Genomic DNA, 108,074 nt, shown 5'->3' on the forward strand with positions numbered 1-108,074 from the left:
GGTGCGTCCGAATGGACTCGAACCATCGACCCCCACCATGTCAAGGTGGTGCTCTAACCAACTGAGCTACGGACGCACATCATACTCTTGGCATTCTAATAACTTGGCACTTTAATAATAAGATTGGTGCGTCCGAATGGACTCGAACCATCGACCCCCACCATGTCAAGGTGGTGCTCTAACCAACTGAGCTACGGACGCAATACCTAACTCTTATTATTCGCCATCAATGCTGACAGCGGGGACGAATATTAACGAGCCGCCCGTCCTCTGGCAAGGGGAAAAACATAATATTCACCGCAAACTCACGTAATTGCTGCGCTTTTACTCATTGCGCTGTTTTTTTCTCCAGCTTTTCTTATTTGGTAGGGCATTAATCACTGAGGTGAGCGTCAGCAATTAATGCCCATAATGACAAGCGCTTAGTGAGCGGCTTTTTGCAGAATAAAAGCCGCTGGCTGTTTTTGTAACCAGCGGATGCGCAGCGCCATCAATATAGCTGCCGAAGTCAGGCCGATAACGAAGCCTATCCAGAAACCACTTGGCCCCATCGCTGGCACAATATAATCGGTCAACCCGAGTAAATAACCACTCGGTAGTCCCAACAACCAATAGGCGGTGAAAGTAATAAAGAAGATCGAGCGAGTATCTTTATAACCGCGTAATACGCCGCTGCCGATCACCTGAATCGCATCAGATAATTGGTAAAGTGCCGCCAACAACATCAAGTGTGAGGCCATGACCACAACTTCAGGTGTCTTGTTATAGAGCAGCGCGATATGTTCGCGGAACACCACCGTAAATATCGCGGTGACACATGCCAGCATTAACCCCACCGCAATACTGGTATACGCGGCCACTCTGGCGTTTTCAACTGACCCTTGCCCCAGACGGAAACCGACACGAATGGTCGCGGCGACACTCAATGACATCGGTAACATAAACATCAATGAACTGAAGTTGAGGGCAATCTGGTGCCCGGCCACGGCGACAATACCCAGCGGAGAAACCAGTAATGCGACGACCGCAAACAAAGTCACTTCGAAAAACAGCGCCAGCGCAACCGGCAGCCCAAGACCCCCGAGGCGTTTCATCACTTGCCAGTCCGGTGCGGCAAACCCTTTTTCCAGTTTGATATCTTGCTGTGAGCGGGCGCGAGTGACATACCAACGCATCATTAAAAACATCACCCAATAAACCGTTCCGGTAGCCACCCCGCAACCGACACCGCCTAATGCCGGAGCACCGAATTTACCGTAGATGAAGATATAGTTAACGGGGATATTGACCAACAGGCCAATAAAACCAATCACCATCCCCGGCTTGGTTTTAGATAATCCTTCGCACTGATTACGTAGCACCTGGAAAAAGAGATAGCCTGGCGCGCCCCACATAATGGCATGCAGGAAACCAACGGCCTTATCAGCCAGCACCGGATCAATGTCGTGCATCTGCTTAATTACGTGGTCGCTATTATAGATGACCACCATAATTAACACCGAGACACAGGATGCCAGCCAAAAGCCCTGTCTGACTTGATGAGCAATTTGGTTGCGGCGTCCGGAGCCATTAAGTTGGGCAACCGTTGGCGTCAATGCCAGCAATAACCCATGACCGAATAATATGGCGGGTAACCAGATAGAGGTCCCTACCGCCACCGCAGCCATATCGGTTGCACTGACCGAACCGGCCATAATAGTGTCAACCACACCCATGGCCGTTTGGGACAATTGCGCGATAACAACAGGAATAGCGAGAGCCAATAAGCTACGCGCTTCGACGATATACTTCTGCACGTATGCACCTTTATCTACCCATCGTCCTTGAAGATGTATGGGTATAACCTAGTTATAAGTTCAGTAGTGATAATTTATCGCTTTGTAGCCGATAAATAAAATAGCGGGAAAACATAATACTCTTGGAGCACGAAGAGTATAAAAGATTGTACCTCCTCGCCGAGCTTAAGCAATCCTTGTCATTCAGTTTCAATGAAATAACACGAATACAGATTTTTAGTCTAAGTGGTTTGGTTTTCCTTATCTTCTGAGGCAAAATCAGGGCAGTGAAACTTTTCTTCTACAGACTTTTTTACAGATAAGAGGCATGGCGTATGTTTACCGGTATTGTTCAAGGCACCGCGCCAGTGGTTGCCATTGACGAGAAATCCAACTTCCGCACCCATGTGGTTGAAATGCCAAGTGAAATGTTGCCTGAATTAGCATTAGGTGCTTCAGTGGCCCACAATGGCTGCTGCTTGACAGTGACTGAAGTAAACGGAAATCGAGTCAGTTTTGATTTAATGAAGGAAACCCTGCGTATTACCAATTTGGGTGATATTAAAGTCGGGGATGTGGTTAATCTGGAGCGGGCCGCTAAATTTAGTGATGAAATTGGCGGGCATCTCATGTCCGGTCATATTATTTGTACCGCGGAAATAGCCAAAATATACACCTCAGAAAATAATCGTCAGATCTGGTTTCGTATGCCCAGCGACGATTTAATGAAATATGTATTACACAAAGGTTTTATCGGTATTGATGGCATCAGCCTGACTATCGGTGAAGTGGTGGGTAACCGTTTTTGCGTCCATTTGATTCCGGAAACACTGGCGCGAACCACATTAGGTAAAAAGCGCTTAGGGCATCGGGTGAATATTGAAATAGATCCACAAACACAGGCTGTAGTGGATACCGTTGAGCGGGTATTAGCGCAACGTGAAATTGCGCAGGTAGCTGCAGTGGCTGAAAAAGTCGCTCGCGCATAGAATAATAAAAGGCAGGGCTGCTGTGCTCCTGCCTTTTTAAAAAAGAATAACTTTAGATGTTAACGAGCAACCCGAATACCGCCTTCTACTCCATTGGGGCTGAATAATACCTGCCACAATTGAATATCTCTGGCGCGGAATGCACCGGCACAGGCATTCAGATAATAGCTAAACATCCGCTCAAATCGAGGCGAGTAATTCTCAGCTAATTTTGGCCATGCGGCTTGGAAACGTTCATACCATGCCATCAGTGTTCGGTCGTAATCGGCGCCAAAATTATGCCAGTCTTCCATGATGAAATAAGGCTCGCTGGCTTTGGCAATATGTTGTACCGATGGCAGACACCCATTGGGGAAAATATATTTATCAATCCATGGGTCAACACTCAGGTCAGTACGATTAGCACCAATGGTATGCAGCAGGAATAAACCGTCAGGTTTTAAATTACGCTTAACCACCTCAAAATAGGTGTTGTAATTTTTGGGGCCGACATGTTCGAACATTCCCACCGAGACTATACGATCAAATTGTTCGTCCAGGTCGCGATAATCTTGCAGTAAAATAGTGACATCCAACCCTTCGCAGCGTTCTTGTGCCAATTTTTGCTGTTCAGCTGAAATAGTGACACCTGAAACCGATACCCCGAAATGGCGCGCGGCGTAAGCGGCAAGCCCGCCCCAGCCACAACCAATATCGAGCAGTTTCATGCCCGGCGCTAATTGCAGCTTTTCACAGATCATCTGCAATTTATTTTCCTGCGCTTGCTCAAGGGTGGTCGCATCTTTCCAATAGGCGCAGGAATATTGCATATTGGGGTCGAGCATTAGACTAAATAGATCATTACCAAGATCGTAATGTTCCTTACCGACAATCCAGGCTCGTTTCTTTGATTGCAAATTAATAATACGTGCGGCGGCAATGCGTAAAGTATCTTTGAGATGGTGTGGAAGTTGATGCTCCAGGCCAGCCCTGAGAACGCGTTGGAAGAAAATATCCAGCCGATCGCATTCCCACCAGCCGTCCATATAACTCTCACCTAATGCCAAAGATCCTTCTTGTAATACCCGCTTAAAGAAGTCTGGGTTATTAACTCTAATGTCGAAGGGGCGTGAGCCATTGATTTCAATATCCGCCCGGTTCAGCATTTCTTGCACAATGCGAAACCACGGATTTTCTTGAATACTCTGGTCTTCTATACAGGATGAACTCATAGCTTCTCCATCACTTTCTTCTGACTTATGACCCGCGATAAAATCTATATGCGCAGATACATACCAATAAAGTTGGTGTCTGGTATCCATTACGGACAGAGGAAGATTAAGAAGAAACCCTAATTTAGGGTTACTCATCCATAAGAGTAAATGTGACGCAATCCACGCGTCCAGCAAGTGCTTAAGATAATGCTTTTTTTAAATGATATTCTAATTGGTTAAACCGAGTATAGGCCTGCCGGGAAGCTTTCTCAATACTAAATCTTTCCCGGCCGAGATTCCGCTTAGTGACTATTTCTGTTGAGAATTATGACTCTTCGCAAATATAGTCAGACTTGTTAGTCTGGGTTTTATTATTCCGCAACGCATAGCAATGAATGCCATATCCCAATGCAGCTAACACAACCGTTGTCAGCATCACAGTGACGGTTGCCAACAACGGTTGGCTGATATAGGCCGACACCAGCATGCTGGCAATAAAACACAAGCCCAGTTGCAGTGTGTTTTGCAACGCTGCTGCTTTACCCGTATTGGCGGGAAAGGGCGTTAATGCATTTGCTACGATAATAGGGTAGCAGGCACCATTCACAAGCGCCATTAAGCAGAACGGAATAAGTAAGGTCACCAGTGTGGGTGTCGTCATCGTTGCTATCAGATAGAGTGCAATCATACTGATAGCATAACCGGCCAATAGCCACGGTAGCAGGGTGTTGCCCTTCATTCGACTCAATGCACTACGACAACCAAATCCCCCCAGTAGAAAGGCCAATGTTTGTGGAACATAACTCAAACCAATGACATTCGGGCTATATCCCATATCGCCTAAAATAAACGGTGAACCCGTTAACCAGGCGAAAAATCCGGCGCTGCATGCAGCAAACATCATCACGTTGCCGCTGAATACCGGCGATTTCAGCAACTGCCAGAAACTAATGGCGTTTTTGTTTTTATCTACGTTATCCGGCGCTGTTTTTTTCCGTTCCTTAAGCAAAGCAGTCGGAATCAGTAGCAGCAGGGTAATCGCCAATAGCACGACAAAAATTGAGCGCCAGCTGAAATGGTTTAATAACCAGGCACCCAGTAATGGCGCGAGCGCAGGGGATAACGCCACTAAGGGCATAATGGTTGCAAATACCCGGTTGGCCTTGCCGTCGCGATAGCGATCGACCACTAAGGCTTGCCAACTCACTGCCGCGGAACACACCCCCACCGCCTGAATAAAGCGCAAAACCAATAACTGCGCTGCAGTTTCAACCCATAAAACCCCCAGGCAGCCGATGGCAAATAATCCCAATCCTGCTAATAGCACTGGTTTGCGACCTATTTTATCCGAAACCGGCCCCCAGATAAGTTGGGCGATAGCGAAACCGGCGAGAAAGATACTGAGGCTGGCGCTGATGGATCCAGCGGAGGTTTGGAGTTCTTGTTGCATGGCACCAAATGCGGGCAAATACATATCAGTGGCCAGATACCCCAACATGCTCAAACCGGCCAGATAGAACATAAAACTCGATGTCGTTTTCATTATTGTTTCTCATTATATCCTTCGTCTTTGAAAGCGCAGGGGGTAGCTGCCTACCTGTGGCTCCAATGACTTTGGCTAAATTATAGTTTTGCAGGTAAAACTTTTGTTATTGAAAATTAATAGCGGGGGGCATTCTAGCGGCGCGATATTCGGTTGTGAAACGGTAATATTTGCGCCATGCTATCAAAAATATTGATAGTAAATATTTCGTCTAAGAGAAGCGCCAAACCATGTGGTCAGAATATTCATTGGATGTCGTCGATGCGGTTGCCCGAACGGGAAGTTTCAGTGCGGCCGCTCAAGAATTGCACCGCGTGCCGTCTGCGATAAGTTATACCGTGCGTCAATTGGAGGAGTGGTTGGCTGTGCCGCTGTTTGCGCGCCGTCATCGGGATGTCGAATTGACCGAAGCAGGCAAGATTTTTATTAAAGAAGCCCGCGATGTTATCAAAAAAATGAATGGCACACGCCGTCAATGTCAACAAGTGGCGAATGGTTGGCGCGGGCAGCTAAATATCGTGATCGATAAAATCGTCAAACCACAGCGTAGCCGCCGATTAGTGTTGGATTTTTATCGCCATTTTCCTGATATCGAATTGCGGGTGCGTTATGAAGTCTTTAACGGCGTTTGGGATGCGTTGGTGGATGGGCAAGCGGATATGGCCATTGGCGCGACTCGTGCTATCCCAGTTGGCGGGCGGTTTGTCTTCCGCGATATGGGTTTTTTGACCTGGCAATGTGTGGTCAGTGTTAATCACCCTTTAGCGCAGTTAACCGGGCCGCTTAGTGATGATCAGTTGCGGCCTTATCCCTCCCTCTGTTTAGAGGATACTGCGAGAAATTTGCCGAAACGAGATACCTGGACGTTAGATAACCAACAGCGATTAGTGGCACCGGACTGGCTGACGGGCATAGACTGCCTGTGTGAGGGGTTATGTATTGGCATGGTGCCCACTCATATGGTATCGCCCCTGATTGCACAAGGGAAACTGACAGCTTTAACACTCGACGAACCCTTACCTGATAGCCCGTGCTGCTTGACGTGGGAGCAGAATAGCCATTCCCCGGCCTTAGCCTGGATGTTGGAATATTTGGGTGACAGTGTCACGTTAAATGATGAGTGGTTAAGAGATGACAATGGCTCGGTTGATGAGAAACGGCAGGAGTAGCAGCCGGCAACAGGGTGCTACCGGCAGGCTAAGTGTGCTGCGACGATAATCGTGTTTAGCGACGATAATCGCGGAATGGGCCATCAGCAACAGAGCGGCGTTCGACCAATTTGGGATGTACTTCAATGGTTTGAGGATCTTCGCGTTTGCTGACAATTCTGTCGAGCAACATCGCAAAAGCCGTTTCACCCAATCGCTCTTTCGGCTGATGAATGGTGGTCAGTGCTGGTGAGAAATAACGGGCATTACGCACATTGTCATACCCGATCACCGAAATATCTTGTGGCACTCGCAAACCTAATTCATCTGCGGCACATATCGCGCCCATCGCCATAATATCACCACCACAGAATACAGCAGTTGGACGATGCTTTTGCGTCAGAATTTGATGCATGGCTTTATAGCCGGATTCTGGCTCAAAATCACCTTGAACCACCCATTCTTCTCGCAGGGTGATATTGGCCTCCTCTAACGCTTTCAGAAAGCCCTGATGACGACCACCACCGGTATTACGCGATAACTGACCGGGGATAGCCCCGATATCGCGATGACCGCGCTCAATAAGATAACGGCCAGCTAAATAACCGCCTTCGAATGCATTATCAATAATCGAGTCGGTAAAATCGCCACGGGCAGTACCCCAGTCCATCACTACCATCGGGATATTGCGATAATCTTCTAACATCCCCAGCAGTTGCTCTGGATATTCAGAACACATCACCAGCAATCCATCGACACGTTTTTGTGCCAACATCGCCAAATAGGCTTTTTGCTTGTCAAGATTATTATGAGAGTTACATAAAATCAGGGTGTAACCTTTGCTATAACAGCTATTTTCGACCGCTTCGATCACTTCAGCAAAATAGGGGGCTTCGCTGGATGTCGCCAACAAGCCAATTGATTTAGTGTGATTGACTTTCAAACTGCGGGCCACCGCGCTCGGTGAATAATGCAGTTCTTTAATGGCCGCCCACACTGCGGCCTTGGTGTCTTCGGCGACGAAACGAGTTTTGTTGATAACGTGCGAAACGGTGGTAGTAGACACACCCGCGTGTTTGGCCACATCTTTAATCGTTGCCATAAAAAGAATGACTCCTAAGCTCACCTGTTACAGCAGGTAAGTATTATGTTAATCGTTTGCCTACATGACTCGAACACCGCTCAGACAGAAACAAGATAGTAGGCTGGAGAGCTAAGTCAGATGGTCGTCTGAGAGTATTTATTAGACGTTATTAGTCGGCATACAGTTGTGAACTGCGAATTTTGGCTGATCTGGAGGAAAAGTGGAAGAGGTAATCAATGTTATAAAGTGCGTAATGAGCACAAGATTTTTTTTCTTAACTGTGGGAAAATAATTTAACGCACTAATTATGTGCCTTTACCCTACTATACTTTAAATAGTTCGAGCGAGTGAAGTTGGCCAACGCACATGCTATTTGAAGTATAACGCGTATAAAAATTAACCGACTGAGGAGTTCTTATGGATACCAATCTGAAAATGTCGCTGATTACGACTGTTGGTGCGCTGGCGATGATTATTGTCTTTAGCTTCGTGGCGGTCATGAATTAATTAAGCCGCAAGCCGGTGTGCAGTGATAAGTAGGGCGGTTAACCCGCCCTTAATTATTTTAACTGGTAATACGATGACGTAGCTTTTTGGGTTTTTCGCCTTATCAGGCTAAGTTTTTCTCAACAAAAGACCAATTCACCAGCGCCCAGAAATTCTCCAAATATTTTGGTCGCGCATTACGATAATCAATATAGTAAGCGTGTTCCCACACATCCACAGTTAACAACGGCTTATCAGCGGTCGTCAGCGGTGTCGCCGCATTTGATGTGCTGACAATAGCCAAAGTACCATCTGTTTTCTTGACCAGCCAGGTCCAGCCTGCACCAAAGTTTTTCACTGCCGCATCGGTAAATTGCGCTTTAAATTCAGCGAAAGAACCAAAGGACTGATTAATGGCCTCAGCGACTTTGCCAGTTGGCTCACCGCCACCATTTGGTGACAAACAGTGCCAGTAGAAAGTGTGGTTCCAGACTTGGGCTGCATTGTTAAAAATACCGCCACTGGAGGTTTTGACAATTTCTTCCAAGGATTTACCTGCAAACTCAGTATCCTTGATCAGGTTATTGAGATTCACCACATAGGTATTGTGGTGCTTGCCATAATGGTATTCCAGTGTTTCAGCCGAAATGTGCGGTTCCAATGCATTTTGTGCATAAGGTAATGCCGGTAATTCAAAAGACATAGCTCTCTCCTTTCGGGGTTGCTCAGGGTGTTTGCTCCTCAAATCCAATCATGAATTTTTGCTAAAATGAGGCGAGGAGCGGTTAAAATCGTAATTGTTGTATTTTTGTTGTGGGTATTAATCTTAACAATTTTCGCCAAAAATGACAGAGATAACCACAGTATTAGATGGGATATTAAGTGAAAGTGATACGTGATGTCATGGGAGTGAAGGGCATGCTGAGCGTCAGCACCCGATAGACCGGGTGCTGATGCTGGGATTAGCGGATAGTTTTCGGTGTCACAACACGACGAGCGCCGACATAGTGATCTTGCCAGTAGTCATTATCTAGCATGCTGATACGAATTTCTTCACCGGTGCGTGGTGACTGGATAAATTTGCCGTTGCCTAAATAAACGCCGACATGATCAGCAACACCGCGATTAGCAATATTGAAGAACACTAAATCACCGCTTTCTAATTCAGCGCGCTTAACCGGTGCTGCATCACGCAAATGATACATTTCATTAGCAGTACGTGGCATTTTTATTCTGATGACATCTTTGTAGGCGTAGTAAATAAGCCCGCTGCAATCAAAACCGGTATTAGGGGAGGTGCCACCCCAGCGATAAGGTTTGCCCACTTGCTTCATCAGTTTGCTCATTGCGGTTTGTTTGGCATGCTGGTAGCGCTTTTTATGCGCAGAGCTGAGCTTTATTTTATTATTTGCCGCTAATTCAGTATTCGCTTTACCTTGGACTTTATTGCGCTGGCGGCCATAAGCCACTTTTTCTGTTTTGTTAACCGCAGCCTTTTTATTGGCAGCCGTTTTAATATTCGTTTTTTTGCTGGCAGGTTTACTGACTTCCTGTGTTTTCTTCTTAATGGTTTTGCTGGCAGTGGCTGTCGTTTTCTTTTTATCGCTGTTGGCCGCTATTTTATTTGTCATGCTTTTACTGCTGGTTTTATTGCTATCAACTTTGGCTTTTTTAATATTCTTATCAGCTTTACGTTTTTTACGGTCATCAGGACTGGCCTGACTAACCTGGCCTTTCTTTTGCTCAGCCGAGACGTGAGCCTGCGGCGACGCATGCGCGAGGTTTAGAAATAGCTGGGTAAACAGCAGCACAAACAGCGTAAGTATTAAACGCATAATAACGCTACCAACCTTGGCCCTGAAATGAATACGAAGAGTCACAGTATTGCCGAAACTCCGGATATAAAAAAGCAGAGAGCTACAGGATTTTAGTCGATATTGTGAGAAAACGTTAATGGCGTCGCAATTGTCGTTTTTTCACACGGCTAATGGACTTAAATCAACCATCCGTCAACGAGTTAGTCGGCCCGAATTTCGGGTATCCCTTCGTGAAGATAATAATGAAGAGAGGGGATCAAAAATGTTATTCTAAATGCACATATTTGTAGCTGACAATATAACCCTTTGTTGACCGGGTAAAGCCCCTGCAAAAGATGGCGTTTTATTCCAGTGGTGACAGTCGCTACAATAGGCCGGACGCAATAATAAAATAGCCCTAATGGATAGGTTCTAAGTATTGTAGCCACTAAATGGCTTGAGGAAGCAAGAAATGACGACGATTGATAAAATTCAGCGCCAGATAGCAGAAAACCCAATCCTGCTTTACATGAAGGGCTCACCAAAGCTGCCAAACTGCGGTTTTTCTGCTCAGGCTGTGCAGGCGCTATCTGCTTGTGGCGAACGCTTTGCTTACGTTGATATTCTGCAAAACCCGGATATCCGTGCTGAGCTGCCAAAATACGCTAACTGGCCAACCTTCCCACAACTGTGGGTTGACGGTGAATTAGTGGGCGGTTGCGACATCCTGATGGAAATGTATCAGCGTGGCGAACTGCAACAACTGTTGAAAGAAACTGCCGATAAATACCGTTCTGCAGAAGAAAAACCCGCAGCAGAGTAATGTGCTGGCAGGTTAAGTAACAAACAAAAAGGTGGCTTTCAGGCCACCTTTTTTAATAGTGAAGTTGCTATTACTGATATGAGTTACGTTACGCAGATTCAGCCGCTGGCACTGGCCAGCCACCCAGTTTTTTCCAGCGATTGACCAACTCACAGAATAATTTCGCCGTTTGCATTGTATCGTACAAAGCAGAGTGAGCCTGGCTGCTATCAAACGGAATACCTGCCGTCAGGCATGCTTTTGCCAATACGGTTTGCCCCAGAACCAGCCCACTAAGTGCTGCGGTGTCAAAAGTGGCAAATGGGTGGAACGGGTTACGCTTCAAGCTGGCGCGTTCAGCCGCGGCCATCACAAAGCTGTGATCAAAATGTGCATTATGTGCGACGATAATGGCGCGGTTACAACCTTGTTCTTTCAACCCTTTGCGCACGGCTTTGAAAATAGCATGTAACGCATCATGTTCACTCACTGCACCACGTAATGGGTTAGTGGGGTCTATTCCATTAAATGCCAGTGCTTCTGGTTGCAGGTTGGCACCTTCGAACGGATCCACATGAAAATGCAGCGTTTCATCAGGCAACAGCCAGCCATCCTTGTTCATTTGCAAGGTGACGGCGGCAATCTCTAATAATGCGTCGGTTTGCGCATTAAAACCGGCGGTTTCTACATCAATTACTACGGGATAATACCCACGAAAACGGCCACTCAGGGCGTTAAGGTCACTTTTATCTGCCATCAGTTTCTTATCTTCATCGAATTCAGCACGCATTATGTCAAATTTTGGCGTGGGATGCAGGGGGATATCGCGATGAGAAAAAAGGCACCGTGCAGGTGCCTTCTTGCTAATCAGTTTCCGAGGCCGTGCCCGGCACTTTTATTCTCGATTAGCTCTATTTTGTAACCGTCTGGATCTTCGACAAAAGCAATCACAGTATTTCCACCCTTGACCGGGCCTGCTTCACGGGTCACTTTGCCCCCAGCATGACGAATTTGGTCGCAGGTGGCAGCAACATCATCCACACCCAAAGCCAAATGACCGAATGCCGTTCCCATCTCGTAGCTGTCTACGCCCCAGTTATAGGTCAATTCGATCACTGAGCCTTCGCTCTCATCGCTGTAGCCGACAAATGCCAGTGAGTATTTATATTCGGTATTTTCACTGGTACGCAGCAAACGCATCCCTAATACCTTGGTGTAGAAATCGATGGAACGTTGCAGATCACCGACGCGGATCATGGTATGGAGTAGGCGCATAATACCCTCTGTTGCTATGTTGCCTGAAATGGTGGGCAAGAGTGAATGAAACTAAGTTTAAGTATAGCCTTGGTAATTAAATCAGTTCAATGGGTTACAGAAAATGAATAGACTGCAAATGATAACGGCCAGGCATATTGCCTGACCGCGAGCATCAATTGATTCACAAATAAGCAGGATTACAGCGTTGGATAGTCGGTATAACCCTTAGCGCCACCGCCGTAGAAGGTTTCACCGTCAGGCTCATTCAGTGGTGCATTTTGCTGCAAACGCTCAACCAGATCAGGGTTGGCAATATAGCTGCGGCCAAAGGCAACGGCATCAATAAAGCCTTTCTCAATCAGGTTTTCGGCTTTTTCTGCGGTATAAGCACCTGCGCCGATAATCACCCCTTTGAAGCGGGCACGCACAGCATCGCGGAATGCATCTGAATAAGGTTTACCGCCGGCCCAGTCTGGCTCGGAAATGTGCAGATAAGCGATATGGCGTTTATTTAACTCTTCAACCAGATACAGCGCCGCTTCTTCCTGATCTTCACCATTATCCAAACCATTGAACGGCCCTAAGGGTGAAATACGGATACCAATATGCTCAGCGCCCCATTCGGCCACAGTGGCATCAACCACTTCCAGGGTCAGGCGAGTGCGGTTTTCAATGCTGCCACCGTATTGGTCAGTACGCTGGTTTGATGCCGGCGACATGAATTGATGTAACAAATAGCCATGGGCTGCATGCAGTTCAATATAGTCAAAACCGGCTTCACGGGCATTAGCGGTTGCCTGACGGAAATCATTAACGATGCCTGGGATCTCTTCTGTTTCCAGCGCGCGTGGGGTAGAGCAGGGAACACGAACCCAGGCACCTGTTTCATCACGAACGGTGGTGCGGGTATCCGCGGCAATCGCTGAAGGTGCGACAGGTGCTTGTTGGCCTGGCTGTAAGCTGTTGTGTGAAATGCGACCCACATGCCATAACTGCACCGCAATATGGCCGCCTTCATCATGGACGGCTTGAGTGATTTTTTTCCAGGCGTTTAACTGCTCTTGAGTGTGTAACCCCGGAGCGCCAGCGTAGCCTTTCGCCTGGAAAGAAATCTGAGTTGCTTCAGTGATAATTAAACCAGCACTGGCGCGTTGACGATAATATTCAGCCATCAAAGGCGTTGGAATGTCACCTGGCTCAATACTACGCAAGCGCGTCAGTGGAGCCATAAATACACGGTTCGGCAATGTGAGCGCGCCAACCTTCAAAGGGGAGAACAGTTTAGCAGTCTTCATGGTGCGTCCTATATTAATAGACCAGTCAACTAGTGACTGGGTAAACCCTGAAAAATAACAAACATGAAATTCAGGATCATTGGATTATTGGGCTGGTTGTAAAATCAGTTCGATACTTTCTAGCGCACAGGTCAGCGGCGTAACTGATCGTTTCACCTTCGCTCGCAACGAAGCGCCCAGCCACAAGGCATAGAGCGTTTCTGCGGTTGCCGCAGGGGAAAGCGTAATACGCAAAGAGCCTTCTTCAATGCCGGCTTCGATGGCATCTTGCAAACGACCAATGACGCGAGCAGTGCCGATATCTAATGCATGACGCATAGGTTCGGATAAATCACTCACTTCGGCTGATAGTTTAACCGCCAGACAAGCATTGTGGCATTCACTGCCACAATAGTTAGCAATCGCTTGAGCAAAATAGTGCAGTAGATGGTGGCGCTTATCACCTTGCGAGTCGGTTAACAGGGCTGCCATCTGTGCATCATAGCGATCAAAATAGCGCTGTAGCATCGCCTCACCAAACACTTCCTTTGAGCGGAAATAGTGATAAAACGACCCCTTCGGAATACCCGCAGTCGTGAGTAACTGGCTCAGGCCCATACCATTAAAACCAAGGCGCAGGCTGAGGCTCTCACCGGTTGCCAGCAGGTGTTCACGGGTATCTACATGTGTATGTTGTATTTTGTTCATGCCTGAAAGCTTAATAGACCGATTGGTCTAGGTCAAGAAAAAAATGCCAGCGGGGGGCGCTGGCATCAATATAGATATCTATCGGCTATTTGTGTCTATTTTTTATTGCTTAACCTTAGCTTCGACATTTTTGTAGCAAATCCATTCCGGGTTGATATTCAGTTGTTTGAACATTCACCATCCCTAAAATAGTGTGGAAGAGATTATCTTGCGAAACTTCATCGTGTTGTGCGCTCTCGGACAAACACTGGCGATCAATGCCATAGTTTTTTGTATATTCGGGCGACAACCACATCAAAAAAGGTATATGTGTCTGCTGGCTGGGGGCGAACATATAGGGTGTGCCATGTAAATACATGCCATTTTCACCTAAGGATTCGCCGTGGTCAGAGAGATAAACCAGTGCAGTATTAAATCTATCAGTATGCTGTTGCAGTAATTTGATGGTGTTATCGAGCATCGCATCAGTATAAAGAATGGAATTGTCATAGGTATTGACCAGTTCCTGTGGCGTGCAATCCTGAATTTGGTTGCTATCACAAGTCGGCGCAAACTGACGTATTTCTGGCGTGGATCGGCGGTAGTAAGCCGGGCCGTGACTGCCCATCTGATGTAACACAATAACACCATCGCCTTGTAGCCCATTGATATAATTATCTAACTTGTAGAGCAATGCATTGTCCAGGCACACACCATTCTCGCAATCAGTGGTTAATTGCAACTGGGTCACGTCCTGATGAGGAATGCGATCGCAGGCACCTTTACAGCCACCATCATTTTCGCGCCACAACACATTCAACCCGGCATGGGCAAGAATATCCATCAAGCCTTCCTGATGGCTGGCAAGTGTTGCATCATAATTTTTACGCGGCATATTCGAGAACATGCAAGGTACGGAAACCGCGGTTTCAGTCCCGCAGGATGAGGCATTTTTGAAATAGGTCACATCCTGTTTTTTCAGTCGAGGATTGGTTTCCCGCTTATAACCCCCTAATGAGAAATTCTCAGCACGAGCGGTTTCGCCCACCACTAATATCACCAGTGTTTTCTTTGGTTGCCCGCTGATTAAGGGGCCTTTATGGGCATCTTCACCTATCGTTACTAATGCCATATTACTGGCAAAATATTTATGTTTGGCGAATTGAAAACTACCGCTGACAAAATTGGACGGTGTTAGCATTTTAACAATGCTTTTATTATTACGAATCAGAGAAGCGTAATCTTTATAAAACAGTGCCGCGATCAGCAGAATGATGACGACTGACGCCAGAATATTGGCGGCTCTTAACCCCAGCATATACCACCAGGGGCGCGTCACGCGGATACGCACGAAACAGATAATAATGGCGGGGAAAATACCTAATATCAGCAACCATAAAGCCATGCGCGGCGTGAAAAGGGCGGTGGCTTCCTGTGCGTTGGTTTCAAACGCATTTTGCATCATATTGGCGTCGATAACGGCACCATAACTGAACATAAAATAGTTGGCCGACGCACTCCCCAGCAGAAACAAAATAATGATTGGCTTACGCAGGACGGGTACCGCCAAAAGACTAAAAATAATATTAAGGGCGCAGAAAATCACCAGCGGAATAGTTGCGGCAAAGAAATAACTATCACTGCTGTCAAAGTGAATTAACGACCAGGCTTTATAAATAAACAGCGCATTCTGGAAAAGAGTAAAAAACAGTGCGGTGACTAAAATAAATACCAATCCGTTACACTGTAACTTATGTCGAACATTCATTGTTAAAATCAAACCCTAGTATTAACCAATTAACTGAATGCTACTGAATGAAACTTAAGATAACCTTAGCGGTTAGGGCATAGTGTGTAACGTGATTGGCAATAGGAACTTGCCAGTCTCACTGAAGCAGGCTTCAATTAAAGTGTCAGCAGCAGGAGAGGCGATTTGGCTCAGCAACTTGAGTTTTTTGACATCCCCAGCCCATGCCGTGGTATCTGCCAAACAGATGATCGCGGCTTTTGCCGTGGGTGTATGCGTAGCCGGGATGAGCGCTTTAATTGGATGAAAATGAGTGACCCGCAAAAGCGCGACGTCCTGCGGCTGTGTCGTCAGCGCCTGTTACGCTTACAGCGTGCCAACAAACAACCAGATGATCCCCTGCCAGAACAAGCTTCATTATTCTGATTCGTCATTCAGCCCCAATTCATTACGCAGGGAGGATTTAACCTTTCTGTCGGTTGTGTATGCTTAGGGCAGATAAACAAATGAGGTAGCTAATAATGGATACACGTAGCCAACTGGCCCCGCTTGGGCCTGAATTTTCTCGCATGATTTGCGGTTATTGGCGGTTGATGGAATGGGATATGACGCCGCAACAGTTGTTAGCTTTTATTGAGCAACATATTGAGTTAGGTATCACGACTGCTGATCACGCTGATATTTATGGCGGTTATCAATGCGAACAGGCATTTGGCCAGGCATTACGTCTTAAACCGTCCTTACGCAGCCAACTGGAATTAGTTAGCAAATGTGGCATTGCCACCACGGCCAAGCCAGAACATGCCTTGGGGCATTATATTACTGATCGTTCCCATATCATTGAAAGCGCGGAACAATCCTTAACTCATCTACATACAGATTATCTTGAATTATTGCTGATCCATCGCCCAGATCCATTGATGGATGCAGATGAAGTTGCTGAAGCATTCACTCAATTACACAAAAGCGGCAAGGTAAAACATTTTGGTGTTTCAAACTTTTCGCCGGCGCAATTCAGTTTATTGCAGTCACGCCTGCCATTCTCCTTGGTCACTAATCAGGTCGAGATTTCACCATTACATCAACCGGCCATTGTCGATGGGACACTGGATGCTTGCCAGCAGTTACGTATTAAGCCAATGGCATGGTCTTGTTTAGGGGGTGGGCGTTTGTTTAGCGACCCTGAATTCCAGACATTACGCAATGAGTTACAGACCATCGCTGATGAGATTGGCGCTGAAAGTATCGAGCAAGTGGTGTATGCCTGGGTACTGCGTTTGCCATCGGCACCCTTACCGATTATTGGTTCCGGCAAAATAGAGCGCGTTAAAACTGCCTGGGCATCGCTCTCCCTAACCCTGACTCGCCAGCAGTGGTTCCGTATCCGTCGTGCTGCGCTGGGTTATGACGTGCCTTAATTTTATCCATTGCGCCAGCGAGCCTCAGGCTGGTGCAACCTTGCTTTCTTCGCCCGGCGCCGCCATTTGCAACTGTGTTAGCGAACAATACAGCCGCCAGATAAGCCCGGCCAGTTCCCGGCCTGTAGCATCCGGATATTGCCCTAAAATAGCACTCATACGCTGCAATTCCTGCAACGTAGCTTGTAGTGAACTCGGCTGAACACCTTTCTCGGTCATACAGCCTTTCAGACAATGAATAGATACATCCCGCACGGCAGATAAAGGCGCAGCAGTGGTCTGCCAATCACGTAACTGCCAGACCACATGGCTGCAATTGAGCAGCACCATTCCCCAGCGGAGCAGCCACAGGCGTGCCGATTGATCTTTACTGAGATTGAGCTGATTGATGCGGTGATATATCAGTGATTCAAATTGATTTTGGCTTTGCTGCGGATGAGCACTAAGTTGATCGATAAAATCACGGCGTAACAGGCGAATGATACGCCGGCTTTTACGTTTATCTGAACTGGGGCGCAGTATCTGAAAAGCCACGCCGGCCAACATCACGCCAACTAACTTGCCAATATTATCATTGAGAAACTCTTGATAATCATAGCTGGGCGGGTTGGTGACACTCAGAAATGATCCCATAAAAACAATCAATTGCCCCCACAGGGAAGCATAAGCCGGATGCTGGAGTTTCATCATTTGCATGGTGATTAAAATGGGGAACAACACCACGGCAAATTGCCAAAAATCATCAATCTGCACCATGACACCAAATTTCAGAATAAAACAGCCAATCGAAAGCAAAATAATGGCTTTCACTAGCGTGGCAATGCTGTCAGTTGGCGAAGGGGTGGCAGAGTAGAGCACGCAACTGACCGCCGCTAATGACAAAGCAGCAGCGCCAGAACTCCACTGCGTATTTATCCAGAAGGCACAACCGATAACAATACAAACAAAGGTTCTCAGGCCGTTATAGGCAGCCTCATAGGTGTCGGTGTGGCGCGCCAGCGCGGTTACGGCAGGGGGCAGCAACATGCCGTTTTCCGGTTCTTTATCCAGTTGGGCCAGCCAGCGATTCACCTGCAAATATAACCAGCAAAAATGCCGCAAGCGTAACCAGAAGGCCCGATGACGATAATCAAACTCATCATGGGGTGCTATGTGTTGCAGGATTTTGGCTATCTGATATTTATCACAGCCAGGTTGTTGTAAAGCGGTTAGCAATTGAGCGAGAACAGCGGGCAGATTCGCCGGTGGCGATGGCCAGTTAACCAACATTCGGCGCAAACTGGTAATCACGCTGGTGATGCGTAACTGGCGATGCAAAATGAAATTCAATACATTATTGTGTCGTCGTAAGCGGTAGTGGCTCCAAAATGCCTGGATACGTAGCAGATTCATGGTGAGGATCTGACCAATCAACCCCTCATGGGAGGTGCGAATCTGTGGTGTTTGCTCGGTTTGCCACAGCAACTCGGCGTGTTCCAACAAGCGCGATTGCATACGGCGCAAGGATGTCAGCAGTGTTTCACCGTCTGAAGTGCTGGGGAGTAGCATCATCATCAGACCGCCACAGAGAATGCCGGTAATCACCTCACACACTCGGGCTTGGGCAATATCAAAAATTTGTTGTGTATCAGTGGTATTGACAGTAGAAAAGGCGATGATCGCGGTGGTATAACCGGCCAAAGCGAAAGCATAAGAAACGTTATTTTGATAGTGATTGGAGACAAAAGTACACAGGCCAATCCAGGCGGCAATGACAAAGGTGAATAACCAAGGGTCATTCAGGCAATGACCGGCAATGATCAGTGATGCGGCGGCACCAATCAGGCTGCCAATAACCCGGCCAATACTTTTGCTGATAACACCGCCAACCGTTGGAAAACTGACTACCGCCGCAGAAGTCATCGCCCAATAGGGCTCATCTAAATTCAGCGCAAACGCAATCCACAGCGATAAACACATTGCCAGCGAATTGCGCAGTGCATAACGCCACTGACCTGCATTCGCCTTGCCCCAAGGGGTTTGCTGCCATGAGGGAAAAGAGAGGCGCATGGTTTAATTTACCAGCGAAATGGTGCAGGTAGTGCCAGCAATCAAGGTGACATCGGGCGGAACATCCAGCAATTTAATTCTGACTGGAACACGTTGTGCCAGCCGCACCCATGGGACATTAGGTTTCACATCAACTAATAAATTTCCGCTGCTATCGACACTCTGGTCGTAAATGGCTCGGCCAATACTTTCTACCACTCCCCGTAAAGGAATGTTGCCATTATACAAAACAATCTTGGCTTCATTACCTTCTCTAATGTGTCGGAGTTTGGTCTCTTCGAAATAACCCATGACGTAAAATGAATCGGTATCTATTAGCGCAACTAATGGAGTACCGGTGGTGGCATAGTCGCCGACCCGAGTCTGTAAATTGGTAATATAGCCGTTGGCTGGAGCATAAATACGCGTTTTCCTGAGATTCCATTTCGCTTGTTCGAGGTTTGCCAACGCACCTTGATACGCAGCTTTCATGCTATTTGCACTTAAATTGGCAATATCCAGATCCTCACCTGAAATGGTATTTTTAGGTAAGTTTCGCCGACGTTCAGCTTCATGATTGGCTTTAGCCAGTTCAGCTTGCGCGCGCTCAAGGGCGGCTTGAGCATTATCCAGAGCCAACTGATAGGGTTGCGGGTCAATCACAAATAATAGGCTACCGGAGCTTACCAACTGGTTATCATGAACTAATATTTTAACCAACTGACCAGAGACCTCTGGCGTGATGCTGACCAATTCTGCCCGAACTTTGCCATCGCGAGTCCAGGGGGATTGCATATAATAATTCCACATCCACCAACCAGCACAGAGTGCAAGGGCGAATACGATGACAGAAGAGAAATATTTAAGAGACTGATGATTCATATCAATTTACCAACTGGCTAATATCCACAAAGAAACACTGACTGCAATGACAAAAATGGACAGATCCATTAATATTGGATGCCAGATGTCACCAGAGTAGATCCAATTCCGCAGCATATGATGGATCAATAGCCATAACACCAAACCTAGCATAACCGCCTTAAACATCGGCGGGAAATAGATAGAAGCACCTAAAACCAAGTCTGATAAGGGTGCCTTTGCGGATAATATAGATACATACATAAGGTTAATCCTTAAGAGGTAATTTAAGTAAATACATAATTTTTGCTAAAGGATTCCCCGTATTTATTGCTATTGTCCTAGCATCGACGGTATATATACATTTGTGTTTTTAATGTTAATTACCCAAAATAGACTGGACTCTGGTAGTTATGCTAGCACGCTAAATAAAAGGAGGGGCAATTGGAATCGACATTAGGATCTGATTTAGCACGATTAGTTCGCGTTTGGCGCGCGCTAATCGACCATCGGTTGAAGCCGCTGGAGCTGACCCAAACGCATTGGGTTACCTTGCATAACATTAATCGTTTACCACCTGAGCAATCCCAGATTCAACTGGCAAAAGCGATTGGTATCGAACAACCATCATTGGTTAGAACCTTAGATCAACTGGAGGAGAAAGGTCTAATCACACGCCATACCTGTGCAAATGATCGGCGTGCAAAGAGGATAAAACTGACGGAACAGTCTTCACCGATAATAGAGCAGGTTGATGGAGTCATATGTTCCACGCGTAAAGAAATTCTTGGGGGAATTTCGCCAGATGAAATTGAATTGTTATCTGGTTTGATTGATAAGCTTGAGAGAAACATTATTCAATTACAAAGTAAGTAAAATAAAGTTTTAAGACTCAATTCACAGCAGAAAGAAAATTTTCAGCAGTAAAAATAAGCCAGAGATCGCAATGATCTCTGGCTTTACGGATGACATCAAAAAGTATATTGCAGAGAGACGATTAGCGCGGGCTAACAGTCACTGTGCTGCCACTGCTGGCGAGCATGACACGCTGGCCTACGCTAAAGCGGGTTGGGCCTTGTTTCTGAACAACCAGAATTGTGGTGCCATCATCTTTACGCACTTCAAGCTGCACGCCGTCAGTACGGTTCATTGCACCTTGAACACCTTGCCCAGCCATACCACCCGCAACCGCACCGGCTGCCGTTGCCAGGCTACGACCTGTGCCGCCACCGACAGTATTCCCAAGGAAACCACCTAATACAGCACCACCGATTGCGCCCATAACGTTGTTCTCATCGCCGCCTTGAATGGTTACCGGGCGAACTGAAATCAATGTGCCGTAAGTTACGGTTTGTACTTGCTTGGCTTGTGAAGCGCTAAAAACGTCACCAGACAAGGTGTTGTTGTTGGCACAACCGGTCAAAGTAACCGCAGCAATAGCAACGGCGATTAATGGCTTAATCATAAAAACTCCTATTAAAATGCATAACCGTATTAGGGTTCAGTATGCCTGGTATATCCAAATCCAGTCCATTGACGGCCTAGTATTTGCATAAAGTATGGCTTACCCAAATATTTATTTCACTACTTACCGTGTTTTTGGCTGTGTGCGCTATTTTTTGATAACACCAATAGAACCGCAGCTTAGCGGTTTATACTTCAACCAATATTAAACGGCAGTTTAACTTTCTCAAAGTTAGAAATGTCACTGTCATAACGCATACTGTAAGAATTAATAACTTTTATGTGACCATTCTTGCAAATAAAAATCATTCTTTAAGACATGCCCTATGGCGGTATACACTTAAAAAAGTATATCTTTTCATGATGTTAATTTTATTATTCTGACGTGATTTGGGTAAAGTCTCGTTGCTTTTTTGTCCCTTAATGGGAAATAAGGTCATTGCTATGAAATCAGGCCGTTTTATTGGGGTGATGTCGGGAACCAGTCTGGATGGTATCGATGTTGTTCTGACTGCCATTGATGAGCGCATGGTGGCTCAGCAGGCCAGTTATTGTCACCCGCTGCCGCTCCAGCTAAAAAAAGACATTCTCGGTATGTGCCAAGGGCAATCAACCACGTTATCTGCCGTGGGTAAGCTCGATGCGCAATTAGGAATACTATTTGCCGAAGCAGTGCTGGCACTACTGGCCAAAGAGGGGCTGACAGCACAGGACATCACGGCAATTGGCTGTCATGGGCAGACGGTATGGCATGAGCCACTGGGTGAACCTGCTTTTACCATGCAATTAGGTGACAATAATCGTATTGCCGCCATGACAAAAATTGCCACTGTCGGGGATTTTCGCCGCCGGGACATGGCTTATGGTGGGCAAGGCGCACCGCTGGTTCCGGCCTTCCACCATGCGTTATTAGCCCATTCCACAGAACGGCGCATGGTGTTGAATATCGGCGGTATCGCGAACTTATCGATGCTATTACCTGATTTGCCGGTGCGCGGTTTTGATACCGGGCCGGGGAATATGCTAATGGATGCCTGGATTTGGCGTAATCGTGCGCTACCTTATGACAAGGATGCTGCCTGGGCACTATCGGGCCAGGTTAATCAGTCATTGTTGGAACTGATGTACAGTGACCCCTATTTTGCGAAACCGGCACCAAAAAGTACCGGACGCGAGTATTTCAATGCCGGTTGGCTGGATAAGCAATTGAATAAAGTCCCCGGTTGCAAAGCTGAAGATGTCCAGGCGACATTAGCGGAGCTAACCGCACTCGCCATTGCTGAGCAAGTTCAGTTGGCCGGTGGCTGTGAGCGGCTGCTGGTGTGCGGCGGCGGGGCGCGGAATCCATTAGTTATGTCACGGATGTCAACTTTACTGCCGGGTACCGAAGTGTGTGTCACTGATGATTTTGGCGTCAGTGGCGATGATATGGAAGCACTGGCATTCGCCTGGCTGGCTTTTCGAACCTTATCCGGTAAATCGGGTAATTTGCCCTCGGTGACCGGAGCCAGTTGCGAAACCATTTTAGGAGCAGTCTATCCTGTATCGTCACGATGACGGTGATAAGCTGCCATGACTCCAGGTGGCTTATTCACGCAAGAAGGATGGCAAAATGAAACATCTATTTGGCTCGACGGCAATATTGGGTACAGCAGCAGTATTGATGCTGGCGGGATGCAGTTTGGTGCAGCCAAAAAACGAAACTTTGCATTACCAATGTGGCACCACCAGGCTGACGGTCATGCAGGATAATAAACAGGATAAAGTCAGTTTAGTGCTGGACGGCAAACAGCTCACCTTGCCGCAAGTACGTGCTGCCTCTGGGGCTAAATACAGTGACGGCCATTATGCTTTCTGGTCGAAGGGCAATACGGCTTTTGTTGAGCGTGACGAAAAAGTCATTATCAATGACTGTATGTTGATAAAATAAATACTTTTATCAAGTAATCCGGCGGTTGTCGGTTCAGGGTGATTGTGATTGTGATTCTGCCGCTGCAAGGGCAGAATGATGATCACTGCTTTCCTGTGCATGACCGAGCTTATATGACTGACAGTAATGAATTTGATGTTGCAGACTTGCGCCGTGAATATATTCGTGGCGGTTTACGCCGCAGCGACTTAACCGAAAATCCATTGGAATTGTTTGAGCGCTGGTTAAAACAGGCTTGTGATGCGCGCTTACCTGATCCGACAGCCATGTGTGTGGCAACCGTCGATGCCAACGGCCAGCCTTATCAGCGGATTGTGCTGCTCAAACATTATGACGATCAAGGATTGGTGTTCTATACAAACTTAGGCAGCCGTAAAGCACAGCAATTGGCTGAAAACCCGCATGTCAGCTTATTATTCCCTTGGCATATGCTTGACCGGCAAGTCATATTCCTTGGCACAGCAGAGCGCCTTTCCACCCTCGAAGTGCTGAAATATTTCAGTTCTCGCCCCAAAGATAGCCAGATTGGTGCTTGGGTATCCCAGCAATCTTCACGTATTTCTGCCCGAGGTGTGCTGGAAAGTAAATTCCTGGAGCTGAAGCAAAAATTCCAGCAAGGTGATGTGCCACTGCCCAGTTTCTGGGGTGGATTCCGCGTTAAATTTGATTCGGTCGAGTTCTGGCAGGGAGGCGAACACCGTCTGCATGACCGATTTATCTATCAACGGAATGCAGATGCCTGGAACATTGACCGTTTAGCGCCGTGAGAATGATGAAATAATTGTGGTTAAGCCTAGCGCTCATCGGGCGCGCGCTTTATTCTATACCCGTCATACTTCAAGCTGCATGCGCGTTGACTGCTTTCGTTCGCCCCAGTCACTTACTTGAGTAAGCTCCTGGGGATTTGCTCAATTGTCGCCTTCCTGCAACTCGAACTATTTAGGGTATAAATCCGCGTTACCTCGTAAAAGACAAATTTTTTGTAAAAATAATTTTGTAAAACAATGGAGTCGTTGATGACCAGCAGCAACCTGATTAAACAATTGCAAGAGCGGGGCCTCGTTGCCCAGGTTACGGATGAAGACGCGTTAGCAGAGAGACTGGCGCAAGGGCCAATTTCACTGTATTGCGGTTTCGATCCTACCGCAGACAGCTTGCATTTGGGTCATCTGGTTCCGTTGTTGTGCCTAAAGCGCTTCCAACTGGCAGGGCATCGCCCGGTTGCTTTAGTGGGTGGTGCGACCGGTATGATTGGTGACCCAAGCTTCAAAGCCAGCGAACGTAAACTGAATACGGCAGATACGGTGAACGAGTGGGTGGAGAAAATCCGTCGGCAGGTTTCGCCATTCCTCGATTTTGATTGCGGTGACAATAGTGCTATTGCGGCCAACAACTACGATTGGTTCGGTGGCATGAATGTGCTGACATTCCTGCGTGATATCGGCAAACACTTCTCTGTTAATCAGATGATCAACAAAGAGGCCGTCAAACAGCGTTTAAATCGCGACGATAGCGGTATTTCATTTACCGAGTTTTCCTACAATTTGTTGCAGGCTTATGATTTTGCTTGCCTGAATAAAGCGCACGGCGTTGCATTACAAATTGGGGGATCTGACCAATGGGGTAACATTACCTCCGGTATCGATTTGACTCGTCGTCTTCATCAGCAGCAGGTTTATGGCCTGACCGTACCATTAATTACCAAAGCAGATGGCACCAAGTTCGGTAAAACCGAAGGTGGCGCGGTGTGGCTTGATCCGAAGAAAACCAGCCCTTACAAATTCTATCAATTCTGGATCAATACCGCAGATGCTGACGTTTATCGCTTCCTGAAATTCTTTACTTTCATGAGTCTGGAAGAGATTAACACACTGGAAGAAGAAGATAAAAACAGTGGCAAAGCGCCGCGCGCTCAGTATGTGTTGGCGGAAAATGTCACTGGTATGGTGCATGGCGAAGAAGGTCTGGCGGCGGCTAAACGCATCACTGCCAGCTTGTTCTCCGGTGATTTAAACGACATGACAGAAGCTGACTTTGCTCAACTGGCGCAAGATGGCATGCCAACCATTGAACTGACTCGTGACGCCGATTTGCAGCAAGCGTTGGTCAATGCGGAGTTGGTGCCTTCTCGTGGTCAAGCTCGCACTATGATTAGCTCTAATGCGGTGGCGATTAATGGTGAGAAGCAATCTGATCCGGAATACACTTTCACGGATGCTGATCGTCTATTTGGTCGCTATACCTTATTGCGCCGTGGTAAAAAACATTATTGCCTGATTAGCTGGCTGTAAGAGTAAAAAGAAAAATAAGGGGCAAGTATGTCCCTTATTTTTTTGCTGATGGTTTATTCACTTTAGGCCGTACCAATGAAAAATATACTTTCGATTCAGTCACACGTTGTTTTTGGCCATGCAGGTAATAGTGCGGCTGAATTCCCTATGCGCCGGATGGGTGTTAATGTCTGGCCATTAAATACCGTTCAGTTTTCGAATCATACGCAATATGGTCACTGGACGGGATGTGTTATGCCAGCCAGCCATCTGACTGAAATTGTACAAGGTATTGCCGATATTGATCGGCTGAAAGATTGTGATGCCGTATTGAGTGGTTATATTGGCTCACCAGAGCAAGGTGGTCATATTTTAGCGGCAGTTGCGCGGGTGAAACAGGCTAATTCTAACGCTTGGTATTTTTGTGACCCGGTCATGGGGCATCCTGAGAAAGGCTGTATTGTGGCCCCCGGTGTAGCAGAGTTCTTTTGCAAAGAAGCGTTACCCGCCAGCGATATCATTGCGCCAAATCTGCTCGAGCTGGAGCAACTCAGTGGCGTGCACGTAGACAATGTTGATCAAGCGGTAAAAGTTGCCCGCGACCTTTGTGCGAAAGGGCCAAAAGTTGTTTTGGTCAAGCATTTGAGCCGTGCCGGTTATCACCGTGACTGTTTTGAAATGTTATTAGTGACCATGGATGATGCCTGGCACATCAGCCGTCCACTGGTAGATTTTGGCACCCGCCAGCCAGTGGGTGTGGGCGATTTGACCAGTGGATTATTGCTAGTCAATCTACTTAAAGGCGAGCCCTTGGATAAGGCGCTGGAGCATGTGACGGCGGCGGTATATGAAGTGATGTTGAAAACTCAGCAGATGGGTGAGTATGAACTTCAAGTGGTTGCGGCACAGGACGCTATTGTTAACCCTTCCTGTCATTTTACTGCGACGAAATTATAATCCTGGTCTGTAGTGCCCCTTATTTAGGGGCACTTCAAATAAGTGATTTTCTTATTTCTTCACGTCTTCTGCCGCCAGCGCCGCTTTCACTGCCGGACGTTCTGCTACCCGCGCCATATATTTATCTAAATGACTGCGCTGTTTAATTTCAAGCTTCAGTGCATTTGCCCAACGAGTCACGGTAAAGAGATAAGCATCGGCCACGCTGAATTTTGAGCCTAACAGATAATCATGTTTTGCTAATTCACCATCGACATAACTGAATTGCTTATCCAGCCGTTCACGGGCGATAACTTTGTATTCGTCAGGTGTTTTCGGGTTAAACAGCGGGCTGAAACCTTTATGTAATTCAGTCGCAACGAAGTTTAACCACTCAATGGCGTGGTAGCGAGAAAGGGTGCCGGATGGCGCAATCAGGTGGCGGTCAGGCACTTTATCTGCCAGATATTGTACGATGGCTACACCTTCAGTGAGCAGGCTTCCGTCATCCAGTAACAGGGCAGGTACTTGTCCTTTCGGGTTGATGCGTAAATAGTCTTCACCCGTTTCAGTTTTTTTAGTCGCCAAATCGACACTTTCAATACTGAAATCTAGCCCCGCTTCACGTAATACAATATGGGGAGACAAAGAGCAGGCACCGGGTTTATAGAACAATTTCATCATAAACTCCTCAATAGCATACTGAAAGAAAAAAGCTTCCATTAATCCTAAGACAGGCAGACAAAAAATGCAGCTAATGCAATGTAATATAATTGTGCAAGAAGTGAGAAGTTGACCTACAGCAGTATATTTCCCCCACTGTAGGCCATCCATGACAGTTATTTTCTGTCAGTGGAGATAGTTACCGTGGTGGACGTGCTGGACGTGTGCTGATCGAGGCAGACCAGCTAAAGGTGGTGGTGCTTGGTGCTGTTTTTTTGGTTTTTCTTTCTACGCGGGTTAATTTTGCGACTTGTTCGCGGGCATTCATGATTTTTTCTATGGCTTCGTCTTTCACTTTATTTTGTTCTGAGTTGGTTAATGCCCTTCCTAAATTTATCCTGGCTTTATCGAGTTGCGTTTTGACGTCACGTTGCTCACTTTCGGTCATTTCTTTTAATGTCAGCTTTTTCATTTTTTTTGCCTTGTTTGCCTCAGTCCTACCTAGTGTACAACTTTATCCTAAGTGGAGATGTAAGAGATTGCGATCTGGGCGACATTAATCACGATAAAAGCCTGTTAGTGACTTCAAATAGAGAATCCGCTCTCGCTCTCAGCGAAATAACGCCAGGAGCGGAGCATTTAGAGTATTACAGCAATCGCGAACCGTAGCCCCACAGTAAAACGGTGAGGCCAAGAAGTAATTCTAAAACCAGCACCCCGATGGCAAAGGTAGAGCCTGAGAAGATAAAACCTTCTTGCCGGTCAATATTGAGGAAGGCGGGGATACCCAGATACATCAAGTAACCGGCATAGCAAAGTGCAATCACCCCGACCAATAAGCACAACCAGATAATTGGGTAGAGGGCGACCACTCCGGCCAGCAACATCGGTGTGGCAGCATAACCGGCGAATAAGGTGCAGTGTTGCCAACTTGGGCGGCTTTCATAGCGGCGTGCCATCCAGTAAATCACCCGCCCCATCAGTGCTACGGCCGCCAGAATCAAGACATAAAAAATGACTGCGGAATAGAGTGCGGTTAGAGGCGCCAGTTTTATAGTCTGCCCATCACCAAAATTCCAACCGACTTGCGTGGTGCCGATAAATGCACAAATCACCGGGATGGCTGCCATCAGGAGAATGTGATGAGCGTACATGTGACGTACACTTTCGCCCTCACGTTTGATTTGCTGAAACTCCTGACCGGGATGGGTCATAAGCCCCCAAACATGGTTGATCATAAATCACCTCCTGATCGGTTATCGACCGCAGATAACAGGCGTATATCAGCCTGAGATATGGGGTACTACTCTGCGATATAAAGTGAGTATAGTTTATTTTTTGTACACCAAGAGTGTGACGTTATTCACATTGGTGTTGGGCGGCGGTGCAGACATAATTAGAGGGAATGAATAAGATAAATCGACAATACTATTTGATGAGTTAATCACCGGAGTAGATCATGGGTATTCAGGGAAATGATAGTCGTATCGACAATATAGAGTTTGCTGTCAGTGATATTGCCCGTTCAAAAGATTTCTACGGGACGGTTTTTGATTGGCGCTTTACTGATTATGGGCCGAGCTATTGTGAGTTTACCGATGGTCGATTGACAGGAGGGTTCACCTTAGGGGAAGTTCAGCCTAATGGTGGGCCACTTGTCATTTTGTATGCTGATAATTTAGAACAGATGCAAAAACGTTTGGAACAGGCGGGCGCCAAGATTGTCATCCCGATATTTGCTTTCCCGGGTGGGCGGCGTTTCCACTTCACCGATCCGGATGGATATCAGTTGGCCGTATGGTCAAATAACTGACAGCTCGCAGAAATCAACTCCAAACTGCTAACAAACTCCAACGGCTCGATCTTGCAAGGTGAAGGCAGGTAGAAGAGTAAAGCGTCCGCGCCAAGGATGGCGCGGGTCGAGCCCCCAGGGATGGGTTTACGGCGTCTTTACGATCTGCCTGTTTTCACCGATGCGAGCACTTTGTCATTAACCTCAAGCGCTCCCGCAGGAGCGCTCTTAGCCAGCCAGCAAATTAAACGGCGGCGGCAGGAGAGGGTTTGTTGCTGTCACTCGGTGCCAATGTCATGCGATACAGTTTTGGTGCGGTCAGCATCATCAGAACAGCGATGATAGCGGTCACAATACCAATCTGCATAAATACATGGCTATAGATAGCAAGTGATGCATGGGCGTCGGTGATATCACTTGGCACCGCAGTCAATGCAGCAACTTTACCGGCGATCAGGGCAGCCGCGGCAGTGGTCAGGAACCATGACCCCATGATGAAGCCCATTAAACGCTGCGGCACCAACTGTGCGACCATCGCCAGACCCAGACCTGAAATCATCAGTTCACCGATGCTTTGCAGCGCATAGCTAAGGATCAACCAGTTGACGGAAACAATGCCGTGTTCGTTGGCGAAGCTTGCACCCCATGGCAGCACCAGGAAGGCTGCGGAACAGAGCACCATGCCGAAAGCAAACTTGTGCGGCATTGGCAGGCGGTCGCCCATTTTGTTATAGACGGCAGCCAGTATTGGGCTGGCAACCATAATCCAGAATGGGTTCAATGCCTGATATTGTTCCGGCTCAAAGGCAATGCCAAAGATGGAATGTTCAACGTTATGAATAGCGAAGAAGTTCAGCGATGTTGGCATTTGGCTGTACAACACAAAGAATACCACCGCTTCCAGCATCAGCAGGAATGCGACGATCATTCTACGACGTGCGGTACCGTGCAGTGAGAATGTCTCTTTGGCAAAGATAAAAATAATGCCGACAGAAACCAATGCTAATGCCCAGCGTGCCACTATTTGGTTGTGCAGCAGCCAGCTTGACAGTGCGATCAGAGCAACGACACCCACCAAGACCATCAGCAGCTTTTTAAATTGTAATGGGGCAAAGTCAGGTTTAGAACCTTGATTTTTCACCCATTTGCGGCAGAACCAGAAGTTCACCAGCGTGATCAACATCCCGACAACACTCAGTGAGAACGCCACGCTCCAGCCATATTTAGCGGCTAACCATGGGGTTGCCAACATAGAGAAGAACGAACCGATATTGACGGACATATAGTACATAGTAAATGCACCGTCCAAACGCGGATCGTCTTTGTTATAGCAGGTTGACAACAGGGAGGATGGGTTGGCTTTGAACAAACCATTACCAACGGCAATAGTCGCCATGCCGAGATAGACCCAGAAAATGTCATGACCGGAGTAGGCTATCATGGCATAACCCACTGCCAGCGTCAGCGCACCCAGCACAATAACGCGTTTTGCACCGAGGACTTTATCTCCTAACCAGCCACCAATGGCAACAAAACCATAGACCAGGGCGCTGAAAGATGAGAACAAGGTGATAGAGTCGGCTTCGCTCATCCCGAGCATTTTCACCAGATAGACGGCCATGATCCCTTGCAGGCCGTAATAACCAAAACGCTCCCAAAGCTCGATAGAGAAAATCAGGTAAAACGCTTTCGGTTGCTTGAAAGCATTCATACTGATTTCGGGTTGGCTGTTGTTTGGTGGTTGTTGATTGTTGTTTGCAGTTGACACGGAAACCTCTGTTTTCACTACCCGCCATAAATGACAGGAAAGACAAAAGTGAATGCGCGAGATGGCATCCTTTTGCGTTGTTATAAGATGTTTAGCGGCGGTTAATGTTCACTATCTTTGTCAACGAGACAAGTCCTTTGCAATACTCTGTTACATATATATCTGTCAATGCGATAAAACCATGTTACAAATGTTATGCAGTATTAACGTTTATGTTTTCGCTGTTTGGCGAATTTTTGTTTTGATTAAATGCTGAACTGATTTTAATCAGGCATATATTCTGCTATTTAGGATTTTTATGGTTCATATCGTTACCTGTATGTGAATAACCAAATCAATATTGTGCTTATAGGGTAAAATCTGAAATTATGCAAAATAAGGTCAAATGTTAATCGGGTTAAAGCAGGAGCTGACGGCCAAATTGAGATATTAATCGGAAAATTGTGAAAATTTTTGGCCTTAAAAAGGCTTATACAGCAGAACATGTGGTGAAAGGGCAATGATATACTGCACCCAATCATAAAAATCTGAGTGTCACTATGGATATCAAACAGCTTATCTATCTGTGTAATTTGGAGCGCGAACGGCATTTTGGCCGAGCCGCTGAAGCCAGTTTTGTTAGCCAGCCTACCTTGTCGATGCGTTTGAAAAATCTGGAGCGGGAGTTGGGTGTTGCACTGATAAACCGTGGCAATAATTTTGAGGGATTTACCGCAGAAGGTGAGCGCGTATTATCGTGGGCAAGAGAGATTGTCTCTGTTTATCAAGGGCTAAAACTGGAAGTCGAGTCCCTCAAAAATGGGTTGAATGGCACGCTACGTATTGGTGTGGTGCCACAATGCAGCATCTCATTGGCTCGATTGCTGAAAAGCGCCAGTGAGCGCTACCCTCATCTGGACTATCGGGTATCAGTATTAAGTGCTGATCAGTTACTTGAAGCGCTGACCGGCCACTCCGTCGATGTGGGTATTGGATTTTTTGAATTAACCACACTCAATGAGCTGCATTTTCAAGCTCAACCCTTGGTCGATAGTGGGGTTGATGTGGTGTTTCATCCCGGCCATTTCCCTGAATTGACAGGTACCGAGCCGCTGACACTTTCTCAGGTAGCGGCATTACCACTGTGTCTGGCGGAACCTAGCCGTTACTTCCGCCGTTATCTGGATAATAGTTTCCGCGATGCTGGGTTATCACTGCATGCCCGGCTGGAAAGCGCATCGATACTTCAGTTGCTGCAAGGGATTTTTGTCGGGCTGGGTTGCGGTTTATTCCCTCAGGGCAGTTTGCTGGCAGAGATGTCTCCGGCATTACTGCGCAGGCCGGTAGATATTCCCAAAATGAGCCGACATGCTGCGGTGGTGGTGGCTGAACCAGGACGTGTGACACCGCTGGCCCAGCACTTCTTTGACGTCGCCCAAGAGTGGCTGATTTCCCACGAGGCGTAATAACTGAGGTGATCGTCGAATTTACACCCTTTGCCCCAGAGTATGGCGTAACCGGTTAGTCCATCCGGCCGAGGCGGCGCTGAAGATGATGCCCAGCAACTGTTTATCACTGAGGCCCATCGCCCGCAACGGGCTAATATGCTGATGGCCAAAGCGCTCCGGTGCGCGGGTCAGTTCGGCGGTGACAGAAATAAGCTGGTGGGGGATTTGCTCAGTGGGTTGTACCGCTAAAGCCTGGCCGATCCCCGTCTGTAGTGCGGCTAATAATGCGCTATCGCCAGTTAGTTGTTGCAAATTATGCTGATGACGAGCCTGGCAGTAGCGGCTGCCATTAATGCGGGCGCTCGCCAGTGACACCCATTCTTGCCAGTCTGCGGGTACTCGCTCAGCATTATCCAATTGCGCGGCAATAGCACTGTAGGCGTGCAAACTCTCTTGATGATGTGAGAGCAACTCATTAAGTGTCAACTCGCTAGCCGCTGGGATGTCCTCGGTTGCAATGGCGTCGTTTGGTGCCAATGAGGGCAGCCAACCTTGCCACTGTGGCTCACTATCTGATAACGGAGCTGGCGGGGCATCTTCCATACGCGGAAAGCCGGGTAGCATGACGGTCGGATAGCCCGCTTGAGCAGAAAAACCGGCAACCACTCTGGCCTGAAATCCAACAAAACCAATTATCTGCGATAAAACGATAATATCTGCATCGGTTAGCCCTACCTCAGCCAGTTGTTGCAGTGCATGTCGGTCAATCAGTGTCGGTTGGCTGGCGAGTTGGCGCGCAAATTGGGTGATTTGTGTCAGCCGCATATTACTTTCCCGCGAGGCATCTGGGCTGGAAAGTGGCGTCAGGCGGGCAGCATAGTGACTGCATAAACGCTGAATGCCGGTAACCTGCGCGACAGTCAAGGCGCTGCTTAATCGGTCATAGAGGGAAAATGTATTTTCGCGATTGAGTTCGATAACTGGTGGGAAAAGCGCCAGATACATGGCATCTGAGGCAGATAAAATAGCCGAGTAGTGCTGCAAGGTGTGAGTTAATGCCAGTGGAATATCGTTAGCTAAACAGAGCAGGAAAATGCCTTGCTCAAGGGGGGCGCTACTCTGATATGGATTACCGATGTTGCCACTATTGGTTGTGTCACTTTCGTCGGCAACCTGTGCTGCAAGGACTCCACCACTGCGTTGAGTTTCATGATACCAGTGAGCATTATCTTGTCGTCTAAATTGCACCATAATAACCTCCGTTAGGGGCAGCAACGCGCCAAAGTTAAAGGTGAATGTGGGGGAAGCGCCTCTCCAGACGGCAGGTACAGATGAATGCTGAACAAAGTGGGTATTGCGGTATCTGGCTGGGCGTTATGTAAAGTGCGAGGTATTAACATCGGCGAGATATCCTGTTGTTTTATGGAATGAACACGGTGGATATCATTGCTGATTGAGTTGGCGAGATAAAATAATGTTAAACCATAATCAATAACTAAAAGTAATAACATATTATTATATATAACAAAAATGTTGTTACGTTAGTTAATAACTGGCTAACGAGGGTATCAGACTCAGTGAGTGAAGGGTTTACCGCACCTAGGGGCGCTCCGGCGACTCCGTCGCTACGACCCCAACGGCACGATTCCCCTTCATTTGACTTTGTTAGCAGTCACCAATAGCTTTGCCATTAATCTCATATAGGATCATAAAATTTCCGCGATCAGACGATCGCGGAGACAAGTTGGTTTACGGATAGCGTTACAACGTCACATTAATTCTGGGCGGTTAGAAATTTGCGCTATCCCGACGCCAGGCATCTGCGGTCAGTGCTTCACCAAAATGACTTGAAATCAATCGTTTAGTCAAATCATGCAAGGGGGCAGCCAGCACTTCTGCGGTGCTGCCGCGCTCCACAACTTCCCCTTGATGCATCACAATCACCTGGTCACTGATATGCTTCATCATGCCTAAGTGTTGCGTTACATAAATATATGATATGCCGTGCTTTTCCTGTAACTCCAGCATCAGATTAATAATCTGCGAACGCATCGACATATCCAGTGATGCCAAAGCTTCATCGGCAACAATCACTTTTGGCTGCAAGATCAATGCCCGCGCCAGCGCGATTCGCTGTTTCTGACCGGAGGCCAACATATGAGGGTAGTAATTAGCGTGGTCAGGCAATAACCCTACCTGGCGCAAAGTCTGATTGATGCGCTGTTCCCGTGCTGCGGCGTCTAAATCGGTATTCAGTTTCAGTGGGGCATCCAGCAGTTGGCCGATGCGTTGGCGTGGGTTAAGCGAGGTACTGGGATCCTGAAAAATCATCCGAATACGCTGGCTACGATAAGCATAATCGCCATACACCAGACGGTGGTCGTCAATGAGCAATTCACCGTCAGTCGGTTCAATCATACCCGACAGCATTTTTGCCAGGGTAGATTTACCCGAACCATTCTCACCAATAACCGCTAGTGTTTGTCCTTCGCGTAAGGTGAAACTGACCGCTTTGACCGCCTCCACATGCTGGCGACGAAACAGCCCAGTGCGATAGCGAAAGGTTTTGCTCAGGTTACGGACTTCGAGCAGTGTCTCGGCCATTATTGCTCCTCCAGATTTAAGGGGAAGTGGCAGGCAAAGGCATGGCTTTTCACCAATCGCAAGCGCGGTGTTTCGATACAGGTTTTCTGGGCGTAAGGGCAACGTGGCCCCAGACGACAGCCAATCGGCAGGTGTTCCAATGACGGTATCGCCCCCGGCAAAGTATTCAGCCGACTTTTGTGTGGCAGAGAGCGGCCAAAGTCAGGCATGGCGCGGATCAGCGCCTGAGTATAAGGGTGGTGTGGGGAAGAGAGCAGGTCTTCACAAACCGCACTTTCCACTGTCTGGCCGCAATACAACACATTAATCCGGGTGGCCCATTTGCTCATCATCTGCAAATCATGGCTGATGAGCAATATCGTGGTGTTGTTGTTTTGATTCAGCCGCGCCAGCAAACGGAAAATCTGTGCCTGAGTAGTAGGTTCCATCGCATTGGTGGGTTCATCGGCAATCAATAACCGTGGTTGATTGGCCAGCGCGATAGCAATCATCACTTTCTGGCATTCGCCTTCGGTCAGTTCGTAGGGATAGCTGCCCATAATATCTTTATGGTCTTTGATCCCCACCCGGTGCAGCAGTTCGATTGCCCGCCGTTTACGCCAATGAAATCGCTGCCACCAGCGGCCTTTGTAAGTCCAACCGGGGATAGCTTGCACCAATTGCCGACCAATACTTTCTGATGGGTCCAAACAGGATTGTGGCTCCTGAAAAATCATCGAGATATTATGGCCGATCACCTTACGTCGCTCACGGGGAGTCAGTTGCAACAAGTCAATATCATTAAAGCGGAAACGGTCAGCGGTAATACGCCAGTTGTCTTTGCTTACACCACAAATAGCCTTGGCAATCAAGCTCTTGCCTGAGCCTGATTCACCGACTATTCCACGGACTTCCCCCTCAGTAAGGGTGATACTGATGCGGTCAACCGCCTTCACCATCCCTTCGGCGGTCATAAACTCAATGGTGAGGTTACGAATATCCAGTAATGGCATTATTCCACCCCCGCATTAATGGCTCGGCGCATACCATCACCTAACAGATTAACCAGCAACACACTGACCAAAATCGCTGCACCGGGCAACATCACTGTCCACGGCGCGACATAAACTAAATCCAACGAATCTCCGAGCATTGCGCCCCATTCTGGCGAGGGTAACTGCGCGCCCAAATCGAGAAAACCCAAGGCCGCAATATCCAAAATTGCCATTGAGAGTGCGCGAGTAAATTCAGTGACCAACACTGCCGCGATATTAGGCAAAATAGCATAGGCCAAAATATGCGGAGTAGACGCACCATCCAGACGGGCAGCAATGACATATTCTTTATCCAGTTCATCATGCACCGCACTGTAGATGGTACGCACCATGCGGGGCAGCAGCGCCAGCCAAACCGCGAACATGGCGTGTTCCAGACTTGGGCCGACAAAAGCCACCACAATAATGGCTAGCAGCAGCGAGGGGATAGAGAGCAATGTATCGAGCACATGATTAAGAATGGCTGAACGAAAACCGTGGGTGATACCTGCGAACACTCCGAGGATCAGGCCACACAGTGCTGCCGCCACTGTCACCAACAGCGCCGATCCATAAGTGGACGCGGTGCCCGCTAATAAACGGCTTAAAATATCGCGCCCTAAGTCATCGGTGCCCAGGAAGAAAGAGACATTGCCGTAACGTGACCATGAAGGGGGCAGTAATTGGTAGCCCAAAAACTGTTGATCGAGCGCGTAAGGGGCCAGCGTGCTACCCAGCACACAGAGTAATAATAAACCCAGCACGCCATAAAACCCCACCATTGCCAGGCCATCGGCATAGAAAAGCCGCCAGGTATACAGCAGCGGGCTGGGCATTTTCTTCTCGCGGTAGACATTATCGAAGGGCATACCATTCCTTATGCTTTAACGGCGTCATCATCGCGCCCAGAATATCCGACAGGACGTTAATGACGATAACCAATGAACCAACCACCATCACACCGGCTGAGATTGCGGCATAATCTTGTTGTCGAATTGCATTGATTAGCCAACGACCTAACCCCGGCCAGTTAAACACCACTTCGGTTATCATCGCCAATGTCAGCATGGTTGAGAACTGTAACCCCAATTTTGGAATGATCGGCGGTAAAGCATTGTGCAACACATGGCGACGAATAATGGTAAATCGGGACAAGCCGCGAGTTGCTGCCGCTTTAATATAGTTTTGCCCGATAACATCATCGGTACTGGTGCGCATTAAACGAATGACTTCCGTGGTGGGGGCTACGGCCAGAGCTGTAATGGGTAAAATCATATGTTGTAGCGCACTGAGCATCATATCTTTACGATATGGCGAGGGTGACAGCCACGCATCGACTAACGCCAGCCCGGTGACGGGTTTGACTTGATACAACAAGTCAAAACGCCCAGAAACCGGCAGCCACCCTAAATGCAGTGAAAAGAACAACATTAGCAGCAGAGCCAGCCAAAATACCGGGATTGAGAAACCGATAAGTGCAATTGAACTGATCGCCAGATCGGCAAATTTGCCGCGCATCACTCCGGCAATAATCCCCAGCGGAATGCCGACAAACAGCGCCAGGGCAAAGGCCAGAACACACAACTCCATAGTGGCAGGAAAAGCCTCGCGCAGTTGCTCGCTGATGGGCTGACCATTAATGCTGGAAACGCCAAAATCCCACTGAAGCAGGCTGCTGAAATAGAAACGATAAGCATCCAACAGGGATGCGCCATTTAAAGGGGCATGAGGGGTAAAATAGCTCAGGCTAAAACTGACCAATGACAACATAAATAATGTTATCACCAGCAGTAATAAGCGCCGTAAAGTGAAGATTATCATGGCTTTTTGCCCTCATCGCGATTGCTTTCGTGAGACTGGCTTTCGCGTAGCTGGTTTTCGCGAAATACCCCGGCAAAAGAAGAGTTACCAAACGGGCTTAAAACTAAACCTTTAATATCATAACGGTATGCTTGTAACCGTAAGGATGAGGCCAGAGGTAACAGCGGCAGTTGCTGTTCCAGAATGCGTTGGGCTTGCTGATAATATTCAATACGTGCCGATAATTGCTGGGAACGTAAGGCTTTTTGCAATAGCTCATCAAACTCAGGGTCACACCAATGAGCATAGTTTGTTTGCGAACGAATTGCCGCACAGCTTAATAGCGGTCGGAAGAAACTGTCGGGGTCATTACTGTCGGTTGACCAGCCGGAGAGCGTCAGATCGTGGCTCATCTCCATCAGGCGAGCTTCCTGGAAACGGCCTTCGACCGGCACGATATTCACCGTAATCCCGACCTGCGCTAAGTCTGCTTGTATCAACTCCGCCGTTTTTAATGGGCTGGGGTTATAGGACTGCGATGCCGTCGGTACCCATAAGTTGAGTTGCAGCTTGGTGATACCCAGCTCTTTGAGGATCGCTTTGGCCTTTTCCGGATTATATTCAGTCACCTGAGCCTGATTATCATAAGCCCATGATGCACGGGGCAAAATGGATGCCGCAGTTTCCGCCGTACCGTAATAGATTGATTGCATCAATCGTTGGTTGTTAATAGATAATGCGATTGCCTGGCGGACACGTTGATCATTCAGCGGCGGTTTGCGGGTATTAAAGGCCAAATAAGCCACGTTCATCCCTGGGCGCAGTGTCAGACGCAGGCGGGGGTCATCGCGTAAAATAGATAACTGGCTCGCGGCGGGATAGGCCAGCACATCACACTCACCGGTCAGTAATTTAGATAAACGGCCAGTCCCACCCGCGCCCAGATCAATGACGACCTGCGGCATACGTGGCAAACCTTTCCAATAATCACTGTTACGGAACAAACGAATATATTGCCCAGATCTATATTCGTTTAACAAGAAGGGGCCAGTGCCTACCGGCTCGCGGTCGATCTGCTCTTGTCGGCCCTTTTGGGTTAATACATCGGCATACTCGGCTGACAGGATGGGCGCATAGTGAGTTGCTAAATGCCAAAGGAATGATGCATCCGGAGCTTTCAGTTTAAATTCAACGGTATAGTCATCAATTTTTTTGACGCTTTGCACGGCATCAGCAAATTGTAGGCTATCAAAGTAAGGATATTCACCGCCGTTAACATCATGATAAGGATGCTGCGAATCCAATACCCGTTGGAAGCTAAACACCACGTCATCAGCATTCATCTTGCGGGTGGGAGTAAACCAATCAGTGGTCTGGAAAGGGACATCTTTACGCAAATGAAAACGGTAGGTAGCGCCGTTATCCAGCACTTGCCAGCTTTCCGCCAGTTCAGGGCTTAACCGGTAGGTATAGGGGTCCACATCTAATAGGCGATCATAAAGCTGAGCGGCCAGAGTATCGATAGTTAATCCGCTACTGGCCATCTGTGGGTTGAAGGTATTCAGTATCCCACTGACACAATAGACAAAACCGCGCTGACGGATATCCGGCAGGGGCTGAGTCGGTTCGGCGGCTGGGGCAGGTTGCGCCAGTGCTGGGGTCGCAAGGCAAGCTAGCGACAGCATCCAAATCGATAGCATCAAAATAAGTAATGCACGCATAAACGCTTCGCAGTAAGTAAGCAATACACTTAGTGTACCGTAATCTGGCACGCCTCCCAATCCATTGAGCAAAACAACTGTGCTGTCCGCTGTTTGTTGCAGCAATTGAGCGCGATAAACAGCAAATTATTGTTTATTCACCGAGAAATATTGAATGAATCATTGACGGGAAAGGTTTTTCATTCTGAATTTGTGCATAAATCCATCAGAATCAGTGTGGGAATGAGAAAAATTCTCAACAAAGTGTTTGCAAGTGCTATTGATAACTATTATCATCATTTTGCTCTTCGGAACAAAGCCTAAAGTTTCAGGCTTTTGACAGAAAAGCACGACATTGCTCACATTGCTTCCAGTGTTTTTTAAGCCAGCTCGGGTGCTGGCTTTTTTTTTACCTGTTCACCTGCTGTCATTTCCCTGTCAAATATTATGCGTACAGACGTCCATTCACGATTTAATTTTAAATGATAATGATATTTATCATGTATGTTCCCAGATATTTTGGATTATGACATCAATATACCCGTTGCTATATTTATGCATGAAATATATGAGTAACGTAGTTATATTTTATTGGGGGTGTCATGGGGCGATATCAGTTAACAATGTTATTATTTTTTTTCTGTCTGGTAAATTTTAATAGCAGAGCCAAACCCCCGGACATCGTTTGGCGTGTTGATACTCGCGACCATAAAGAAATATTCAGCACAGGTTTTTATTCTTCTGGTGACAATGATTTTGTACTTGAGCACCTCAGTGGCAGAAGTTGCCGTAGTATCGACAACCAATCGGCAGATAGCGCATTTATTTCCACCACGGCTGATCGGGGGTTTGCGTATAATTATTTAGAGCGAGTATTGAAAAATATACAGACGACCCTAACCAGCAGTGCAAAAGCTTATATTTATCAGATACGCGCTGATGCTAATATGTATAGCGCAGATTATACCTTGAATTTTTTATTACGACTGGGGGCGAGTGAGATTCAACAAGAGATTCATCGTATTTTTCGCTATGCACCTTATTTATCAGAATGGATGGCACATCGTAGCGTCTTATCGGAACAGATTATGTCAGCAACTTCATACATCCTGGAAGAGGGCAGCGTTATACTTAATGAATACATCCCTAACCCACTATATCGGCAAACACGCTCGAGCGCCAATATGCACCCTTATCATGGTGTTTTTATTATACCTTCAGCGATGAATATGATGCGAATCTGGATGCTAAGAATGGGAATCAGACCAATGATTAGGGCATGTTTTGGCAGTATGGATTCAATAGATTTCAAACGAAGCATAAAGTTAAATAAAAAAGGTAATAACAAAATGTTTAAGATGATAGTTGTTTTGTAAAGATGATTTCAATATATAACTAAATGGAGTGTTTATATTATGAGGTTAATTTTTTATGGGGCTATTATATTTGTATGTATCCCCGCACTGGCAACGAAACCTGGGGATTTAAAATCGCAGTGCGATATAGATGATGGTACAATGATTTATAAACGGGTAATTAAAAGTTATAATGCGAGCATTATGTGGCGTCCGGATGATATATCGCTTGATGCGATTAACATTAAGATAGATGATAGATGATAAATGGTATGGGGCTATAGCAGATGATAGAACAAATGGGAATGCAGCTAAAGGGATGTCCAGTTTTGCGCAAGCGGCGTACTTAATTAGTCTCCCTGTTAATGTTTGCGTTAAAAATAAATATCTACGAGGAATTGAAGGTGCCGACTGATATTCCTGTCAGCACCCTCTATTTATCGCCACAGGCTGATTTATTTATTGTTCAACTGCCAATATTTGATGTTTTTTCAACATGCCGCGTAACTGATGATAAGTCAGCCCCAATAAGCTGGCGGCCTTGCGCTGATTAAATCGCGCTTGCTCCAACGCCTGTTGGAGCATCTGTTTTTCACTATTATGCAGCCAATCTTTAAGATTGAGCGGTAAGGCGGGCAGCTCGCTGGTTTGGTTATCAGAGTCGTTGCGCTCAATACTCTCGTTTTCTTGGTTCTGTTGGCGTGCAAAAGGGTCGATAATAATGTTATCCAGCGCCTCGCTGCTATCACCGTGGCGATATACTGAGCGCTCGACGACATTTTTCAGTTCCCGCACATTTCCCGGCCAACGATATTCCAGTAATTGCTGTTCAGCTTGCGGGGTAAAGCCGGGGAACAGTGGCAGACCTAATTCCCGGCACATCTGAATCGCAAAATGCTCTGCCAGCAACATAATATCTTGCTGGCGCGCACGTAACGGTGGCAATTGCACCACATCAAATGCCAGACGGTCGAGTAAATCAGCCCGGAATTTTCCAGCGGCCGCCAGCGCGGGCAGGTTATCATTGGTCGCGCACACCAAACGAACATCCACTTGCAAGGGTTGACTCCCGCCAACACGCTCCAGATGACCATATTCAATCACCCGTAATAGTTTTTCCTGTACCAGCATAGGAGCAGTTGCCAGTTCATCTAAAAACAGAGTGCCGCCATCTGCGCGTTCAAAACGCCCAAGATGACGCTTCTGCGCGCCAGTAAAGGCCCCCGCTTCATGGCCGAACAGCTCTGAATCGAGTAAGTTTTCATTAAGAGCAGCGCAATTGAGTGAAATAAACGGCCCTTGCCAGCGGTTGGACAAATAATGCAGGCGATGGGCTATCAGCTCCTTGCCGGTACCCCGTTCACCAATGACCAACACCGGCTTATTCAGTTTTGCCAATCCTGAAACTTGCTCCAGCACCTCAACAAAAGCGTTGGCTTGGCCTAACAGATTTTCTAATTGCTCACTCATGATGAAATTCGCCAATAGTTGGTTAAAGTAATCACTCTACATTTTATCTTACAACAATCAAAAAATATTTTATGTTTATTTTCAATGCATTAAATTTGTCAGAAAGTTGGCACGACTCTTGATATATCACTATTGAAATTATGTGAATCGGCGCCACCAAACGCCAATCAGTTTAAAGAGGATGTAAATTATGGGTATTTTTTCTCGTTTTGCCGATATCGTGAACGCCAACATCAATACATTACTGGATAAAGCTGAAGATCCACAGAAGCTGGTGCGGCTGATGATTCAGGAAATGGAAGATACACTGGTTGAGATCCGCTCAACATCGGCCCGCGCACTGGCTGAGAAAAAACAACTGCTACGCCGCATTGACCACTGTGAAAGCCAGCAGCAAGAATGGCAGGATAAAGCCGAACTGGCTTTGCGCAAAGATAAAGAAGATTTGGCGCGTGCCGCCTTGATTGAAAAGCAAAAAGTGGTGGCACTGATTGATACGCTGACTCGCGAAGTCGCAACAGTTGATGAAACGCTCACCCGCATGAAGCATGAAATCACTGAGCTGGAGAGTAAGTTAACTGAAACTCGTGCCCGGCAGCAGGCGCTGACACTGCGTCATCAAGCGGCCGCATCATCTCGCGATGTTCGCCGTCAGTTAGACAGCGGCAAATTAGATGAAGCAATGGCGCGTTTTGAACAGTTTGAGCGCCGCATTGATCATATGGAAGCTGAGGCTGAAACTGTGGGTATTGGCAAACAAAAGTCATTGGAAAGCCAGTTTGCCGAACTGAAAGCTGATGATGAAATTAGCAATCAACTGGCCGCACTGAAAGCAAAAATGAATTCAGCACAATAAGTTTTTGCTAAATTTCAGAAAAATACCTCGTCGGGCCGTCGTTATACACGCGGCCTGTCATGATTAAAATGCGGATATCCGCGAGCATAAATTTGTGGGGAACCAATGAGTATCCTATTTCTTGCCATACCGTTGACCATTTTTGTGTTGTTTGTGGCACCGATTTGGTTATGGCTGCATTACAGCAATCGCCAGCAAAGTGGTGCTCAACTTAGCCATCAGGATATGCAACGTCTGTCGCAGTTAACTGATGATGCACGCCGGATGCGTGAGCGCATTCAGGCATTGGAAGAAATTCTTGATGCTGAGCATCCGAACTGGAGGCAGTCATAATGGGCGATATATTTAAAAATAATATGTTAAGTAAGAAGAAACTCTATCGCGTACCAGAAGAAGGCATGATTAAAGGCGTTTGTGCCGGGCTAGCGCACTATTTTGATATTCCGGTGCGGCTGATTCGAGTGATGGTGGTGTTATCGCTGTTCTTTGGTCTGTTTGTTTTCACTATTGCGGCTTATATCGTGCTGACTTTCATGCTGGAACCTGCACCCGCATCCAGTTTTAGTGAACATCACGAGGCGACACCGCGTCAGCTTCTTGATCAGTTAGAGTATGAATTGGTGGCAGGAGAGCAACGTCTGCGCCAGGTTGAGCGCTATGTCACTTCCGAAACCTTCGGAGTGCAGAGCCGTTTTCGTCAGTTGTGATATGACTCATTCAATTAATGGTCAAGCCTGCCGGAGGGCATAAATATGAATAATACCCCCGTCCGAACCCGTGCAGGTGTAGTATTAACCACACTAATAAAAATTATTTTTAGTGTCGCATTAGCCTATGGCCCGGCAGGTGCAGCAGGTTTTATCGTCAGAAATGTCAGCCGCAAACCCCTGCGCTGGTTGTTGCTGATGATGCTGGAACCGATGCTAAAACGTGCCATGGGGGCGGCTGCGGGTCAATTTGCCAAGGAGAAGCATGAAACGACTGCAAAATGAGATTACATCATTGGTCAATCGCGGGATGGATAGGCATCTGCGATTGGCAGTAACCGGCTTGAGCCGCAGCGGGAAAACCGCATTTATCACTTCTCTGGTGAATCAATTACTTCATGTCCACAGCGGCGCGCGTTTGCCGCTGTTTTCTGCTGTGCGCGAAGAGCGTTTACTGGGGGTAAAGCGGGTGCCGCAGCGTGATTTGGGCATTCAACGCTTTACTTACGATGAAGGTCTGGCCTCTTTATATGGTACGCCACCTAATTGGCCAACCCCGACCCGTGGTGTGAGCGAAATTCGTTTGGCTTTGCGTTTTCGCTCCAGCGACTCTCTGTTGCGCCATTTTAAAGAGACATCAACGCTGTATCTGGAAATTGTTGATTATCCGGGTGAATGGTTGTTGGATTTACCCATGCTGGAACAAGATTATTTGAGCTGGTCGCGCCAGATGGCGGGCTTGTTACAAGGCGACCGCGCTGAGTGGGCCAAACCTTGGTTGACGCTGTGTCAGCGGTGCGATCCGCTGGCCCCAGCCGATGAAAATCAATTGGCGGCGATTGCTCAGGCTTATACTGATTATCTGATTCGTTGCAAAAATGAAGGTCTGCATTTCATTCAACCGGGGCGTTTTGTGTTGCCGGGTGATATGGCGGGGGCGCCTGCATTGCAGTTCTTCCCGTGGCCGGATGTCACTGATCTTGGCGAATCGCGGCTGGCTCAGGCCGATAAACACTCCAATTTGGGCATGCTGCGCACTCGTTTTAACTATTACTGCAACGCGGTCGTGAAAGGTTTTTACAAAGAACATTTTGTGCGTTTTGACCGACAAATCGTACTGGTGGATTGCCTGCAACCCCTGAATAGCGGGCCGCAGGCGTTTAACGATATGCGGCTGGCGTTGACGCAATTGATGCAAAGTTTCCATTACGGGAAGCGCACGTTATTCCGTCGCTTATTTTCTCCGTGTATCGATAAGCTGATGTTTGCGGCAACCAAAGCCGACCATGTGACAGCCGATCAACACGCTAATTTGGTCTCCTTGCTGCAACAATTGGTGCAGGAAGCCTGGCAAAATGCCGCATTTGAAGGGATCAGTATGGATTGTGTTGGGCTGGCGTCGGTACAGGCGACACAAAGCGGCATCGTTGATCATCAAGGGCAGAAAATTCCTGCATTACGTGGCAATCGGCTAACCGATGGCGCGCCACTAACGGTCTTCCCCGGCGATGTTCCGGCGCGTTTACCCGGCCCCGCATTTTGGCAACAGCAAGGGTTTCATTTTGATGAGTTCCGCCCGCAAGCGGTACATGTTGACAGCCCATTGCCCCATATTCGTCTTGATGCCGTCATGGAATTTTTATTGGGAGATAAATTGCGATGAGCGAGCCTTTAAAGCCCCGGATCGATTTTGAACAGCCTTTGCAACCCTTAGACGAACCGGTATTAAAAGCGGCACAAGCTTTTGACGAACATGCGGCTGAGAATTTCTATCCTGCGGCCCCGGAACTGGATGCAGAGAATGAAGAAGGGCGGGTAGAAGGGCTGGTTAACGCGGCATTGAAACCGAAACGCAGCCTGTGGCGTAAAATGGTGACGGCGGGGATAGCTTTATTTGGTGTCAGTGTGATTGCTCAATCAGTGCAATGGGTTAATCAGGCATGGCAACAGCAGGATTGGATTGCACTGGGGGCTACCACTGCCGGGGGGCTGATCGTGCTGGCGGGAGTGGGTTCTGTGGTGACGGAGTGGCGGCGCTTGTACCGCCTGCGCCAACGGGCTGAAGAGCGCGATATTGCGCGCGAACTGCTGGTGAGTCACGGTATTGGCCAAGGGCGGGCGTTTTGTGAAAAGCTGGCACGTCAGGCCGGACTGGATCAAGGGCATCCGGCACTCCAGCGTTGGCAAGCCTCGCTACATGAAACCCATAATGACCGTGAAGTGGTTGAACTGTATGCCAAACTGGTTCAACCATCACTGGATAATCTGGCGCGGGCCGAAATCAGCCGCTATGCCGCCGAGTCAGCATTAATGATTGCCGTTAGCCCGCTGGCGCTGGTGGATATGGCGTTTATCGCCTGGCGAAATATTCGTCTGATCAATCGTATTGCTGCTTTGTATGGTATTGAATTGGGGTATTTCAGCCGCATCCGTTTGTTCCGTTTGGTACTGCTCAATATTGCTTTTGCCGGGGCATCTGAATTAGTGCGCGAAGTGGGTATGGACTGGTTATCGCAGGATTTAGCCGCACGGTTATCCGCCCGCGCCGCGCAAGGTATCGGGGCTGGCTTGCTGACGGCCCGACTGGGTATTAAAGCAATGGAGTTGTGTCGCCCATTGCCGTGGTTGGGAGATGATAAACCTAAGTTGGGCGATTTCCGTCGGCAATTGATTGGTCAATTGAAAAATACCTTGCCAAAAAAAGATAAACTGGCGCAGCAGTAACGTTATTTCAGCCGTGGGTCAAAGGCAAAAGATAGCGGTTGGACACTGCTTAGACAGGTTTGAAAGTCTTTGTGCCGTGGGTTGAGCAGCAGATTGTTTTCTGATGGTACCAGAGTGGATGGAACCAGTAATCCAAGTGATGATTCTGACTCCAGCCATTCGGTACCAATATCCATTGTTGACGCCGGCGCGGGGTCGCTGCGCCAGTCAGTGGGCCAATCTTGCGGCTGAAGCAGCATAATGTTGCTATCTTCGATTTCAATTTGGAATAACTCGAACTCACTGAGTGTTGAGCTGTCCTGAATATGTACCAACGTCTCCAGCATCGCCAGCGACACACTGCTGGCCAAGTAGATGGCGGCGTACCCCTTATGATTCCAGCGGCCACCATAGATTTCGGCACCATAGCCGGTCCAGGTTGAAGCAAGATAGCGGCGCATCACAATGCGGTAGAGCATCATAAGTATCGGCCTGCCGGATTTATCTTCATAAGCTACTGATCCTGATAGCGCTCAATTATGAAAATACGCCGTGCTCCAGGCGCCCAATCAAATCACAGACTTCCAATGCGCCGGTTTCGGTTTCCAGTAAGGAATCCGGACTGCGGTGGCCCAGGCCTTTAATCGGGGTCGACATCCAAGTAATAGCTTTGCCTTTATCGCCGCCAAATAGTTCAACTGCGGCGTCCATCACCCGAACGAATCGTGCGATTCGCTCACTCTCTTCGGGAGTGAAACGGCCATCATGTGTGCGTCTGCGTGTCAGGCTGCGGCTGGGGATACCGGTCGCGCGCAAAATCTCAGCTTTTGGGATAGATGCCCATAGATGGATGCTGTCAATGACATCAACAGAAAAACCCATTTTGATACTATCGACCAATACAGTACCGCGGCTGGCGGGCAAACCAATCTCTCGCCATAGCGCCCCTGTTCTGGTCGCGGGAGTGGGGTGATATGCTCTCATGTAACCTCCTCGGTCAATTGGCTATGCATACTATAGCCAGTTGGCCGATATAAAGCAAAGTGTCACCGGTTCTTGACGAGGATGTTGACGGCATGCGTCATTATATAATTCTAAATTATTATCATAAAAACTAATAACTCGCTATATATGGCGCTGATAGGGGGTGATGATCTTATCTTTGTGAGTTCAGTTGGATAGAAAAAACAGCAAAAAGCCGATTCCTGTCAACTTTTGCTGACAGACTGCTTCATCAGTCAGGGGGGAAAGGGTATTATCATAGCCAGATATTCCGCACCTGCCCTACATAAGGTCGATACTGATGCGCTTGGAAGTTTTTTGCGAAGACCGAATTGGTCTCACCAGAGAGTTACTTGATCTCTTGGTTTTACGCGGCATTGATTTACGTGGGATCGAAATTGATCCGATTGGCCGTATTTATCTGAATTTTTCACAGTTGGATTTCAGTGTATTTAGTGCGTTGATGATGGATATTCGACGCATTGATGGAGTGACTGATGTTCGCACTGTCTCCTTTATGCCATCTGAGCGAGAGCACCGTTCGCTGCGGGCGCTGCTTGAATCCATGCCAGAGCCGGTATTTTCTATCGATTTAAAAGGCAACCTTGAGTTAGCTAACCCGGCTGCCCGTGAGCTGTTCTCCCTTAATGAGGAGAAGGTTCGTCACAAAACTGCGGGTAGTTTGTTGGGCGGATATAACTTTGCTCGTTGGTTCGATGGGGGAGAAACCGCTCCTCATACCGAACGTGTATTGATCAATAATCAGGATTACCTGATGGAGATCACCCCGATTCAGCTTGAAGATGAAAATCAGCAGAGCCAGACGGTAGGCGCTGTGGTGATGTTAAAATCGACCGCTCGCATGGGGAAACAACTGCAAATCTTATCGGTAAATGATGATACCGAATTTAAACAGATTGTTGCCACCAGCGTTAAAATGCGCCAAGTGCTTGATCAAGCGCGTAAATTAGCCATGTTGGATGCACCGTTACTGTTGGTTGGTGATACCGGCACCGGCAAAGACCTCTTGGCACGTGCTTGTCATCTGCGCAGCCCGCGCGGGAAAATGCCCTTCCTCGGGCTTAATTGCGCTTCTTTACCTGATGATGTCGTGGAAAGTGAGCTATTTGGCTATGCTGCAGGAGCATACCCCAACGCTGTTGAGGGTAAAAAAGGCTTCTTTGAACAGGCTAATGGCGGCTCAGTACTGTTAGATGAAATCGGCGAAATGTCGCCTCGCATGCAGATCAAACTGTTACGTTTCCTTAATGACGGAACTTTCCGCCGTGTCGGAGAAGAGCATGAAGTGCATGTCGATGTGCGGGTTATTTGTGCCACCCAAAAGAATTTGGTGGAATTAGTACAGCGAGGCGAATTCCGTGAGGATCTCTATTATCGCCTTAATGTATTGACCATCACTTTGCCGCCGTTGCGTGAGCGTCAAGCCGATATCATGCCATTGACAGCGCTGTTTGTTGCGCGTTTCTCTGACGAACAGGGCGTACCTCGGCCGAAATTGGCGCCTGAACTGAGTAGCTTCCTGACCAATTATGGTTGGCCGGGTAATGTTCGCCAACTGAAAAATGCAATTTATCGCGCCCTGACTCAATTGGAAGGGGCGGAGTTACGGCCACAAGATATCGTCTTACCGGAGTTTGAAGTTGAAGCGGTTCTGGGGGATGAAGTGCTTGATGGCTCGCTCGACGATATTAGCAAACGTTTCGAACGCTCTGTGTTGACTCGACTTTACCGCAATTATCCCAGCACACGTAAACTCGCTAAGCGCCTTGGTGTATCCCATACCGCGATCGCTAATAAACTACGTGAATATGGTTTAAGTAGTAAACGCTCTGCCAGTGATGAAAGCGAAGAAGAGTAAGGCGTAAAAGAGAAAACCATAAAAAACGGCTGTACCCGAGAGGGCCAGCCGTTTGTGAAACCAAAGTAGTACGAGTTACTTCAGTGCTGCCAGTGCGGCATCATAGTCTGGTTCGGTGGTGATTTCGTTAACCAACTCACTGTAGATAACATTGTCCTGACCATCCAGAACCACTACAGCACGAGCGGTCAAACCTGCCAATGGGCCTTCAGTAATGGCCACACCGTAAGCTTGTTTGAAATCTGCGCCACGCAAGGTTGACAGTGTAACGACGTTGCTCAGACCTTCAGCACCGCAAAAACGTGATTGGGCAAATGGCAGGTCAGAGGAGATACAAAGCACCACGGTGTTCTCAAGTTCGCCAGCCAATTGATTGAATTTGCGTACAGATGCGGCACAAACACCGGTATCAATGCTTGGGAAGATATTCAGGACTTTACGTTTACCCACGAAGCTGCTCAGTGCAACATCAGATAAATCTTTCGCAACCAAAGTAAAATCTTTAGCTTTATCGCCGGGTTGCGGTAGTTGACCTGCAACGGTCACTGGATTGCCTTGGAAATGTACTGTCTGTGTCATTATTTGATCCCTTTTACAGATGTGTAACACGAAGTTCAGTTTAAGGTAACAATAGCCACTTGGATATGAGAAATTTGCTAAATAATTTAGATTTTAGTGACATCAGGTTCTAATACCGACAGTCAGCCCCTGAATTCTTCTGAGGAACCATAATGCGAACCCTGCGTTGCTATCCAGAGTCCTGGCCCCTACATTCCGCATTTGTTATCTCCCGCGGAAGTCGTACCGAAGCAAAAGTTGTGGTTGTCGAGATTGAGGAAGACGGCATTCATGCTTTTGGTGAATGTACTCCATATCCACATTACGGAGAAAGTGAATCTTCTGTGATGGCACAGTTGGCCCTGGTGGTTAGCGCTGTTGAGCAAGGCGTTTCACGCGAGGGCTTACAACAGTTATTGCCTGCTGGGGCGGCGAGGAATGCGGTCGATTGTGCGTTATGGCAGTTGGAGAGTTTGCAGAAACAGCAGAGTTTATGGCAGTTGACCCAGACGGCACCTGTCCCCTGTATCTCTATGGCCCAGACGGTGAGTATCGGGACACCGGAAGCGATGGCGTACAGTGCCAGTGCATTGGCATATCTGGGCGCTAACTTATTGAAAATAAAACTGGATGACCATCTGATTGCTGAGCGGTTGGTGGCAATTCGCAGCGCAGTACCAGAAGCGACATTGATTGTGGACGCCAATGAATCCTGGCAGCCTGAGGGCTTGGCCGCGCGTTGCCAGTTATTGGCAGATTTAGGCGTGGCTATGTTGGAGCAGCCATTACCCGCCGGGAATGATGATTCATTGCAGAACTTTATCCACCCGCTGCCTATTTGTGCTGATGAGAGCTGCCATACACGCGCTGACCTGGCGGGGTTGGTTGGCCGTTATGACATGGTTAATATTAAACTGGATAAAAGCGGTGGATTAACAGAGGCACTGTTGTTGGCCGAACAGGCAAAATCGCTCGGATTTGCCATTATGCTCGGCTGTATGTTGTGTACCTCGCGCGCAATACGTGCTGCATTGCCACTGGCTCCAGGCGCTCGCTTTGTCGATCTGGATGGCCCGACGTGGTTACAACAGGATGTCGAGGACGGGTTACATTTTTCGACTGGCGCTATTGATTTATCGGCTTAATCCGGTCTTGTGAGTAAGTCTATCAGGGCAGCCAGATAACATTCACTGGCTGCATCGGCAGAAATGGGGGGTAACTCCGCGGTAATACAAGGTAATTGGATGTCGGCGCACCAACTGCCGAATGACCCCGGAGTGGCGTAACCCACATTCGTCACCAGTGGTAGTTTAAAGTTTGCTGCCAACTGTTCCCCGAGCGTTGAACTATCGGGGTCTTCAATGCAGGCCAATGGCTCGTGAAAAGAGACTACCCAACGCGGGAGCAGCTGTTTAATCAATGCACACAATGCTTGAGTTTCGGGTTCTGAGCCTGCACACTCTCCGGTCGCTAACACCACATCTCTTGCATCCGCCGCGCTGTTCCAGCGATAAACTGTTTCGCCAGCCTGCCAGTTTTTAGCCGGAAAATTACGATTAAGATCAACACCATTGGCATTCGCCCGTAGCCCTAATTGGCAGCCATCGGGATTGACTGCCAATATCACATGGTGGCGCTGTTGTTTAGGGGAAATGCTACGTAACGCGCAGGAGAGGGCCACAATTGCTGCACTCTCATCACCATGAGTTCCCGCGATAATCAGCCCGGTTTGTGCTGATGGATTGGCGGCCGGGAAATAGGTCAGTGGTGCTCCCAGCAGAGAGGTACCGTAGTGTTGCCCTAAGGTGACCAGATTTCCCCGTGTGGAGCGGGGGCGATATTGAGTCATGATATTCTGTTATTCCGAATTATATGCATATTACACTCAACATATCATTTAGCATTATTACTTTGAACCAATTGATCTGCTAGTTTATGTTGATAAGAGTTAGTGACTTTCGCTGAAATGGAACGACAACGAAAAGGTTAATCATTATGCGCTATTTCCGTTTTGCATTGTGCGCCGCATTGGTGGGGGCAGCGCTGGGCGCGGCAAATGCTGCTGATGTCCCTGCTGGCACTGTATTGGCTGAAAAACAAGAATTGGTTCGTCATATTAAAGATGAGCCCGCGTCCCTTGACCCAATGAAAGCGGTTGGGTTAATCGAAGCTCAGGTTGCCCGTGATTTATTCGAAGGGCTGGTTAATCAGAATGCGCATGGACAGATAATTCCAGGCGTTGCGACAAATTGGAAAACGTCTGATAACCAAACCTATATTTTTACCTTACGCAAAGATGCTAAATGGTCGAATGGTGACCCCGTGACCGCGCAGGATTTTGTGTATAGTTGGCGTCGCCTGGTTGACCCTAAAAGTTTATCTCCTTTCGCCTGGTTTGCGGAACTGGCTGGTATGGAGAATGCACAACAGATTATTGCCGGGAAAATGCCACCAGAGACTCTTGGGGTCAGTGCTGTTAATGATTACACCCTCAAAGTTAAACTCAGCAAGCCGGTGCCTTATTTCCCCAGCCTGACCGCTAATTTCAGCCTATTCCCGGTGCCATCAACCGTGGTTGAGAAATACGGGAGTGACTGGACGAAAGTCGGTAATCTGGTGGGAAATGGCGCATTCAAATTACAAGATAGAGTCGTGAATGAGAAACTAGTCTTGGTGCCTAACGACTATTATTGGGACCATGCTCATACTGTTCTCACCAAAGTGACTTTTATTCCTATCAATCAGGAAGCCAATGCCACTAAACGCTATCAGGCTGGCGATATTGATATTACGGAATCCTTCCCTAAAAATTTGTATCAGAAGCTATTAAAAGATATTCCTGATCAAGTTTATACCCCTGACCAGTTAGGCACTTATTATTACGCCTTTAATACCCAGCGCGCGCCAACAAATGATGTTCGGGTACGCAAAGCATTATCTTATGCAATAGATCGTAAAATTATCGCTGAAAAAGTTTTGGGTACCGGGGAAAAACCTGCCTACCACTTTACCCCTGATGTCACGGCTGGCTATCATCCGGTGACCAATTTATTACAACAACAAGATCAGGACGAACTGAATGCACAAGCTAAAGCGCTGCTGCATGCGGCGGGTTATGGCCCTGATAAACCACTGAAATTGTCGCTGCTGTATAACACATCGGATAATAATCAAAAGTTAGCCATCGCCATTGCTTCAATGTGGAAGAAAACATTGGGTGTGGATGTTCAAATGATTAACCAAGAGTGGAAGACCTATATTGATAGCCGTAATACCGGCAATTTCGATGTGGTTCGCGCTTCATGGGTTGGGGATTACAATGAACCTTCTACATTCCTGTCATTACTGACCTCGACCCACAGTGGTAATATTGCTAAGTTTACCAATGCGGATTATGACCGTTTGCTGAGTGAAGCCGGTAAGCAAACTAATCCTAAAGCGCTAAGTGATGATTATAATAAAGCAGAACAAATTATTGCAGAGCAAGTACCAATAGCACCTATATACCAATTTACTAACGGGCGCTTAATTAAACCGTGGGTAAAAGGTTACCCGATTACTAACCCGGAAGACGTGGCATACAGCCACATGATTTACCTCATCAAACATTAGTGGTCATTAGATAATTAACCCGCAGGGGAATTTACACTTGTGGGTTAATTAATTTGGGCAACGTTTAATCTTGAGTTGGTTTATATTTTTCTTTGTATTTTGGTGTCTTTTTTGAAATGCAGTCCCACGCGATATGCACCAACATGTAAGAAATACAGATGATACAGTAGAACCTCGTTAACTCATCAGTGGTCTGCGGTGAGTACCAGAGGGAAGAGAGTGGCTCCAATTCAGCTCCCCCAATGCTTGCTCAGATAGATACCGGTAATTAATACACTGCCAATAGCTGCAAATGTAAATGCAAGGGATGTGGTAATGGTTAATGTGGGGACTAAAAATGATAACCCTCCAGTCAATGCAAACCCTGCTCCTGCGCCACCAATGAATGCTTTCATTAATGTAATAATGCTGGTTTCCATAATCAATATCCCTTGAATATATAACGTGATAATTAGCAAAATTGCACCTCAAAGTTTGAGGGCTTCTTCTGCTTTTATTATTATGTATCCTTAATCTCAAATAGAACTGTTTGATATAAATTCTGTTGGCCAGAAACATATAGTTAATGAATCAGATAGCCGCATTGACGAGGCATCAATATAAAATGTATTTCGATTATTTTATAGTGAGAGCAAGCTATCCGCATACATCACCTTTAAAGATCAGTGGGGGGGCGCTACACTGAGCTAATTGCATGATAAATGCTGAATTTGAGGATGTTGTCGTGGATGTAGTCGAAGGAAAAGCACTTCAAGTTTCTGATGCCGTTTATTCTTATCAACTCGATGGTAAAGGGGGCGTGACATCAATCAGCCCCGATGCCGTTGCTACAACAGAACAGCCTTGCTGGCTGCATCTGGATTACACTCACCCGGACAGCGCCGCCTGGCTGCAAAATACGCCGCTACTGCCTGAAGTTGTTCGCGATGGCCTGGCGGGTGAAAGTGTCCGGCCGAAAGTGACCCGCTTGGGTGACGGCACAATGATCACTCTCCGAGGAATTAACTTCAATAATGATGCCCGCCCTGACCAGTTAGTCACTATCCGGGTTTATATGACGGATAAGTTGATTGTTTCAACCCGGCATCGCAAAGTTTACTCGATTGATGATGTGCTCAATGATTTACAAAGTGGCACTGGCCCAACCAACAGTGGCAACTGGCTGGTGGAGATTGTCGATGGTCTGACCGATCACACCAGTGAGTTTATCGAAGACTTACACGATAAAATTATCGATCTCGAAGATGATTTATTAGAGCAAAAAATCCCACAGCGTGGGCAGATGGCCTTGTTACGTAAGCAGTTGATTGTACTGCGGCGGTATATGGCACCTCAGCGTGATGTTTTCTCTCGGCTAGCCAGTGAGCGCTTGCCGTGGATGAATGATGATGACCGACGTCGTATGCAGGAAATCTCAGAGCGTTTGGGGCGGGGGTTAGAGGATTTAGACTCCAGTATCGCGCGTACAGCGGTGTTGTCTGATGAAATTAGCTCATTAATGGCTGATGCAATGAACCGGCGTACTTATACCATGTCATTGTTGGCGATGGTGTTTTTACCTACCACCTTTTTGACTGGGCTGTTTGGTGTCAACCTCGGTGGCATTCCCGGTAATACCGATTCTTTTGGTTTTGCGACATTTTGCATGATGTTGGTGGTGTTGGTGCTCGGTGTTGCATGGTGGTTAAAGCGCAGTAAATGGCTCTAATTAGCTATTCGCAAGCGAGTAAAAGAGTGTGCCAGGTAGCACGTTAATCACTGCAAAATTGAGCGATATCAAGATTTGACCGTGATGACTCAGGCATTATCACTTTGCAGGTGAATGCAACGTCAAGCGATGGGCGTTGCGCTCCATATTTGTAATACTTTTATTTTTGAATTACTGCATAGCACATAATTGTTACGATGCCGATGTTGTCTCAACATCGGCATTTTTTTTGTTTTTGGGAAAACAGTGGGTAGGGTAGTAAAAAAGGGGATATTGCCTCTACACCTGAATGGTGAGAAGCAACACCTGATACTCGCTTATTTGATTTCCAGTACGTCGAGGCGAACCAGCGGCTGCTTATCGCCGTCCTCATCATCTTCTGGCTGCCAGCCAACCGGTTGTAACGGCAACTCTTCACGATCAAACGCCAAATCACCGCCATCAACAATTTCACTATTGTGAGTGATACTTTTGAAATCAAATAACTTGTGATCATTTAAATGTGATGGCACCACATTTTGCATGGCGCTGAACATGGTTTCGATCCGCCCTGGATACTGTTTATCCCAATCACGAAGCATATCTTTGATCACCTGACGTTGCAGGTTAGGCTGCGAGCCACATAAGTTACACGGAATAATCGGGTACTCTCTGGCAACAGCAAAACGCTCAATGTCTTTTTCGCGACAGTAGGCCAGTGGGCGAATAACCACATGTTTGCCATCGTCGCTCATCAGTTTGGGTGGCATGCCTTTCAGCTTGCCGCCATAGAACATATTGAGGAATAGCGTTTGCAGAATATCATCGCGATGGTGACCAAGCGCGATTTTGGTCGCTCCCAGTTCAGTCGCGGTGCGGTATAAAATCCCACGGCGCAGGCGCGAACAGAGTGAGCAGGTGGTTTTCCCTTCCGGAATGATCTCTTTCACAATCCCGTAAGTGTTCTCTTCTACAATCTTGTATTCAACACCTTGCTTATCCAGATAGGCAGGCAGGATATCTTCAGGGAAACCGGGTTGTTTCTGATCCAGATTAACCGCGATAAGAGTGAAGTTAATTGGCGCACTTTTTTGCAGGTTCTGCAAAATATCCAACATCGTGTAGCTGTCTTTGCCCCCTGACAGGCAGACCATGACGCGATCACCTTCTTCAATCATATTAAAATCAGCAATCGCCTGCCCGACATTACGGCGCAGACGTTTCTGTAATTTGTTCAAATCGTATTGTGCTTTTTGGTTAACCACTTGTTTCTCTTGCATTTGTTCGTGACTCATATCCAGTTAGGGGCATGACGGCAGTGCTGCGATGGCATAAGTTTATCATTCAACAAGCATATATATTAGTGTTTTAATCTCTGGTAAGCAGGGCATGATATATGAGGTTTGTGAAAGGCGTTTGTCTATAGCTTGTGAAATAGTTCACAAAAAAAGGAAGAATCATTATCGCAACTTGCCACAATCCATCCTTTATGGTGTAGTGGTTTCAACGGATTGTTACTGTGTAAGAACAGGCAAAACCTAAAAGAGAATGAACTCTTTTAAGTTTTGCCTTTTTTTTTGGGTGGAATATGAGAATACAAAGAGTTCTAAATAACAATGTGGTTGTTGCTCACGATTTCAGTGGGAAAGAATGTGTTGTTATTGGCAAAGGCGTTGGCTTCAATAAAAAGTCAAATGACCTGGTTGATGAAGCTGGCATTCAAAAAATATTCCGTCTTGATGAAGAAAATAGCTTTGATAAGACCCATGATGCTTTTCAGGATCTCCCTGAGGAGTTGTTTGACATTGTGCTGGATATTGTTAAACAAGCCACGACCAAATTAGATAGAAAGATTCATAAGAGTGTTTACGCTTCATTGTTGGATCATATTAGTTTTGCTATTGAACGAGCGAAGCAAGGGATCCATGTTAGAAATATGCTGCTTTGGGATATCAAACGTCTCTACCGGAATGAGTTTATTATTGGCGTTGCTGCATTGGAAAATATTAAACAAAAACTCAATGTTGATCTTGCTGAGGATGAGGCGGGATTTATTGCTCTTCATCTGTTGAACTCACAGAAAGACGGCACCATGCCGGATATAGAGAATGTATCAAAAGTTATTCAGGACTTATTGAATATCGTTAAATATCACTTCAATATCGAATATGAAGAAGAATCAATTAATTTCCAACGTTTTGTGACGCATTTAAAATTCTTTTCTCATCGTTTACTCAGTAATACTTATGTCTTGACCAATGACAACTCTTTGCATGATGTTGTTGCGGAAAAATATTCGACTTCTTATGAGTGTGCTAAGAAAGTCAATAAATTTATTAAACATGATTATGGACGGGAATTGACCGGTGACGAAATGATGTTTCTCGCTATTCACATTGAACATGTCAGAGTACCGACTTAAATAGAATATTAATAAATTACAAGAATTATCCAGAGAATAAATGGATTCAATAGATTATCAATTTAATTGAGGTTATCCCATGGGTGCATATAATATGCTGGCAGGGGAGATAATTGAACATGTAGGTGGGAAAGGAAACATTGTTTCGCTTACTCACTGCATTACACGTTTAAGATTTTCTCTCAAAGATTCTAAAAAATTCAATAAATCAGTTTTAGATAAACTGGAAGGTGTCATTTTAGCTGTTGAAAGTAATGGCCAATATCAAGTTGTTATCGGTAATGATGTGACTAAAGTCTACAATGTGATCGTTGACGATTTTGGTATTAAAGGAAGTGCATCATCAATAGATGATGAGTCATCATCTGATAAGAAAGGTAATATAGTTGGCCGTATTTTTAATAAAATGTCGTCTATTTTAGTCCCTATTGTACCGGCGCTGGCTGGTGCTGGTATGTTGAAAGCATTGCTGGTTATTTTATCGACTTATCATTTTATTGACCCAACCGGTAGCACTTATAAAATTCTGGCTGCGGCGAGTAACAGTGTATTTTATTTTCTTCCACTCTTATTAGCGTTCTCATGTGCTAAATCTTTCAATGCTCACCCCTTTGTGTCAGTGGCAATAGTTGGGGCATTACTGGAACCCACCTTTACCGGATTGATGAAAAATCAGGGGGATATTGTCGAGTTTATGGGGATCCCCGTGGTGTTGATGAAATATTCATCAACCCTAATCCCGGCTATTCTCGCTATTTGGGCTTACTCTTATCTTGAACGCTTTTTAAAACGTTTTATCCATCAAAGTATTGAAATGATAGCTGTTCCTATGCTTGGGCTGCTCATCATGGTGCCAGTAATCGTTATTGCTGTTGGGCCGATTGGCGTGTATCTGGGGGATGGCATTGGTGCCGGTATTGCTTATATGAATAATGTAAGCGGTATGCTGACGGGTGCAATTATTGGTGGTGGCTGGACATTGTTAGTGATGTTTGGCTTACATTGGGGATTAGTTCCGGTGATGCTGAATAACCTGGCATTACATGGCTTTGATACCATTAAGCCCGCTGCGGCCACCGCAACGTTTGCTTCGGCTGGCGCTGCATTTGGTGTATTCCTTAAAACCAAGGATAAGAAATTAAAATCCTTCGCCTTGTCCACTATGGTTCCCGCGTTATTTGCCGGGGTGACTGAACCGATTGTTTACGGTATTTCCATCAAATATAAGCGTCCATTAATTGCTTCTCTTATTGCAGGAACTATTGCTGGGGGATTTGTTGGTGCCATGGGCACCACCGTGATGGCATATGTTTTCCCGGCGTTGACTACGCTGCCCGCATTTATGACCAATACTTTTGCTTACTATGTTATTGGTATATCGATGGCATTTGTCTTATCAACAGTGCTGACTTATATATTAGGTTTTGATGAGAAAATAGATGAAAACAGTGTGGTGTCGCGCCCAGATAGCACCTCAAATAGTCAAATGGTTCGAAATAACTCAGCAACGGCATTAACTGAAGTGTTATTGAATGCACCCATTAATGGAAAAATAGTACCGTTAGTTGATGTTAAAGATGGCGTTTTCGCCAGCGAAATAATAGGGAAGGGAATTGCCATTTATCCCACTGAAGGTTTTGTCTATTCGCCAGTGAATGGTGTTGTGTCAAAATTATTCCATACTCACCATGCTATAGGGATTATCTCCGATGAGGGGGTGGAAATTCTCATTCATGTAGGTATTGATACGGTAAAATTAAATGGCGAATTTTTTAAAAATAATATTAATGAAGGTGATATTGTCACCCAAGGGCAACTGCTTTTAACATTCGACCTTAATGCGCTTGTGGCTAAAGGGTTTGATATAACAACACCAGTTATTATTGCTAATACCGACGACTACAAAGATATTCTGGTCACTGAGCGAGATAGTATTGACCGTAGCAATACATTAATGACTGTGCTTCCTGCCTCAGCCTAAATATATATTGGAGATATAAGATGACAGATTTATTGATTAAAGGTTTTCCTAAGGGATTTCTGTGGGGGGGCGCTGTCGCCGCTAATCAGGTTGAAGGTGGTTGGAATGTAGGGGGCAAAGGTTTATCTACCGCCGACATGGCAATTCATAAAAAAGATCTCAAACGTGAAGAGTATGAGAAGCATTATAAAATTAGCAATCAACAAATTGCAGATGCTATTGCTGCTAAGGATGCAAGTGATTATCCAAAGCGGCGGGGTATAGACTTCTATCATCGTTATAAACAAGATATGGCGCTATTTGCCGAAATGAATTTTAAAGTCCTGCGCGTATCTATTGCCTGGACACGTATTTACCCTAATGGCATTGAAGAACAACCAAATGAAGAGGGTTTGCGTTTTTATGATGAGTTGTTCGATGAAATGCATAAGAACGGTATTGAACCTTTAGTCACACTTTCCCATTATGAAATGCCAATCTATTTAGTTAATAATTACGGCGGTTGGAGTAGCAGAAAAACGGTCGATTTATTTGAGAAGTTTTCGATTACTGTTTTAGAGCGCTACCAACATAAAGTAAAGTATTGGCTGACCTTTAATGAGATCGACAGTTTAATTCGCCATCCATTTACTTCCGGCGGTATTGTGACTGAGCGCTTCCCAGCGGATGAAGTCGAATCGATTATTTATCAAGCGTTGCACCATCAGTTTGTTGCCAGTGCATTAGCCGTTAAACACTGTAAGCGAATTTCACCGGATGCCAAAATAGGCTGTATGTTGACTCGTTTGCTGACCTATCCGGAAAGTTGTGCCCCGGAAGATGTATTGCTGGCTTATCAGGAAAATCAACTTAACTATTTCTTCTCGGATGTCCAAATCCGGGGCCGTTATCCACGTCATATGACGCGTCGTTTTGCGGAAAAAGGTATTAACATCGTCATGCAACCCGGCGATGAAGAGATTCTGCAGCAACATACGGTAGATTTTCTGTCATTCAGTTATTACATGTCGTTGGTGACCAGTGTTAATGCCGACAAGATGGATAAAGTGGGTGGGAATATTGCGGGCGGCGTTAAAAACCCGTATTTGAAGACCACTGACTGGGACTGGCAAATTGATCCGGTTGGTTTGCGTATTGCACTAAATGATATGTACGACCGCTATCAAATCCCATTATTTGTGGTGGAAAATGGGATGGGGGCCGTTGATAAAATTGATCAGGACAACCAAATCAATGATGACTATCGAATCGAATTCTTCCGTTCCCATTTAAAGGAAATGAAAGAGGCCGTCAAAGATGGGGTTGAATTGATGGGCTATACCTCTTGGGCACCTATCGATCTGATTAGCGCATCAACGTCAGAAATGAATAAACGCTATGGTTTCATTTATGTAGACCAAGATAATGAGGGTAATGGCACCTTGGATCGTTACCGTAAAAAGAGTTTTTATTGGTATCAGGAAGTGATCGAAACCAATGGTGAATATTTGTAGTTTTTCACTGGCTGGCTTCAGACTGCTGACAAACCTCAACGACTCGATCTTGCAAGGTGAAGACAGGTAGAAGAGTAAAGCGTCCGCGCCACGGATGGCGCGGTTCGAGCCATCAGGGATGATTTTATGGCGTCTTTACGATCTGCCTGTTTTCACCGATGCGGACACTTTGTCATTAACCTCAGCCAGTCAGTTTTTCACTGACTGGCTTTTTGGTGTAACGGATTGGCTATTATTCCGTTGCTGCTTTTTCCCCTTTACCCGCCAGCAAACTGAGGAAGTCATAACGTTTTTTCAGGTCTTTTTCAGCCGCAGCATAGAGCTGGGCCGCGACCTCTGGCTCTTGGGTATTGAGTCGCCGGAAGCGCTGCTCATTGAGCAAGGTGGTGGTCAAATCACTGTTTGGTGGGCGAGAATCCAGTGCCAAAGCCACTTTGCCTTCGTCGGTACGGCGTGGGTCAAAGCGATACAGCGGCCAGAAGCCGGTGGCGGTTAGCTGCTTCATTTGGTCATGGCTGTAGGCCAAATCATAACCGTGCTCTTCGCAAGGGCTGTAAGCAATAATCAGAGACGGGCCAGGGTAGGCTTCCGCTTCCTGGATAGCTTTAACGGTTTGATTCAACTGCGCCCCTAGCGAAATCTGCGCGACATAAACATGACCATACATCATCATGCTGACGCCCAAATCTTTGCGCGCCTTACGTTTGCCATGCTCGCCAAACTTGGTTACCGCGCCCAGCGGAGTGGCTTTGGATTGCTGACCACCGGTATTGGAATAACATTGGGTATCCAATACCAGCACATTGACGTTTTCCGTCAAGCTGAGCACATGGTCCAGGCCACCGAAGCCAATATCATAGGCCCAACCGTCACCACCAATCAGCCAGATGGATTTATCCACCAGATAATCTGCATCGGTTGCCAATTGTTGTGCATCATTACCCGGAATATCTTTTAATAGCTGGCGCAGTTGTGTGACCTGCTCACGGCGAACTTCAGGTGTCGCCTCCTCATTCAGCAGTTGGTTGACCAATTCCTGCGGCAATTGCGCTGCCAATTGATTGATCAAACGGATAACCCGTTGGCGATGTTGGTCAACAGTCAGGCGGAAGCCCAAACCAAATTCGGCGTTATCTTCAAACAGTGAGTTAGCCCAGGCGGGGCCACGGCCATCGGCATTGGTGGTATAAGGCGTGGTCGGCAGGTTACCACCATAAATTGAAGAGCAACCAGTGGCATTGGCAATTAACAGACGATCGCCATACAACTGGGTGAGCAATTTAATGTATGGCGTTTCACCACAACCTGAGCAAGCACCGGAATACTCAAACAGCGGCGAGATCAACTGTGAGGTACGGATATCGATGCGCTCCATTTGCGTTTTATCGATTTCCGGCAATTTGAGGAAGAAATCATAGTGGGCTTTTTCTTCCACCAGATGTTCCAGCCGCGGTTGCATATTGATAGCTTTGATTTCCGGGTTCTGCCGGTCTTTCGCCGGGCAGACTTCATAACAAAGATTACACCCAGTGCAGTCTTCCGGAGCAACTTGCAAGACATACTTTTGACCACGCATATCGCGAGCTTTCACATCCAGCGATTGTAGGCTGCCTGGTGCGCCTGACATCGCATCCGGCTGTACTACTTTGGCACGAATGGCCGAGTGTGGGCAGGCGGCAACGCAGTGGTTACATTGGGTACAGAGATCAGGTTGCCAGATAGGAATATCTTCAGCAATGTTGCGTTTTTCCCACTGGGTGGTGCCCACCGGCCAGGTGCCATCTGGTGGGAAGGCCGAAACGGGCAGGGCGTCCCCCAAACCGGCCAGCATGGTGGCAGTGACAGTTTTAACGAAATCAGGCGCTTGATCCGAGACAATCGGTGGGCGCATCGGGCTATTTTCATCAATCGGTTGCAGGGGGATTTCTACCAATGCATCAAGGGTGGCATCCAGCGCCTGCCAGTTGCGAGTAACAATTTCCGGCCCTTTATTACTGTAGCTACGCTCAATGGCCGCCCGTAATTGCTCTTGCGCCATAGCGGTGGGCAATATTTGTGTCAGATGGAAGAACGCCATCTGCATCACGGTATTGATGCGCGCACCCAGTTTGCATTCGCGGGCAATTTTTGCCGCATTAATCACAAACAGGCGGGCATTGCGCTGGTGCAGTACCGCCTGAACTTCCTGCGGCAGACGCTGCCACATTTCATCGGCGCTGAACGGGGTATTAATCAGGAAGATGCCGCCGGGTTTAAGGCGCTCCGCCATTTGGTAGGTATCAATAAACTGCAACTGATGGCAGCCGACAAAATCGGCCTGGCTGACCAGATAAGCCGAATTGATCGGGGTTTCACTGACACGTAAGTGAGAGACGGTCAGGCCACCGGCCTTTTTCGAGTCGTAAACAAAATAACCTTGAGCATACAGCGAGGTACTGTTGCCGATAATCTTGATGTTATTTTTTGTCGCAGAGACCGAACCATCACTGCCCAAGCCGTAAAACAGGGCTTCCAATGTGGCGCGTTGTTCGATTTTCTCATCAGTGAGCGGTAAGGACAGCCCCGTCACGTCATCAAAAATCCCCACAGTAAAGCGTGGGCGCGGTGCATCAAGTGATAACTCTTTGAATATCGCCAGCGCACAATCGGGGCCAAACTCTTTGGAAGATAAACCATAACGGCCACCAATCACTTTCGGCAATGTGGCGCGTTCACCACGGCTATAGGCTTCCGCCAGCGTGGTCATGACATCAAGATAAAGTGGCTCGGCCAGTGCACCGGGTTCTTTGGTGCGATCCAGCACCGCAATTTTAGTCACTGATTGCGGCAAGACACTGAGCAGATGTTCAGCAGAGAAGGGGCGGAATAAGCGCACTTTCAGTACGCCCACTTTCTCGCCACGGGTGAGCAGGCTATCAATCACTTCTTCACAGGTACCAATGGCTGACCCCATCAGAATAATAACGCGCTCCGCCTGTGGATGGCCGTCATACTCAAATGGTTTATATTCACGCCCGGTAGCTTCGGCAAAAGCCTGCATCGCATCGGCAACATGTTGATAAGTATGGTTATACCAAGGGTTAGTGGCTTCGCGCGACTGGAAATAGGTATCCGGGTTAGCGGAAGTGCCCCGTACCACCGGATGATCCGGCGAAAGCGCCCGACTGCGGTGGCCGTCGATGCCTTTCTGCGGCAGCAGTTGGCGCAGCGTATCATCACTGAGCGGTACAATTTTATTGATTTCGTGGGAGGTGCGGAAACCATCAAAGAAATGAATAAATGGAATGCGACTATTGAGAGTTGCTACTTGGGAAATCAGGGCGAAATCTTGCGCTTCCTGCACACTGCTGGCGCACAGCATGGCACAGCCGGTTTGCCGCACAGCCATAACATCGGAGTGATCACCAAAAATAGACAGGGCATGAGTCGCGATAGTACGCGCCGCCACATGCAGGACAAAAGGTGTCAGCTCGCCAGCCAGCTTGTACAGGGTCGGGATCATCAACAGCAATCCCTGCGAGGAGGTAAACGAGGTCGACAATGCGCCAGTTTGCAGTGCGCCATGCACAGTGGCAATGGCCCCGCCTTCAGACTGCATTTCAACTACGCGGGGAACATCACCCCAGATGTTGACTTTGCCATCACCAGACCAGGCATCAGCTTGTTCTGCCATGGTGGAACTTGGCGTAATAGGGTAGATGGCAATAACTTCACTGGCACGATAGGCCACAGAAGCTACTGCACTGTTACCGTCAGTAGTAATCATTAATTTATACCTTCACATTGCAAGTCATGCTGAGAACAAAAGAAGTGCGGGGTGTCTCTGACTATTTGAACTAATAATGAAATTCTAGCAGAGAGTATTTTTGCCAGTTATCGCGTTTGTGTGGCGGCGGCCCAACAAATGGTGGCGTAAATAAGGCGAATTGCGTGTTGGGGGGGGCATTGTCGCTTTCGGATAATAATTATTACAATTAGAAAACTTTCTATAACAGCAATAATATATCACTCCCATTACGGCGGGCAATTATTGTGCGGAAGTTTGATTAGTGTGTTTGTGAAATAATTGTGAAGCGTAAATAGATTTAATGACCATTTAACCATCGGCGGGCATAATGACGACCCAATGCTGAAATGAGAGACTGATAATGAGTGGTTTCATGTATTTAATGATGGCAATTGTTGCCGAAGTGATAGCCACCACGATGTTAAAAGCCTCTGATGGCTTTACCCGTCTGGTGCCCTCGATTGTGGTGGTGATCGGCTATGGCATTGCTTTCTGGGGCTTGTCGCAAGTGGTGAAAACCATGCCATTGGGTATTGCTTATGCTATTTGGTCAGGGTTGGGAATTGTATTAGTGTCAGTTGCTGCTACGTTTTTATATCAGCAAAAGTTAGATTGGGCTGCGGTTGCCGGTATGACACTGATTATTGCCGGTGTACTGGTGATTAACCTGTTGTCGAAGACGCCGATGCATTAATCATCATCTGACGGTGAAAAGCCTATTCCCGCTTACGCGTTATCGCGGCAGGAACGATAACGCGCTGATAGACTTTCCATACCCTTTAACTATTTAATATCTACCTGATGTATGCCCTCAACCGCTAATAATTTTTCATAGATCTGATCCAGGCTTTTTTTGGGCGGTAGCATCACTTCCATTGTGAGTTCACAATCGTGTTCGCCTTTTTCAGATTTATGTGTGACAGACAAATTAGTGGGGTGTAGCTGCAATTTTTGCATCGCAATCAAAATACGCGGCACGCTGTCCGCGAGTAGCTTAATCGAAACAAAATGGTGCTCACCAATAAAGCGATTGCTTAACTGGCGGAAGATCTCCAGCACCACTAATGTCACCATGGTGCCGTAAATACCAATCTCATATAGGCCGCTACCAATCACCAGACCAATCGCGGCGGTGACCCACATTCCGGCAGCGGTGGTCAGCCCTTTGACCATCTGCTTTTGAATCATGATGGTCCCGGCACCGAGGAAGCCCATGCCACTGACGACCTGTGCCGCGACACGGCTGGGGTCAAAACTGACGTGTTCTAATGTCAGCAAATCTTCAAAACCATATTTTGAGACAATCATAAACATGGCACTACCGATACCCACCAGGATATGTGTTCTTAATCCGGCATCTTTAGCACGCAACTGACGTTCCAGCCCAATCAATCCTCCCAAAGCACCCGCTAAAGTAATTCGTAGTAGTAAATCAGTAATCATAATTATTCCCGTTTTATTTTGTACAAACTGTAGGTGTTTGATTCTTTTCTATGATTAATATGGTTTGCTTATTTTTAGCCAGCCCTTAGCGCCAGAATAGCGCGATAACTCGATTGCCCGTTTTGATCTGGGCTAAATTTAATTAATGCATTTATGCTTATTTCTGTTGTGTTTTAATTATAACAGTTATTATATAAAACAATTATAGCGCGATATATTTCTCATGCCGGAGCAAAAGAATGAAATTGATATCCTGGTTTGTCGGTGGAGCCGTGTTCTTTTTAGCCGCCTGTAGCAGCAATAATCCAACAGATACCACTTTAAACAATAGCGATACCTATGAACCGGAACAGCAAGCCACCAGTGCCAATGTGCATAATCTTAATATGGCGAATCCTGCGGCCGTCAATTGTGCCAATGCAGGCGGTGTATTGACCATAGCCAAGCAACTTAATGGCGGTAGTGTCGGCATGTGTCAATTACCGGATGGTAAACGCTGTGAGGAGTGGGCATTAATGCGCGGCGCTTGTCCGGCTCGCTGATACTCGTTATCTTTCAAATGGCAGGTGTGTTGGCTACGCTCAATATGTGGCCCATCCTTGGGCCGACAGAGATTAGGATATTAGGCCGAAACCATATTCGGGCAAGTTTCACCCTTTTCCAGTTGCGCAATATTCTGCAAGGTCGTGTTAGAAATACTGGTCAGCGCTTCTTCTGTCAGGAAGGCCTGATGCCCGGTAAACAACACATTATGGCAAGAAGACAGACGGCGGAAGACGTCATCTTGAATCACGTCATTGGATTTGTCTTCAAAGAACAAATCACGTTCATTTTCATATACGTCCATGCCGAGTGAGCCGATTTTCTGCTGTTTTAGTGCATCAATCGCTGCCGTAGAGTCAATTAAACCACCACGACTGGTGTTAATGATCATCACGCCATCTTTCATTTTTTCAAATGATTGCTTATTGAGTAAATGATGGTTTTCCGGCGACATCGGGCAGTGCAGCGAGATAACATCAGATTGAGCATATAAGGTATCGAGATCAACATATTCCGCTCCCAATTCCAGCGCCGCCGGGTTTGGGTAAGGGTCATAGGCTAACAAGCGCATACCAAAACCTTTCAAGATGCGCATGGTTGCAACACCAATTTTACCGGTGCCGATGATCCCCGCAGTGCGACCATGCATATTGAAACCAATCAGGCCTTCCAGCGAGAAGTTGGCATCACGGGTGCGTTGATAGGCACGGTGAATACGGCGGTTGAGGCTCAGCATCATACCGACAGTATGTTCCGCCACGGCTTCCGGTGAATAAGCGGGTACGCGAACCACTGGAATACCCAATTCTTTGGCTGCATTTAAATCCACATTATTAAAGCCAGCGCAGCGTAATGCCAAAATCTTAACGCCGACTTCTTTCAATTCTGTCAATGTTTCGCGACAAGCATCATCGTTGACGAAAATACAAACCGCATCACAGCCCGCCGCCATTTTGGCGGTTTTTGGGCTTAACAGAAAATCGAAAAACTCTAATTCAAAGCCAAAATCTTTGTTGACCAATTCGAGGTATTTACGGTCATACTGTTTGGTACTGTAAACGGCTAATTTCATCATGATATCTCCGCTAAAATATTGTGATCAATCTAACAGATTTGAATAAATCATACAATTTGCCACAATAATAAGTTAAGTAAGGTGTTTGTAAGTTTCTTATGCCATTGAGGTAAGGTTTTTCTTCCAGATTTCAATGGCCGCAGTTCTGTGTGTGAGTCATCAGAGCATAGTTCGTTATTATGGTATCTTGCAGCAGTTTAGACAGTACATTGGACGTCGGGTTGGTGATAACACAAGGTAAGTCATGACTAAATGCGCAAAAACAGTGGGTTGGTTGCTATTAATCAGCGCAATTTTTCTGGTGGTATTATGGAAAACGCTACCGCAGTGGCTGCCGAAAATTGCACAACTCTGGTTACCTGCGGGTAGCCAACTGGTCTTAACCCACCCCCCAGTTTGGCATGATGGCGCATTGCGTCTGCCACTACTGCGCTATCGGGTGCAAGATTGCACCTTGGCCAATATTGACCAATTAAGTGTAGGTTATCACCAAGGTCGGTGGCAGTTAGCGGCTAATACCGTCACGGTGGATACGGCCTGTCTGAGCAAGTTAGCGGGCAGCGACGAGGGTGCGCCGCAAGATTTGGCTTATTGGCAGCAACAGTTGTCAAAACTTGATCTGAATATCGGCAATTTGCAGATTACGCCGTGGCAGCAATACGCGGGTAAGCTGACGTTAACCTCGCAAAAACTCAGCCAACAGTTACGTTATCAGGGCCAGCAATTGAGTTTCACCGCGACACTGGATGCGCAGCAGCAACTTAGCTTACATCAATTCTCTATTGCCGTTCCCGGCACCCCGCAACCCTTCGAACTGAGCGGTAAAATTAAAATCCCACTGTCGCTGGACGATTGGCCAGAACAAGGCGCGCTCGACGGGGTATTGACGACAGGCTATCTGTCTCAACCGTTATTATTGAAATTAAGTTGGCAACAACAAGAGGGCGTTTTAACCCTGACAGAGCGCGGTGATGACTCTCCCCTCGCGCGGTTGCCGTGGCACGTCTCCGCGAACAAAATTCAGATAGCTAACGGTCAGTGGCAATGGCCCTATCAGCTGCAACCCTTGAGTGGCGGCATTAATCTGACACTGTATGACTGGGATCAGGGGTTGGATCAAACCGCGATTGAGGCGCGCATTAATGTCATCACCTCGGGCAAAAGTGGTAAAGGCAATGCTGTCCTGACCCTGGGGCCAGGCAATCTGAGCATGATAAACAGCGATTTAAAATTCCAGCTCAGTGGGCAAGCTAATCTGGAAAGCATGGTATTGAATGCCACCATCCCCGGCTTACTTAGCGGTTCGATATTGAATCCAACCTGGCTACTGCATCCCGGTGCTTTGTTGCGTGCTCATGGTAATGTGACACCGGAGCTACGTATCAGAGATGCACGCTGGCCTTTGGCGGGAGTCAAGGTGACGGCTGCTGGAGTGACGGGGCGGCTACAGGCCATTGTGGATGCACAGGACAGTTATTGGGGTGATTTTAATCTGCATTTGGATGGGCAGGCGCAGGAGTTTTGGCCCGATAAAGGCCAGTGGCAGTGGCGATATTGGGGCAATGGTCAGTTGCCGCCGCTGGCTGCACGTTGGGATATGGGTGGCAGGGGAAGTTGGCAGGGGACGTTGATCACTGTCGATAAACTCTCGACCGGCTTTGATCGGCTGCAATATGGGCTGGTTTCGGTCGAGGCTCCACGGCTGACTTTAGTCAAACCGCTGACCTGGCAGCGCGATAATCATCATCCGGCGTTTATTGCCGGTTTTGAACTGGGCGCTAAGAAAGTCGCATTTAGTGACGGTGGCGGTTATCTGCCTCCGGCGGTGCTCTCACTGCAACTGAATGGCCGCGAGCCGGACAACTTTTTGTGGCAAGGTAAGTTACAGGCGCAGGCTATCGGGCCAATCGCATTACGTGGCCGTTGGGATGGCGAGCGTTTACGGGGTGAGGGCTGGTGGCCAAAACAATCGCTGACCGTATTCCAACCGCTTATTTCAGAAGAATTGGGTATCAAACTGCGTGATGGTGAGCTGTATGCTCAGGCCGCTTTTTCTGCTGCTCGCACACAAGGTTTTACTGCGGGTGGGCATTGGGTTGTCAACAACGGCGGGATGTGGTTGAAAGATGGCGAACTCAGCGGGTTGGATTTTGTCATGTCTTATCGCTTAGAAAATCACCACTGGCTGTTGGGGCCAAAACAGCCTGTTATGCTACGTATTGCCTCGCTAACCAATTTGTTTGAAATGCAGAATATCACCGCCGATTTGCAGGGGACTTTTCCCTATTCAGAGCAAACCCCATTGACCTTAAGTCACGTTGGCATGGATATTCTGAAAGGGCATTTAAGTTTATCGGCTTTGCGCTTACCCCAACATGACGCGGCGGTGCTGAAATTAAAAGCGATTGATTTAAGTGAATTATTTACCGTGCTCAAACCCAAACAATTGGCGATGTCGGGTAAAGTGAACGGTGAATTGCCGCTTTATCTCAATAATCCACAATGGCTGGTGCGCAATGGTTGGATGGCGAATGACGGCATGGTGACACTGCGTCTGGATCCTGATTTGGCTAATTCTATCGGTGAGAGCAATTTGGTGGCTGGCGCGGCGATTGACTGGTTGCGCTATATGGAGATTTACCAATCTTATGCCACCGTCAGTTTAGATAACCTGGGTCAATTGACGTTACGTTCTAAGATCCATGGTGTTAATACACAGAAAAACGCAAAACGAGAGATAGTGCTGAATTATCAGCATGAGGAAAATATATTCCAACTCTGGCGCAGCCTGCGTTTTGGTGACAATTTACAAGAGTGGTTACAGCAGACACTTTCGTTACGACCAACAGAATCTATACCGGTGAGGGCTAAGGAATGAAGATCTTGACATGGGAACCTGTGGCAATCCTGCTGGGCATTTTTATGCTAAGTGGCTGTTTGCGCCTTGAAGTAGCAACCCCGGAAAAACCGATCACGATTAATATGAACGTCAAGATTGAGCATGAAATCCAGATTAGAGTTGATAAAGATGTGGAAAATCTGCTTAAAAATCAATCCAATCTATTTTAAGGGGCCATTATGAAAAAGCTAACGTCCGGCTGGATTGGCTCACCACAACAGTTAATTCGCGTAATATTAGGCGGCATAATATTAAGCGGCAGCTTAGTGTTTAGCTCAGGGGCATTTGCGCTGACATTAGAGCAGGCTAAACAGCAAGGCCGGGTGGGTGAAACTCTGAGTGGCTATCTGGCACCGGTGAAAAAAGATGCCGAAACACTGGCGCTGGTGGAACAAATTAACATCGCCAGAGCAGAGAAGTATCAGGAAGTGGCGCAAAAAAACCATATTTCGACCGAGGATGTAGCCAAGCTGGCGGGGCAGAAGTTGGTTAACCGTGCGGCGGCGGGCGAATATGTGCGTGGGATTAACGGCCAGTGGATACAGCGCTGATATGATTGTACCGAATGGGCGCTCCGACCCATTCGGTAATCTTACTATTTAGCTGCGCTCAGCCTGCAAACTTGCTGCAACAGGAGGCGTATTGATGCTATTTAGCGACTCTTTGCGGTAATAGGTATCCACATGGCCCGGTTGTTCGACTTTGACAATCAAGGTCAGCACCGCTGCAATCAGGTACAACGCGGTATACACCCACACCACACCGACAATATCGAAGAAAGGTAATACCAGCGAGGCGATGGCCGGCGCAACAAAATTACTCAAACCGGCAGACAGGTTATAAATCGAAATAGCGGCACCTTTGTGTTCTGGCTCCAATACCGGGAACACTGCGGTCATTGGGACAAACGCCGCTACTGTTATGCCTAACATCACCGCCGGAATAAGGGCTGCCCAGAAGTTATGACCAAAATGCATTGGAATATAGTAAAACGCCAGGCTGGAGATTGCGCAGCCGATGCAACCAAACCAACGCACCTGCCGCATCCAACCAATTTTTTCGCCCAAAATCCCCCACATGATGTTAGTGAAAATAGTCACGAAGAAGAACACCGCCCAGATTTGCAGCCATTCAGACATGCTAAAGCCGAGTCGGCCAACAAACAGCAGCGGCATGATCACGGCAAATCCGAACAAGGATAGCGTGTTAATAATGCGGATCAGACAGGACAAGAAAATATTTTTGTTGGTAAAGAGAATGGTCACTGCCCGCGACAACTCTTTGATTTTTTCTTTATTGGACAGCGCTGCCTTCGGACTGGCGGTACCGACATTGCGCAGCAGTATCAGGGCCATCATGCCACCGACTGCGACCCACACAATGGCAAACCACAACGTGCCGGTTTCACCGATCATCGGAATGGTGAAGCTTGGTAAATAGCTGCCCACCACACCAATGCCCACCGAGTACATGGCCCAGAACCAGCCCATCGACGAAGAGAGTTGCTGTTTAGGCACGTTTTGCACAATCAACATGACAAATGAATAGATAAATAGTGGGTAGGCCAAACCACGGATCCCGTAGAACACCAGCATTAATGGGTAGCTTTTCATCCCCAGGCCAAACAGCATAAACAGGCAATGCATCACCACCCACAGGATAAAACCTATGCGCATTGCGCGTTGTGGCGTGATAATTTCCGCCACCACGCCGGAACTCCAGGCGGCAATGGCTGCCGCTAACCCATAGAGGGTAAAGACAAAGGCCGATTGCGCCGGTGAAAACCCCATATCGGTAATATGCTTGGATAAGAAGGCCATCTCAAAGCCATCGCCGCTCATAAATATGGCAATAGCAATGTAGCCCCAGAATAAATTCATCGGCAAGCCAAACCAATGAGTCGATTTTTTTTGCATAGTCAGTTCCTTTGGCGCTTGAGCGCCAGCTGCTTATTTGTAGGGACAGCGAATAAAAGGGCGATTTGCTCGCCCGGGCGTATGTGTGTTTGGGGTTTATCGTGTTAACGCTTGGTGCAACTGGCGTTGCTGTTGGTAAAGTAATCGGTAGCGCTCAAGGCGGGCGAATAAGGCATCTTGCCGGTTAATATCCGGAATAAAGCGCTGGTCAATTTGCGGTTTGGCACACACCCGTTGCTCATCACCGCCGGTCGCCAGCCAGCCTAAACGTGCTGCACCTAACGCGCCGCCAGCCTCTCCGCCACTGTGGGTCACAATAGGTAAATTAAGCGTATCGGCCATCAGTTGCCCCCACCAGGCACTGCGCGCACCGCCGCCAATCAGCGATGCCTGGGTGAGTTGGGTGCCCGCCTGTTCCAATACCGCTAAACCATCGGCAATACCAAAAGTGACGCCTTCCAGCACCGCATAAGCCAATGCCGCGCGATCAGTCGCATGTGTCATGCCGTGAAAAGCGCCGGTGGCCAGTGGATCGTTATGGGGGGTACGTTCGCCGGAAAGATACGGCAGGAAAATAGGGGCTAGCCGTTGTTCCGCCCGACTGAGTTGAGCTACTTCGGATAACAAGGTGGTTTCATTGGTGCCCAGCAGTTGGCATAACCAGCGCAGCGCACTGGCAGCGGTGAGCATCACACTCATCTGGTGCCAACGATGCGGCAAGGCATGGCAAAAAGCATGTACCGCCGATTGTGGATTGGGGCGATAGCAATCATTAACGGCAAATAATACGCCGGATGTACCTAAAGAGATAAATCCATCACCGGGATTAATAGCTCCAATCCCAACGGCACTGGCGGCATTATCGCCACCGCCACCGGCAATCACCACCTTATCGGACAACCCCCATTCGCGGGCAATATCTGCTTTCAGATAGCCGCTGGGCTGATTGCCTTCAATCAACCGCGGCATCATATCGCGCGATAAGCCACAAGCTGCCAGCAGCGAGTCTGACCAATCCCGTTTTGCCACATCCAGCCACAGTGTTCCGGCGGAGTCAGACATATCGCTGACCTTATCGCCACTCATCATCCAGCGCAGATAATCCTTTGGCAGCAGCACGGTGGCGAGTTGTGAGAAGATTTCTGGTTCATGACGCGCCACCCACAGCAGTTTTGGCGCAGTGAAACCCGGCATCGCCAAATTACCGGCAATCTGATGTAACTGCGGGGCATTGCGCGTTAGCTCCTCGCACTCGTCGGCACAACGCGCGTCATTCCACAAAATCGCCGGACGCAAGATGTGGTCTTCGCGGTTGAGCAACACCGCACCGTGCATTTGCCCCGACAGGCCAATAGCGAGGATTTCACCCCAGCGTTGCGGTATTTTATGACGCAGGCGGCCAATCACGCGTTGTGTCGCCTGCCACCAGTCAGTGGGGTTTTGTTCTGACCACAGCGGATGCGGGCGTTGCACGGTGAGCGGCTCACCTTCGCTTGCCAGGATCTGCCCATGATCATCAATCACCACGGCTTTAATTTCTGATGTGCCTAAATCAAGTCCAAGATACATAGCCATTCCTTGTCGCTGATTAACGGTTAGCCATCACCCAGGCATTAACCCGGTCAATGGATTGTCGTAATAACTGTTCAAACTGGTTGTCACTGGCCAGAGCGCCAAACAGTTTGTTATCGCGGGCAAACAGACCCACAGGGTCAGCCGACTGGAACATGGCATGAACGGCAGAAGCATCTAACATGCCATCCTGGTATTCATATGGCAGGGTGCCTTGGTGCCAACTCTCCATAAAGACAAAGAACAGGGCGGGCAGCATGGCGGTGGCGGCGGGGGTACAACCTCGTTGGTAGCACTCCATCAGTGTCGGTGTGATAAAACCGGGGATTTTGGAGAAACCGTCGGCGGCGACGCGCTGATTGGTGTCGCGGATATACGGGTTACTGAAGCGATCTAAAACCACATCACGATAATTGGCTAAATCCAATGGACTTGGTGACAGCGACGGGATGACATCCTGGGTCACATAGTCATAGGCCATCTGGCGAATAGCCTCTGTTTGAGTGCTTTCGTGAATGTAACGCTGACCGATCAACGTACCAGCCCAGGCAATGCAACTGTGGCTGGCATTAAGGATACGAATCTTTGCTTCTTCATAGGGCAGCACAGATTCGACCATTTCTACTCCCACATTTTCCAGCGCGGGCCGCCCGGCAATAAAGTCATCTTCAATAACCCACTGAATAAATGACTCACCCATAACCGGTGCCTGGTCGGCAAAACCAGTTTGTTCCAGTACACGCGGGGCGATATCGTCAGATGGGCGAGGCGTAATACGATCAACCATGGTATTGGGGCTGCGAGTTTGCTCTGTTGCCCAACTGAGCAAACTTTGCTGGTCACGCAGTGCCAAAAACTGCAACAGGCAGTGGCGGAAACGCTCACCGTTATGGCGCAAATTATCGCAGTTCAGCAGGGTGACCGGGCCGCTGTGCAATTGTTGGCGTTGCAGCAAAATCCGGCTGATGGCGCCATAAATTGTCCGGCAATCCCCGGTGAGATCGGCCTGAATATCGGCGTTATCCTGTTGCAGGTTAAATTGGTTATCCAGATAGTAACCGCCCTCGGTCACGGTAAAGGAGATAACGCGAGTTTCCGGTTTGCTCCCTTGCTCAACCAAATGATTCAGCTCTTTATCCCACGGGATGATGTTGCGCAGCGAAGTGATTTTTTCATATTGGCGCTCACCGGCGGGAGTGACAGTTTCCAGCATGTATTCGCCATTTTGTGCCGCTAAAGTTGCCAGCAAAGGGGCGGCATCATCGCGAATATTTGCCAGCGCAATAGACCAGCGGTTATCACCCGCAGCCCGTAAACGATGCAGGTACCAGGCCTGATGAGCGCGGTGAAAAGATCCCGCACCAATATGTAGCCACACCGCAGGGGTAGAGTTCAGTTCAGTATTCATCATGTTCTCCGCAATCTCAGTCAGCATTAAGATAATTCTTGAGCATAAGCTCTTTGGTTGGGCATTTGCTCTGATGGCGTTAGGTTAATGTAACTTTTGCCCTTAAGTTGGGCTTTAGCTCACATAAACGTTAGCGGAGATAAAAATCTGCCAAACAGCGGTGTAAAATGATTAACATGATGTTTTCACCACTAGCGCGCAGAACAGCCATGCATAAGAGTGATAAGAAATTAGATCAAGCCGCCCGAGCGGCCTGGATGTATTACGTAGCCGGTCAAACACAACATGAAATTGCTGAAGCGCTCGGGGTTTCTCGCCAGGTAGCTCAGCGGTTGGTGGCCTGTGCCATCGATAACGGGCTGGTGAGTGTCAGCATCGCCCATCCGGTGGGGCGCTGTATGGCGCTGGCGGATCAACTGCAAAAGCACTACGGATTACATCAGTGCCAGGTAGTGCCAAGCCAGGGGATGGACAGTGCGGGCGTGCAACGGGCTATCGCCGTGGTGGGGGCCGAGGTGATGGCGCAGTTTCTGCGGCAAGAGCAACCACTGGTGATTGGTGTGGGGTCCGGGCGCAGCTTAAAAGCGGCTATTGATGAGTTGCCGGATTTGGAACGCCCACAGCACAGTTGCGTTTCCCTGATTGGGGCAATAGCTGCTGATGGTTCTTGTACCCGCTATGATGTGCCGTTATGGATGGCGGAGAAAACTCAAGGCCGCTATTTTATTTTGCCCGCGCCGCTTTTTGCGGATAGCGCGGCAGATCGTGACCTGTGGTGTAATCATCGGATTTACCGCACGGTGACCGAGAAAGCAGCGCAAGCTGATGTGACTTTTATTGGCATTGGTTCAATGGGTTATCATTGCCCGCTGCACAAAGATGGCTTTATTTCACAGCATGATGTGGCGCAACTGACGGCATCCAATGTGGTGGCTGAAATGTTGGGTAATTTCATCGATATCAATGGTCAGCGGGTAAGCTACGAGCTGGATCAGCGTTTAACCAGTGCCAGCCTGCGTATTCGGCCGGAAAAACCGGTTATTGCTATTGCGGGCGGTGCAGAGAAACATCAAGCTATCAAAGCCGCTCTTAGGGGGCATTGGGTGAATGGTCTGGTGACGGACGAAGAGAGCGCCATCGCGCTGCTGGCGTAGTAGCAGACGATAAAAAAACGCGCCCAGGGGCGCGTAATCATTCAATAACACTACTGGGTAAAAACGAGGGTAATACCAGGTCATTCAGTCACGCATCAGCAGAGACACCTGCCGATGCATGAAAGTCATTCATTAAGCGCTAACAACCTGAGTCAGTAACTCTTTGGCATCAGCTTGTGCTTTGGTCGCCACTTCAGGGCCATAAGCAATACCTTCTGCGAACACGAACTCGACATCGGTAATCCCGATAAAGCCGAGGAACAGACGCAGGTAAGGCACAACCAGATCAGTTGGGGTGTCTTTATGGATACCACCACGGCTGGTCAGAATAATGGCGCGTTTACCGGTAATCAGGCCTTCAGGCCCTTTTTCGGTGTAACGGAAAGTCACGCCAGCGCGGGCAATCAGGTCAAAGTAGTTCTTTAACTGAGTTGGGATGTTAAAGTTATACATTGGCGCCGCCATGACGATCACGTCATTAGCCTGCAACTCAGCAATCAATTCATCAGACAGCGCCAGTGCTTCTTGTTGACGCGGTGTTAGCGCGGCATCTGAAGGGCGTAACGCACCGACCAATTCGCCATCTAATACCGGGATCGGCTGAGCTGCCAGGTCACGCACGGTGATTTCATCGCCAGCGTGAGCCGCTTTCCATTGTTCAACAAAAAAGTCAGCCAATTGGTTAGATTGTGAATAGGTTGCCAGAATGCTTGATTTCAGAACCAGAACTTTGCTCATCGTAATTCCTTAACAGGTAACAGAGACTTAGGCGATACGCCCTTTCAATGAGATACACTTTATTCAACTTTCTCTATCAGTGATAGCGCAATATTTTGCGTTCTTTGTTCGATTTTATTGAATGATGATAATCAGATAGCTCAGTATCCGCCGGTTACAGCACCAACCCTGGCTGTGTTACCCTATATGACAAGGGCTTATACCCGTCATACTTCAAGCTGCATGTGCGTTGGCTGCTCTCGTTCACCCGAATCACTTACCTGAGTAAGCTCATCGGGATGCACTCAGTTGCCGCCTTCCTGCAACTCGAATTATTTTGGGTATATATAATTAAAAACTATGGATTACTCGTAGAGGATTAGCCGATCAAGAATTGACATCAATTAATAAAAAACAATGGCTAATCAAATTCATAGTATGAAATCATTGAGCTGACACCTTGCGTCTCAGCCGCATCGTAACAAGGAATATTGAACGTGAAATCTTCGCTCGCAGCATTATCCTCGCAACTCGGTGAGTTGATGCTCCGTGACCAACAGCGTATGCGGCGTCGGCTGCAAGGCGCACGAAAAGTCCATAATCCCGAGGCTGTAGAGGCGATTACCCGCGAAATCGAAGCTGAGATTGCCACGGCAATGCAGCGGGTTAACAGTCGTCGGGCGGCGTGTCCGGCTATCTCGTATCCCGAGAATTTACCGGTCAGTCAGAAGAAACAAGATATCTATAATGCTATTCGCGACAATCAGGTGGTCATTGTTGCTGGTGAAACCGGTTCTGGTAAAACCACACAATTACCAAAAATCTGCCTGGAATTGGGGCGTGGTGTTAAAGGGGTCATCGGCCATACCCAGCCGCGTCGTCTTGCTGCCCGTACTGTGGCAAATCGTATTGCTGATGAGCTAGACACCTCACTTGGCGGCTGTGTCGGTTATAAAGTGCGATTTAATGATCAAGTGGGCGAGAATACCCTCGTGAAGTTGATGACTGACGGTATTTTGCTGGCTGAAATTCAGCAAGACCGCCTGTTGATGCAATATGACACCTTGATTATTGATGAAGCGCATGAGCGCAGCCTGAACATTGATTTCATCTTGGGGTATTTGCGGGAGTTATTGCCAAAGCGCCCTGATCTGAAAGTGATTATCACTTCGGCGACCATTGACCCGCAGCGCTTTTCGAGCCATTTCAATAATGCGCCTATTATCGAAGTCTCTGGCCGTACCTACCCGGTGGAAGTGCGCTATCGGCCGATCGTGGATGATGCCGATGATGTTGAGCGCGATCAGTTACAGGCGATTTTTGATGCGGTAGATGAACTGGGGCGTGAAAGTCCCGGCGATATCCTGATATTTATGAGTGGTGAGCGGGAAATTCGTGATACTGCTGACGCGCTGATGAAACAGAATTTGCCACATACCGAAGTGCTGCCGCTGTATGCTCGCTTATCCAATAGTGAGCAAAATAGGGTGTTTCAGTCTCATCATGGGCGGCGCATTGTGCTGGCGACTAACGTGGCGGAAACTTCACTCACCGTGCCGGGCATCAAGTATGTTATCGATCCCGGCACCGCACGTATCAGCCGCTATAGTTTCCGTACCAAAGTTCAGCGGTTGCCGATTGAACCGATTTCACAAGCCTCGGCTAATCAGCGCAAAGGCCGCTGTGGCCGTGTCTCTGACGGTATCTGTATCCGTCTTTATTCCGAGCAAGATTTCCTTTCACGCCCTGAATTCACAGATCCGGAAATTCTGCGCACCAATTTGGCCTCCGTTATCCTGCAAATGACCTCATTAGGGTTAGGGGATATCGCGGCCTTCCCATTTGTGGAGGCACCGGACAAGCGCAATATTCAAGATGGCGTGCGGCTGCTGGAAGAATTGGGTGCTATCCAGACGGCCAGTAACGGCCATCAGCAACTAACACCGCTAGGTCGTCAATTAGCCCAATTGCCGGTTGATCCCCGTTTGGCTCGAATGGTGCTGGAAGCCCAGAAAAGTGGCAGTGTGCGGGAATTGATGATCATCACCTCGGCGTTGTCTATCCAGGATCCGCGTGAACGTCCGATGGATAAACAACAGGCCTCCGATGAAAAACATCGACGTTTTGCCGATAAAGACTCTGATTTCCTGGCATTTGTTAATCTATGGGATTACCTGAAACAGCAGCAAAAAGAGCTGTCATCGGCGCAATTCCGTAAATTATGCCGCAGCGATTTCCTGAACTATTTGCGGGTGCGCGAATGGCAGGATATCTATACCCAACTGCGTCAGGTGGTGAAAGAGTTGGGTATTCCGGTCAATAGCGTCGCCGCAGACTATCGCAGTGTTCATACAGCCATTCTGACTGGGTTGCTGTCACATATCGGCCAGAAAGATGTTGAAAAGCAAGAATATACTGGTGCACGCAATGCCCGTTTTGCCATCTTCCCAGGCTCTGGTTTATTCAAAAAACCGCCAAAGTGGTGCATGGTGGCCGAATTGGTCGAAACCAGCCGTTTATGGGGGCGCATTGCGGCTCGAATTGAACCGGAATGGATCGAACCCTTGGCACAACATTTGGTTAAACATCACTATAGCGATCCACATTGGGAGAAAGCACCAGGGGCGGTGATGGCCAGTGAGAAAGTGACCTTATTCGGGTTGCCTATCGTCACTGAGCGCAAGATCAACTATGGGCCAATTGATCCGCCGCTGTGTCGCGAGTTGTTTATCCGTCATGGCTTGGTTGAAGGGGATTGGCAGACGCGCCATGCTTTCTTCCGCGCCAATTTAAAGCTATTGGCTGAAGTTGAAGAATTGGAGCACAAATCTCGCCGCCGCGACATTCTGGTTGATGACGAGACATTGTTTAACTTCTATGACCAGCGTATTAGCCGTGATGTTATTTCTGCACGTCATTTTGATAGCTGGTGGAAGAAAACCAGCCAGACCCAGCCGGAGTTGCTCAATTTTGAAAAAACCATGCTTATCAAGGATGGTGCAAACAAAGTTAACCCGCTGGATTACCCGAACTTTTGGTATCAAGGGTCGCTCAAACTACGACTTTCTTATCAATTTGAACCCGGTACGGATGCTGATGGGGTCACAGTCCATATCCCACTGCCTATCCTGAATCAGGTTCAGGAAGAGGGGTTTGACTGGCAGATTCCGGGGATCCGCCGTGAGTTGGTGGTGGCGCTCATCAAGTCGCTACCTAAGCCGGTTCGGCGCAATTTTGTACCCGCACCTAATTATGCCGAGGCATTCTTAGCGCGGGCAACCCCGTTGGAAACCAGTCTGCTGGATGCATTAGAGCGCGAGTTACGGCGTATGACAGGAGTGACGGTGTCACGCGAAAGCTGGCAGTGGGAGCAAGTCCCCGACCACCTAAAAATGACCTTCCGCGTGGTGGATGATAAAAACCGAACTTTGCGTGAGGGGAAAGACCTTGCTGCCCTGAAGCTCCAACTCCAGGAGAAAGTACAAGAGACGCTTTCAGCGGTTGCCGATGACGGTATTGAGCAAAATAACTTACATATCTGGAGCTTTGGCTCGCTTCCGGTGTGCTACGAGCAACGCCGTGGTGGATACGAAGTTAAAGCATACCCGGCACTGGTGGATGAGAAAGACAGTGTTGCGATTCGCTTATTTGATACAGAAGCCCAACAGCAACAGGCCATGTGGCAGGGAACACGCCGTTTATTGCTGCTAAATATTCCTTCTCCGATTAAGTATTTACATGAAAAGTTGCCGAATAAATCCAAACTTGGCCTCTATTTCAATACTTATGGCAAAGTGATGGATCTAATTGACGATTGCATTGCTTGTGGGGTGGATAAACTCGTGGCGCAATATGGTGGGCCGGTATGGCAAGAGGCTGATTTTGCTCGGCTACAAGAAAAAGTTCGGGCCGAATTAAACGATACTGTGGTGGATATTGCCAAACAAGTTGAACAGATCCTGACTACCGTATTCAGCATTAATAAGCGTTTAAAAGGCCGGGTCGATATCTCGCAAGCATTAGCGCTTTCCGATATCAAAGCACAGCTTGGTGGCCTGATTTATCGCGGATTTGTCACCAATAATGGTTGGAAACGCTTACCGGATACATTGCGCTATCTGCACGCCATTGAGCGACGGATGGAGAAGTTAGCCGTAGATCCTCATCGTGATCGTGCCCAAATGCAACGGGTGGAACATGTACAGCAGACGTGGCAGCAATGGCTCAACAAATTGCCGCCTAAACGTCAACAAGATGAAGACGTTAAAGAAGTTCGTTGGATGATTGAAGAGTTGCGCGTGAGTTTATTTGCCCAACAATTGGGAACACCGTATCCGATTTCAGATAAGCGGATTTTACAGACTATCGAACAACTCTCTGCCTGATGGTTAATCAAGATGATTCCGCGCCTGAGACAATGACTCAGACGCGGAGTTTTTCAGTCGTTAGTTCCCGTTTCCACGCCCGTATTTATATCATTTAAATCCTCTCATTTGTGTCTCAAATATGTAATTGATGAAACCTGCTGATTTTCATGCGAAGCCTCTCGAAAACTCTCAATTAACTCACCTATTGCGCGGCAAGATTATTGCCTTCGGTCTTCAACTACGGCTATATCTGCCATGGCATTCAGACGGCTTGTTAAAAGTTTGTCTGATTGTGGGTCACCATATTTGATTACAGTTGGTGAGTTTGATAGAGTTTTCGGCAGCAAGGATTGCTTATGTATACGATTAGTTTGTTGCGGTTGGCACAAAAAGAATTGTTTAAATTACCTGCGGGGATACAGGCGGCTCTGATTAAGGCTCTTGATGAGTTAGAGGCTTATGGTCATGAGTTGAAAGAACCTGTAGTGCGGGATATAGGGAAAGGGCTGAAAGAATTGAGGGTCAGTGCAAAGGAAGGTTGCGGGCGTGGTTTTTTCTTTTACCAGGCCGAACAGCAGATTTATATCATTCACATCTTGCAGAAGAAAACGCAAAAGACCCCAAGACGGACACTGATGTTGGCTTATCAGCGTATGAAGGAACTCAAACGGAGATTGCTGCCATGAAAAAACAAGATGATTTTGACATTCTTCCTTTTTCTGAGGTTAAAGCGAACGCTTTAAATCACCCTCAGGTAAATGAAGCGTATTCTGACCTGCAGATTAGACAAGCCATGATGACGGAGCTTAAGGCTGCTCGCCAGCGATGCAATTTGACTCAAGAAGACATTGCCCAGAGAGCGGGGCTGAAGAAACAAAATATTAGCCGGATGGAAAAAGGTATCATTTCGCCTAATCTCACGACATTGAGTCGATATGCCGCAGCATTAGGTGGGACTTTTGTTTTTAAATTTAATCAAAAGCCCCATTACAGCAGTAAGAAATAATTTAATTTAGTGCTAATTAATGTTGATCACATGGTCTTTGTCTTTTTTATTTAGCTGCTTTATTAGCGAGCGTTTTTAATCGGTCTTTTATGGCTGTGACCGCTAAAGCTCGGTTATCCGCCAGATAACGGTCTTTAGCGGCGGGAGCTGAGCTCTGAATGGCAATCAAGGACCATTTCTCGCCATTTTTCAGTAACAGGGGCGAGCCGCTATCGCCGGGTAATGTATCGCATTGATGAGAAAGTACACCTTGCTGCGCCCAGCCGGTGATCAGGCAATTTTCATGACTATAGAGAGTATCCAGGTGGTCAAGTGGATAACCCGCTTGTGTTATTTTACGGTCAACTTGTTTAAGCGCTTGGGTTAATTCATTAGCGGTTCCATCCCACAATGGCAACGGCTTGATAGGAATAGGCTTTTTACTAGTTAACCGAATAAGAGCATAGTCATATGCAGCAGCAGCGGGTGGAACTATCCAGCCGTCGCCGTCAGGTTTGAGTTTCTTACCCAATTTGGCATCAACCAGGGTTTCCAGATTCGTAATTTGATACTTCCAATGACCGTTGTGCGAAATAAACCGTAAGGCGACTGCACGATCAATCTTACCTGGAGGGGCTAATACACAATGCCCAGCGGTAAGTGCGAGGCGAGGGGAGATTAATGTCGCAGTACAAAGGTTGCCACTGGCCGTTTCAACTTGCCCGATGGCTTGCCATGGCCATTGTGAGCCATCAGTGACCGCAGTACGATCATCTTTACCAAAAAATAGGGTGGTTTGATCGGCAATACTGCTGTCGTCATTTGACGTGTCAGTGGAGGGAAGGGCATAAGCCACAGAAAGAGGTAACAGACTTAATAGTAGTAATGAAGATAAACGCATAAAAAATTAGCCTGCCTTATTCCCAAAAGGGGGATTTATTCACAAACCTGAGACCTACTGGTTAAGCTGCTAATCACAAGCTTCCCTACTGCTAACTATAGACACAATTAGCTATGTAGTATGTTGTCAGTATTTGATTTTTCAATAAATTTAGCACGATATAAATCACTTATACCTTAAACAATACACCTACAGCTTGAAGCACCACATCTATACTCTATAAATAAAAAAACAATGTGGTCAGCCCACAAATAATTAATATAGTCAGAGTGATTTCAAATAAATAACGGCGCAGCATTATCAGCACTCCTGATAAAAAACACCCGGAGAACCGGGTGTTGAGCGAGTGAAGCTGTTGCAGGTCAATCGTAAAAAGCTGTCTTCAGCTAGCTTTTTCGACTTTATTTTGCGGCGGGAACTGCTGCCGGGGCAGATTTGGCATGTGTCGCTTTTGGTACTGGCGCGGCTTTCTCTGTTTTCTTCACCGATTTGGTCGATTTTTTGTGATGCATAGTCTTGGCTGGAGCACTATGAGCCACTGGTGCACCTGCCATTGGCGCTGCAGGTGCAACGGTATCGGCGGCGAATGCGATAGAAGACATACCCAAGGTTGCAGCAACAATCAGAGCTAATACTGTTTTCATGATTTATTCCTCAGTGTTCTGTTTGCATATCGGCCCCGTTGGGTCGTTGTAATGAGAATAGAGTAAATGGTTTGTGGCTTCCGTGAGTCATTGGTTTCGGCTTGTAACCGATTGTACAGAACTGATTGTTATGACGAATAACCCACTCTTCATTCAGTTTATGCCGTGCCGCTACGCGCTTTTTATTGTAGAGATAGAAAGAAAGTGGAGAAGAATAATAACGCCATTTGATTTGTTGAAAACTCCATTTTAGTTACAACATACATTTGGTGGTTATCTAAAAAGTGATCTCTGGAGGCACATACAAATTTGTAACGGAAATGACATTTATATTCAGCAGAGCGGTACTGCTGCCTCAAAGGAAGGGCAGTACCGAAGTCAGCTATCTGGGGAGGAAATTATAAATAACGGCGTTCTAAGTGCTCGCGGAAAAAGCGAGGGTTAAGTGATTCAACGGTTGCTTTGGTAATCAACTCTGCAGTTGAGTAACGGCTTCCGTGTTGCCAGATATTTTTCTGTAACCAATTAAATAGCTTACTCAGATCGCCATTGGCAATATTGCTATCTAATTCAGGGATAGCTTCACGCGCGGTTTGGAATAGTTGAGCCGCATACATGGCACCCAGAGTATAGGTTGGGAAATAACCAAAAGCGCCATCCGTCCAATGGATATCTTGCATACAGCCATTACGGTAATTTCCTTCGGTATTTATTCCGAGGTATTGTTGCATCTTCTCATTCCACAGCGCGGGGATATCATCCACCTCGATTTCACCGCTAATTAACGCTTTTTCAATCTCATAGCGCAAAATCACATGAGCAGGGTAGCTAACTTCATCGGCATCGACCCGAATGAAGCCGGTTTTGACGCGTTGATTCAAGGCAGTGAAGTTTTGCTGGTTAAAAGCCGGTTGCTCGCCGAATTGCTGTATAACCAAAGGCCGGATGACTTGCAGAAATTCTTTGCTGCGCGCTAATTGCATTTCAAACAGTAAACTTTGAGATTCATGAATTGCGGTTGAGCGTGCATGTGATATTGGTTGGCCTAACCATTCGCGAGGCAAATTCTGCTCATACCGCGCATGGCCCGTTTCATGAACAATCCCCATTAACGCACTGAGAAACTCTTGTTCGTTATAACGAGTAGTGATGCGTACATCTTGCGGAACACCTCCGCAGAATGGGTGCACACTGACATCGACTCGTCCACCGTCGAAATCGAAGCCCAACACTTTCATCACATTCAAGCCAAGTTGACGCTGTTTTTCCAGGTCAAATGGCCCTTGCGGTATCAGGCAGGTTTCATTTGCTTGCCTGGCGATCACTTTTTGCAATAACGCCGGTAGCCATTGTTTCAGGTCGCCAAAGATACGGTCCAAATCCGCACTATTCGTGCCCGGCTCATATAAATTCAACAATGCATCATAGCGCGATGTCCCAGCCGCTTGAGCCCGAATTGCCGCTTCTTCACGGCTTAACTTGACCACTTCACGTAGATTTTCAGCAAAACCATGCCAGTCATTTGCAATGCGCTGCTGTCGCCATGCGTGCTCACAACGCGCACCTGCTAATGATTTTGCCTCAACCAAAGCCTCTGGTACTAACACCGCATTATTGTAATGCCGGCGCATCTCGCGCAAATTTGCTTGCTCGATATCATCCAGCGTTTCTTGTTCCGCTTGTTGCAACCATTCGCCGACCTGTTTGGCCGTCAGAATCTGGTGTTGCAGCACATTGAGCTCAGCCATTGCCTCTGAGCGAGCAAGATTTCCTTTGGGTGGCATCATTGTTTGCATATCCCAGCCGGCAATGGCGGATAAGTGCTCAAAGCGGGAGAGGCGTGTAAATGTGGTGCGCAGGTTCTGATAAGCAGTGGTCATAAAACACTCCATAAAGCTGATAGGCCAACTTATTTTATTAAGGCTTAGTTCTGTGATCTTGGTCTGCTGACAGTGAGTAAGCGTTTTTCACCGGCCAGCAAAATCGAAAACTGGCACCACCGAGAGAACTGGCATCGACAGAAATACTGCCCTGATAAGCCAGTGCGATGGAGTGAACAATCGCAAGCCCCAGGCCACAGCCACCGGTTGCACGATCACGGCTAGGATCCAAACGGACAAACGGTTCAAATACCCGTGCGCGTTCTTCTAAGGGAATGCCCGGCCCGTCATCTTCAACTTGTAGACATGCGTTATCGCCATCAAACCACAAACCAATGCGTAATCGCTGAGTCGAGTAGCGCAGGGCGTTATTGACCAGATTATCCAATACTCTTTCCATTAGGCGCAGATCGACGGCACCAAAGTCGCCGCGATGAGGTATATCGAGCTCTATCTCACGCTCACTATGAATCAACCGCATATCGGTTACTTTTGCGCTGAGCCACGCCGGTAAGTCTATCGGTTCAAGATTGAGCGCGACTTGGGGGCGATCCAGCCGTGCGTAAGTCAGCAGTTCATCGATGAGTGCTTCTAACTGACCAATATCATGATTCAACGCCAGTTGTTCACTTTCAGTCAGGTTATCACTCATGGCTAGCCGATAGCGCAAGCGAACAAGTGGGGTGCGTAACTCGTGAGCAATGCCATCAATAAGCAGCTTCTTACTGACTATCAATGTGCTGATGTTGTCGGCCATTTGATTAAAAGCAACACCTAAGCGGCTTAAACTGGAGGTGGGATCAAAATGTGTCCGTTCGTCCAGATGTCCGGCCCCAAGCCGCTGGGCGGCATTCTCCAGTTTCAGCAAGTCTTTCCAGTGAGGGCGCATCCACAGGAACACCGGCAGCGCCAAAGAGAGACCAATCAGGATGAGCAAGATTAAATCTAGCAGCCGCATTTGGTGCAAATAAAACAGATAAGGAACCGGGCCAACAGCCAGAACATAGTGGCTGCGGGGAATTCGTTGCAGGAAGGTATACTCATCATCCAAAGCAATAATTTCACCCGCACGCAGGCGCTTATTTAATCTTTCGCCCAGATCACGTTTATCGAGAGGTTCAATATGTAATTGAAAAGAGAGATTTAAATCCAGCGTAGCGATGGTTTTATTCCAATCTTTTAGCGGAATTTCTCGTAACTCACTGCGCATCAATGACAGGGAGCTTTTCATCAGATCATCTAATGACTGGCGGCCAGCGCGTTCGGCCGTGACTTTATAAACCAGGCCAACCAGCATCGCCATCACCATAAAGCAGACGAACAGCAATAAGAAAAACTGAATAAATAGCTTCCTCATTGCTGCACTGACTCCCAGGCATTAGGGGCGAACAAATAGCCTTTATTGCGTACCGTTTTGATTCTAAAAGGCTCAAGGGCATTGTCATAGAGTTTGCGGCGCAAGCGCGAGATGGCTACATCAATACTGCGATCCATCCCGTCATAACTGACACCGCGCAAATTTTTCAATAATGCTTCTCTGTCCATGATGATGCCGGCATGTGTTGCGAGTTCCCACAGCAGATCAAAATCTGAAGTCGATAATGCAATCTCTTCATCGCCAAGATTGACTTGTCGATTGACGGGATCAATGCAGAGTAAACCGAAGTGAATGGCATTGTGCCCAGTGAGTGGAAGGTGGGGGGGTTCTTTGATTTGTTGCTGATTATGCTGACGTAAATGCAAGCGTAGCCGTGCCAGCAACACCGCTGGAGGTGTTGTTTTCAGAATATAGTCATTGGCACCCATCTCAAGAGATAGGATATGATTCATATCACTGTCAAGAGAAGTCAGCAGCACTATTGGGCCTTCATAACTTGGTCGTAAATCACGGCACAACGTCATGCCATCTTTCCCTGGCAGCATAATGTCAAGCAACACCAGGTCGGGCTGTTGATGTTGAATAACCGCTTGGGCAGTATCACCTCGCGGCTCCACAAACACATCAATGTCATGCTTGCCGAGATAGGCTGCAATCAGTTTTCCGACCTCCGGGTCGTCTTCTACAAAAACAATTTTGGTCATGTTTTTCTGTTTATAAAAGTGCCGGAATTCAGCATAGCGCGCTGTTGGCCGCAATACTATGCACGTTACTTTATTCTTTATGCCAATGACGCGGCAATGACTGATAGGTAGACAACCAGCAAATTATTTCATTATATTAATGAAAGTGATTATATCGTCATCTCTATTTAGTTGCTTAGTTGCGCCCATCGTTTATATATCAATATTGATGATTAATGAATAGCTGTATCGATCAGCTAAGGACTGAGGGATGAGTGGCGAACACATTGGTGTGCCAGCACACAGTGAAAGAGTCTGCTTCGATTACACGGAATTTCTAGCTGCTTCTTGCAAAAAGCGGTGGGGTTTTATTGATGCTATTTATGGTGTCATGCCGATTTTCGGGATGGTGGTGAAATCTCAGGCTGAGCTGGAGAAAACACCCCAGGAACGGCTTACCGCCTTGGCGTTACAGGTATTATCAACCCAGCTTAGCGATGAAACTAATATTATTAGATTGATTCGTCTTGCTGAGCAGCAAGGGATAACAGCGTTGGATATCCAATTACCTTATCCGCTTGAAACCGCACAATTGGGTACCATCAAACAAAAACTTCCCTCTTCAATGCGGCTAAGTCAAAAGGGTGAATGCTTATCGGTGGATATATCCGGAACAGAACACTATTAGTTATCTGCTGCTAGATGCTCAAATGAGCAGCCAGTTTAACTGGCAAGCCCATTGATTAGACCGGTTTTGTCGAGGATTAGCCTTAATGCATAACCAGCCAGGTTGCCGGAATAGTGGCAATCAGAACCAGACAAATTGCTGCGCGTTCCACTGTATTGAGTATCCTGAGACCTTCATGCCCTTTGCGCGCATAAATAAAGACCAGTAGGCCGGGGGCATATAACAGGGCGGATAACAACAGGTACAGCAAGCCGGCGGCATAAATCAGCCATAAACCATACAAACACGCACCACTGGCCGCAATAATCAATCGCCAGTCCTGGCGTTTTAAGGCCACTTTAAATAAGAATGCTCCCACCAGGAAATAGGGCACTAAAATCATCTCTGATGCAATTGTTAGCAATGTATTGTAGTTACTGCCTGTCAGCCAGATAAGGATCAGCGCTACTTGCACCGCACAGTTAGTCAGCCACAGCGATTTTGCCGGTGCATTGTGCTTATTCTGATGCTGGAACATTTTAGGAAATGCCCCATGTTTCGCGGCCACCATCGGAACTTCTGCCGCCATAATGGTCCAGCTAAGGTAAGCGCCGCACACTGAAATAATCAGCCCGGTAGCAATAATTACTTCCCCCCATGGGCCAATCATCTCAACCATAATACCGGCCATTGATGGGTTACGCATCCCCGCGAGTTCAGCGCGTGGCACCACACCAAGCGACAGTAACGTAATGAGCAGGTAAACACATAAAGCCGAGATAACCGCCAGCATGGTCGCGCGACCAACATCTTTCTTATTACGTGCTCTGGCAGAAACCACAACAGCGCCTTCCACACCAATAAAAACCCACAGCGTTATGAGCATTGTGTCTTTCACTTGCTGCCAAACGGGGGTGTGCAGGGCAAGGCCGGTAAAATCAAAACTAAATGTATCGAGGCTGAATGCCAGGCCGGCTAACACAATAAAACCGCCGATTGGCAGCAGTTTTGCCAGTGTCGCAGCCAAATTGATGCTGGCGGCGGTTTGCACACCCCGCAATACCAGGGCATGAACCCCCCATAACAGAAAAGAGGCACCCAGTAGCGCCTGCCAGGTGTTACCTTCACCAAAAACAGTGTTGCCAGACTTATCGGTAAAAAAGCTCAATGCTGCAAAAACAATCACCAGATAAGATACGTTAGCAATAACAGCACAGAGCCAATAGCCCCAGGCAGAGAAAAAGCCAATAAGGTCGCCAAAACCTTCTTTGGCATAGGTGAATATTCCACCATCCAGATCAGGGCGTAGACGCGTCAGTAATAACATGGCAAACGCCAGAAAAACAATCCCAACGCCGGTAATGCTCCAGCCAACAAGCAGTGCCGCCGGGCTGGCAACTTCAGCCATATTTTGTGGCAGGCTAAAGACACCTGCACCCAGCATTGAGCTAAGAACCAGCGCCGTTAGCGCCGTCAGGCCGAGTTTTCTTTCCAATTATGGATCCTGGTTTTTAGAGTATGAATGAATGGTTACTGGCTTATAAGTAGCATTATCTGAGGCTAATCTATCAATACTTGACAGATAATAGCCCCAAAATTTTCGGGAGATTTTACGGAGTGGGGCGCGATCATGCAATGATTGGTTATGCGATTTAGGCAAAAAATTATTCAGTCAGATGCCGTGATGGCATTATGGTGATTAATTGATAAAAAAAGGACAGCCAATGGCTGCCCTTCAGACTGCTGACAAGCTCCAACGACACGATCTTACTAGGTGAGGACAGGTAGAAGAGTAAAGCGTCCGCGCCAGGGATGGCGCGGGTCGAGCCCCCAGGGAAGGGTTTACGGCGTCTTTACGATCTAGCTGTTTTCACCGTTACGGGCACTTTGTCATTAACCTCAAGGACAGCCAATGGCTGCCCTTAACAGTAATCATTGCCGCAAACTTATTTGAACAAGTCAGCGCTAATACTCACATTGCCGCCACTTTGGTTCTGCCACTGGCGAGTAACATGGTAATACTTCGCACCCTTGGCGGCAGCACGCTTAGCCACTTCATGGGAGACGTCGGTCATGCTGTTGTAGTGGCCGCTAAAGGTCACAGAATCAAACGGAACCATCTGCGCGGCAGTGGTATTGTTTAATTCCTGGATTTGGGTGCCATCACTCAGGGTGACAGTGTAACGTTTACCTGTTGATGATTGCGTTTCAAAGAAACGGCCCACATCAGCACTTGGCGTGCCGGAAGAGGCAACACCTGGAATCTCGACATTTGCAGCAGCGGCACCGCCAGCGGCCAGTGCAGCGCGGCCCGCATCTGAATCAGCAGGGATAACATCAGGGCTTTGTACGGTACGTTTGGCTGCATCTTGTTTGTAAACATAAGCAGTCACAAACTGGTTGCCGCCTTGGTTAGCATCAACCTGACGCACGATGAAGAAGGAGTATGCACCTTTCTCTTTCGCCGCTTTGGAAATAGCATCATTAATATCTGGCTGACTACGGAAGAAACCACTAACAGAAACAGTGTCATAAGGTTGTAAGGTGTAAGCTTCTGTTTTTGGTAATTCTTTGATGCCATTGAAGATACGATACTGGGTATCTTTGCTTACTTCCTCAGCATCTTTATGATAAACATCGGCCGTTACACGCCAGTTGCCACCATTATTGTTGCTGTTCAGATCCTGAATATAAAATGAATCAGCGCCCAATTTATCAGCACGACGGGATACCGCATCAGCGGCTTCATTGATTGCATTAAATCTGCCGGTAATAGTAATACGATCAAATGGCTTAATGGCTGCTGCTTGCTCTGGTGTAAGTTCTTTTGCCGCATGTGCAGCAGAAAGCGCCGAGAGTGATAGCAATGCCGACGCGATGATCGTGTATTTCAGCTTCATAAAAAATCCTTTCGCCTTGCGCATTAACGTTGATACGTGCGGAACAATTGATGTGTAACAGAATAGCAGATGATTATTACATGTAATAATGGCGGGTGTCTCCGCAATTTATATGACTAAATAATTTATATAGCTAAATATATGAATTTCGCAGTTAGGCCGGATAGCACTTTGCCTCAATAATTGGGATAAGCTTTACGAATAATGGCTTTAACGTGATAAGCGTTGTTTATTTACATTTTTATAACCTGATGCCGCGCTATGACTGGGTTGCCTTATTATACTAAAGCTTATTATTTTGGCTCAAAGTTGCAGGACAAGCCGCTAGTAAATATTATTTTTATAGTGAATTATACAGAGTTCTTTCCGCCTGCCAGTTTTAGTGCAAAAACTGCTGCAGAACCGCATACAGATATGGATCATAAGTCACATTTTCAGTAGGTTATAGGGAGCCGTAACAAAGCAGGTTTGTCAGTAACCCAATAGAACATGGCAATACTTATCATCAAAGACAGGTAAAAAAGGGAACATTATGCGTATTGGTGTACCAAGAGAGCGGTTGGCCAATGAAGCCCGTGTTGCAGCAACGCCGAAAACGGTAGAACAATTGCTGAAACTGGGTTTCACCGTGGCGATTGAAAGCGGAGCTGGCCATTTAGCCAGTTTTGACGATGCGGCGTACCAGGATGCGGGTGCCACCATTACGGATACCACCGATGTGTGGCAATCCGACCTTATCCTCAAAGTGAATGCCCCACTTGAGGAAGAAATTAACCTGATGCGTGCGGGGAGCACCTTGGTCAGCTTCATCTGGCCGGCTCAGAACCCGGAATTACTGCAAAAATTGGCAGAGCGTCAGGTGACGGTATTGGCAATGGATTCTGTGCCACGTATTTCGCGCGCGCAATCCATGGATGCCCTTAGCTCAATGGCTAACATTGCGGGCTATCGTGCCATTGTTGAAGCGGCGCATGAGTTTGGCCGTTTCTTCACCGGGCAAATCACGGCTGCGGGTAAAGTTCCTCCAGCTAAAGTGATGATTATCGGTGCCGGTGTTGCCGGGCTGGCCGCTATCGGTGCGGCAGGGAGCTTGGGTGCGATTGTCCGCGCTTTCGATACCCGTCCGGAAGTGAAAGAACAAGTCCAGAGCATGGGCGCTGAATTCCTCGAACTCGATTTCGAAGAAGAGGCTGGCAGTGGTGATGGTTATGCCAAAGTCATGTCTGAAGCATTTATCAAAGCCGAAATGGCGCTATTTGCAGCGCAAGCGGCTGAAGTGGATATCATTGTGACTACCGCGTTGATTCCGGGTAAACCCGCGCCGCGTTTGATCACTAAAGAGATGGTTGCGTCAATGAAGTCGGGCAGTGTGATTGTCGATTTGGCCGCCCAGACAGGGGGCAACTGCGAATTGACAGTGGCCGACAAAGTGACGGTGACTGAGAATGGCGTGAAAATCATCGGTTACACCGATTTGCCAAGTCGCTTACCAACACAGTCATCCCAGCTTTATGGTACTAACCTGGTTAACTTGCTGAAATTACTCTGCAAAGAGAAAAATGGCGAGATTGACATTGATTTCGAAGATACCGTAATTCGCGGTGTTACCGTGGTCAAAACCGGTGAAGTCACCTGGCCGGCACCGCCAATTCAAGTATCAGCACAACCTCAGGCGGCGAAAGCTGCTCCTGTTGTCAAAGAGGACGCTAAGCCTTCCTCACCTTGGCCGAAATACATCATTATGGCGCTGGCTATTGTGCTATTTGGCTGGTTGGCTAATGTGGCACCGAAAGAGTTTTTATCTCACTTTACGGTCTTTGCACTGGCGTGTGTGGTTGGATATTACGTGGTGTGGAACGTCAGCCATGCGCTGCATACACCGCTGATGTCAGTCACCAACGCTATTTCCGGCATTATTGTGGTTGGCGCATTGTTGCAGATTGGTCATGGTGGCTGGGTGAGTTTCTTATCCTTTATTGCCGTTTTGATCGCCAGCATCAACATTTTTGGTGGTTTTACCGTCACCCAACGCATGCTGAAAATGTTCCGTAAAAACTAGGTTTCGATGAGACCGAACTTGCCTAAAACGCAAGTTGATAAAGCCGAGTGGATAAAACAATGTTTATAAAAACAACAATGTTTATAAAGACAACGTTATACAAAAATGAAGGGGTAACTAATGTCTAGTGGTCTCGTTACAGCTGCGTACATAGTTGCTGCGATTTTATTTATTTTCAGTTTGGCTGGGCTGTCGCGCCACGAAACATCCAAACAAGGTAACACTTTCGGTGTGACCGGTATGGCTATCGCGCTTATCGCGACCATTCTGGGGCCAGACTCAGGTAACGTTGCCTGGATTATCATCGCCATGGTGATTGGTGGAGCAATTGGTATTTATCTGGCGAAGAAAGTCGAAATGACCGAAATGCCGGAACTGGTTGCTATCTTGCACAGTTTTGTCGGTTTGGCGGCGGTTCTGGTTGGCTTTAACAGCTATCTGGATCATGGCCCGGCGGTCATGGACGCCGTGATGGTGAATATCCATCTGACTGAAGTGTTCCTCGGTATCTTTATCGGTGCGGTGACATTTACTGGTTCTATTGTTGCCTTCGGTAAATTACGCGGGATTATCTCATCCAAGCCGCTGATGCTGCCGCATCGCCATAAGCTGAACCTGGTTGCACTGGTTGTTTCATTCTTGCTGATGATTATGTTCGTCAAAACAGATAGCGTGGCCCTGCAAGTGGTCGCACTATTATTGATGACCGTGATTGCTTTAGCCTTCGGTTGGCATTTGGTTGCATCCATTGGCGGTGCTGATATGCCGGTGGTCGTTTCAATGTTGAACTCCTATTCAGGTTGGGCAGCGGCGGCGGCGGGTTTCATGCTGAGCAACGATTTGCTGATTGTAACCGGTGCGTTAGTGGGTTCTTCCGGTGCGATTCTGTCGTACATCATGTGTAAAGCGATGAATCGTTCGTTCATCAGCGTTATTGCCGGCGGCTTTGGTACTGACGGTTCTTCCACTGGCGATGCTGAAGAGATGGGCGAATATCGTGAAACCAATGCTGAAGAAGTGGCAGAACTGCTGAAAAATGCCAACTCTGTCATCATTACCCCTGGTTATGGTATGGCGGTTGCGCAGGCACAGTACCCGGTTGCTGAAATTACAGCAAAACTGCAAGCTCGTGGGGTTAAAGTGCGTTTTGGTATTCACCCAGTAGCAGGTCGCTTGCCAGGCCATATGAACGTGTTATTGGCTGAAGCTAAAGTGCCTTACGATGTGGTGCTGGAGATGGACGAAATCAATGATGATTTCCCAAGCACTGATGTGGTGCTGGTTATTGGTGCTAATGACACCGTAAACCCGGCAGCACTTGAAGATCCTCGCAGCCCGATTGCCGGTATGCCGGTGCTGGAAGTGTGGAAAGCACAAAATGTTATTGCCTTCAAACGTTCAATGAACACCGGCTATGCTGGCGTCCAAAACCCATTGTTCTTCAAAGACAATACACAGATGTTATTTGGCGATGCCAAAGACAGCGTGGAAGCTATTTTACGCGCATTGTAATGGCGGTAGGGTATTGATTAAGGGCCACCAAGGTGGCCTGAGGTTAATGACAAAGTGCCCGTCACGGTGAAAACAGGCAGATCGTAAAGACGCCGTAAACCCTTCCCTGGGGGCTCGAGCCGCGCCGTCCTTGGCGCGGACGCTTTACTCCTCTGCCTGTCTTCACCTTGCAAGATCGAGTCGTAGGGGTTTGTCAGCAGTCTGAAGGGCCACCAAGGTGGCCTTTTTTTGCTTTAATCTGAATAGCTTGTGAAGCGGTTATTCTCCATCCTCAGAATCTTCATTGCTTTCCACCGGGCAATTAAAACCTTCCGGTTTAATGGCTAATAAATCACATTTCAGATGATCGATCACATGCTCCGTAGTATTCCCAATAAAGGCGGCAGAGAGACCAGTACGTCCTAAAGTCCCCAGAACCACCACCCCAGCCCGTAAATGTTCCGCCAAATCAGGAATAACCTCTTCCGGCAAACCTTTTTCGACATGAGTGAATTTCTCATCAATACCAAATTGCTGGCGCAATGCTTTCATCGCCACCAAATGTTGGCCACGAATAGCATCGTTATAGACACTCGGATCAAAATCAGGCAATTCAATGGCAATGTTAATCGGGGTCACCGGATAGGCGCTAATCAAATGCACCGGAGTTTGGTTAAGATGTTCAGCAAGCTCTCTGGTTTCTTTAACCAGACGCAGATTAAGCGGATCATGCAGCGGGTCTTCACTCGAAAGATTGACGGCAACCAGTGCTGAACCACCTTCAGGCCAAGGTTGGTCTTTGACCATCCACACCGGGCATGGGCATTTACGCAATAAGTGCCAGTCGGTGGGGGTGAAGATGATTGATTCGAGGCGGTCATGCTGATGCGCCATTTTGAGCAATAAATCGTGCTTAAATTTCAAAACCTCCTGAATAATGGCTTCGTAAGGCCGATTGTGCCATACCACTTTGATTTCAATCGGTATTCCTTCGTCGAGATAAAACCGGCACTGCTCGCTTATCCACGCTGAACGTTGGCTGATAACCCCTTTGCGCATAGCGGTGCGTTCATCAGGCGACAGTAGGGTGGTCATGTCATAGGACAAGTCGTAAATAGCCAAAAATGCTTTGATTGTGCCGCCATTACGCCGCACAAGATAAACTGCACGTCTTAATGCAGGCTGATCATCCTGATTGGGGTCAATAGCAACCAGAATATTCTGATACTTTGCCATAGAGTCTCCTTACAACCGTGAATTAACAGTATGTTAGTTAAAGAGTAAACCATGAAAGTGAAAGAGAACAGGTGAGAGCACGAACCAGATAAATTATATAAGTATGAGGGTGACGGATAAATCCATTTTGTGAGTCAGAAAGTGGCGGGTGACTATACCGTTCGGCTCGCGCCGCTACACACATCCGGTACATATCCCCGCCTACCCATTGACTGACGTCATAGCGCAATAATATTAATTACAGCTTGGTTTTGGGTTACCCGCCAGTTGAGCCAGTGCTTCAGTATTCTCGATAGTGATGTATTTACCCTTCACACTCAGAATATCGCTTTTCTGGAAACGGCCCAATAAGCGGCTGATGGTTTCTACCGTCAGGCCCAAATAGTTACCGATATCACCCCGCGTCATAGTGAGACGGAACTCACGTGGTGAGAAACCACGCTGAGCAAAGCGGCGCGAGAGATTATAAATAAACGCGGCCAGACGCTCTTCTGCATTCTTTTTAGAAAGCAGCAAAATCATGTCTTGATCACCTTTAATCTCGCCACTCATTAAGCGCATCATCTGCTGGCGCAGATTTGGCATTTTGCCGGATAAGTCATCAAGTGTGTCAAACGGGATTTCGCACACCATTGAGGTTTCGAGGGCCTGCGCAAAGCTTGGATGTTGCAAGTTACTGATAGCATCAAAACCGACTAAATCGCCCGCCAGATGGAAACCGGTAATTTGCTCATCACCTTCTTCGGTAATGGTGTAACTTTTAATGGTCCCGGAACGGATAGCGTACAGGGATTTAAGCTCATCACCTGCTTTAAACAGCGCCTGTCCTTTCTGAATAGGTTTTTTCCTTTCAATGATATTATCGAGCTGATCCAGCTCATTTTCATTCAAAGTAAAAGGAATACAGAGCTGACTAATACTGCAATCCTGACAATGGATCGCACAACCGCCAGACTGAATACGTCGGATTATTCGTTTTTCCGGGATCATAGGGTATTCCCATTAATATTGATATGCGTCAATTTTAACATCTTTTCTTGCGTCTGATAAGAGCAACAATAGTTAGCGCGCTAAAAGATATCCCTCGTGCATTAATAACCAGCGTTTCCGCTCCACGCCTCCCGCATAACCGGTCAATGCCCCTTGCTGCCCAATCACCCTATGACAAGGAACAACAATCGATATCGGGTTCAAGCCGTTCGCCATCCCCACCGCTCGAGAAGCAGTGGGGCGGTTAATGCGTTTTGCTAACTCACCATAAGTAATGGTTTCACCGCAGGGAATTTTACGCAGTTGTTGCCAAACTTGACGCTGAAAATCAGTACCGGCGGTTTTCACCGGTAAATTATCAATAATGTCCAATTCGCCGGCAAAATAGCGTTGCATACTGTCACTCAACCCACCAGGATTGCGCTGTTCCACCAGGGTAAAAGTATTTGCGCCGTAATGATTGTGTAGTAGTTTCATCAGACGTTCATAGTGATCAGTCCAATCAATGGCGCGTAGCCGGTGCTCTTCGTCAGCAATTAACAACAGTTCCCCCTGTGGGGTTGCCATTCTATCAATCAAAAACGTTTCCATAGTTCTCCACGACGTGCTGCCACTGGTTGAGCGAATTGTTGGCTTAAAAACTTTGCCGGCGATTATTACATGAAAGATAACATCAATAGATGACTATCCGGGCTGAAAAGCAAAAACCTGCTTTTATTGCGGCGTTAATCGCATAAACCATAACGTTTAGAGATAAAGTCGGGGTGGGCTAAGTGAGTGTAAGCCGCTAGGATAAAAGTCTGTTATTTACGAAATCAATTCATATCAGGTATTCAATTCATGTCCAATTTTGCTCTGCCTCCTTTATTACGTGAAGACGAACCGCCCGCTGCGGCTATCGAACGAGCTGAAAGTCGCTCGCCCTTTATCTTGTTGGCCGACCATGCCGGGCAGCGTATTCCGGTTCAACTTAGGGATTTAGGATTACCAGCAGGAGAAATTGATCGACATATTGGTTGGGATATTGGCTCCTTAGCCACTGCGCAGTTACTGAGCCAGTATCTGGATGCCACATTGATTCATCAGCGTTATTCGCGTTTAGTTATCGATTGTAACCGTACCCCCGGTATCGCCAGTTCTATCCCTGAAATCTCTGAAAATACACGGATCCCGCGTAATATCGGTGTCACAGTGGAAGAGGCTGAAGCCCGTCGAGCAGCGGTATTTCAGCCCTATCATGACTTGATCACACAGACACTTAATCAGCGCCGTGATAGTGGTCAGCCGAGTATCATTATTTCGATGCACAGTTTTACGCCGTCATTTAAAAATATTTCCCGACCTTGGCAAATTGGCACGTTATTTCACCGAAATCCTGAGTTTGCGTTGCAGTTAGTGTCATTTTTACAGCAAGAAGATGCTTTAAATGTCGGCATCAATGAACCTTATGCTATGACAGATGCAACAGATTTCACGTTGCCATTCCATGCCGAGCAGCGGCAGTTACCTTATGTTGGCATCGAGATTCGCCAGGATCTTATTACTGATGAGAATGGGCAGGAGGAATGGGCCAGACGGCTGGCGCGGTTGTTACCGCAAGTCCTGACGGCCTATACCCATTCAAACTAAGTTGTCACCTATATATTGGCTCAAGAAAAGTCTGTTTTGTGCCAATTATTTTTCCGGGTTTATGACTGGCCACTATTAATTAGTTATTATCGGTGGCTATAGTTATTTTCAATTTATAACCAATTATTTATCACACAACTTGAAGGTTGATAATCTCGTGGAAGCCAAACCCGCGCGTATCCTGATCAGTGCCTGTTTGATGGGCAAACCGGTTCGTTATAACGGCAGTGCGCTGTCTGTTCATGATGAAATTATTCAACGCTGGCAGGATGAAGGGCGGCTGGTTATGGTGTGTCCTGAACTGGCAGCGGGAATGCCAGTACCTAGACCGCCTGCTGAAATTCAGCAAGGTAATGGTGAAGCGGTATTACAGGGCCAGGCCCGGGTGATTGAGCAATGGGGTAATGATGTCAGCCGGGAATTTCTGCAAGGGGCTTATCAGGCATTAGCGTTAGCCCAAAAACATCAGTGCACCTTGGCTATTCTGACTGAAGGTAGCCCTTCTTGCGGCAGCAGCCGTATTTATGATGGTCATTTTAATGGCACCCAACGCGCAGGACAGGGCGTGACAACGGCTTTATTGCGCCGCCATGGGATCACCGTGTTCAGTCATCTTCAACTTGAGCTGGCGGATGATTTTTTGCGAAATGCTTCGCAAATCCAGATTGAAAATTAATCAAAAGTCATAAAATGTCGCTATACTGTATAAATACACAGTATTCATATGATTCGTATCTTCCGTCACTTGATTTTTATTGAAACCATTAAGTCGAGGTAGCGATATGGCATTTCAGATAATTGAAAAACAACCGCAACAAATTGTGAGTATCCGAGTCGTCGGCCCTTATCACGAAACCATCCCAAAAGGTTTTGACCAACTATCATCACTTTATACTCAGCATCAAATTCCGGGAAAAGATTGGTTAGCACTTTACTGGGATAACCCAGAAACCAATACACCGGCTAAGTTGCGGGCTGATGTGTCATTGTCTGTTGCGGATGATTATGTCTTACCGCCAGAACTCAGTGATCACTTGCAATTGCAGGTGATTCCCGCGGGCTTGTATGCGGTGTATCACACTCGAGTAACGGATGATGATTACGCCAAGGCTTGGGGAGAGTTGTATCACCAGCATTTACCACAAAGTGGCTATCGCCCGACCGAAGGGGCGTGCTACGAAGTTTACCTCAATGACGGCAGGGCTGATGGCTATTTTGATATTGATATCTACCAATCCGTTGAGAAAAACCAATAAAGTTAGATAAGCAGCCGGGTCTGAACAGTTCGGCTGTTTGCCACATCATTGTTGGCTTTTTTGGGATAGTGTTGTCGAATAATAGGTCATTATCCGCAGTAGTAAAAGTGGCATGCTTTGTCTACCGATTTAAGTGGGTTAGCGCTTGTCTTTTAGACGTTAGGAGCAGCTGCCCGCGAACCAAGACAGACGATGAAACTCGCATTCAGGATAATATTATGACAAATACCATTCAGCAGGTCGCGATTGTTACCGGTGCATCACGGGGTATTGGTGCGGCAATAGCCGAGCGTTTGGCTCAGGAGGGCTATACCGTCTTGATCAATTACTCTCGGGCTGATGATGAAGCCGCAGCCTTGGTGCGTAAAATTCAACAAGCGGGCGGCAATGCATTGAGTGCCAAAGGCGATATTAGCGATCCCACCGCCGTGGCCCAATTGTTTACCAAAGCTGAAACCGCCTTCGGTGGGGTTGATGTGTTGGTCAATAATGCCGGTATTATGTCACTCAGCACGGTGGCAGACAGCGACGATGAACATTTTGACCGCCAAATTGCCATTAACCTGAAAGGAAGCTTCAACGGAATGCGAGAAGCGGCGAAACGGCTCAGAAATGGCGGCCGAATTGTTAATTTCTCAACCAGTGTTGTGGGCTTAAAGTTGGAAAAATATGCTGTTTATGCTGCCACCAAGGCTGCGGTTGAAACGATGACGGCGATTCTGGCAAAAGAGTTGCGAGGCCGCGATATTACTGTCAATGCTGTGGCTCCAGGGCCGACCGCGACTGATCTTTTCCTGAACGGAAAATCCGCTGAACTGATTGAAAAAATGGCGAAAATGGCACCATTAGAAAGATTGGGCACACCAGAGGACATTGCAGCGGCTGTGGCATTTTTGGTCGGAAAAGACGGCGGCTGGATCAATGGGCAAGTGCTGCGCGCCAATGGTGGGTTGATTTAACCCTATTGTGGGAAGGCGCGGTGGGGCCAGGGAATTCCCCTGAAAGATAAGGAATAATAATTAGTTGGGCTGCCATAAAAGCGTGGACTGTCATAAAAGCGTCATTCGCCTGTTCTAGTATCCGTTGTAACCAATCAATACAAATTGTATGACTGTTTTACAACAAGGAACTCTACTGATGCAGAACCGCGTATCCACTTTGTCCGGCATAGCGTTATCTACTTTGATGCTGAGCAGCTCTTTGTTCGCCCCCAATGCTGTTGCCGCTGCCACCGGTTTATACGATCGCAGCGCCCACGGTGATATCACTCAATTTGGTGGTGCTCGCCGTTTAACAGAAGATCAAACTCAGGCTCTTCGTGACTCGCTGTCCAACAAAACGGTAAAAAATGTCATTTTGCTGATAGGCGATGGGATGGGCGACTCAGAGATAACCTCGGCTCGTAACTATGCCATGGGCGCGGGTGGTTTCTTCAAAGGGATTGATGCATTGCCGCTGACCGGACAATACACGCACTATTCATTAGATAAGAAAACACAGAAACCCGATTATGTAACTGACTCGGCCGCGTCGGCGACTGCATGGTCTTCCGGTGTGAAAACCTATAATGGCGCACTGGGTGTCGATGTGTTCGGGAAAGATCACGTCACCTTGTTGGAATTGGCTAAAAAAGCGGGTAAAGCTACTGGCAACGTTTCAACGGCTGAACTGCAAGATGCAACGCCTGCGGCACAATTTGCCCATGTCACTGGTCGCAAATGTTATGGCCCGGAAGAAACCAGTGAGAAGTGCAGCACGAATGCGCTGGAGAATGGCGGTCGTGGTTCCATCACTGAGCAAATGATTGAAGGGCGCGCCGATGTTACCTTAGGCGGCGGCTCAAAATCATTTAGCCAGGTTGCCAAAGCGGGTGAATGGAAAGATAAATCTTTGCGTGATCAGGCACTGGCTCGCGGTTATGTGATTGTCGAAAACCTGGATGATTTGAATGCTATAAAACAGGCCGACCAACAAAAGCCACTGTTGGGGTTATTCAGTTCTGGCAACATGCCGGTGCGTTGGCAGGGGCCAAAAGCCTCTTATCACGGCAATATAGATAAGCCGCCGGTGATTTGTGAAAACAATGCTGAGCGAACTCAGGGCACGCCAACCTTGGCCGTTATGACGGAAAAGGCTATTGACCTGCTGAAAACCAATGAGAAGGGCTTTTTCTTACAAGTCGAAGGGGCATCAATCGATAAACAAGATCACGCAGCTAACCCTTGCGGCCAGTTTGGTGAAACCGTTGATTTGGACGAAGCAGTGCAAAAAGCATTGGAGTTTGCTCGCGCGGATGGCAACACACTGGTTATCGTGACCGCAGACCATGCTCATTCCAGTCAAATTATTGAAGCTGATGCCAAAGCTCCGGGCCTGACCCAAGCTCTAACCACCAAAGATGGCGCAATAATGGCTATCAGTTATGGCAACTCAGAAGATGATTCCCAGGGGCATACCGGCACACAATTGCGTATTGCCGCTTACGGCCCACATGCGGCGAATGTAGTGGGTCTGACAGACCAAACTGATCTGTTCTTTACCATGCGCGATGCCATGGCGATTAAATAAATACCCGCACTTGTTGTTGAGAATCCCGGTGCAGTTGTGGCCGGGATTTTTCATTTCTGCACGTTGCCCCAATTTTCTACACCACTAGCAAGCCTTCCTTTACATCACTACAGCTTACCAATTGTTATAATTATAACATTAACCTCGCTCTGGATAAGGCCAATTTTCGGTATATTGCACTTTCATTGATGCGATCATTGTCACATACATAACATTTCTCGCCTGTTAATGTTATTGCAATAACATTGAATGATAAAAAAATAGCACAGAGGAATGGATGATGGATATTGCAGTCATTGGCTCGAACATGGTTGATCTGATTACCTACATTGATGACATGCCACAAGTCGGGGAAACATTAGAAGCACCAGATTTTGAAATCGGATGTGGGGGAAAGGGGGCAAATCAGGCGGTCGCAGCGGCCAGATTAGGTGCCAATGTCATGATGGTTACCCGCGTAGGTGATGATCTTTTTGCTGAAAATACCATTAGAAATCTGCAACAAGCGGGGGTGGATACCCAACATGTTAAAGCAGTCGCTGGAACGTCCAGTGGCGTGGCTCCGATTTTTGTCGATAAGTCGTCACAAAATCGTATTTTGATTATTAAAGGTGCCAACAACCACCTATTACCGGCAGATGTTGACGCCGCCGCAGATGCTTTAAAAACCTGCCAGTTGATTATCTTACAACTCGAAATCCCACTGGAAACTGTTTACGCCGCCATTGATTTTGCCAGACAGAATAATATTAAAGTTATTCTTAATCCGGCCCCAGCTTCCAAAGCATTGGATATCGGCTACGCCTGCCAATGTGAATTCTTTATGCCAAATGAAACAGAACTGGCCATTCTGACAGGAATGCCAGTAGACAGTCTGGATAATATCTATCGGGCAGGGCGTAGTTTGTTGGATAAAGGCCTGCATAATCTGATTATTACCTTGGGGCATCGTGGCTCGTTATGGATGCATGGCGAAGAAATTCATCATGTTCCACCGGTTAGTGTTCACGCCATCGATACCAGCGGTGCGGGAGATGCTTTCATTGGGTGTTTTGCTCATGAATATGTCTTGCATGGCGACATATTAAAAGCCATGGAAATGGCGTCTGCTTTTGCTGCATACAGTGTCACCGGCAAAGGAACGCAACGTTCTTACCCTGACGCGTCGCAATTTATTGATTTTTTACAGACCCTACACCAAGGAAAATAAAATGCGCCTTAATACCGTTCAACTGCCCGATGGCTATTTAAATAAAACACCATTATTCCAGTTTATTTTGCTTTCCTGTTTATTCCCGCTTTGGGGATGCGCAGCCAGTCTGAATGATATTTTAATTACCCAATTTAAAAGCGTTTTTGCACTCAGCGATTTTGCCAGTGCACTGGTACAAAGTGCTTTTTATGGTGGTTATTTTCTGATTGCTATTCCTGCATCATTAGTGATTAAAAAAAGCAGTTATAAAGTCGCTATATTGATTGGGCTAACACTTTATATTGTGGGCTGTACTCTATTTTACCCGGCCTCTCATATGGCAACCTATACCATGTTTCTGGCGGCTATTTTCGCTATTGCCATTGGGTTAAGTTTCCTTGAAACAGCCGCGAATACCTACAGTTCAATGATTGGTCATAAAGATTATGCGACGTTGCGGCTCAATATCAGCCAGACGTTTTATCCCATTGGCGCATTGATGGGGATCGTATTAGGGAAATATCTGGTATTCCAGGAAGGCGACAGTTTACAGAATCAAATGGCATCAATGACGCCAGAACAGATTCATGAATTCCGCCTCAGCATGTTAGAACACACATTAGAGCCTTATAAATATCTGATTTTTGTCCTGTTATTGGTCATGCTGCTTTTTGTTATTACCCGCTACCCTCATTGCAAACCGCAAGGTGACAATAATAAAAAAGTAGCTCAACCTTCATTAAAAGAAACACTGAAATATCTGGCAGGCAATGGGCGTTTCAAAAAAGGCATTATGGCGCAGTTCCTCTATGTGGGAATGCAGGTTGCAGTATGGTCCTTTACTATTCGCTTAGCCTTGAATCTGGGCGCATCTAATGAGCGGGATGCATCAAACTTTATGATTTACAGCTTTATTTGCTTCTTTATTGGTAAGTTTATTGCCAACTTCCTGATGACGCGTTTTAAAGCTGAAAAAGTGTTAATAGCTTATTCCATCTTAGGAGCGTTGACCCTGTTATATGTAGTATGCGTGCCTAACTTTACAGCGGTTTATGCGGCGGTATTTGTCAGTGTCCTGTTCGGGCCTTGTTGGGCGACTATTTATGCTGGCACGCTGGATACTGTGGATAATAAATATACCGAAGTTGCCGGGGCCATTATTGTCATGTCAATTGTGGGTGCTGCTGTGGTACCGGCATTGCAAGGCTTTGTCTCTGACCATCTGGGTTCAATGCAGCATGCTTTCGTGGTCTCACTATTATGCTTTGTTTATGTAGGTTTCTATTTTTGGGGTGAACTGCGCAATAAGCAGCGGGTCAATGCGGCAATATTGGCAAATAATGAATCCTAATTAACCGGGGAGTAATCATAAATGACCGCCCAAATAATGCTGTTTCGTGAACAATTCAGCCGTCATGAGCAGGAAATTTACCGCAGTGATTATTTTACTGTGACCAGTTTTAAATATGCATCAGGTATTGAAGTGTTAAAAATCACCAACTCACGAGGTTATATCACTCTGTTGCCTTATTACGGCCAGATGATTTGGGATGCAGAATTTGATGGTCACAATCTGAAAATGGATAACATGTTTTCTCAGCCTAAGCGGGGGGAGAATATTGTCGATACTTACGGTTGTTTTGCTTTCCATTCAGGCCTGCTGCGCAACGGTTGCCCATCATCTGAGGATGACCATGTATTACATGGTGAAATGCCATGCGCCGACATGGACCAAGCCTGGTTAGTTGTTGAGGGTGATCGACTGGCACTGACGGGCCGTGTGGAATATGTAAAAGGTTTTGGTGACCACTATTGTGCTCAACCGCTAGTTCGGTTGACCGCAGATAGTGCACAATTCGATATTGAAATGAATGTGACTAACTTAGCCAGCATCGCTATGCCTCTCCAGTATATGTGTCATATGAATTACGCTTATATTCCAGGGGCCACTTTCCGGCAAAATTTACCCGGCTCAGCCTTAACACTACGTGAAACTGTGCCCGCACATGTTCATCCAACACCGCAATGGCTGCAATACACACAGCAATTACGCGAACGTCCGGCGGGACTCACTGATTTAAATGAGCCTGAGTTTTATGATCCGGAAATTGTTTTCTTTGCCGATGATCTTTCACAATATGTTGATAATGCCGAGTTCTTTATGCTGGCTCCGCAAGGGCACCGCTTTGTCACACGTTTTTCAACTAAACAGTTTAATTATGGTACTCGCTGGATATTACATAATGGCGATCAGAAAGTGGCTGCTTTTATTTTACCGGCGACCTGTCGTCCAGAAGGGTATTTAGCCGCAAAAGAGAAGGGCACTTTGCAGATGTTATCACCGGGAGAAACCCGCCATTTTAGCGTAACCACTGGGGTGGTTTAATACCGGTTGTTTTCTTTATTAAGGCGGGCAAGGAAGCCCGCCAGTTTTCACCGCTAAAAACTAAAGTCGGCCATAAAATGTCATTCTGGCGCTTTCAGATAACGAAATATCGGGTTGTGCATTATAAGCCAGAACCACCAGCATTCGGGTGATATCACCTTGTGTCGGCGTCACGCGATGAATGGCATTTCTGCCGCGGAATAGGACTAAATCCCCCGGTTCAATGTGCAATGTTTTGGGGGTGATGTGGTGGTTTAATAGTGCTTCTACTCCGGAATAATTCATCTCACCTTTATCGGCATCTCTCATCTCTTCAATATATTCAAACACGCCACCCGCCTGCGGTTGTTGTACTAATAAAGTGATGGCAAATGATGAATTATCAAAGTGCCAACCTAATTCCTGACCTTGGCTGGCGTAGTGTAAATTTATCGAAGAAAGCGAATCGGCATAGGGATAGAGCTGTTCTTCGCCTAAGACAGCACAGAGAAAATCCTGAAAATCAATAGCACCATAGAGTGTTCGTAGTGCGGAATCTGCGGGAATGTCCTCATCGGTAATACAGCCTTTTGATGAGGTAACCAACCGATTGCGAGAGTGATCAGTGGCAAACTCTGGATCCGTTTTGGTCAGATAAACATTGTGTTGATTGGCCGCGTAGTAAGCCAAATGCTGATGTTCAATACCTTCTTGCTTAATACTATTCAGGGCCGGTGGTAATAGAAAATCAGATAAAACCAAGGCACCATCGGTTTCTAAGGTACTTTTGCATTGTGCAATGAATGCCGGGTCGTTGATCGGATGGGCAGTCATATCAATTATTTCAGCGAGTTTCTGCATATATCCCCACAATGATGCTAAATGTCACTTGGTTGCTACATCTAACCATATAGGATTATTTGCAACCAGAATAATAATAAAACGTTACCGTCAGGTTGAGTTTAGCTATGGAAAAGGGAGCGAACCATAAATATCTTTGCTGGCTGAATGCATAATGAACTGGCATAATTGGGTTATTGAACGTTCGGGCATGCAGTCTGCTGGGCGCGTCATTATTAAAATAAAATACGACTTATTATTTAACCTATTAATTGGACTTAAGTGCAATTTATAGGATCCCTTTGTGGTTTTTACGGTGCTTAATTTGTGTAAAAGTATCTGTAAGAAG

Annotated in this window: 98 protein-coding genes, 2 tRNA genes and 1 pseudogene; 49 read left to right on the plus strand and 52 right to left on the minus strand. The window is 47.3% G+C overall.

The window, feature by feature from the left end; all coding sequences use genetic code 11:
• Positions 1 to 2 precede the first annotated feature (2 nt).
• The 3 genes from HU019_RS03860 to HU019_RS03870 form a co-directional block, all read right to left on the minus strand.
• Positions 3 to 76: transfer RNA gene (locus HU019_RS03860), tRNA-Val, on the minus strand.
• Between the two features lie 48 nt (positions 77 to 124).
• Positions 125 to 201, minus strand: a tRNA-Val gene (locus tag HU019_RS03865).
• 221 nt (positions 202 to 422) lie between these two features.
• Positions 423 to 1,796 carry an MATE family efflux transporter gene (locus tag HU019_RS03870; RefSeq protein WP_050078504.1) on the minus strand — a complete coding sequence of 458 codons (1,374 nt, stop codon included), beginning with the start codon at positions 1,794 to 1,796 and terminating at the stop codon, positions 423 to 425.
• 314 nt (positions 1,797 to 2,110) lie between these two features.
• On the opposite strand from HU019_RS03870, the gene HU019_RS03875 reads away from it, so the two are divergent.
• Positions 2,111 to 2,764: a riboflavin synthase subunit alpha gene (locus tag HU019_RS03875; protein WP_174847739.1), complete on the plus strand. Its 654-nt coding sequence runs from the start codon at positions 2,111 to 2,113 to the stop codon at positions 2,762 to 2,764.
• Between the two features lie 59 nt (positions 2,765 to 2,823).
• Here the strand turns inward: HU019_RS03875 and cfa are convergent, their stop codons facing one another.
• Both cfa and punC read right to left on the minus strand, forming a co-directional pair.
• Positions 2,824 to 3,975 (minus strand): cyclopropane fatty acyl phospholipid synthase, encoded by a 1,152-nt coding sequence (gene cfa / locus HU019_RS03880; protein WP_174847738.1) that lies wholly within the window; start codon positions 3,973 to 3,975, stop codon positions 2,824 to 2,826.
• A gap of 307 nt (positions 3,976 to 4,282) precedes the next feature.
• Complete coding sequence (gene punC / locus HU019_RS03885) at positions 4,283 to 5,500, minus strand: purine nucleoside transporter PunC (RefSeq protein ID WP_174847737.1); 1,218 nt, start codon at positions 5,498 to 5,500, stop codon at positions 4,283 to 4,285.
• Between the two features lie 230 nt (positions 5,501 to 5,730).
• Here punC and punR point away from each other — a divergent pair, with 230 nt between their 5' ends.
• Positions 5,731 to 6,669, plus strand: coding sequence for a DNA-binding transcriptional activator PunR (gene punR / locus HU019_RS03890; RefSeq protein WP_174847736.1), 939 nt, complete (start codon positions 5,731 to 5,733; stop codon positions 6,667 to 6,669).
• Between the two features lie 55 nt (positions 6,670 to 6,724).
• On the opposite strand, the gene purR is transcribed toward punR, so the two are convergent.
• Positions 6,725 to 7,750, minus strand: coding sequence for an HTH-type transcriptional repressor PurR (gene purR / locus HU019_RS03895; protein ID WP_174847735.1), 1,026 nt, complete (start codon positions 7,748 to 7,750; stop codon positions 6,725 to 6,727).
• A gap of 399 nt (positions 7,751 to 8,149) precedes the next feature.
• Between purR and cydH the strand changes: the two genes are divergently transcribed.
• Positions 8,150 to 8,239, plus strand: coding sequence for a cytochrome bd-I oxidase subunit CydH (cydH, locus tag HU019_RS03900; protein WP_019079325.1), 90 nt, complete (start codon positions 8,150 to 8,152; stop codon positions 8,237 to 8,239).
• A gap of 103 nt (positions 8,240 to 8,342) precedes the next feature.
• Here cydH and sodB read toward each other — a convergent pair whose 3' ends face one another.
• Complete coding sequence (gene sodB, locus HU019_RS03905) at positions 8,343 to 8,921, minus strand: superoxide dismutase [Fe] (protein ID WP_174847734.1); 579 nt, start codon at positions 8,919 to 8,921, stop codon at positions 8,343 to 8,345.
• Positions 8,922 to 9,180: 259 nt separating this feature from the next.
• Positions 9,181 to 10,053 (minus strand): C40 family peptidase, encoded by an 873-nt coding sequence (locus HU019_RS03910; RefSeq protein WP_174847733.1) that lies wholly within the window; start codon positions 10,051 to 10,053, stop codon positions 9,181 to 9,183.
• Between the two features lie 433 nt (positions 10,054 to 10,486).
• Between HU019_RS03910 and HU019_RS03915 the strand changes: the two genes are divergently transcribed.
• A complete protein-coding gene (locus HU019_RS03915; protein WP_050078514.1) occupies positions 10,487 to 10,837 on the plus strand; it encodes a Grx4 family monothiol glutaredoxin in 351 nt (116 codons plus the stop codon).
• A gap of 88 nt (positions 10,838 to 10,925) precedes the next feature.
• On the opposite strand, the gene rnt is transcribed toward HU019_RS03915, so the two are convergent.
• The 5 genes from rnt to eptA form a co-directional block, all read right to left on the minus strand.
• On the minus strand, positions 10,926 to 11,573 hold the full coding sequence (gene rnt / locus HU019_RS03920) for a ribonuclease T (RefSeq protein ID WP_174847750.1): 648 nt from the start codon (positions 11,571 to 11,573) through the stop codon (positions 10,926 to 10,928).
• Positions 11,574 to 11,683: 110 nt separating this feature from the next.
• The gene (gene gloA / locus HU019_RS03925; protein WP_050131370.1) at positions 11,684 to 12,091 is read right to left on the minus strand and encodes a lactoylglutathione lyase; all 408 of its coding nucleotides are present in this window, start codon (positions 12,089 to 12,091) and stop codon (positions 11,684 to 11,686) included.
• Positions 12,092 to 12,270: 179 nt separating this feature from the next.
• Entirely contained in the window at positions 12,271 to 13,368 is a 1,098-nt protein-coding gene (gene nemA, locus HU019_RS03930; protein ID WP_174847732.1) for an alkene reductase, read from the minus strand.
• An 84-nt stretch (positions 13,369 to 13,452) separates the two neighbouring features.
• A complete protein-coding gene (locus HU019_RS03935) occupies positions 13,453 to 14,055 on the minus strand; it encodes a TetR/AcrR family transcriptional regulator (protein WP_174847731.1) in 603 nt (200 codons plus the stop codon).
• A gap of 115 nt (positions 14,056 to 14,170) precedes the next feature.
• Positions 14,171 to 15,802, minus strand: a complete 1,632-nt coding sequence (eptA, locus tag HU019_RS03940) for a phosphoethanolamine transferase EptA (protein ID WP_174847730.1) — start codon at positions 15,800 to 15,802, stop codon at positions 14,171 to 14,173.
• A 165-nt stretch (positions 15,803 to 15,967) separates the two neighbouring features.
• On the opposite strand from eptA, the gene HU019_RS03945 reads away from it, so the two are divergent.
• Both HU019_RS03945 and HU019_RS03950 read left to right on the plus strand, forming a co-directional pair.
• Complete coding sequence (locus HU019_RS03945; RefSeq protein ID WP_174847729.1) at positions 15,968 to 16,207, plus strand: DUF1289 domain-containing protein; 240 nt, start codon at positions 15,968 to 15,970, stop codon at positions 16,205 to 16,207.
• Positions 16,208 to 16,302: 95 nt separating this feature from the next.
• A complete protein-coding gene (locus HU019_RS03950) occupies positions 16,303 to 17,199 on the plus strand; it encodes an aldo/keto reductase (protein WP_174847728.1) in 897 nt (298 codons plus the stop codon).
• Positions 17,200 to 17,223: 24 nt separating this feature from the next.
• Here the strand turns inward: HU019_RS03950 and HU019_RS03955 are convergent, their stop codons facing one another.
• The 3 genes from HU019_RS03955 to HU019_RS03965 are packed head-to-tail and all read right to left on the minus strand — an operon-like array spanning position 17,224 to position 20,352.
• The gene (locus HU019_RS03955) at positions 17,224 to 19,248 is read right to left on the minus strand and encodes an FUSC family protein (protein ID WP_174847727.1); all 2,025 of its coding nucleotides are present in this window, start codon (positions 19,246 to 19,248) and stop codon (positions 17,224 to 17,226) included.
• A 3-nt stretch (positions 19,249 to 19,251) separates the two neighbouring features.
• A complete protein-coding gene (locus HU019_RS03960; RefSeq protein ID WP_174847726.1) occupies positions 19,252 to 20,109 on the minus strand; it encodes an efflux RND transporter periplasmic adaptor subunit in 858 nt (285 codons plus the stop codon).
• 6 nt (positions 20,110 to 20,115) lie between these two features.
• Positions 20,116 to 20,352 (minus strand): DUF1656 domain-containing protein, encoded by a 237-nt coding sequence (locus HU019_RS03965; RefSeq protein WP_174847725.1) that lies wholly within the window; start codon positions 20,350 to 20,352, stop codon positions 20,116 to 20,118.
• A gap of 180 nt (positions 20,353 to 20,532) precedes the next feature.
• On the opposite strand from HU019_RS03965, the gene rovA reads away from it, so the two are divergent.
• Positions 20,533 to 20,964: a virulence master transcriptional regulator RovA gene (gene rovA / locus HU019_RS03970; protein ID WP_004706617.1), complete on the plus strand. Its 432-nt coding sequence runs from the start codon at positions 20,533 to 20,535 to the stop codon at positions 20,962 to 20,964.
• A 121-nt stretch (positions 20,965 to 21,085) separates the two neighbouring features.
• Here the strand turns inward: rovA and HU019_RS03975 are convergent, their stop codons facing one another.
• Complete coding sequence (locus tag HU019_RS03975) at positions 21,086 to 21,553, minus strand: outer membrane lipoprotein (protein ID WP_050078525.1); 468 nt, start codon at positions 21,551 to 21,553, stop codon at positions 21,086 to 21,088.
• 443 nt (positions 21,554 to 21,996) lie between these two features.
• Between HU019_RS03975 and anmK the strand changes: the two genes are divergently transcribed.
• The 5 genes from anmK to pdxY all read left to right on the plus strand — a co-directional run bounded on the left by anmK (position 21,997) and on the right by pdxY (position 26,709).
• The gene (gene anmK / locus HU019_RS03980) at positions 21,997 to 23,109 is read left to right on the plus strand and encodes an anhydro-N-acetylmuramic acid kinase (RefSeq protein ID WP_174847724.1); all 1,113 of its coding nucleotides are present in this window, start codon (positions 21,997 to 21,999) and stop codon (positions 23,107 to 23,109) included.
• 55 nt (positions 23,110 to 23,164) lie between these two features.
• Positions 23,165 to 23,482 carry an MliC family protein gene (locus tag HU019_RS03985; protein ID WP_174847723.1) on the plus strand — a complete coding sequence of 106 codons (318 nt, stop codon included), beginning with the start codon at positions 23,165 to 23,167 and terminating at the stop codon, positions 23,480 to 23,482.
• A 113-nt stretch (positions 23,483 to 23,595) separates the two neighbouring features.
• Positions 23,596 to 24,249: a pyridoxamine 5'-phosphate oxidase gene (pdxH, locus tag HU019_RS03990; protein ID WP_174847749.1), complete on the plus strand. Its 654-nt coding sequence runs from the start codon at positions 23,596 to 23,598 to the stop codon at positions 24,247 to 24,249.
• Positions 24,250 to 24,498: 249 nt separating this feature from the next.
• Positions 24,499 to 25,773 carry a tyrosine--tRNA ligase gene (gene tyrS, locus HU019_RS03995; RefSeq protein WP_174847722.1) on the plus strand — a complete coding sequence of 425 codons (1,275 nt, stop codon included), beginning with the start codon at positions 24,499 to 24,501 and terminating at the stop codon, positions 25,771 to 25,773.
• A 75-nt stretch (positions 25,774 to 25,848) separates the two neighbouring features.
• Positions 25,849 to 26,709, plus strand: a complete 861-nt coding sequence (gene pdxY / locus HU019_RS04000; RefSeq protein WP_174847721.1) for a pyridoxal kinase PdxY — start codon at positions 25,849 to 25,851, stop codon at positions 26,707 to 26,709.
• Between the two features lie 51 nt (positions 26,710 to 26,760).
• On the opposite strand, the gene gstA is transcribed toward pdxY, so the two are convergent.
• The 3 genes from gstA to HU019_RS04015 form a co-directional block, all read right to left on the minus strand.
• Positions 26,761 to 27,369 (minus strand): glutathione transferase GstA, encoded by a 609-nt coding sequence (gene gstA / locus HU019_RS04005; RefSeq protein WP_174847748.1) that lies wholly within the window; start codon positions 27,367 to 27,369, stop codon positions 26,761 to 26,763.
• Positions 27,370 to 27,550: 181 nt separating this feature from the next.
• Positions 27,551 to 27,823 (minus strand): YjbD family protein, encoded by a 273-nt coding sequence (locus HU019_RS04010; protein WP_174847720.1) that lies wholly within the window; start codon positions 27,821 to 27,823, stop codon positions 27,551 to 27,553.
• Between the two features lie 175 nt (positions 27,824 to 27,998).
• Positions 27,999 to 28,589, minus strand: a complete 591-nt coding sequence (locus tag HU019_RS04015; protein WP_174847719.1) for a Yip1 family protein — start codon at positions 28,587 to 28,589, stop codon at positions 27,999 to 28,001.
• A gap of 221 nt (positions 28,590 to 28,810) precedes the next feature.
• Here HU019_RS04015 and HU019_RS04020 point away from each other — a divergent pair, with 221 nt between their 5' ends.
• Positions 28,811 to 29,164, plus strand: a complete 354-nt coding sequence (locus tag HU019_RS04020) for a VOC family protein (protein WP_019083067.1) — start codon at positions 28,811 to 28,813, stop codon at positions 29,162 to 29,164.
• A 223-nt stretch (positions 29,165 to 29,387) separates the two neighbouring features.
• Here HU019_RS04020 and dtpA read toward each other — a convergent pair whose 3' ends face one another.
• Positions 29,388 to 30,911: a dipeptide/tripeptide permease DtpA gene (gene dtpA / locus HU019_RS04025; RefSeq protein ID WP_174847718.1), complete on the minus strand. Its 1,524-nt coding sequence runs from the start codon at positions 30,909 to 30,911 to the stop codon at positions 29,388 to 29,390.
• 539 nt (positions 30,912 to 31,450) lie between these two features.
• Between dtpA and HU019_RS04030 the strand changes: the two genes are divergently transcribed.
• The gene (locus tag HU019_RS04030; RefSeq protein WP_174847717.1) at positions 31,451 to 32,356 is read left to right on the plus strand and encodes a LysR family transcriptional regulator; all 906 of its coding nucleotides are present in this window, start codon (positions 31,451 to 31,453) and stop codon (positions 32,354 to 32,356) included.
• Positions 32,357 to 32,377: 21 nt separating this feature from the next.
• Here HU019_RS04030 and HU019_RS04035 read toward each other — a convergent pair whose 3' ends face one another.
• The 6 genes from HU019_RS04035 to sapA all read right to left on the minus strand — a co-directional run bounded on the left by HU019_RS04035 (position 32,378) and on the right by sapA (position 39,476).
• Positions 32,378 to 33,589 (minus strand): CMD domain-containing protein, encoded by a 1,212-nt coding sequence (locus HU019_RS04035; protein ID WP_174847716.1) that lies wholly within the window; start codon positions 33,587 to 33,589, stop codon positions 32,378 to 32,380.
• A gap of 537 nt (positions 33,590 to 34,126) precedes the next feature.
• Complete coding sequence (gene sapF / locus HU019_RS04040) at positions 34,127 to 34,942, minus strand: putrescine export ABC transporter ATP-binding protein SapF (protein WP_174847715.1); 816 nt, start codon at positions 34,940 to 34,942, stop codon at positions 34,127 to 34,129.
• Positions 34,942 to 35,934 carry a putrescine export ABC transporter ATP-binding protein SapD gene (sapD, locus tag HU019_RS04045; RefSeq protein ID WP_174847714.1) on the minus strand — a complete coding sequence of 331 codons (993 nt, stop codon included), beginning with the start codon at positions 35,932 to 35,934 and terminating at the stop codon, positions 34,942 to 34,944. Before sapD ends, sapF begins: the two co-directional genes overlap by 1 nt.
• A complete protein-coding gene (gene sapC / locus HU019_RS04050) occupies positions 35,934 to 36,824 on the minus strand; it encodes a putrescine export ABC transporter permease SapC (RefSeq protein ID WP_174847713.1) in 891 nt (296 codons plus the stop codon). Before sapC ends, sapD begins: the two co-directional genes overlap by 1 nt.
• Positions 36,811 to 37,776 (minus strand): putrescine export ABC transporter permease SapB, encoded by a 966-nt coding sequence (gene sapB, locus HU019_RS04055; protein ID WP_174847712.1) that lies wholly within the window; start codon positions 37,774 to 37,776, stop codon positions 36,811 to 36,813. The genes sapC and sapB overlap by 14 nt, the downstream gene beginning before the upstream one ends.
• Positions 37,773 to 39,476, minus strand: a complete 1,704-nt coding sequence (gene sapA, locus HU019_RS04060) for an ABC transporter substrate-binding protein SapA (protein WP_174847711.1) — start codon at positions 39,474 to 39,476, stop codon at positions 37,773 to 37,775. The genes sapB and sapA overlap by 4 nt, the downstream gene beginning before the upstream one ends.
• A gap of 581 nt (positions 39,477 to 40,057) precedes the next feature.
• Here sapA and ytxA point away from each other — a divergent pair.
• Positions 40,058 to 40,831, plus strand: coding sequence for a putative AB5 enterotoxin ADP-ribosylating subunit YtxA (gene ytxA / locus HU019_RS04065; RefSeq protein ID WP_174847710.1), 774 nt, complete (start codon positions 40,058 to 40,060; stop codon positions 40,829 to 40,831).
• Between the two features lie 39 nt (positions 40,832 to 40,870).
• A pseudogene (gene ytxB, locus HU019_RS04070) lies at positions 40,871 to 41,225 on the plus strand (putative AB5 enterotoxin binding subunit YtxB).
• Between the two features lie 44 nt (positions 41,226 to 41,269).
• On the opposite strand, the gene pspF reads toward ytxB, so the two are convergent.
• Positions 41,270 to 42,280 (minus strand): phage shock protein operon transcriptional activator, encoded by a 1,011-nt coding sequence (pspF, locus tag HU019_RS04075; protein ID WP_174847709.1) that lies wholly within the window; start codon positions 42,278 to 42,280, stop codon positions 41,270 to 41,272.
• A 190-nt stretch (positions 42,281 to 42,470) separates the two neighbouring features.
• Here pspF and pspA point away from each other — a divergent pair, with 190 nt between their 5' ends.
• The 6 genes from pspA (at position 42,471) to HU019_RS04105 (ending at position 46,567) form a co-directional block, all read left to right on the plus strand.
• Entirely contained in the window at positions 42,471 to 43,136 is a 666-nt protein-coding gene (gene pspA, locus HU019_RS04080; protein WP_174847708.1) for a phage shock protein PspA, read from the plus strand.
• A gap of 105 nt (positions 43,137 to 43,241) precedes the next feature.
• Entirely contained in the window at positions 43,242 to 43,469 is a 228-nt protein-coding gene (pspB, locus tag HU019_RS04085; RefSeq protein WP_005161022.1) for an envelope stress response membrane protein PspB, read from the plus strand.
• Positions 43,469 to 43,843 (plus strand): envelope stress response membrane protein PspC, encoded by a 375-nt coding sequence (pspC, locus tag HU019_RS04090; RefSeq protein WP_174847707.1) that lies wholly within the window; start codon positions 43,469 to 43,471, stop codon positions 43,841 to 43,843. Before pspB ends, pspC begins: the two co-directional genes overlap by 1 nt.
• 45 nt (positions 43,844 to 43,888) lie before the next feature.
• Positions 43,889 to 44,128: a phage shock protein PspD gene (pspD, locus tag HU019_RS04095; protein WP_174847706.1), complete on the plus strand. Its 240-nt coding sequence runs from the start codon at positions 43,889 to 43,891 to the stop codon at positions 44,126 to 44,128.
• Positions 44,109 to 45,506, plus strand: coding sequence for a YcjX family GTP-binding protein (locus HU019_RS04100; RefSeq protein WP_174847705.1), 1,398 nt, complete (start codon positions 44,109 to 44,111; stop codon positions 45,504 to 45,506). Before pspD ends, HU019_RS04100 begins: the two co-directional genes overlap by 20 nt.
• Complete coding sequence (locus tag HU019_RS04105) at positions 45,503 to 46,567, plus strand: YcjF family protein (RefSeq protein WP_174847704.1); 1,065 nt, start codon at positions 45,503 to 45,505, stop codon at positions 46,565 to 46,567. The genes HU019_RS04100 and HU019_RS04105 overlap by 4 nt, the downstream gene beginning before the upstream one ends.
• 2 nt (positions 46,568 to 46,569) lie before the next feature.
• Here HU019_RS04105 and HU019_RS04110 read toward each other — a convergent pair whose 3' ends face one another.
• Entirely contained in the window at positions 46,570 to 47,028 is a 459-nt protein-coding gene (locus tag HU019_RS04110) for an RES family NAD+ phosphorylase (protein ID WP_174847703.1), read from the minus strand.
• Between the two features lie 55 nt (positions 47,029 to 47,083).
• On the minus strand, positions 47,084 to 47,530 hold the full coding sequence (xre, locus tag HU019_RS04115) for a type II toxin-antitoxin system antitoxin Xre (RefSeq protein WP_174847702.1): 447 nt from the start codon (positions 47,528 to 47,530) through the stop codon (positions 47,084 to 47,086).
• Positions 47,531 to 47,849: 319 nt separating this feature from the next.
• Here xre and tyrR point away from each other — a divergent pair, with 319 nt between their 5' ends.
• The gene (gene tyrR / locus HU019_RS04120; RefSeq protein ID WP_050078560.1) at positions 47,850 to 49,427 is read left to right on the plus strand and encodes a transcriptional regulator TyrR; all 1,578 of its coding nucleotides are present in this window, start codon (positions 47,850 to 47,852) and stop codon (positions 49,425 to 49,427) included.
• A 75-nt stretch (positions 49,428 to 49,502) separates the two neighbouring features.
• Here tyrR and tpx read toward each other — a convergent pair whose 3' ends face one another.
• Positions 49,503 to 50,006: a thiol peroxidase gene (gene tpx / locus HU019_RS04125; protein WP_174847701.1), complete on the minus strand. Its 504-nt coding sequence runs from the start codon at positions 50,004 to 50,006 to the stop codon at positions 49,503 to 49,505.
• Positions 50,007 to 50,158: 152 nt separating this feature from the next.
• On the opposite strand from tpx, the gene ycjG reads away from it, so the two are divergent.
• Positions 50,159 to 51,130: an L-Ala-D/L-Glu epimerase gene (gene ycjG, locus HU019_RS04130; protein ID WP_174847700.1), complete on the plus strand. Its 972-nt coding sequence runs from the start codon at positions 50,159 to 50,161 to the stop codon at positions 51,128 to 51,130.
• On the opposite strand, the gene mpaA is transcribed toward ycjG, so the two are convergent.
• Entirely contained in the window at positions 51,127 to 51,834 is a 708-nt protein-coding gene (mpaA, locus tag HU019_RS04135) for a murein tripeptide amidase MpaA (protein ID WP_174847699.1), read from the minus strand. The two genes, ycjG and mpaA, sit on opposite strands and share 4 nt — an antisense overlap.
• 146 nt (positions 51,835 to 51,980) lie before the next feature.
• Between mpaA and HU019_RS04140 the strand changes: the two genes are divergently transcribed.
• Complete coding sequence (locus tag HU019_RS04140) at positions 51,981 to 53,597, plus strand: peptide ABC transporter substrate-binding protein (protein ID WP_174847698.1); 1,617 nt, start codon at positions 51,981 to 51,983, stop codon at positions 53,595 to 53,597.
• A 230-nt stretch (positions 53,598 to 53,827) separates the two neighbouring features.
• On the opposite strand, the gene HU019_RS04145 is transcribed toward HU019_RS04140, so the two are convergent.
• A complete protein-coding gene (locus tag HU019_RS04145; RefSeq protein ID WP_174847697.1) occupies positions 53,828 to 54,016 on the minus strand; it encodes a hypothetical protein in 189 nt (62 codons plus the stop codon).
• Between the two features lie 305 nt (positions 54,017 to 54,321).
• Between HU019_RS04145 and zntB the strand changes: the two genes are divergently transcribed.
• Complete coding sequence (zntB, locus tag HU019_RS04150; RefSeq protein ID WP_174847696.1) at positions 54,322 to 55,305, plus strand: zinc transporter ZntB; 984 nt, start codon at positions 54,322 to 54,324, stop codon at positions 55,303 to 55,305.
• A 317-nt stretch (positions 55,306 to 55,622) separates the two neighbouring features.
• On the opposite strand, the gene ttcA is transcribed toward zntB, so the two are convergent.
• Positions 55,623 to 56,564 (minus strand): tRNA 2-thiocytidine(32) synthetase TtcA, encoded by a 942-nt coding sequence (gene ttcA, locus HU019_RS04155; RefSeq protein WP_174847747.1) that lies wholly within the window; start codon positions 56,562 to 56,564, stop codon positions 55,623 to 55,625.
• Between the two features lie 308 nt (positions 56,565 to 56,872).
• Between ttcA and licT the strand changes: the two genes are divergently transcribed.
• The 3 genes from licT (at position 56,873) to HU019_RS04170 (ending at position 61,180) form a co-directional block, all read left to right on the plus strand.
• Positions 56,873 to 57,706, plus strand: coding sequence for a BglG family transcription antiterminator LicT (gene licT, locus HU019_RS04160; RefSeq protein ID WP_174847695.1), 834 nt, complete (start codon positions 56,873 to 56,875; stop codon positions 57,704 to 57,706).
• A 79-nt stretch (positions 57,707 to 57,785) separates the two neighbouring features.
• Complete coding sequence (locus tag HU019_RS04165; protein WP_174847694.1) at positions 57,786 to 59,687, plus strand: beta-glucoside-specific PTS transporter subunit IIABC; 1,902 nt, start codon at positions 57,786 to 57,788, stop codon at positions 59,685 to 59,687.
• Positions 59,688 to 59,707: 20 nt separating this feature from the next.
• On the plus strand, positions 59,708 to 61,180 hold the full coding sequence (locus tag HU019_RS04170) for a glycoside hydrolase family 1 protein (protein WP_174847693.1): 1,473 nt from the start codon (positions 59,708 to 59,710) through the stop codon (positions 61,178 to 61,180).
• 232 nt (positions 61,181 to 61,412) lie between these two features.
• Here the strand turns inward: HU019_RS04170 and nifJ are convergent, their stop codons facing one another.
• Positions 61,413 to 64,946 (minus strand): pyruvate:ferredoxin (flavodoxin) oxidoreductase, encoded by a 3,534-nt coding sequence (gene nifJ / locus HU019_RS04175; RefSeq protein ID WP_174847692.1) that lies wholly within the window; start codon positions 64,944 to 64,946, stop codon positions 61,413 to 61,415.
• Between the two features lie 382 nt (positions 64,947 to 65,328).
• Here nifJ and HU019_RS04180 point away from each other — a divergent pair, with 382 nt between their 5' ends.
• Positions 65,329 to 65,661: a DMT family transporter gene (locus HU019_RS04180; RefSeq protein ID WP_174847691.1), complete on the plus strand. Its 333-nt coding sequence runs from the start codon at positions 65,329 to 65,331 to the stop codon at positions 65,659 to 65,661.
• 89 nt (positions 65,662 to 65,750) lie between these two features.
• Here HU019_RS04180 and HU019_RS04185 read toward each other — a convergent pair whose 3' ends face one another.
• A complete protein-coding gene (locus HU019_RS04185; protein ID WP_174847690.1) occupies positions 65,751 to 66,410 on the minus strand; it encodes an MgtC/SapB family protein in 660 nt (219 codons plus the stop codon).
• Between the two features lie 239 nt (positions 66,411 to 66,649).
• Here HU019_RS04185 and HU019_RS04190 point away from each other — a divergent pair, with 239 nt between their 5' ends.
• A complete protein-coding gene (locus tag HU019_RS04190) occupies positions 66,650 to 66,952 on the plus strand; it encodes a putative hemolysin (protein ID WP_174847689.1) in 303 nt (100 codons plus the stop codon).
• An 80-nt stretch (positions 66,953 to 67,032) separates the two neighbouring features.
• Here the strand turns inward: HU019_RS04190 and HU019_RS04195 are convergent, their stop codons facing one another.
• Positions 67,033 to 68,025 (minus strand): 2-hydroxyacid dehydrogenase, encoded by a 993-nt coding sequence (locus HU019_RS04195; RefSeq protein ID WP_174847746.1) that lies wholly within the window; start codon positions 68,023 to 68,025, stop codon positions 67,033 to 67,035.
• A 247-nt stretch (positions 68,026 to 68,272) separates the two neighbouring features.
• Between HU019_RS04195 and HU019_RS04200 the strand changes: the two genes are divergently transcribed.
• From HU019_RS04200 to HU019_RS04210, 3 genes are read left to right on the plus strand one after another with little or no spacing between them, the layout of a single operon-like run.
• On the plus strand, positions 68,273 to 70,906 hold the full coding sequence (locus HU019_RS04200) for a YdbH family protein (protein WP_174847688.1): 2,634 nt from the start codon (positions 68,273 to 68,275) through the stop codon (positions 70,904 to 70,906).
• The gene (locus HU019_RS04205) at positions 70,903 to 71,097 is read left to right on the plus strand and encodes a YnbE family lipoprotein (RefSeq protein WP_005160956.1); all 195 of its coding nucleotides are present in this window, start codon (positions 70,903 to 70,905) and stop codon (positions 71,095 to 71,097) included. Before HU019_RS04200 ends, HU019_RS04205 begins: the two co-directional genes overlap by 4 nt.
• Before the next feature lie 9 nt (positions 71,098 to 71,106).
• Complete coding sequence (locus HU019_RS04210; RefSeq protein WP_174847687.1) at positions 71,107 to 71,478, plus strand: YdbL family probable chaperone protein; 372 nt, start codon at positions 71,107 to 71,109, stop codon at positions 71,476 to 71,478.
• A 48-nt stretch (positions 71,479 to 71,526) separates the two neighbouring features.
• Here the strand turns inward: HU019_RS04210 and HU019_RS04215 are convergent, their stop codons facing one another.
• From HU019_RS04215 to dalD, 3 genes are all read right to left on the minus strand, one after another.
• Entirely contained in the window at positions 71,527 to 72,843 is a 1,317-nt protein-coding gene (locus HU019_RS04215) for an MFS transporter (protein ID WP_174847686.1), read from the minus strand.
• A 96-nt stretch (positions 72,844 to 72,939) separates the two neighbouring features.
• Positions 72,940 to 74,412 carry a xylulokinase gene (gene xylB / locus HU019_RS04220; protein WP_174847685.1) on the minus strand — a complete coding sequence of 491 codons (1,473 nt, stop codon included), beginning with the start codon at positions 74,410 to 74,412 and terminating at the stop codon, positions 72,940 to 72,942.
• A 19-nt stretch (positions 74,413 to 74,431) separates the two neighbouring features.
• Positions 74,432 to 75,823, minus strand: a complete 1,392-nt coding sequence (gene dalD, locus HU019_RS04225; protein ID WP_174847745.1) for a D-arabinitol 4-dehydrogenase — start codon at positions 75,821 to 75,823, stop codon at positions 74,432 to 74,434.
• Between the two features lie 209 nt (positions 75,824 to 76,032).
• Here dalD and HU019_RS04230 point away from each other — a divergent pair, with 209 nt between their 5' ends.
• Complete coding sequence (locus tag HU019_RS04230; protein WP_174847684.1) at positions 76,033 to 76,977, plus strand: sugar-binding transcriptional regulator; 945 nt, start codon at positions 76,033 to 76,035, stop codon at positions 76,975 to 76,977.
• A 132-nt stretch (positions 76,978 to 77,109) separates the two neighbouring features.
• On the opposite strand, the gene azoR is transcribed toward HU019_RS04230, so the two are convergent.
• On the minus strand, positions 77,110 to 77,715 hold the full coding sequence (gene azoR / locus HU019_RS04235) for an FMN-dependent NADH-azoreductase (RefSeq protein ID WP_077174693.1): 606 nt from the start codon (positions 77,713 to 77,715) through the stop codon (positions 77,110 to 77,112).
• Between the two features lie 476 nt (positions 77,716 to 78,191).
• Between azoR and hrpA the strand changes: the two genes are divergently transcribed.
• From hrpA to HU019_RS04250, 3 genes are all read left to right on the plus strand, one after another.
• Positions 78,192 to 82,079: an ATP-dependent RNA helicase HrpA gene (gene hrpA, locus HU019_RS04240; RefSeq protein ID WP_174847683.1), complete on the plus strand. Its 3,888-nt coding sequence runs from the start codon at positions 78,192 to 78,194 to the stop codon at positions 82,077 to 82,079.
• Positions 82,080 to 82,417: 338 nt separating this feature from the next.
• Positions 82,418 to 82,747, plus strand: a complete 330-nt coding sequence (locus HU019_RS04245; RefSeq protein ID WP_174847682.1) for a type II toxin-antitoxin system RelE/ParE family toxin — start codon at positions 82,418 to 82,420, stop codon at positions 82,745 to 82,747.
• Positions 82,744 to 83,067 (plus strand): helix-turn-helix domain-containing protein, encoded by a 324-nt coding sequence (locus HU019_RS04250; RefSeq protein WP_174847681.1) that lies wholly within the window; start codon positions 82,744 to 82,746, stop codon positions 83,065 to 83,067. Before HU019_RS04245 ends, HU019_RS04250 begins: the two co-directional genes overlap by 4 nt.
• 46 nt (positions 83,068 to 83,113) lie before the next feature.
• Here the strand turns inward: HU019_RS04250 and HU019_RS04255 are convergent, their stop codons facing one another.
• The 5 genes from HU019_RS04255 to rstA form a co-directional block, all read right to left on the minus strand.
• The gene (locus HU019_RS04255; protein ID WP_174847680.1) at positions 83,114 to 83,947 is read right to left on the minus strand and encodes a trypsin-like serine peptidase; all 834 of its coding nucleotides are present in this window, start codon (positions 83,945 to 83,947) and stop codon (positions 83,114 to 83,116) included.
• 401 nt (positions 83,948 to 84,348) lie between these two features.
• Positions 84,349 to 84,591 (minus strand): acid resistance repetitive basic protein Asr, encoded by a 243-nt coding sequence (asr, locus tag HU019_RS04260; RefSeq protein ID WP_174847679.1) that lies wholly within the window; start codon positions 84,589 to 84,591, stop codon positions 84,349 to 84,351.
• A gap of 398 nt (positions 84,592 to 84,989) precedes the next feature.
• Positions 84,990 to 86,471 (minus strand): carboxypeptidase M32, encoded by a 1,482-nt coding sequence (locus tag HU019_RS04265; RefSeq protein WP_174847678.1) that lies wholly within the window; start codon positions 86,469 to 86,471, stop codon positions 84,990 to 84,992.
• Positions 86,472 to 86,508: 37 nt separating this feature from the next.
• Entirely contained in the window at positions 86,509 to 87,828 is a 1,320-nt protein-coding gene (gene rstB, locus HU019_RS04270) for a two-component system sensor histidine kinase RstB (protein WP_174847677.1), read from the minus strand.
• Entirely contained in the window at positions 87,825 to 88,553 is a 729-nt protein-coding gene (gene rstA, locus HU019_RS04275) for a two-component system response regulator RstA (RefSeq protein WP_174847676.1), read from the minus strand. Before rstA ends, rstB begins: the two co-directional genes overlap by 4 nt.
• A gap of 250 nt (positions 88,554 to 88,803) precedes the next feature.
• Here rstA and HU019_RS04280 point away from each other — a divergent pair, with 250 nt between their 5' ends.
• Positions 88,804 to 89,220, plus strand: a complete 417-nt coding sequence (locus tag HU019_RS04280) for a hypothetical protein (RefSeq protein ID WP_174847675.1) — start codon at positions 88,804 to 88,806, stop codon at positions 89,218 to 89,220.
• Positions 89,221 to 89,302: 82 nt separating this feature from the next.
• On the opposite strand, the gene HU019_RS04285 is transcribed toward HU019_RS04280, so the two are convergent.
• A complete protein-coding gene (locus HU019_RS04285) occupies positions 89,303 to 90,694 on the minus strand; it encodes an amino acid permease (protein WP_174847674.1) in 1,392 nt (463 codons plus the stop codon).
• Between the two features lie 451 nt (positions 90,695 to 91,145).
• Positions 91,146 to 92,099 (minus strand): DUF1471 family protein YdgH, encoded by a 954-nt coding sequence (ydgH, locus tag HU019_RS04290; protein WP_174847673.1) that lies wholly within the window; start codon positions 92,097 to 92,099, stop codon positions 91,146 to 91,148.
• 532 nt (positions 92,100 to 92,631) lie between these two features.
• On the opposite strand from ydgH, the gene pntA reads away from it, so the two are divergent.
• A complete protein-coding gene (gene pntA, locus HU019_RS04295) occupies positions 92,632 to 94,158 on the plus strand; it encodes a Re/Si-specific NAD(P)(+) transhydrogenase subunit alpha (RefSeq protein ID WP_174847672.1) in 1,527 nt (508 codons plus the stop codon).
• Between the two features lie 120 nt (positions 94,159 to 94,278).
• A complete protein-coding gene (gene pntB / locus HU019_RS04300) occupies positions 94,279 to 95,670 on the plus strand; it encodes a Re/Si-specific NAD(P)(+) transhydrogenase subunit beta (protein ID WP_174847671.1) in 1,392 nt (463 codons plus the stop codon).
• A gap of 258 nt (positions 95,671 to 95,928) precedes the next feature.
• Here the strand turns inward: pntB and uspE are convergent, their stop codons facing one another.
• From uspE to ogt, 3 genes are all read right to left on the minus strand, one after another.
• Positions 95,929 to 96,885, minus strand: a complete 957-nt coding sequence (uspE, locus tag HU019_RS04305; protein ID WP_174847670.1) for a universal stress protein UspE — start codon at positions 96,883 to 96,885, stop codon at positions 95,929 to 95,931.
• A gap of 234 nt (positions 96,886 to 97,119) precedes the next feature.
• Positions 97,120 to 97,875: an FNR family transcription factor gene (locus HU019_RS04310; RefSeq protein ID WP_005160911.1), complete on the minus strand. Its 756-nt coding sequence runs from the start codon at positions 97,873 to 97,875 to the stop codon at positions 97,120 to 97,122.
• Between the two features lie 72 nt (positions 97,876 to 97,947).
• A complete protein-coding gene (gene ogt, locus HU019_RS04315; protein ID WP_174847669.1) occupies positions 97,948 to 98,466 on the minus strand; it encodes a methylated-DNA--[protein]-cysteine S-methyltransferase in 519 nt (172 codons plus the stop codon).
• A gap of 249 nt (positions 98,467 to 98,715) precedes the next feature.
• On the opposite strand from ogt, the gene HU019_RS04320 reads away from it, so the two are divergent.
• From HU019_RS04320 to HU019_RS04355, 8 genes are all read left to right on the plus strand, one after another.
• Positions 98,716 to 99,504 carry an N-formylglutamate amidohydrolase gene (locus tag HU019_RS04320; RefSeq protein WP_174847668.1) on the plus strand — a complete coding sequence of 263 codons (789 nt, stop codon included), beginning with the start codon at positions 98,716 to 98,718 and terminating at the stop codon, positions 99,502 to 99,504.
• A gap of 157 nt (positions 99,505 to 99,661) precedes the next feature.
• A complete protein-coding gene (locus HU019_RS04325; protein WP_174847667.1) occupies positions 99,662 to 100,180 on the plus strand; it encodes a 2-thiouracil desulfurase family protein in 519 nt (172 codons plus the stop codon).
• A 106-nt stretch (positions 100,181 to 100,286) separates the two neighbouring features.
• Positions 100,287 to 100,760, plus strand: coding sequence for a DNA gyrase inhibitor SbmC (sbmC, locus tag HU019_RS04330; protein WP_174847666.1), 474 nt, complete (start codon positions 100,287 to 100,289; stop codon positions 100,758 to 100,760).
• Between the two features lie 218 nt (positions 100,761 to 100,978).
• A complete protein-coding gene (locus tag HU019_RS04335; protein ID WP_174847665.1) occupies positions 100,979 to 101,719 on the plus strand; it encodes an SDR family oxidoreductase in 741 nt (246 codons plus the stop codon).
• A 178-nt stretch (positions 101,720 to 101,897) separates the two neighbouring features.
• Entirely contained in the window at positions 101,898 to 103,328 is a 1,431-nt protein-coding gene (gene phoA / locus HU019_RS04340; RefSeq protein WP_174847664.1) for an alkaline phosphatase, read from the plus strand.
• Positions 103,329 to 103,608: 280 nt separating this feature from the next.
• Entirely contained in the window at positions 103,609 to 104,538 is a 930-nt protein-coding gene (gene rbsK, locus HU019_RS04345; protein WP_174847744.1) for a ribokinase, read from the plus strand.
• 1 nt (position 104,539) lies between these two features.
• Entirely contained in the window at positions 104,540 to 105,871 is a 1,332-nt protein-coding gene (gene fucP / locus HU019_RS04350; RefSeq protein ID WP_174847663.1) for an L-fucose:H+ symporter permease, read from the plus strand.
• Positions 105,872 to 105,892: 21 nt separating this feature from the next.
• Positions 105,893 to 106,906: an aldose 1-epimerase family protein gene (locus tag HU019_RS04355; protein ID WP_174847662.1), complete on the plus strand. Its 1,014-nt coding sequence runs from the start codon at positions 105,893 to 105,895 to the stop codon at positions 106,904 to 106,906.
• A 60-nt stretch (positions 106,907 to 106,966) separates the two neighbouring features.
• On the opposite strand, the gene HU019_RS04360 is transcribed toward HU019_RS04355, so the two are convergent.
• Positions 106,967 to 107,746, minus strand: a complete 780-nt coding sequence (locus HU019_RS04360) for a 2OG-Fe(II) oxygenase (RefSeq protein ID WP_174847661.1) — start codon at positions 107,744 to 107,746, stop codon at positions 106,967 to 106,969.
• Between the last annotated feature and the right edge of the window lie 328 nt (positions 107,747 to 108,074).

The organism is Yersinia artesiana, from assembly GCF_902726545.1.
GTDB classification, from domain to species: domain Bacteria; phylum Pseudomonadota; class Gammaproteobacteria; order Enterobacterales; family Enterobacteriaceae; genus Yersinia; species Yersinia artesiana.

Bases quoted from the DNA above. Each gene is read 5' to 3' on its own strand.
- HU019_RS03875 (WP_174847739.1), top strand. From the start codon at position 2,111: ATGTTTACCGGTATTGTTCAAGGCACCGCGCCAGTGGTTGCCATTGAC.
- cfa (WP_174847738.1), bottom strand. From the start codon at position 3,975: ATGAGTTCATCCTGTATAGAAGACCAGAGTATTCAAGAAAATCCGTGG.
- punC (WP_174847737.1), bottom strand. From the start codon at position 5,500: ATGAAAACGACATCGAGTTTTATGTTCTATCTGGCCGGTTTGAGCATG.
- punR (WP_174847736.1), top strand. From the start codon at position 5,731: ATGTGGTCAGAATATTCATTGGATGTCGTCGATGCGGTTGCCCGAACG.
- purR (WP_174847735.1), bottom strand. From the start codon at position 7,750: ATGGCAACGATTAAAGATGTGGCCAAACACGCGGGTGTGTCTACTACC.
- cydH (WP_019079325.1), top strand. From the start codon at position 8,150: ATGGATACCAATCTGAAAATGTCGCTGATTACGACTGTTGGTGCGCTG.
- sodB (WP_174847734.1), bottom strand. From the start codon at position 8,921: ATGTCTTTTGAATTACCGGCATTACCTTATGCACAAAATGCATTGGAA.
- HU019_RS03910 (WP_174847733.1), bottom strand. From the start codon at position 10,053: ATGCGTTTAATACTTACGCTGTTTGTGCTGCTGTTTACCCAGCTATTT.
- HU019_RS03915 (WP_050078514.1), top strand. From the start codon at position 10,487: ATGACGACGATTGATAAAATTCAGCGCCAGATAGCAGAAAACCCAATC.
- rnt (WP_174847750.1), bottom strand. From the start codon at position 11,573: ATGGCAGATAAAAGTGACCTTAACGCCCTGAGTGGCCGTTTTCGTGGG.
- gloA (WP_050131370.1), bottom strand. From the start codon at position 12,091: ATGCGCCTACTCCATACCATGATCCGCGTCGGTGATCTGCAACGTTCC.
- nemA (WP_174847732.1), bottom strand. From the start codon at position 13,368: ATGAAGACTGCTAAACTGTTCTCCCCTTTGAAGGTTGGCGCGCTCACA.
- HU019_RS03935 (WP_174847731.1), bottom strand. From the start codon at position 14,055: ATGAACAAAATACAACATACACATGTAGATACCCGTGAACACCTGCTG.
- eptA (WP_174847730.1), bottom strand. From the start codon at position 15,802: ATGAATGTTCGACATAAGTTACAGTGTAACGGATTGGTATTTATTTTA.
- HU019_RS03950 (WP_174847728.1), top strand. From the start codon at position 16,303: ATGGATACACGTAGCCAACTGGCCCCGCTTGGGCCTGAATTTTCTCGC.
- HU019_RS03955 (WP_174847727.1), bottom strand. From the start codon at position 19,248: ATGCGCCTCTCTTTTCCCTCATGGCAGCAAACCCCTTGGGGCAAGGCG.
- HU019_RS03960 (WP_174847726.1), bottom strand. From the start codon at position 20,109: ATGAATCATCAGTCTCTTAAATATTTCTCTTCTGTCATCGTATTCGCC.
- HU019_RS03965 (WP_174847725.1), bottom strand. From the start codon at position 20,352: ATGTATGTATCTATATTATCCGCAAAGGCACCCTTATCAGACTTGGTT.
- HU019_RS03975 (WP_050078525.1), bottom strand. From the start codon at position 21,553: ATGATTAAGCCATTAATCGCCGTTGCTATTGCTGCGGTTACTTTGACC.
- anmK (WP_174847724.1), top strand. From the start codon at position 21,997: ATGAAATCAGGCCGTTTTATTGGGGTGATGTCGGGAACCAGTCTGGAT.
- HU019_RS03985 (WP_174847723.1), top strand. From the start codon at position 23,165: ATGAAACATCTATTTGGCTCGACGGCAATATTGGGTACAGCAGCAGTA.
- pdxH (WP_174847749.1), top strand. From the start codon at position 23,596: ATGACTGACAGTAATGAATTTGATGTTGCAGACTTGCGCCGTGAATAT.
- tyrS (WP_174847722.1), top strand. From the start codon at position 24,499: ATGACCAGCAGCAACCTGATTAAACAATTGCAAGAGCGGGGCCTCGTT.
- pdxY (WP_174847721.1), top strand. From the start codon at position 25,849: ATGAAAAATATACTTTCGATTCAGTCACACGTTGTTTTTGGCCATGCA.
- gstA (WP_174847748.1), bottom strand. From the start codon at position 27,369: ATGAAATTGTTCTATAAACCCGGTGCCTGCTCTTTGTCTCCCCATATT.
- HU019_RS04010 (WP_174847720.1), bottom strand. From the start codon at position 27,823: ATGAAAAAGCTGACATTAAAAGAAATGACCGAAAGTGAGCAACGTGAC.
- HU019_RS04015 (WP_174847719.1), bottom strand. From the start codon at position 28,589: ATGATCAACCATGTTTGGGGGCTTATGACCCATCCCGGTCAGGAGTTT.
- HU019_RS04020 (WP_019083067.1), top strand. From the start codon at position 28,811: ATGGGTATTCAGGGAAATGATAGTCGTATCGACAATATAGAGTTTGCT.
- HU019_RS04030 (WP_174847717.1), top strand. From the start codon at position 31,451: ATGGATATCAAACAGCTTATCTATCTGTGTAATTTGGAGCGCGAACGG.
- HU019_RS04035 (WP_174847716.1), bottom strand. From the start codon at position 33,589: ATGGTGCAATTTAGACGACAAGATAATGCTCACTGGTATCATGAAACT.
- sapF (WP_174847715.1), bottom strand. From the start codon at position 34,942: ATGGCCGAGACACTGCTCGAAGTCCGTAACCTGAGCAAAACCTTTCGC.
- sapD (WP_174847714.1), bottom strand. From the start codon at position 35,934: ATGCCATTACTGGATATTCGTAACCTCACCATTGAGTTTATGACCGCC.
- sapC (WP_174847713.1), bottom strand. From the start codon at position 36,824: ATGCCCTTCGATAATGTCTACCGCGAGAAGAAAATGCCCAGCCCGCTG.
- sapB (WP_174847712.1), bottom strand. From the start codon at position 37,776: ATGATAATCTTCACTTTACGGCGCTTATTACTGCTGGTGATAACATTA.
- sapA (WP_174847711.1), bottom strand. From the start codon at position 39,476: ATGCGTGCATTACTTATTTTGATGCTATCGATTTGGATGCTGTCGCTA.
- ytxA (WP_174847710.1), top strand. From the start codon at position 40,058: ATGGGGCGATATCAGTTAACAATGTTATTATTTTTTTTCTGTCTGGTA.
- pspF (WP_174847709.1), bottom strand. From the start codon at position 42,280: ATGAGTGAGCAATTAGAAAATCTGTTAGGCCAAGCCAACGCTTTTGTT.
- pspA (WP_174847708.1), top strand. From the start codon at position 42,471: ATGGGTATTTTTTCTCGTTTTGCCGATATCGTGAACGCCAACATCAAT.
- pspB (WP_005161022.1), top strand. From the start codon at position 43,242: ATGAGTATCCTATTTCTTGCCATACCGTTGACCATTTTTGTGTTGTTT.
- pspC (WP_174847707.1), top strand. From the start codon at position 43,469: ATGGGCGATATATTTAAAAATAATATGTTAAGTAAGAAGAAACTCTAT.
- pspD (WP_174847706.1), top strand. From the start codon at position 43,889: ATGAATAATACCCCCGTCCGAACCCGTGCAGGTGTAGTATTAACCACA.
- HU019_RS04100 (WP_174847705.1), top strand. From the start codon at position 44,109: ATGAAACGACTGCAAAATGAGATTACATCATTGGTCAATCGCGGGATG.
- HU019_RS04105 (WP_174847704.1), top strand. From the start codon at position 45,503: ATGAGCGAGCCTTTAAAGCCCCGGATCGATTTTGAACAGCCTTTGCAA.
- HU019_RS04110 (WP_174847703.1), bottom strand. From the start codon at position 47,028: ATGATGCTCTACCGCATTGTGATGCGCCGCTATCTTGCTTCAACCTGG.
- xre (WP_174847702.1), bottom strand. From the start codon at position 47,530: ATGAGAGCATATCACCCCACTCCCGCGACCAGAACAGGGGCGCTATGG.
- tyrR (WP_050078560.1), top strand. From the start codon at position 47,850: ATGCGCTTGGAAGTTTTTTGCGAAGACCGAATTGGTCTCACCAGAGAG.
- tpx (WP_174847701.1), bottom strand. From the start codon at position 50,006: ATGACACAGACAGTACATTTCCAAGGCAATCCAGTGACCGTTGCAGGT.
- ycjG (WP_174847700.1), top strand. From the start codon at position 50,159: ATGCGAACCCTGCGTTGCTATCCAGAGTCCTGGCCCCTACATTCCGCA.
- mpaA (WP_174847699.1), bottom strand. From the start codon at position 51,834: ATGACTCAATATCGCCCCCGCTCCACACGGGGAAATCTGGTCACCTTA.
- HU019_RS04140 (WP_174847698.1), top strand. From the start codon at position 51,981: ATGCGCTATTTCCGTTTTGCATTGTGCGCCGCATTGGTGGGGGCAGCG.
- HU019_RS04145 (WP_174847697.1), bottom strand. From the start codon at position 54,016: ATGGAAACCAGCATTATTACATTAATGAAAGCATTCATTGGTGGCGCA.
- ttcA (WP_174847747.1), bottom strand. From the start codon at position 56,564: ATGCAAGAGAAACAAGTGGTTAACCAAAAAGCACAATACGATTTGAAC.
- licT (WP_174847695.1), top strand. From the start codon at position 56,873: ATGAGAATACAAAGAGTTCTAAATAACAATGTGGTTGTTGCTCACGAT.
- HU019_RS04165 (WP_174847694.1), top strand. From the start codon at position 57,786: ATGGGTGCATATAATATGCTGGCAGGGGAGATAATTGAACATGTAGGT.
- HU019_RS04170 (WP_174847693.1), top strand. From the start codon at position 59,708: ATGACAGATTTATTGATTAAAGGTTTTCCTAAGGGATTTCTGTGGGGG.
- nifJ (WP_174847692.1), bottom strand. From the start codon at position 64,946: ATGATTACTACTGACGGTAACAGTGCAGTAGCTTCTGTGGCCTATCGT.
- HU019_RS04180 (WP_174847691.1), top strand. From the start codon at position 65,329: ATGAGTGGTTTCATGTATTTAATGATGGCAATTGTTGCCGAAGTGATA.
- HU019_RS04185 (WP_174847690.1), bottom strand. From the start codon at position 66,410: ATGATTACTGATTTACTACTACGAATTACTTTAGCGGGTGCTTTGGGA.
- HU019_RS04190 (WP_174847689.1), top strand. From the start codon at position 66,650: ATGAAATTGATATCCTGGTTTGTCGGTGGAGCCGTGTTCTTTTTAGCC.
- HU019_RS04195 (WP_174847746.1), bottom strand. From the start codon at position 68,025: ATGAAATTAGCCGTTTACAGTACCAAACAGTATGACCGTAAATACCTC.
- HU019_RS04200 (WP_174847688.1), top strand. From the start codon at position 68,273: ATGACTAAATGCGCAAAAACAGTGGGTTGGTTGCTATTAATCAGCGCA.
- HU019_RS04205 (WP_005160956.1), top strand. From the start codon at position 70,903: ATGAAGATCTTGACATGGGAACCTGTGGCAATCCTGCTGGGCATTTTT.
- HU019_RS04210 (WP_174847687.1), top strand. From the start codon at position 71,107: ATGAAAAAGCTAACGTCCGGCTGGATTGGCTCACCACAACAGTTAATT.
- HU019_RS04215 (WP_174847686.1), bottom strand. From the start codon at position 72,843: ATGCAAAAAAAATCGACTCATTGGTTTGGCTTGCCGATGAATTTATTC.
- xylB (WP_174847685.1), bottom strand. From the start codon at position 74,412: ATGTATCTTGGACTTGATTTAGGCACATCAGAAATTAAAGCCGTGGTG.
- dalD (WP_174847745.1), bottom strand. From the start codon at position 75,823: ATGAATACTGAACTGAACTCTACCCCTGCGGTGTGGCTACATATTGGT.
- HU019_RS04230 (WP_174847684.1), top strand. From the start codon at position 76,033: ATGCATAAGAGTGATAAGAAATTAGATCAAGCCGCCCGAGCGGCCTGG.
- azoR (WP_077174693.1), bottom strand. From the start codon at position 77,715: ATGAGCAAAGTTCTGGTTCTGAAATCAAGCATTCTGGCAACCTATTCA.
- HU019_RS04245 (WP_174847682.1), top strand. From the start codon at position 82,418: ATGTATACGATTAGTTTGTTGCGGTTGGCACAAAAAGAATTGTTTAAA.
- HU019_RS04250 (WP_174847681.1), top strand. From the start codon at position 82,744: ATGAAAAAACAAGATGATTTTGACATTCTTCCTTTTTCTGAGGTTAAA.
- HU019_RS04255 (WP_174847680.1), bottom strand. From the start codon at position 83,947: ATGCGTTTATCTTCATTACTACTATTAAGTCTGTTACCTCTTTCTGTG.
- asr (WP_174847679.1), bottom strand. From the start codon at position 84,591: ATGAAAACAGTATTAGCTCTGATTGTTGCTGCAACCTTGGGTATGTCT.
- HU019_RS04265 (WP_174847678.1), bottom strand. From the start codon at position 86,471: ATGACCACTGCTTATCAGAACCTGCGCACCACATTTACACGCCTCTCC.
- rstB (WP_174847677.1), bottom strand. From the start codon at position 87,828: ATGAGGAAGCTATTTATTCAGTTTTTCTTATTGCTGTTCGTCTGCTTT.
- rstA (WP_174847676.1), bottom strand. From the start codon at position 88,553: ATGACCAAAATTGTTTTTGTAGAAGACGACCCGGAGGTCGGAAAACTG.
- HU019_RS04280 (WP_174847675.1), top strand. From the start codon at position 88,804: ATGAGTGGCGAACACATTGGTGTGCCAGCACACAGTGAAAGAGTCTGC.
- ydgH (WP_174847673.1), bottom strand. From the start codon at position 92,099: ATGAAGCTGAAATACACGATCATCGCGTCGGCATTGCTATCACTCTCG.
- pntA (WP_174847672.1), top strand. From the start codon at position 92,632: ATGCGTATTGGTGTACCAAGAGAGCGGTTGGCCAATGAAGCCCGTGTT.
- pntB (WP_174847671.1), top strand. From the start codon at position 94,279: ATGTCTAGTGGTCTCGTTACAGCTGCGTACATAGTTGCTGCGATTTTA.
- uspE (WP_174847670.1), bottom strand. From the start codon at position 96,885: ATGGCAAAGTATCAGAATATTCTGGTTGCTATTGACCCCAATCAGGAT.
- HU019_RS04310 (WP_005160911.1), bottom strand. From the start codon at position 97,875: ATGATCCCGGAAAAACGAATAATCCGACGTATTCAGTCTGGCGGTTGT.
- ogt (WP_174847669.1), bottom strand. From the start codon at position 98,466: ATGGAAACGTTTTTGATTGATAGAATGGCAACCCCACAGGGGGAACTG.
- HU019_RS04320 (WP_174847668.1), top strand. From the start codon at position 98,716: ATGTCCAATTTTGCTCTGCCTCCTTTATTACGTGAAGACGAACCGCCC.
- sbmC (WP_174847666.1), top strand. From the start codon at position 100,287: ATGGCATTTCAGATAATTGAAAAACAACCGCAACAAATTGTGAGTATC.
- HU019_RS04335 (WP_174847665.1), top strand. From the start codon at position 100,979: ATGACAAATACCATTCAGCAGGTCGCGATTGTTACCGGTGCATCACGG.
- phoA (WP_174847664.1), top strand. From the start codon at position 101,898: ATGCAGAACCGCGTATCCACTTTGTCCGGCATAGCGTTATCTACTTTG.
- rbsK (WP_174847744.1), top strand. From the start codon at position 103,609: ATGGATATTGCAGTCATTGGCTCGAACATGGTTGATCTGATTACCTAC.
- fucP (WP_174847663.1), top strand. From the start codon at position 104,540: ATGCGCCTTAATACCGTTCAACTGCCCGATGGCTATTTAAATAAAACA.
- HU019_RS04355 (WP_174847662.1), top strand. From the start codon at position 105,893: ATGACCGCCCAAATAATGCTGTTTCGTGAACAATTCAGCCGTCATGAG.
- HU019_RS04360 (WP_174847661.1), bottom strand. From the start codon at position 107,746: ATGCAGAAACTCGCTGAAATAATTGATATGACTGCCCATCCGATCAAC.